Origin of the sequence: Archangium lipolyticum, assembly GCF_024623785.1 — a bacterium.
Taxonomy (GTDB): domain Bacteria; phylum Myxococcota; class Myxococcia; order Myxococcales; family Myxococcaceae; genus Archangium; species Archangium lipolyticum.
In genome coordinates, this window is sequence record NZ_JANKBZ010000014.1 from 169,394 (window position 1) to 269,683 (window position 100,290).

The 100,290-nt window shown below is 68.2% G+C and carries 90 protein-coding genes, 1 tRNA gene and 4 pseudogenes (1 of these 95 running past the window's edge); 47 read left to right on the forward strand and 48 right to left on the reverse strand.

Annotation, left to right across the window (positions count from 1 at the left end):
- Positions 1 to 199: the beginning of a LysR family transcriptional regulator gene (locus tag NR810_RS28115; RefSeq protein ID WP_257457128.1), read on the reverse strand. It extends 701 nt beyond the left edge of the window; only the first 199 of its 900 coding nucleotides appear in the window; it begins with the start codon at positions 197 to 199; its stop codon lies beyond the left edge, outside the window.
- Between the two features lie 104 nt (positions 200 to 303).
- On the opposite strand from NR810_RS28115, the gene NR810_RS28120 reads away from it, so the two are divergent.
- The 3 genes from NR810_RS28120 (at position 304) to NR810_RS28130 (ending at position 2,675) form a co-directional block, all read left to right on the forward strand.
- Complete coding sequence (locus tag NR810_RS28120; RefSeq protein ID WP_257457129.1) at positions 304 to 918, forward strand: glutathione S-transferase family protein; 615 nt, start codon at positions 304 to 306, stop codon at positions 916 to 918.
- Between the two features lie 165 nt (positions 919 to 1,083).
- Positions 1,084 to 1,857 carry an SDR family NAD(P)-dependent oxidoreductase gene (locus tag NR810_RS28125; protein ID WP_257457130.1) on the forward strand — a complete coding sequence of 258 codons (774 nt, stop codon included), beginning with the start codon at positions 1,084 to 1,086 and terminating at the stop codon, positions 1,855 to 1,857.
- Positions 1,858 to 1,883: 26 nt separating this feature from the next.
- Positions 1,884 to 2,675, forward strand: a complete 792-nt coding sequence (locus NR810_RS28130; protein ID WP_257457131.1) for a DNA alkylation repair protein — start codon at positions 1,884 to 1,886, stop codon at positions 2,673 to 2,675.
- Between the two features lie 30 nt (positions 2,676 to 2,705).
- Here NR810_RS28130 and NR810_RS28135 read toward each other — a convergent pair whose 3' ends face one another.
- From NR810_RS28135 to NR810_RS28145, 3 genes are all read right to left on the reverse strand, one after another.
- Positions 2,706 to 3,989, reverse strand: a complete 1,284-nt coding sequence (locus tag NR810_RS28135) for an SGNH/GDSL hydrolase family protein (protein WP_257457132.1) — start codon at positions 3,987 to 3,989, stop codon at positions 2,706 to 2,708.
- Positions 3,990 to 4,070: 81 nt separating this feature from the next.
- Positions 4,071 to 4,691, reverse strand: a complete 621-nt coding sequence (locus tag NR810_RS28140; protein WP_257457137.1) for a GyrI-like domain-containing protein — start codon at positions 4,689 to 4,691, stop codon at positions 4,071 to 4,073.
- A 99-nt stretch (positions 4,692 to 4,790) separates the two neighbouring features.
- A complete protein-coding gene (locus NR810_RS28145; RefSeq protein ID WP_257457140.1) occupies positions 4,791 to 5,489 on the reverse strand; it encodes a TetR/AcrR family transcriptional regulator in 699 nt (232 codons plus the stop codon).
- A gap of 81 nt (positions 5,490 to 5,570) precedes the next feature.
- Here NR810_RS28145 and NR810_RS28150 point away from each other — a divergent pair, with 81 nt between their 5' ends.
- From NR810_RS28150 to lanL, 7 genes are all read left to right on the forward strand, one after another.
- Positions 5,571 to 6,752 carry a DUF418 domain-containing protein gene (locus tag NR810_RS28150; protein WP_257457143.1) on the forward strand — a complete coding sequence of 394 codons (1,182 nt, stop codon included), beginning with the start codon at positions 5,571 to 5,573 and terminating at the stop codon, positions 6,750 to 6,752.
- 126 nt (positions 6,753 to 6,878) lie between these two features.
- Entirely contained in the window at positions 6,879 to 7,790 is a 912-nt protein-coding gene (locus NR810_RS28155; RefSeq protein ID WP_257457145.1) for an alpha/beta hydrolase, read from the forward strand.
- A complete protein-coding gene (locus NR810_RS28160; RefSeq protein WP_071899384.1) occupies positions 7,787 to 8,323 on the forward strand; it encodes a hypothetical protein in 537 nt (178 codons plus the stop codon). The genes NR810_RS28155 and NR810_RS28160 overlap by 4 nt, the downstream gene beginning before the upstream one ends.
- Positions 8,324 to 8,514: 191 nt before the next feature.
- Positions 8,515 to 9,342, forward strand: a complete 828-nt coding sequence (locus NR810_RS28165) for a class I SAM-dependent methyltransferase (protein WP_257457152.1) — start codon at positions 8,515 to 8,517, stop codon at positions 9,340 to 9,342.
- Positions 9,343 to 9,517: 175 nt separating this feature from the next.
- Entirely contained in the window at positions 9,518 to 10,540 is a 1,023-nt protein-coding gene (locus tag NR810_RS28170; protein ID WP_257457162.1) for a deoxyhypusine synthase family protein, read from the forward strand.
- A gap of 206 nt (positions 10,541 to 10,746) precedes the next feature.
- Complete coding sequence (locus tag NR810_RS28175; protein ID WP_257457163.1) at positions 10,747 to 11,271, forward strand: hypothetical protein; 525 nt, start codon at positions 10,747 to 10,749, stop codon at positions 11,269 to 11,271.
- A 227-nt stretch (positions 11,272 to 11,498) separates the two neighbouring features.
- Complete coding sequence (gene lanL / locus NR810_RS28180) at positions 11,499 to 14,081, forward strand: class IV lanthionine synthetase LanL (protein WP_257457173.1); 2,583 nt, start codon at positions 11,499 to 11,501, stop codon at positions 14,079 to 14,081.
- A 21-nt stretch (positions 14,082 to 14,102) separates the two neighbouring features.
- Here lanL and NR810_RS28185 read toward each other — a convergent pair whose 3' ends face one another.
- Positions 14,103 to 14,906 (reverse strand): hypothetical protein, encoded by an 804-nt coding sequence (locus NR810_RS28185; protein WP_257457175.1) that lies wholly within the window; start codon positions 14,904 to 14,906, stop codon positions 14,103 to 14,105.
- Between the two features lie 433 nt (positions 14,907 to 15,339).
- On the opposite strand from NR810_RS28185, the gene NR810_RS28190 reads away from it, so the two are divergent.
- Entirely contained in the window at positions 15,340 to 15,552 is a 213-nt protein-coding gene (locus tag NR810_RS28190) for a hypothetical protein (RefSeq protein ID WP_257457176.1), read from the forward strand.
- 96 nt (positions 15,553 to 15,648) lie between these two features.
- Here NR810_RS28190 and NR810_RS28195 read toward each other — a convergent pair.
- From NR810_RS28195 to NR810_RS28210, 4 genes and pseudogenes are all read right to left on the reverse strand, one after another.
- A pseudogene (locus tag NR810_RS28195) lies at positions 15,649 to 15,966 on the reverse strand (IS66 family transposase); the annotation flags it as partial.
- Between the two features lie 8 nt (positions 15,967 to 15,974).
- Positions 15,975 to 16,067, reverse strand: a pseudogene (locus NR810_RS28200) (hypothetical protein); the annotation flags it as partial.
- 10 nt (positions 16,068 to 16,077) lie between these two features.
- Positions 16,078 to 17,121: a hypothetical protein gene (locus NR810_RS28205; protein WP_257457178.1), complete on the reverse strand. Its 1,044-nt coding sequence runs from the start codon at positions 17,119 to 17,121 to the stop codon at positions 16,078 to 16,080.
- Positions 17,122 to 17,361: 240 nt separating this feature from the next.
- A complete protein-coding gene (locus tag NR810_RS28210) occupies positions 17,362 to 17,784 on the reverse strand; it encodes a LysR substrate-binding domain-containing protein (RefSeq protein ID WP_257457181.1) in 423 nt (140 codons plus the stop codon).
- 229 nt (positions 17,785 to 18,013) lie between these two features.
- Between NR810_RS28210 and NR810_RS28215 the strand changes: the two genes are divergently transcribed.
- On the forward strand, positions 18,014 to 19,042 hold the full coding sequence (locus NR810_RS28215) for a hypothetical protein (RefSeq protein ID WP_257457182.1): 1,029 nt from the start codon (positions 18,014 to 18,016) through the stop codon (positions 19,040 to 19,042).
- A gap of 237 nt (positions 19,043 to 19,279) precedes the next feature.
- Here NR810_RS28215 and NR810_RS28220 read toward each other — a convergent pair whose 3' ends face one another.
- Positions 19,280 to 21,502, reverse strand: coding sequence for an SH3 domain-containing protein (locus tag NR810_RS28220; protein WP_257457184.1), 2,223 nt, complete (start codon positions 21,500 to 21,502; stop codon positions 19,280 to 19,282).
- An 89-nt stretch (positions 21,503 to 21,591) separates the two neighbouring features.
- On the reverse strand, positions 21,592 to 22,356 hold the full coding sequence (locus tag NR810_RS28225) for a GNAT family N-acetyltransferase (RefSeq protein ID WP_257457186.1): 765 nt from the start codon (positions 22,354 to 22,356) through the stop codon (positions 21,592 to 21,594).
- A gap of 546 nt (positions 22,357 to 22,902) precedes the next feature.
- Here NR810_RS28225 and NR810_RS28230 point away from each other — a divergent pair.
- From NR810_RS28230 to NR810_RS28280, 11 genes are all read left to right on the forward strand, one after another.
- Entirely contained in the window at positions 22,903 to 23,796 is an 894-nt protein-coding gene (locus NR810_RS28230) for a Vgb family protein (protein ID WP_257457188.1), read from the forward strand.
- 129 nt (positions 23,797 to 23,925) lie between these two features.
- Complete coding sequence (locus NR810_RS28235) at positions 23,926 to 24,540, forward strand: PH domain-containing protein (protein ID WP_257457200.1); 615 nt, start codon at positions 23,926 to 23,928, stop codon at positions 24,538 to 24,540.
- A 253-nt stretch (positions 24,541 to 24,793) separates the two neighbouring features.
- A complete protein-coding gene (locus NR810_RS28240) occupies positions 24,794 to 25,825 on the forward strand; it encodes a hypothetical protein (protein ID WP_257457203.1) in 1,032 nt (343 codons plus the stop codon).
- Positions 25,826 to 25,889: 64 nt separating this feature from the next.
- A complete protein-coding gene (locus NR810_RS28245) occupies positions 25,890 to 27,044 on the forward strand; it encodes an acyltransferase family protein (protein ID WP_257457205.1) in 1,155 nt (384 codons plus the stop codon).
- Positions 27,045 to 27,156: 112 nt separating this feature from the next.
- Positions 27,157 to 28,299 carry a bifunctional chorismate mutase/prephenate dehydratase gene (locus NR810_RS28250; protein ID WP_257457208.1) on the forward strand — a complete coding sequence of 381 codons (1,143 nt, stop codon included), beginning with the start codon at positions 27,157 to 27,159 and terminating at the stop codon, positions 28,297 to 28,299.
- 359 nt (positions 28,300 to 28,658) lie between these two features.
- Complete coding sequence (locus tag NR810_RS28255) at positions 28,659 to 29,267, forward strand: DUF2378 family protein (RefSeq protein WP_257457211.1); 609 nt, start codon at positions 28,659 to 28,661, stop codon at positions 29,265 to 29,267.
- A 92-nt stretch (positions 29,268 to 29,359) separates the two neighbouring features.
- The gene (locus tag NR810_RS28260; protein WP_257457213.1) at positions 29,360 to 30,580 is read left to right on the forward strand and encodes an OmpA family protein; all 1,221 of its coding nucleotides are present in this window, start codon (positions 29,360 to 29,362) and stop codon (positions 30,578 to 30,580) included.
- A gap of 22 nt (positions 30,581 to 30,602) precedes the next feature.
- Positions 30,603 to 33,170 carry a putative metal-binding motif-containing protein gene (locus tag NR810_RS28265; RefSeq protein ID WP_257457215.1) on the forward strand — a complete coding sequence of 856 codons (2,568 nt, stop codon included), beginning with the start codon at positions 30,603 to 30,605 and terminating at the stop codon, positions 33,168 to 33,170.
- A gap of 174 nt (positions 33,171 to 33,344) precedes the next feature.
- Entirely contained in the window at positions 33,345 to 34,565 is a 1,221-nt protein-coding gene (locus NR810_RS28270; protein WP_257457217.1) for a cytochrome P450, read from the forward strand.
- Between the two features lie 67 nt (positions 34,566 to 34,632).
- Positions 34,633 to 36,045, forward strand: a complete 1,413-nt coding sequence (locus NR810_RS28275; RefSeq protein WP_257457219.1) for a glycosyltransferase — start codon at positions 34,633 to 34,635, stop codon at positions 36,043 to 36,045.
- Positions 36,046 to 36,048: 3 nt separating this feature from the next.
- Positions 36,049 to 36,444, forward strand: a complete 396-nt coding sequence (locus tag NR810_RS28280; RefSeq protein WP_257457221.1) for a hypothetical protein — start codon at positions 36,049 to 36,051, stop codon at positions 36,442 to 36,444.
- A 1-nt stretch (position 36,445) separates the two neighbouring features.
- On the opposite strand, the gene NR810_RS28285 is transcribed toward NR810_RS28280, so the two are convergent.
- Positions 36,446 to 37,414 carry a DMT family transporter gene (locus NR810_RS28285; RefSeq protein ID WP_257457223.1) on the reverse strand — a complete coding sequence of 323 codons (969 nt, stop codon included), beginning with the start codon at positions 37,412 to 37,414 and terminating at the stop codon, positions 36,446 to 36,448.
- 64 nt (positions 37,415 to 37,478) lie between these two features.
- Here NR810_RS28285 and NR810_RS28290 point away from each other — a divergent pair, with 64 nt between their 5' ends.
- On the forward strand, positions 37,479 to 37,694 hold the full coding sequence (locus tag NR810_RS28290; RefSeq protein ID WP_257457225.1) for a hypothetical protein: 216 nt from the start codon (positions 37,479 to 37,481) through the stop codon (positions 37,692 to 37,694).
- A 10-nt stretch (positions 37,695 to 37,704) separates the two neighbouring features.
- Here the strand turns inward: NR810_RS28290 and NR810_RS28295 are convergent, their stop codons facing one another.
- The 5 genes from NR810_RS28295 to NR810_RS28315 all read right to left on the reverse strand — a co-directional run bounded on the left by NR810_RS28295 (position 37,705) and on the right by NR810_RS28315 (position 42,293).
- A complete protein-coding gene (locus NR810_RS28295) occupies positions 37,705 to 38,412 on the reverse strand; it encodes an esterase/lipase family protein (protein WP_257457228.1) in 708 nt (235 codons plus the stop codon).
- A gap of 81 nt (positions 38,413 to 38,493) precedes the next feature.
- Positions 38,494 to 39,357 (reverse strand): SGNH/GDSL hydrolase family protein, encoded by an 864-nt coding sequence (locus tag NR810_RS28300; RefSeq protein WP_257457231.1) that lies wholly within the window; start codon positions 39,355 to 39,357, stop codon positions 38,494 to 38,496.
- Between the two features lie 107 nt (positions 39,358 to 39,464).
- A complete protein-coding gene (locus NR810_RS28305) occupies positions 39,465 to 40,253 on the reverse strand; it encodes a GNAT family N-acetyltransferase (RefSeq protein ID WP_257457233.1) in 789 nt (262 codons plus the stop codon).
- 96 nt (positions 40,254 to 40,349) lie between these two features.
- A complete protein-coding gene (locus NR810_RS28310; protein WP_257457235.1) occupies positions 40,350 to 41,069 on the reverse strand; it encodes a hypothetical protein in 720 nt (239 codons plus the stop codon).
- Between the two features lie 432 nt (positions 41,070 to 41,501).
- The gene (locus NR810_RS28315; RefSeq protein WP_257457238.1) at positions 41,502 to 42,293 is read right to left on the reverse strand and encodes a class I SAM-dependent methyltransferase; all 792 of its coding nucleotides are present in this window, start codon (positions 42,291 to 42,293) and stop codon (positions 41,502 to 41,504) included.
- 120 nt (positions 42,294 to 42,413) lie between these two features.
- Between NR810_RS28315 and NR810_RS28320 the strand changes: the two genes are divergently transcribed.
- Positions 42,414 to 43,415: an alpha/beta fold hydrolase gene (locus NR810_RS28320; RefSeq protein ID WP_257457242.1), complete on the forward strand. Its 1,002-nt coding sequence runs from the start codon at positions 42,414 to 42,416 to the stop codon at positions 43,413 to 43,415.
- Between the two features lie 49 nt (positions 43,416 to 43,464).
- Here the strand turns inward: NR810_RS28320 and NR810_RS28325 are convergent, their stop codons facing one another.
- The 3 genes from NR810_RS28325 to NR810_RS28335 are packed head-to-tail and all read right to left on the reverse strand — an operon-like array spanning position 43,465 to position 46,517.
- Positions 43,465 to 43,968 (reverse strand): SMI1/KNR4 family protein, encoded by a 504-nt coding sequence (locus NR810_RS28325; protein ID WP_257457244.1) that lies wholly within the window; start codon positions 43,966 to 43,968, stop codon positions 43,465 to 43,467.
- The gene (locus NR810_RS28330) at positions 43,965 to 45,347 is read right to left on the reverse strand and encodes an HNH endonuclease signature motif containing protein (protein ID WP_306818569.1); all 1,383 of its coding nucleotides are present in this window, start codon (positions 45,345 to 45,347) and stop codon (positions 43,965 to 43,967) included. The genes NR810_RS28325 and NR810_RS28330 overlap by 4 nt, the downstream gene beginning before the upstream one ends.
- Before the next feature lie 57 nt (positions 45,348 to 45,404).
- A complete protein-coding gene (locus NR810_RS28335; RefSeq protein WP_257457246.1) occupies positions 45,405 to 46,517 on the reverse strand; it encodes a hypothetical protein in 1,113 nt (370 codons plus the stop codon).
- Between the two features lie 111 nt (positions 46,518 to 46,628).
- On the opposite strand from NR810_RS28335, the gene NR810_RS28340 reads away from it, so the two are divergent.
- The 3 genes from NR810_RS28340 (at position 46,629) to NR810_RS28350 (ending at position 52,193) form a co-directional block, all read left to right on the forward strand.
- The gene (locus tag NR810_RS28340; protein WP_257457249.1) at positions 46,629 to 47,891 is read left to right on the forward strand and encodes a TCR/Tet family MFS transporter; all 1,263 of its coding nucleotides are present in this window, start codon (positions 46,629 to 46,631) and stop codon (positions 47,889 to 47,891) included.
- Between the two features lie 243 nt (positions 47,892 to 48,134).
- Positions 48,135 to 50,234: a hypothetical protein gene (locus tag NR810_RS28345; protein ID WP_257457251.1), complete on the forward strand. Its 2,100-nt coding sequence runs from the start codon at positions 48,135 to 48,137 to the stop codon at positions 50,232 to 50,234.
- A gap of 105 nt (positions 50,235 to 50,339) precedes the next feature.
- Entirely contained in the window at positions 50,340 to 52,193 is a 1,854-nt protein-coding gene (locus tag NR810_RS28350; protein ID WP_257457253.1) for a bifunctional metallophosphatase/5'-nucleotidase, read from the forward strand.
- 7 nt (positions 52,194 to 52,200) lie between these two features.
- Here NR810_RS28350 and NR810_RS28355 read toward each other — a convergent pair whose 3' ends face one another.
- A complete protein-coding gene (locus NR810_RS28355; RefSeq protein ID WP_257457256.1) occupies positions 52,201 to 52,479 on the reverse strand; it encodes a LysR family transcriptional regulator in 279 nt (92 codons plus the stop codon).
- Between the two features lie 102 nt (positions 52,480 to 52,581).
- Here NR810_RS28355 and map point away from each other — a divergent pair, with 102 nt between their 5' ends.
- Positions 52,582 to 53,379, forward strand: coding sequence for a type I methionyl aminopeptidase (gene map / locus NR810_RS28360; RefSeq protein ID WP_257457258.1), 798 nt, complete (start codon positions 52,582 to 52,584; stop codon positions 53,377 to 53,379).
- On the opposite strand, the gene NR810_RS28365 is transcribed toward map, so the two are convergent.
- Entirely contained in the window at positions 53,328 to 54,638 is a 1,311-nt protein-coding gene (locus NR810_RS28365) for a flavin monoamine oxidase family protein (RefSeq protein ID WP_257457260.1), read from the reverse strand. The two genes, map and NR810_RS28365, sit on opposite strands and share 52 nt — an antisense overlap.
- 105 nt (positions 54,639 to 54,743) lie before the next feature.
- A complete protein-coding gene (locus tag NR810_RS28370; RefSeq protein WP_257457263.1) occupies positions 54,744 to 56,429 on the reverse strand; it encodes an amidase in 1,686 nt (561 codons plus the stop codon).
- 163 nt (positions 56,430 to 56,592) lie between these two features.
- On the opposite strand from NR810_RS28370, the gene NR810_RS28375 reads away from it, so the two are divergent.
- On the forward strand, positions 56,593 to 57,216 hold the full coding sequence (locus NR810_RS28375) for a peptidylprolyl isomerase (protein WP_257457264.1): 624 nt from the start codon (positions 56,593 to 56,595) through the stop codon (positions 57,214 to 57,216).
- A gap of 7 nt (positions 57,217 to 57,223) precedes the next feature.
- On the opposite strand, the gene NR810_RS28380 is transcribed toward NR810_RS28375, so the two are convergent.
- The 9 genes from NR810_RS28380 to NR810_RS28420 form a co-directional block, all read right to left on the reverse strand.
- A complete protein-coding gene (locus NR810_RS28380) occupies positions 57,224 to 58,000 on the reverse strand; it encodes an SDR family NAD(P)-dependent oxidoreductase (protein ID WP_257457266.1) in 777 nt (258 codons plus the stop codon).
- Between the two features lie 190 nt (positions 58,001 to 58,190).
- Positions 58,191 to 59,018: a 3-keto-5-aminohexanoate cleavage enzyme gene (gene kce / locus NR810_RS28385; RefSeq protein ID WP_257457268.1), complete on the reverse strand. Its 828-nt coding sequence runs from the start codon at positions 59,016 to 59,018 to the stop codon at positions 58,191 to 58,193.
- Positions 59,015 to 59,410 carry a 3-aminobutyryl-CoA ammonia lyase gene (gene kal, locus NR810_RS28390; RefSeq protein WP_257457271.1) on the reverse strand — a complete coding sequence of 132 codons (396 nt, stop codon included), beginning with the start codon at positions 59,408 to 59,410 and terminating at the stop codon, positions 59,015 to 59,017. Before kal ends, kce begins: the two co-directional genes overlap by 4 nt.
- On the reverse strand, positions 59,407 to 60,195 hold the full coding sequence (gene kamE / locus NR810_RS28395; RefSeq protein ID WP_257457276.1) for a lysine 5,6-aminomutase subunit beta: 789 nt from the start codon (positions 60,193 to 60,195) through the stop codon (positions 59,407 to 59,409). The genes kal and kamE overlap by 4 nt, the downstream gene beginning before the upstream one ends.
- 5 nt (positions 60,196 to 60,200) lie before the next feature.
- Positions 60,201 to 60,692 (reverse strand): hypothetical protein, encoded by a 492-nt coding sequence (locus tag NR810_RS28400; RefSeq protein WP_257457279.1) that lies wholly within the window; start codon positions 60,690 to 60,692, stop codon positions 60,201 to 60,203.
- A complete protein-coding gene (gene kamD / locus NR810_RS28405; protein WP_257457280.1) occupies positions 60,692 to 62,242 on the reverse strand; it encodes a lysine 5,6-aminomutase subunit alpha in 1,551 nt (516 codons plus the stop codon). Before kamD ends, NR810_RS28400 begins: the two co-directional genes overlap by 1 nt.
- A gap of 12 nt (positions 62,243 to 62,254) precedes the next feature.
- Positions 62,255 to 63,286, reverse strand: a complete 1,032-nt coding sequence (gene kdd / locus NR810_RS28410; protein WP_257457282.1) for an L-erythro-3,5-diaminohexanoate dehydrogenase — start codon at positions 63,284 to 63,286, stop codon at positions 62,255 to 62,257.
- 162 nt (positions 63,287 to 63,448) lie between these two features.
- Positions 63,449 to 64,456 (reverse strand): alpha/beta hydrolase, encoded by a 1,008-nt coding sequence (locus tag NR810_RS28415; RefSeq protein ID WP_257457284.1) that lies wholly within the window; start codon positions 64,454 to 64,456, stop codon positions 63,449 to 63,451.
- 28 nt (positions 64,457 to 64,484) lie between these two features.
- Entirely contained in the window at positions 64,485 to 65,438 is a 954-nt protein-coding gene (locus tag NR810_RS28420; protein WP_257457286.1) for a uracil-DNA glycosylase, read from the reverse strand.
- A 266-nt stretch (positions 65,439 to 65,704) separates the two neighbouring features.
- Between NR810_RS28420 and NR810_RS28425 the strand changes: the two genes are divergently transcribed.
- Positions 65,705 to 66,250: a hypothetical protein gene (locus NR810_RS28425; RefSeq protein WP_257457288.1), complete on the forward strand. Its 546-nt coding sequence runs from the start codon at positions 65,705 to 65,707 to the stop codon at positions 66,248 to 66,250.
- A gap of 80 nt (positions 66,251 to 66,330) precedes the next feature.
- Here NR810_RS28425 and NR810_RS28430 read toward each other — a convergent pair whose 3' ends face one another.
- The 6 genes from NR810_RS28430 to NR810_RS28455 all read right to left on the reverse strand — a co-directional run bounded on the left by NR810_RS28430 (position 66,331) and on the right by NR810_RS28455 (position 74,236).
- The gene (locus NR810_RS28430; RefSeq protein ID WP_257457289.1) at positions 66,331 to 67,182 is read right to left on the reverse strand and encodes an OmpA family protein; all 852 of its coding nucleotides are present in this window, start codon (positions 67,180 to 67,182) and stop codon (positions 66,331 to 66,333) included.
- Between the two features lie 137 nt (positions 67,183 to 67,319).
- Positions 67,320 to 68,537 carry a bifunctional phosphopantothenoylcysteine decarboxylase/phosphopantothenate--cysteine ligase CoaBC gene (coaBC, locus tag NR810_RS28435; RefSeq protein ID WP_257457292.1) on the reverse strand — a complete coding sequence of 406 codons (1,218 nt, stop codon included), beginning with the start codon at positions 68,535 to 68,537 and terminating at the stop codon, positions 67,320 to 67,322.
- A 100-nt stretch (positions 68,538 to 68,637) separates the two neighbouring features.
- Entirely contained in the window at positions 68,638 to 71,607 is a 2,970-nt protein-coding gene (locus NR810_RS28440; RefSeq protein WP_257457293.1) for a carboxypeptidase regulatory-like domain-containing protein, read from the reverse strand.
- Positions 71,608 to 71,712: 105 nt separating this feature from the next.
- Positions 71,713 to 72,984, reverse strand: a complete 1,272-nt coding sequence (locus tag NR810_RS28445; RefSeq protein ID WP_257457295.1) for a Stp1/IreP family PP2C-type Ser/Thr phosphatase — start codon at positions 72,982 to 72,984, stop codon at positions 71,713 to 71,715.
- A 69-nt stretch (positions 72,985 to 73,053) separates the two neighbouring features.
- Positions 73,054 to 73,572: an FHA domain-containing protein gene (locus NR810_RS28450; protein ID WP_257457296.1), complete on the reverse strand. Its 519-nt coding sequence runs from the start codon at positions 73,570 to 73,572 to the stop codon at positions 73,054 to 73,056.
- 46 nt (positions 73,573 to 73,618) lie between these two features.
- Positions 73,619 to 74,236 carry a hypothetical protein gene (locus NR810_RS28455; RefSeq protein WP_257457298.1) on the reverse strand — a complete coding sequence of 206 codons (618 nt, stop codon included), beginning with the start codon at positions 74,234 to 74,236 and terminating at the stop codon, positions 73,619 to 73,621.
- Positions 74,237 to 74,358: 122 nt separating this feature from the next.
- Here NR810_RS28455 and NR810_RS28460 point away from each other — a divergent pair, with 122 nt between their 5' ends.
- Together NR810_RS28460 and NR810_RS28465 are read left to right on the forward strand one after the other, a co-directional pair.
- On the forward strand, positions 74,359 to 74,571 hold the full coding sequence (locus tag NR810_RS28460; protein WP_257457300.1) for a hypothetical protein: 213 nt from the start codon (positions 74,359 to 74,361) through the stop codon (positions 74,569 to 74,571).
- Positions 74,572 to 75,005: 434 nt separating this feature from the next.
- Positions 75,006 to 75,079: transfer RNA gene (locus NR810_RS28465), tRNA-Ile, on the forward strand.
- Between the two features lie 275 nt (positions 75,080 to 75,354).
- Here the strand turns inward: NR810_RS28465 and NR810_RS28470 are convergent.
- Together NR810_RS28470 and NR810_RS28475 are read right to left on the reverse strand one after the other, a co-directional pair.
- Entirely contained in the window at positions 75,355 to 76,602 is a 1,248-nt protein-coding gene (locus tag NR810_RS28470) for an imm11 family protein (protein WP_257457305.1), read from the reverse strand.
- Positions 76,603 to 76,737: 135 nt separating this feature from the next.
- A complete protein-coding gene (locus NR810_RS28475) occupies positions 76,738 to 78,180 on the reverse strand; it encodes an AHH domain-containing protein (RefSeq protein WP_456062036.1) in 1,443 nt (480 codons plus the stop codon).
- Between the two features lie 235 nt (positions 78,181 to 78,415).
- On the opposite strand from NR810_RS28475, the gene NR810_RS28480 reads away from it, so the two are divergent.
- Positions 78,416 to 78,799, forward strand: a complete 384-nt coding sequence (locus NR810_RS28480) for a helix-turn-helix transcriptional regulator (RefSeq protein ID WP_257457308.1) — start codon at positions 78,416 to 78,418, stop codon at positions 78,797 to 78,799.
- 132 nt (positions 78,800 to 78,931) lie between these two features.
- Here the strand turns inward: NR810_RS28480 and NR810_RS52630 are convergent.
- The 3 genes and pseudogenes from NR810_RS52630 to NR810_RS28495 all read right to left on the reverse strand — a co-directional run.
- Positions 78,932 to 79,135: pseudogene (locus tag NR810_RS52630) on the reverse strand (helix-turn-helix transcriptional regulator); the annotation flags it as partial.
- Between the two features lie 79 nt (positions 79,136 to 79,214).
- Positions 79,215 to 79,868: pseudogene (gene istA, locus NR810_RS52865) on the reverse strand (IS21 family transposase); the annotation flags it as partial.
- A gap of 114 nt (positions 79,869 to 79,982) precedes the next feature.
- Entirely contained in the window at positions 79,983 to 81,395 is a 1,413-nt protein-coding gene (locus NR810_RS28495) for a hypothetical protein (protein ID WP_257457310.1), read from the reverse strand.
- A 144-nt stretch (positions 81,396 to 81,539) separates the two neighbouring features.
- Between NR810_RS28495 and NR810_RS28500 the strand changes: the two genes are divergently transcribed.
- Positions 81,540 to 83,816 (forward strand): sensor histidine kinase, encoded by a 2,277-nt coding sequence (locus NR810_RS28500; RefSeq protein WP_257457315.1) that lies wholly within the window; start codon positions 81,540 to 81,542, stop codon positions 83,814 to 83,816.
- Between the two features lie 6 nt (positions 83,817 to 83,822).
- On the opposite strand, the gene NR810_RS28505 is transcribed toward NR810_RS28500, so the two are convergent.
- Complete coding sequence (locus NR810_RS28505) at positions 83,823 to 84,401, reverse strand: TMEM165/GDT1 family protein (RefSeq protein WP_257457355.1); 579 nt, start codon at positions 84,399 to 84,401, stop codon at positions 83,823 to 83,825.
- 344 nt (positions 84,402 to 84,745) lie between these two features.
- Here NR810_RS28505 and NR810_RS28510 point away from each other — a divergent pair, with 344 nt between their 5' ends.
- Together NR810_RS28510 and NR810_RS28515 are read left to right on the forward strand one after the other, a co-directional pair.
- A complete protein-coding gene (locus tag NR810_RS28510; RefSeq protein WP_257457317.1) occupies positions 84,746 to 84,988 on the forward strand; it encodes a ribbon-helix-helix domain-containing protein in 243 nt (80 codons plus the stop codon).
- 8 nt (positions 84,989 to 84,996) lie between these two features.
- A complete protein-coding gene (locus tag NR810_RS28515) occupies positions 84,997 to 85,146 on the forward strand; it encodes a hypothetical protein (RefSeq protein WP_257457318.1) in 150 nt (49 codons plus the stop codon).
- A gap of 48 nt (positions 85,147 to 85,194) precedes the next feature.
- Here the strand turns inward: NR810_RS28515 and NR810_RS28520 are convergent, their stop codons facing one another.
- Genes NR810_RS28520 through NR810_RS28530 form a run of 3 tightly spaced genes read right to left on the reverse strand, consistent with a single transcriptional unit; the run spans position 85,195 to position 87,194 of the window.
- The gene (locus NR810_RS28520; RefSeq protein WP_257457319.1) at positions 85,195 to 86,232 is read right to left on the reverse strand and encodes a lysylphosphatidylglycerol synthase transmembrane domain-containing protein; all 1,038 of its coding nucleotides are present in this window, start codon (positions 86,230 to 86,232) and stop codon (positions 85,195 to 85,197) included.
- A 15-nt stretch (positions 86,233 to 86,247) separates the two neighbouring features.
- Complete coding sequence (locus NR810_RS28525; protein ID WP_257457321.1) at positions 86,248 to 86,985, reverse strand: tyrosine-protein phosphatase; 738 nt, start codon at positions 86,983 to 86,985, stop codon at positions 86,248 to 86,250.
- Positions 86,982 to 87,194, reverse strand: a complete 213-nt coding sequence (locus NR810_RS28530; protein WP_257457323.1) for a DNA gyrase inhibitor YacG — start codon at positions 87,192 to 87,194, stop codon at positions 86,982 to 86,984. The genes NR810_RS28525 and NR810_RS28530 overlap by 4 nt, the downstream gene beginning before the upstream one ends.
- Before the next feature lie 53 nt (positions 87,195 to 87,247).
- Here NR810_RS28530 and NR810_RS28535 point away from each other — a divergent pair, with 53 nt between their 5' ends.
- From NR810_RS28535 to NR810_RS28545, 3 genes are all read left to right on the forward strand, one after another.
- The gene (locus tag NR810_RS28535; protein ID WP_257457329.1) at positions 87,248 to 88,243 is read left to right on the forward strand and encodes a magnesium transporter; all 996 of its coding nucleotides are present in this window, start codon (positions 87,248 to 87,250) and stop codon (positions 88,241 to 88,243) included.
- A gap of 59 nt (positions 88,244 to 88,302) precedes the next feature.
- Positions 88,303 to 89,292 carry an NAD(P)H-quinone oxidoreductase gene (locus NR810_RS28540; RefSeq protein WP_257457331.1) on the forward strand — a complete coding sequence of 330 codons (990 nt, stop codon included), beginning with the start codon at positions 88,303 to 88,305 and terminating at the stop codon, positions 89,290 to 89,292.
- Positions 89,293 to 89,660: 368 nt separating this feature from the next.
- A complete protein-coding gene (locus NR810_RS28545) occupies positions 89,661 to 90,698 on the forward strand; it encodes an agmatinase family protein (RefSeq protein WP_257457332.1) in 1,038 nt (345 codons plus the stop codon).
- 4 nt (positions 90,699 to 90,702) lie between these two features.
- Here NR810_RS28545 and NR810_RS28550 read toward each other — a convergent pair whose 3' ends face one another.
- On the reverse strand, positions 90,703 to 91,701 hold the full coding sequence (locus NR810_RS28550) for an ATP-binding response regulator (RefSeq protein WP_257457333.1): 999 nt from the start codon (positions 91,699 to 91,701) through the stop codon (positions 90,703 to 90,705).
- A 131-nt stretch (positions 91,702 to 91,832) separates the two neighbouring features.
- Between NR810_RS28550 and NR810_RS28555 the strand changes: the two genes are divergently transcribed.
- From NR810_RS28555 to NR810_RS28585, 7 genes are all read left to right on the forward strand, one after another.
- Positions 91,833 to 93,152 (forward strand): trypsin-like peptidase domain-containing protein, encoded by a 1,320-nt coding sequence (locus NR810_RS28555; RefSeq protein WP_257457334.1) that lies wholly within the window; start codon positions 91,833 to 91,835, stop codon positions 93,150 to 93,152.
- Between the two features lie 51 nt (positions 93,153 to 93,203).
- Positions 93,204 to 95,285, forward strand: coding sequence for a serine/threonine-protein kinase (locus tag NR810_RS28560; RefSeq protein WP_257457335.1), 2,082 nt, complete (start codon positions 93,204 to 93,206; stop codon positions 95,283 to 95,285).
- Positions 95,282 to 95,980: a hypothetical protein gene (locus NR810_RS28565; RefSeq protein ID WP_257457337.1), complete on the forward strand. Its 699-nt coding sequence runs from the start codon at positions 95,282 to 95,284 to the stop codon at positions 95,978 to 95,980. Before NR810_RS28560 ends, NR810_RS28565 begins: the two co-directional genes overlap by 4 nt.
- 108 nt (positions 95,981 to 96,088) lie before the next feature.
- Positions 96,089 to 96,448 carry a hypothetical protein gene (locus tag NR810_RS28570; RefSeq protein ID WP_257457338.1) on the forward strand — a complete coding sequence of 120 codons (360 nt, stop codon included), beginning with the start codon at positions 96,089 to 96,091 and terminating at the stop codon, positions 96,446 to 96,448.
- Positions 96,449 to 96,634: 186 nt separating this feature from the next.
- A complete protein-coding gene (locus NR810_RS28575) occupies positions 96,635 to 97,720 on the forward strand; it encodes a helix-turn-helix domain-containing protein (RefSeq protein ID WP_257457339.1) in 1,086 nt (361 codons plus the stop codon).
- Between the two features lie 19 nt (positions 97,721 to 97,739).
- Positions 97,740 to 98,687 (forward strand): hypothetical protein, encoded by a 948-nt coding sequence (locus NR810_RS28580; protein WP_257457340.1) that lies wholly within the window; start codon positions 97,740 to 97,742, stop codon positions 98,685 to 98,687.
- 192 nt (positions 98,688 to 98,879) lie between these two features.
- Entirely contained in the window at positions 98,880 to 99,464 is a 585-nt protein-coding gene (locus tag NR810_RS28585; RefSeq protein WP_257457342.1) for a superoxide dismutase, read from the forward strand.
- Positions 99,465 to 100,290 lie beyond the last annotated feature (826 nt).

The window sequence follows — 100,290 nt, forward strand, 5'->3', positions numbered from 1 at the left end:
CGTAGTACGTCGCTCCTGCCTGGGTGACCCGCAGGCGCCGCGTGGTTCGTTCGAGAAGCCGCACCCCGAGCCGCTCCTCCAGATTGCGGATGCGCTCGCTGATGGTCTGCTTGGTGATGCCGAGCCGGCGCGCCGCCCGGGTGAAGCTCTCCTCTCGAACGACCGCGACGAAGAGCATCATGTCGGCTGGTGAAATCATGACCGTCAAGTCTAGCCTGACAATGAGTTCGCCTGGGGCTGGATTGTCCGGGGACCCCTGGCCGCCGCATGTTACCGCCTCCCGCCAACCCCAGGTGCACACCCATGAAGCTCTACTTTGCCCCCCGAACCCGAGCAACCCGTGCCCGATGGCTGCTGGAGGAACTCGGGGTCCCCTACGAGCTGGTCAAACTCGACCTCTCTCGACAGGAGAACAGCACCCCCGCCTACCTGGCGGTGCATCCGCTGGGCGAAGTCCCCGCCCTGGTGGAGGGGGACGTCACGCTGCTCGAGTCCCTGGCCATCTGTCTCCATCTGGCCGACCGGTTCCCGGAGAAGCACCTGGCGCCGCCCATGGGTTCCACGGAGCGCGGCCCTTATTACCAGTGGATGGTCTTCGCCGAGCTGACCCTCGATCCCGTGGTGATGGCGTTCCACCAGCACGCACAGTTGCCCGAGGAGGAGCAGGCCAGCGCGCACTCGGCGGAAGAGCTCGCGAAGCACAGGACCCGACTCGCGGCCGTGCTCGACGTCATCAACGGGGGCCTCGGCGACCGTGAATTCCTCGTGGGAGGGGCATTCACCGCCGCCGATGTGGTGATGGTGTCCATCCTCCACTGGGCCAACACGCTGAAGCTGCTCGATGGACACCCGAGGCTGGCGGAGTACGTCAAGCGCCACGCTCAACGTCCGGCTGTGCGAAGGGCCGTCTCGGGGTGAGGCGGGTGGAGAAGGGAAAGCCCGCTCGCGTCAAGGGGGGCGGGTTTCGCCACTTTCCGTCGACTGCGCAGGTTCTCCTCTCAGACAGCGTCTGGTGCCGCTGACGCGCGCTCTCTAGTATCTGCGGCCGCTGGAGCACCAGCGGACCTCGAGAGGGGGCACATCATGAAACGGTTGCAGGACAAGGTCGCGGTCATCACCGGCGGCGGCAGTGGCATCGGAGCGGCGACGGCCGCGCTCTTCGTCCAGGAGGGAGCCCGGGTGGTGGTGGTGGGCCGGAACGAGGAGAAGCTCCGCAAGACGGTGCAGGCGATCAACCACGAGAACGTCAGCTACACCGTGGCGGACGTCTCCCAGGCCGAGGACACCCAGCGCTACCTCCGTGAGGTGGTGGAGCGCCACGGCGGGCTCGACATCCTGGTGAGCAACGCGGGCATCCAGGGGCAGTTCGGCCCCATCTCCGACATCCCCGTGGAGGCCTTCGACTCGGTGATGGCCATCAACGTGCGCGGGACGTGGCTGTCCATCAAATATGCGTTCCCCGAGATGCAGAAGCGCGGCGGCGGGAGCATCATCCTCACCTCCTCGTCGGGAGGCCTCGGGGGGATGGGCATCTCCTCGCCGTACGTGGCCAGCAAGCACGCCGTCGTGGGGATCGCGCGCGCGAGCGCGATCGACGGCGCGCCCCACCGCATCCGGGTCAACGCGGTGTGCCCGGGCCCCGTCGACAACGACATGATGACCAACGTGGAGCGGACCCTGGGGGCCGGCAATGAGGCCGCGATCCGGGCCTGGGTCGCCGGACGCGTGCCCCTCAAGCGCTTCGCCTCCAACGAGGAGGTCGCCCGGCTGAACCTCTTCCTCGCCAGCGAGGAGAGCAGCTTCTGCACCGGCGGCGCCTACACCGTGGACGGTGGCTGGTCCTCCAGCCTGCCCTGATATCGACAACCATCGAGGAGACTCGCATGCCGAAAACGATGACGCTGTCCCAGGTAATGAAGCAGCTCGAAGCTCAGGGCGACGAGAAGGTGCGCCAGCGCTACGTGCGCGATGGCGCGGGCGACAACGTCTTCGGCGTGCTGCTCGGCAAGATCCGTGGCCTCGCGGAGGCGCTCGGGACGAACCACGCGCTCGGCCTGGAGCTGTGGGCGACGGGCAACCACGAGGCGCGCATCCTCGCGTGCATGCTGCTCGCTCCCGAGGCGCTCACCGAGAAGGAGGCGCGCGCGCTCCTCGAGCCGCTCTCGAACCCAACCCTGGTCGACGAGCTCGTTGGACGCGTGCTCGTGCATGCGCCCATCGCCGAGGCGCTGCAGGTGCGGTGGATGGACGGCGGCAAGGAGCTTCCCCGCCGCGCCGGGTGGAGGCTCCTCGCCGGGCGCATCGCGCGCGGGCTCGCGAAGGACCTCGACGTCCGCGCGACGCTCGCGCGCATCGAGCATGAGTTGCCGGCCGCACCGTACCGGGTGAAAGAGGGCATCAACTTCTGCCTCGTCTGGATCGGCATCCACCTGCCCGCGTACACCGCGGAGGCCATCGCCATCGGCGAGCGCCTCGGCCGGTGGGACCCGCGGCCGATCCCGAAGGGCTGCACGTCGAGCTACGCGCCGGAGTGGATCGCTGCGTCGCTCGCGCTGCGTCGAGGCGAGAAGACCGCGGCACGAAAGGCGATGGAGGCGGCCGCGAAGGCGAAGGCCGCTCCGGTCAGGAAGAAGAGCGCCGGGAAGAGGCCAGCTGCCCCAAAGGGGGCGCGCTGACCTCGCGCGCCAGGTGGAGCACGGACTCCCCTACCGGAACAAGGCCAGGTCGATGGCATTGGCCATCGCCTCGTAGCCGGCACCGTTGGGGTGCAAGTGGTCGCCGCTGTCGTACTCCGGGCGCAGCAGGAGTGGGTCGGCCGGGTCGCGCGTGGCCGCATCGAAGTCGATGATGCCCTTGACCTGTGCGGTGTTGGCGCGAATCCAGGCATTCACCGCCTGCCGTTTGGCCTCGGTCTCCTCGCTATAATACGGCGCGGCGGTGCCCTTGAACGGGAGCAGGGTGCCCAGGAACACCGCGACGTTGCGGGCCTTCGCCTGATCCACCATCGTCTGGAGGCCAGCGATGATTTCGTCGGCCGTCACCACCTGCGTCGGCGCGAAGGCTCCGAAGCCGATGTCGTTGATGCCGATCAGGATGATGGCGTGGGTGACCCCCGTCGTGCCCAGCACGTCACGCTGGAAGCGTTCCACCCCCCTGGTCCCGATGACGTCGTTGAGCACCCGGTTGCCCCCAATGCCCTGGTTGACCACGCTGAACCCTTCCAGCGCCGGGTCGGCCGCGACGCGGCGCGCGAGGAAGTCGGGGTAGCGGTTGGCCGCATCCACGGTCGACCCCGCGCCGTCGGTGATGGAATCCCCAAAGGCGACGATGACTCCGCGGGCATCGTCGTTGCGCACGTCGATGCCAGTTACCCAGTAATACGACTGCCGTGTCTCCGTTGGGGTGAAGGTCGCGCTGCCGAGGGCGTTTCCGGCCGCGACCGAGATGGTCTGCTGACCCTGCGCGTGCAGGGTCTCCACGGGCGTTGTCTGGGGCACGTATACGGTGACTGCCACGTCCGTCTGGGACAGGAGCGAGAAGCGCGCCTCGTCACTCCAGGCCTCCTGGCCGGCGGGGACCGTCACGGACTCCTGACCATTGAAGCGGAGGACGGTGTCCGTCGTGGCATTGATGGATGCGCCGCCGGTGCTGCGGGCGATGTGCACGCCGCCGAGGGTGACCGGAGCGGTGCCGAAGAGGTTCGACACCCTCACTCGGACCTTGTCCCCGCCGGCCGATACCCGCATCACATGTCGTATCGATTGGTCCTGGAACGATTGCGGCTCCGGCGGCGGCACCCCCGGCACAGGAATGGGCTCGTTGTAGTCCTGCGGCGCGGCCGTCCATGTGGCCTGCAACCGCTGCGCATCGTCGCAGGCGCTCAGGCCGGCGGCGAGGCACGCGGCGGCCACGAAGCCGAAGAAGCGCCGGCGGGTCACCGCCTCCGGCCAGAGGCGGGGCGGGGTGTCTTTCGTGGTGGTGTTTCTCATGAAGGGTTCTCCTCCCCGAGAGCGGGTGGCATCGTTATAGCCGCTGCTCGGTGTGCTGGGTCCGATGCGTGAGCTACTTCGCTATGCGGCCTTGACGGGCTGTCGCAGGATCGTCTTGAGCCTGGCGGGTGCGGTTCGACGCGCGTCGCTGAGGTAGATCTCGTGATGGTCGCCGTTGAAGGCGAGGCCGTTGTCGGGAAGATAGCGGTGGTGAAGGCGCTCCAGGGTGGGGGTCTCATCGTCGTATGAGCCGATGTGCAGGATCTGGACGCAGGTTCCTTCGGCGAGACTGAACAGCCGGAGCTTCCCGAGCGCGGCGTTCTCGCCTCGCTTCCTCGCGACAGCGTCGATGGCGGCCTCGACCATCTCCTCGGTGAGCCAGTCCGGCTGGCTGATCATCATGGTCCACTCCCAGCCCTCCTTGTGGCGCGTCACGAATACGCTGGGGTCGTCCGCGCGCCAGAGCCCCTCCAACGGACCGACCACGAAGTCGCGGCCCAGCGTGCTCTTGCTGGCGAACTTCAGCGCGTACGCCACCCCGTAGAGGGCTTCGACCGCGTTCGCGTACGCCGCGGAGGTGTTCGGATCGCCTCGGCCGTCGACCGCGAGGTACCGGAGCTCGGGTACCTCCACGACGGTGAACTCCTTCGACGGCGGTGCGTACAGCTCCCGGTGCGCCTTCTTGATGTCGTACTTGTCCATCGCGGTCTCCTCGGCGAAAAAGTATAGGACGGAGAGGAGCCCATGGCCCGCCACACCGTGTAGCCACCGCGCCACGAGGAGGCGCGGATCGCCTTGGCGTCAGGTCGTGCGTGTGCGGCGACGCCGGGGGCGTTCGCGGGGCGGGCACTGCTGGACGGGCGATGGGCGACGTACGCCGAGGTAGCCGGCCACCAGCGCGCGGAGCTCACGCTCGAAGCGCGGGCTGTCGAGCAGCTCCGGGCGGAAGAGCAGCGTGTGGTCGGTGAGCGCGTCGAGCGAGGTCACCAGGATGTGCGCCGTCAGTGACGGGTCGACGACGTCCAGCTCGTCGCGTCGCGCCGCCAGCCATTCGGCCAGCGCGTCGGCGAGTCGGCGGTTGACGCGATCGAAGAGCTCGAGTGTGCCCTGGCGAGGCAGCTCGACGAGCACGGCCCGGTAGAGCGGCGCGTCGCGCCGTGAGACGTCGAGCGCGACACGCACGAGCTTCGCGATCCCCTCGTCGACCGACGCGTCGTGAAGCGACGTGCCCACCTCGATCAAGTGCGCCGTCATCTCGTCGGCGATCCGCTCGACCAGCGCGAGCAGCAGCGCCTCCTTGTTCGGGAAGTACTGGTACAGGCTGCCCACGCTCACCCCCGCGGCGCGCGCGATCCGGTTGGTGGTCAGCGCCTGCCAGCCGTCGCGGAGCAAAATGCGAGCTGTCGTTTGAATCAGCGCGTCGACCAGCGCCTTGCTGCGAGCCTGCGAGGGTTGCTTTCGAGCACCATTCTGCCTGGAACTTTCGATCTTTGCGCGCATCGTCGCCTTCCCGCACACGGCCCCTCGAACGCGAGCCCGCCGCGAGTCTTGAATGCGAGCATTCTTTCATAATCTCATCGCATGAGCCAACGTGCCCGCCTCACCACACTCGATGCCCTGCGGGGCTTCTGCCTGCTCGGCATCCTCGTGATGAACATCCAGTCATTCGCGATGCCCGTCGCGGCCTATCTGAATCCCACCGTGTTCGGAGCGCTCGACGGCGTCGACGGTCTCGCCTGGTCGTTCGGTCGCCTCCTCTTCGACTGCAAGTTCCTCAACCTGTTCGCCATGCTCTTCGGCGCGTCGCTCGTGCTCGGGGGCGACGACACGTGCCCGCGCCGTCGGCTCGCGTGGCTGATCGTCTTCGGGCTGTTGCATGCCTACGGCGTCTGGTACGGCGACATCCTGTTCACCTACGGTGTCGTCGGCATGCTCGTCGTCGGCGCGCGGGCATGGCCCCCCGGGCGGCAGCTGCGCCTCGGCCTCGCGCTGGTTTCGGTCGGGCCAGCGATCGCGCTGGTGACCGCCCTCGCGTTCGATCACCTCCCGCCCTCCCTGCTCGGCGCGCTCCTCGAGTACCTCGATGCACGCTCGGTCGCGGGGGAGCTCACGGCCTTCAGGGGCGACTGGATGACGCAGCTACCCGTCCGGGCAAAGCTGGCCTTCGAGGGCCAGACCTCCGCGCTCATCTACGAGACGGGCTGGAGGGCGGCGGGGTGCATGCTGCTCGGCATGGCTGGCCTTCAGCGAGGGATGTTCGAGGGGCACTTCGCGTCGCCGCGGGCCGTGCTGCTGCTCTGGGTGCTCGGCCTTGCGTCCACCTCGGCGGGCCTGGCAGTGCAGATTGCCGGGGGGTTTTCACCACGTGCCTGGGTGTTCGCGCAGGTGCTGCACGAGGTGGGGGCGGTGCCTCTGGCCATCGCGATCGGGTGCACGGTGGTCGGGCTGGCTCGGCGCTTCGCGCGTGCCGCGCCCACGCGTGCCATCGCTTCCCTCGGCAGGGTCGCGTTCACCGCCTACCTGATGCAGTCGGTCGTCGGAACGCTGGTCTTCGGAGGGCACGGCCTTGGCGCCTTCGGGACGTGGAGCCGCTCAACGCTCCTGCTCGCCGCGTTCGTCTTTTGGGCGCTGCAGGTGCTGCTTGCCAGCCTCTGGTCGAGGTACTTCGGGCGCGGGCCGCTCGAGGCGCTCTGGCGAGGACTCGCGCGCGGGGACTTCTCGCTCCGCCCGCGTGTGGCACACGTCGGGCAGCCCGGCGAGTGAATCCTGAACTTTCCCGAACTCTCGAGCGGACGGCATGTTGGGGCCCTATCCTCCCGTCGTTCTCCTATGTTCCCTCCGGGTGACCCAAGTACCCGGAGAAGCGTGATGGATACCGAGGAGGAAGTCATGAAGACGAGGTGGTTGTTACCCGTGGCCTTGCTGCTGGCCATCACGGGATGCGATGTGCTCACGGGTGGCGCGGAAGGCGAGGTCACGTACGCGGAGGTGCCCAGCCCGAGTGAGCCCGGTGGGGTGCATCCGCTGACACTCGATATCGCAGTGCCAGAGGGGCCGGGCCCCTTTCCCGCGGTCGTCTTCATCCATGGTGGCGGATGGGTCATCGGAGATCTGGACGAAAACGCAGAGCGAGTCCAGGAAGCGAGCCGGCGGGGCTTCGTCGGGGTGACCATCAATTATCGGCTCGCGAACCTCGATGATGGACACGGCAAGGCCCTCCACCCCTGGCCGGCGCAACTGCAGGACGTGCGGTGTGCGCTCCGGTGGCTCGCCGCGAATGCCGCCACGTACAAAGTGGATACGGCCCGAGTGGGGGTGCTCGGCGGGTCCGCTGGCGGGCACCTCGCGATGATGTCGGCGTACGCCCGGAACGAAGCACGCTTCGAGCCGGACTATTGCCCCTACAGCGAGAACCTCGAGGTGAAGGCCGTGGTGTCCATGTGCGGCGCCGGTGACCCCGCGTCCGTCTATGAGACGACGGACTGGTGGATCAAACCCTACGTCACCCGGTTCCTCGCGCTGCCGGATGGAGCGAAGGTGAGGGATGCGCCCGAGGTCTTCGCTGACGTCAGCAACCTCACCTACATGGGGCACGGGCCCAGGGTGCCGCTGCTGATTCTCCAGGGGACGGCGGACACCCTCGTCCTCCCCGAGGTGCAGCGAGCCTTCGCGGTATCGGCTCGATTGCTCGGACAGGAGGTCCACGTCGAGTACCTCGAAGGCGCGGGCCACGACATCGATGCCACCCACCGGGCCGAGTCGGATGAGCTCATCTGGAAGTGGTTCGGGGAGAGGCTATGACGATGCGCCACTTCATCTGCATGCTCGTGCTGTTGGGAGCGCCGCGAGTGCTGGCCCAATCAGGCGGAGGAGAGGCCCACGCTCCAGCCGAGGACGCCTTCGCTCTCAGGCTGGGGCTCAGCGCCCGGCCGCTCATCGGTCTCAGCGGAGTGAGCGCCATCAGGACGCACACGCTTCGGGACGGGGGTTGGGTCGTCGCGGACGTCGCTCCCTCCTACCGTCTGTCACGACTCTTCGCCGCCGAGCTCGGCCTGTCGGCGATGGTGCCCGTGAAGGACGCGTGGGGGTTTCCGGACTTCCGGCTCGCGGTGACGCCCGCCGCCCGGCTCGACGCCGGGCCCGTCTACGCGCGCATCGGCGTGCCCCTGATGTTCGGGGAGGGCTTCAGTCTGGGCGCTCAGGCCGCGGTGGGCGCGACGCTCTTCGATCGCTTCTACGTGGGAGTCATCGGGGAGGCCAACGTCAGAGACCTGCTGGGGATGGTGGGGCTCGAGCTGGGCGTCCGCTTCGGTGGCCCGAAGCCTCGCATCTAGCCCGCGCTCGAGTCAGGTGATGAGCAGAGGCGTAATCACGCTTGGGGGGCCCGCCCCCCACGACGTCCGCCAGGTCCTCATCACATGGCTGGCCTCCTCGGGGCGCTCTCCTCGGAGAGCCCCAACAGGCGCGCCCACTCCTCTTCATAGGATTCGCTTATTCCAAGAGCTTCGTGGACACTCCACTCGCCATGAGTGACTACATCACACTGAACAAGGCCAACTGGGACGAGCGCGCTGCGCTGCATGCGGCGTCGAAGGGGTACGACACCGCCTCCTTCATCACGGACCCGCAGCATCTTTCCCCTGTCGTGCGTTTCGATCTTCCGCGCCTGGGGAACATCGCCGACGCGCGTGGTGTGCACCTGCAATGCCATATCGGGACGGACACCCTCTCCCTGTCGCGATTGGGCGCTCGCATGACGGGACTCGATTTCTCACCCGGGTCGATCGCGCAAGCGCGCTTGCTTGCTCAGCGCTCTGGCGCCCAGGTGGATTTCGTCGAGGCGGATGTGTACGACGCAGCCCAGGTGCTTTCCCCTGGTTCGTTCGACCTGGTCTACACCGGGATCGGTGCGCTGTGCTGGTTGCCCAGCATCGACCGATGGGCCCGGACGATCTCCGAGCTGCTGAAGCCGGGCGGACGGCTGTTCATCCGGGAAGGTCACCCGATTCTGTGGGCGGTGAACGAGAAGCATCGCGATGCACTGGTCATCGAGTATCCCTACTTCGAACGCAAGGAACCCACCGTCTGGGACAGCGACAGCACCTATGTGGAGACTGAGGGCTCACTGACAGCGACGGTCACCCACGAGTGGAACCATGGCCTGGGCGAGCTCGTGACCGCGCTCCTGACCCATGGCCTGGACATCACCGCACTGGTGGAGCACGACAGCGTTCCTTGGGAGGCGTTGCCCGGCCAGATGAGCTGCTCGCCCGATGGCGAATGGCGCCTGGACAAGGACCCCTGGCGCCTCCCGCTCAGCTACACACTGCAGGCGACGAAGCGCCGTCACTGACCTTGTCCTACGCGACGGGTATTGACACGGTTCCACCCGTTCGTGCTACCTACCCGCTCAGCCATTCGACGCTCCGATGGCGGCGCGACTGAACGTCGTTGCCGTAGGGCGTCCTCGGATGGCGTTTGAATGATTGGCGTCACCCGAGTCTTGACCCCGCCTCTGGAGGCAGACCGTGTCCGATGCCAGGCTCCCCGTTCTCGATTTCGTTCTGAGCAACTACAAGAACTTCAACGCACGCGCCACGCGCGACGCGCTCCTCGCGTACTGGCGCCACATTTCAGCAGGCGGGCGGATGTTCTGGGCCGTCGCCGGTGCGATGTCGTCTGCCCAGTTGGGGATCACGCTCGCTCCCGCCATTCGCGCTGGCTTGATCCACGGCCTCTCGGTCACGGGGGCCAACCTCGAGGAGTCGCTCTTCCGGCTCGTCGCGCATCACAGCTACAAGGACTTCCCCGATTATCGGTACTTCACCAAGGGGGACGATACGAAGATCCTCGCCGACCGGATGCGCCGGGTCACCGACACCAGCATTCCCGAAGACGAGGCGTTCCGAGCGGTTGAGAAGATTGTCGTGCCCATGTGGCAGCGGGCGACAGCGAACGGTGAGCGGCGCTTCTGGCACGAGTACTTCTACGAGGTGATCCAGGCCATCGAGCCTGGGGCGTACGAGGGAGACCCCGAGGCCTGCTGGCTCCTCGCGGCGGCGCGTGCACGACTGCCCATCGTCGTGCCGGGCTACGAGGACTCCACCTTCGGGAACATCTTCGCCTCGTACGTCAAGACGGGTGAGTGCAACGCCAGCATCGTGAAGTCCGGCATCGAGTACATGGCGGACTTCTACGACCGTTACCAGGAACTCTCGACGGGCGCTGGCATCGGGTTCTTCCAGATCGGTGGCGGCATCGCCGGTGACTTCCCCATCTGTGTCGTGCCGTCGATCAAGTATGACCTCGCCCAGCCCGTGAAGCCGTGGGCGTACTTCTGTCAGATCAGCGATTCGACGACCTCGTACGGTTCGTACTCCGGAGCGACTCCCAACGAGAAGATCACGTGGGACAAGCTCACGGAGACGACGCCGATGTTCGTCATCGAGTCCGATGCGACGATCGTCGCGCCGCTCGTGCTCCGCGCGCTCCTCGAGTGCAAACTCCACCCCGCCGAGGCGGAGGCACTCATCGCTCGACACGGTGGTTAGCCGCAGCCATATCTTCGAACGGCGCTCTCTGACGGGGGTCGCCTGCGGCGACCAGGACGATGTCTCCGGGCCAGATCGCGGCGAGGCGTTCCGCTGCCCCGCGCGGCGCGCCTTGCCCTTCGCCGGGGCGCTCCGCAATCGTTCCGGCGACCCTTCGTAGGACCGGATGCGCCGCCCCAAGCGGCCTCTCTCCCGGAGTCGTTTTCATGCCCAGGTCCCTCCTGTCTGTCCTCGCCGCCCTCTCCCTGCTCGCCACGCCCGCCGCCGCCCTCGCGGAGGACGACGCCAAGAAGACGGACAAGGCCGGCACCTGCACCATCCACGCGAAGAAGGGGGACCTCGTCGCCCAGGGCAAGAACCTGGTCGTCGAGAGCGGAACGAAGGCCCGGGACGCGATCGCCATCGATGGCAACGTGAAGGTCCGCGCCGGCGCCACGGTCAACAACGTGGTGTCCATCCGGGGCAAGGTGACCATCGAACCCGGCGCCCAGGTGTCGGGAGACGTGACGTCCCTCGGAGGAGACGTCGTCCTCGGAAAGAGCGCCACCATCTCCGGGGACGTGGTCGCCCTCGGAGGGAAGATTCAGACCGGAGAGGGCGTCACCATCTCCGGCGAGAAGACCCAGCTCTCGGTGAGCTTCAACGGAGAGGAACTCTTTCAGAAGCTCTTCAGCGGCATCATCACCGGCGAGGGCACCCGCGACTGCGAGCTGAGCTTCGACGAGGACTGACCGCCGACGCATAGGGCGAAGAGAAGGCCTGTGGAGGGGGCGGGCTGGTGCAGAGGGGCCGAGGAGGGCCGCTGACGGGTGGCGTCGAGCTTGCACGACGGTGATGGAGGGGGTTCTTATACAGCCCGAGCCGGAAAACGATGGACGCGCGTTGAGAGGTGATGGAAGTGCCTTCGGATTCATTCCTCGCGCTGATCTCAGAAGCCTGTGCCTTGCAGGGGGGGGCCATGAGCGCCTGGCGAGTCCAACCTTCCAAGGAGTGGATCCGGGTCCTGCCCAACGAGGCTCCGGTGCCGCAGCAGGGTTGGAAGCTGCATCTCTCGGCGGGTCTGCTGTCCGCGGAGCGCATCCTGAGCCAGGCCTTGCCGGTGTTGTTGGCCGAGCGGGTGTCCTTCAAGGTGGCCGCCTCACCGCAGGTGCTGGGCGCTCTCAACGAGGGCCATGGTGGGCGGAGCCAGGTCGGCAAGTTCCTGACGGTCTACCCGCGGGATGACGCGCACGCGGTCCACCTGGCCTCCCGGCTCGACGAGGCCACCCGTGGTCTGTCCGCCCCATCCATTGCCTCGGATCGGCCACTGCGGCCCGGCAGCTGCGTCTTCTATCGCTACGGCAGCTTCAGCAGCCGTCACATGCAGACGCCGCTGGGCCAGGTGATGACCTTGCTCGAGGCGCCAGATGGCCAGCTCGTCCCGGATCGCCGAGAGCCGGTCTACCGGGTGCCTGCGTGGGCGAAGGACCCGTTCATCGCAGCGGGGGTGGCAGCTCAGTTGCCCGAGGCCGCGACGGTGCTCGCGGAGCGTTATGCGCCCGTGGCCGTCCTTCACCGCACCCACCGGAGCACGGTCCTGCTGGCGATCGATTTGAAGGAGATGCGCAAGTGCGTGCTCAAGCAGGTGACGCGCTCCGCGGGCGATGATGCGGCGGGCAGCCGACGCCTGCGGCACGAACTGGAAGTGCTCACCCTGCTGGCCCCGTCGCCCTGGTTTCCGGCCCCGTACCAGTACGTCGAGGACGAGACCTTCGCCTATCTGTCCATGGAGGACATCGAAGGCGAGACGCTCGAGGTCCATGTCCGCAAGCTCTCGGCACGAGGCTGTTTCGCGACCGAGGCTCAGCTCCTGTCCTGGGGGCGCCAGCTCGCCGAAGCCCTGGCGAGCCTGCATGAGCGGGGACTCGTCCATGGAGATGTCAAGGCCCCCAATGTCATCATCACTTCCAGCGGGAAGCTTCGCCTGATCGACCTGGAGCTGGCGCACGGCGCCAGCGCGCCACGCGTCACGGACGCTGGCAAGGGAACCCGCGGTTACATGACACGGGAGCAGTTCTCCGGACAGGCCTCCACCGTCGCGGATGACGTCTACGCCCTGGGCGCGCTGCTCTACTTCGCCGCCACGAGCGCGGAGCCCTCGCTCGCCCCGGAGGGCTCGTTGCTCTCCCGGCCCCTCTCCCTGCTCAACCCATTGCTGTCCCCTCGGCTCGCGGCCTTCATCGCGCGGTGCTTGACGCCGGAGCACCGGCCCGACTCGATGCGGGAGGTCATCGCCGCGCTCTCGGAGCTGGACGCCTCCCCGCCCTCAATCCAGGTCCCTGGTCTGGAGCCCCTGGCCGGTGTGGCTCCGCCGGTGGACCTCTACCGCATGCAAGCACGGCGTCTGGGCGACACGCTCGTCCATGTGGCGCAGCGAGTCCCCTCCCAGGGCGCCCTCTTCTGGAACCATGGGCACCTCCTGGGCGGAGGACTGCCCTCCCTGGACATCAACCTGGGCAGCGCCGGCATTCTCCTCACGCTGTCAGCCCTGGTCTCCGCTTTCGACGAGCCAGGGCAGCGGGCCACGCTCGCCGAGGCGGCGCGCTGGCTGGCGAAGGCTCCGAGACCCGAAGGACCGCCGCACCCGGGTCTCTATGTGGGGGAGGCGGGAGTGGGGCTGGCGCTGCTGCGCGCCGGACGGGTGTTGGAGGACGAGGGGTTGCTGCGGGAGGCGCGGAAGCGGGCACGGCTCATCGCCTCGCTTCCCTTTGCCTCACCGGACCTGTTCAACGGCACGGCCGGGCGCGCGAGGTTCCACCTCGAGCTGTGGCGGGAGCTCGACAGCTCCGAGGACCTCCAGGCCGCGCTCGCCGCCGGAGCCGCACTCATCGACGGAGCACAGCGCTCGGAGCCGGAAGGACTCCTCAAGTGGGCGATTCCCCCGGGCTATGATGGGCTCAGTGGCCAGATCCAGCCGGGCTATGCCCACGGGGCGGCGGGGATTGCCGACACCCTGCTCGAGCTCTACGAAGCCACGCAGGAGAAGCGCTTCCTGGAGGCAGCCCGGGGAGCGGGCCGCTGGCTCGTCTCGCAGGCGGCCGAGGCGCTGGAGGACGGCAGCGGCTTGTGCTGGCCCCAGCAGGAGGGGGGCCCACCGCACGCGGCACTCTGGTGCCATGGCGCGGCGGGGATTGGGAAGTTCTTCCTGCATGCTTCCCGGCTGGAAATCCTGCCGGAAGCCGCCGGGTTCGCCGCGCGTGCCGCCAGGACCGTCGCGCGAGGGACTCGCTGGACCAATCCCGTCCAGTGCCACGGCCTGTCCGGGAATATCGAGTTCCTGCTGGACATGTTCCAGGCCACGCGGGAGCAGGAGTACCTGGATGGGGCCTACGCGCTCGCCCAGGCCCTCGAGGCCTTCGCCGTGGAGAAGGAGGGCCAGCTCTACTGGCCCGCGGAGAACCCGGAGTCCTTCAGCCCGTCCTACCTGGTGGGCTATGCGGGAGTCGCGGCGTGTTTGCTCCGGCTCGCCGAGCCCGCCCACCGCGTGTCTCTCTTGCGTTGATTCGGCGCCTGCATCGGCTTCCTAGTCCGTCCGCAAGGCCTTGGGGACGTTCTGGAAGGTAGGGGCGTCGCGGACAAGCTCTTCCCGCAGGACGGAGAAACCAGCGCCGAGACGCTCGCTCAACCGGTAGAGCTCCAGGACGACGGCGAACCAGAGCGACGGCGTCGAACCCCGTCCCTCCGCGAGGAACCCATGAGCCTCCGACAAGAACTCCGCGTCACGCTCCTGGGCGGCCAGCCACCGCAGCCGCAACCACTGGTGCGGCCGGGCGAAGCGCGCGCAGGCCGCCGACGCGCCGGGTTGGAGATGGGGAGTGAATCGCTCCAGCCTGCGCCGGGTCTCGGGGGTCTCGGGGGCAAGCACCTCGGCCAGAGACTCCATGACATCGTCGAACGCCGCGGCCCGCATGTCGTCGCTCATGGGCGGGACCGCGGCGGTGCATTGCGACTCCGGGAGCGGCCAGGAGGCGGTATTGCCCTCGATGTATGAGAGGAGATTCACCCCCAGGTTCAGCGCCTCATCCAGCCGTCCCCGGCGGGCCTCCATGTGGAGCAGGTTGCGCACGAGGTGGATGCGTCGGGGCTCGAGGAACGTATAGCCATGCGCCCCTTGAAGTGCATGGGTGGCATCCAAGGCCTTGAACAACGCGGTCCGTGATTGCTCGAAGCGTCCCTCTCGGTAATCGAGGTAGGCCTCCGCGGCCTGATGGATCGAGGTCATGAGCAGGCGTGCTTCGATGCTCATCTGCTCCAAGCCCAGCTCGGAGCGAGCCTCCCGCATCGCCTGCTCGGCGGCGGCGTTCTCACCGGAGCGTGAGGCGCGCAACGCTCGCTCGCGAGGAGCGACGCTTCGGCGGAACCGTTCGATATCCTCGGCTGAAAGCCGGACGATGACCTGGCGCCGAGCCTCCTGCTCAAACCGTCCCAGCAGGACAGCCTGCGCGGGACGCGAGCTCAGCCCCCGCCCCTGTCTGTATGCTTGCAGAACCATTTGCGGCATCAAGCCAGGCGGCTCCGCTCCACGACTCATCGGACAAGCTCCAGCGGGGACATGATAGAGACCGGTCTCAGCCTATCCGGAACCTCCAGGTTGCTTCTAGCTCTGGGTGTTCATCTCCCACGGGCGAACCGCTCGAGGACGTTCCACTCAGCCGGTTCTGGGTTTGATTCAAGATGGTTTTCCTTGACATTCAAGAAAACCTTCTTTTAGATGAGCTTGAGAGTAACTCTCAAACAACGTCGTCATAACGGAAAACCAGATGAACGATACCCTCCAGGACATCCGGGGTAAGGTGCAGGAGCTGTTGAGTCGCGCTGAGATCGATGCCAGCTTCCGTCAGATGCTGCAGGTGAATCCCGGCGACGTTCTCTGTACCGCAGGCATTCCCAAAGCCGTTGACAGCACACAGGTGGCCCTGCCTCCAACCTGTGAGGTGGTCAGCTGCATGCTCACCTGTTTTACAACGTCATAGCGTGACGCCGTCCTGGGCCCCTGTCCCCAGGACGCATCACCGTGGCGTGATATAAATCCACGAAGCGGGCGCCGCCCTGAGAGGGATTGAGGCGGACTTGCCCACCAGCAACGAGGCGAGCGCCGCGAGCCTGTCACCGAAGACACTGCGCGCGTGCGCGGGCACCTCCCCGCGCGTCACCACCCCGCAGCCAGGGCATTGCAGTGCATGACAGCGATACTCGGTGACGATGGCCGACAGGGGCGGCACCTCCACCACCTGATGCCGCCGGGTCGCGCGATCCTGCCCCCACAGCCGTCGCTTGCAACCCCTGCACTCCCCGGGCACCAACTCCACCACGTGCTGCACCTCCTCGGGCGGCAGCAGCGCGCGCTCATGCTTCTTATGTCCAGGTTGGCCTCCTGGACGGTGCCCTTGCCACCCTCGGCCTCGCGTACCCAGTTGCGCAGGGCCGACTCGGTCAGGTCCAGGTCCTTGGCCACCTGAGGCAAGCTCTTGCCGCCCTCACGCACCAGTCGGACCGCATCAGCCCTGAACTCCGGAGTGAAACTCCGCCTCTTCGAGGCGCCCCGCGCGGGCGAGCCGGAGCAAGCCGGCGCGGGCCTCGGACCACTGCCGCGTCAGCGCCTCGGACGGCTCGCCCAGCCTGCTCACCGCATCGAGCAGCGGGAACGTCGAGGCCTGCGCACGCGGGCTGGGCGAGCGATCGGCCGTCGGGAGGATGGTGGTCCTCCCGGCATGGGCCTGGCGCTCGACGCGCACGACGCCGTCGGGCCAGCGCTCGACGAGGGCATTGACGACGGTGGCGGCCGCGGCCTCCGGCAGCCGCTGCTCGGTTGCTTCGGCCCACCGCACCAGGACGGCCAGTCCGCGCAGCACGTCGTAGAAGTAGAAGCGCGGGAACGTGAGCGCGCGCCAGGCCACCGCCGCACCGCGCTCCTCGGCGTTGTGCACGGTCCGCGAGCCGTGAATGAGGGCACGGTCAATCAGGAAGCCACCGGCGCGAGTGGCAAAGGCGCGCTGCTCGCTCGATCCGGCTCCGCCGAGCAGCATGGCCTCGAGCGTCGCGACAGTCCCGACCATCGAGCTGGGGCACTCGCCGGTCTGGAGGTACGCGGTGTTGTCGCAGTTGAGGCCACCATCGGCCATCTGGTACCGCACGAACCAGGGTTTGACCCAGGGCAGCGTCCGCTCGACGTCGATGCCGCACGCGGCGAGCACCGGGTACATCGTGCCGAGGGCGCAATGACAGGCACTGTCGCGCTGCGTGTCTGCACCCGGGGCATCGCTCGGGTGGATCGGGAAGAGGTGCAAGAGGCGATCGATCCTCGCGGCCATCGCCGCGGAGGTGCGCGAGGGGATCTGGCGTGCTTCGCCGAGCTCGTGGAGCAGCAGCATGTGCCACCACGGGGAGTTCCACTTGGGCCAGTACGGATCACGCTCGATGCTGTGCAACGCGGCATCCGAGCCGAGGTAGGCGATGGAATCGGCAACCCCACGCTCGACCTCTGCGCTCCGGAGTGAGGTGGGGCTGGGAACGGCGGCAAGCTTCTCGAGATCGATCGTCATTCGCGGCTCTGGTCTGAGAGGCCTCTTCTCTTAACGGGGGAGCCGCTCCCGGGCGAGTGCTATTTGTAAAGTGGTGAAGGTGCTGGTGCCCAGTGGACCTCGCAACGCATAGGGCGAATAGAGGGCCTGTCGCGGGTGAGGGACGGTCCTGCCACGAGGGCAACACTGCCCTGCCCGCCCGAGGGCTACAGCGACCGCGCGCACGCTGCCAGAGTCGTCGGCATGTCAAGACGATGCGAGTCAGAGGAGATCGGAGAAGTCCGGGGCGCGCGCGCTCAGGAAGGCCATCAGCGTGGCGAGGCGACCGGGCGTCAGCCGGCGATCCCGGCGCAGCATGACCACGCTCGCGGCGGCGCCGCGGAAATCGGCGAGGACCTCGACTGCCGCGCCGCTCCGGAGCGAGGCGGCCGCGAGGTAGAGCGGGACGCATGCCATGCCGCCGCCCGCGAGCATCGTACCCCAGACGGCGTCGCCGTCGTCGAACGCGAACCGCGCCCGTGGCTCGTAGGTCCCCCCGATCGTGCCGACCACCGTCCGGTGGGGCCAGGGCTGGATCCGTCCGCTCTGGGGGTTCCGGAACCTGACGAGGTCGTGCTCGTCGAGCTCCGCGATCGTCCGCGGCGCGGGTCGCCGGGCGAGGTAGGTCGCCGATCCCGTGCGCATGTCGGCGCTCTCGGAGGCGGTCCTGCAGCCCACGCGTAGCATTTTGCCGGCCTGAGCGTACGAAAGCGAAACGCCGCGGTCGTCTCGAACCGCGGCGCTTGGCACCGTCACGCTCCCGATACGTGACAAACATCATAATCCTCATTACCTTGACAAGACCTGAAAACAAGGAAGGGGCTCGAGGATGTTCCAGCGTGCATGGATGCATGGAAGGCGGAAACAACGGACCATGGGAATCGTCGCCTTGGGGGCGCTCCTGGTTGTCGGCGGGGCGACCATGGGGGATGCCTCGGCAACGACTTCAACGACGACCGCGCAGCCGACCACGACGACCACAGCATCCAGTTCCGGGAACACGTTTCCTGATCGTTGGAGTGTCGGTGCGCCGGGTGTCGGAACGTACAGCCAAACCGACGCCCATCTTCCGGTGCCGGCCGGCTACACGGAGATCTCACCACCAAACGGCGAATACGACCTCTATACCTGCGGATCCGTTGTACTCGACCACGTCTACATCCGCGGATTCATCTACCTCGGAACGAACTGCTCGGGCACGGTGACGATCAAGAACTCGATCATTGCGCCTCCCGCAGGTACCACCCAACGGAGCATCCTCAACAACTCGAACGGTGGACTCACGCTCAACATCATAGACACCACCATTCGTCCGGAACCCGTGCCGCTCGGCGGAACCAACGCCGCCCTCACGGATCACGCCACGAACGGATGCGCTCCGAACTGCTACATCAACATGAACCGTGTGGACGTGGCGAACAGTGGTGGCATGTGTCTCTGCGGGGAGAACACCACCATTGAGAACAGCTGGTTGCACGACAACTACATCGCTCACCTGGCCGATCCATCGGAGGCTCACACGGGTGGTGTGTTCCCGTACGGCGGTAGCGGTCCGGTCACTATTCGGAACAACCGTCTCGAGCCGGGCTTCAATGCCGGGACCGGGCAACCCGTGGACAACTACTGGCAGGCGATCACCGCAGTGCTGTTCACGCAGGGAACCGGTGGCACGGTGTTGCGCAACTACGTCGCCGAGGGCAACTTCATCTCTCTCGGGGCATTCGACGTGGGTATCGAGAACGGTGAAGGCCTCGTCTTTCGCAACAACGTGTTCGGTCCGAACCACTGGGGAGAGACCACGACGTGTAGCACGAGTTGCGGCGTCACCTACGCCGACTGGTCGGGCAACGTCAAGGGAGATATCAACGGCGTGAAGACTTCCGTGGTGGTGCCGCACCCGTAAGGATTAACGCCACCTGCGGCAGCTCGTCGCAGGTGGCGTTTTCGTATGTCTGCGCCGCAGCCCCTCACCCGTGTGCAGCATCGTCGCGGCATGGCCCTGCAGCGGCGCCGACAGCGCGCCCGCGGACATCCACGCGTCCGTGGATGGATCATACAGGTAGGCCTGTCCGCCCGCGGTCGTCACCAGCACCTCGCCCGAGTAGAGATAGTGGGCTTGCCCCGGTTACGTGGGGCAGGCTCATGGCGTGGGGGCGGCTTCCTCCGGAGGGCTCGAGGCCTTCTCCTCGCTCGCTCCGGAGGAACGCGCCCCCCGTTGCAGGGCCAGCTTCAGCGTGTCCGACAGCGGCGAGCTGCTTCGGGACACGATGGTGACCTCGAGCTCATCGCGCCCCTCGGTGGAGCGCTGTTTCCTGGCCGAGACGCGCCCCGTGCGCACGACGAGGGACTCCTCGCGATACATCGCGCTGACGAAGTCGCTCTTGCGCAGCCGGAGTTGATGCCAGTCGTACCCGTCCTTCTCCAGCTCCGCGAAGAGCCCCGCCTCGGCTGCCTGCGTCTTGCTCTCCTCGGGGGTTGTTTCGCGCGTGACGACCAGGGACTCGTGGGGGCCGCCCTTCGCCCTGTCCTTCTCGAGCTGCTCGAAGTTGGCGTCGAAGAAGAGGTCGGTGAGCAGAGTCAACGCCTGCTCGTTCTGGGGCTCGAGCGCCGCCGCGCGGAGGGCCGCGTCGAGCCGTGCCTTCGTGGTCTCCTCCGGAGCCTGGGCTTGGGCCAGGAGCGTGTCGAAGTCAGGCTTGTCCTCGCTCACGAGGGACCGCAGCGTGAACCCCTCCACGTCACCGCACGTCAGGCGCACCCAGCCATCGGGTGCGTCCTTCACGCGCTGACACTCCGTACCAATGGAGACCTTCCGCACCACCTCCCCCTCCGTGCCCGGGGTGTCGCGCAGGTTCACCTCCGAGCCCTGGATGAAGACGGGCGCGGAGCCTCGCGCCGGAAGCGGCTGGTCCGGCAGGTCCACGACCTCCTCGATGGTGTCCCCGCGCTTGTCGAGGTACTCCAGGTGCAGTTTGCCTCCGGCGAACGAGGCCGTCACCACGCCGAACAGCTCCCCGGTCGGCTCGCTGGGCCGGCGGATGGTCATCCATTCCTTCCCGTCGAACATGTCGACGATCCGGATGGGCATCTGGCCTCGCGTGGAGATGGCGACGCGCAGCCGCTCGGCATCCGCGGCCAGGGGCAGCCAGAAGCTGGGCGAGGTACGCCCTTGCTCGGGTTGCACGTACGTCACATAGGAACAGGGACTGCCGCAGCCACAGCGCACCTCGTAGAGGTCGGGCTTCAGTGGGGTCGCGGAGCGAACGGGCCCACAGAACGCCAACTGCTGTTGTACCAGCTCGGGGACGTAGCCCTCTTCATCGACGTCGTACCCTTCCTCGGAAGGAGAGGGTTCCATGACCACGTAATCGGTCTCGTCCTCCGCCGGGATGTAGGGCGCTCCCCTTCCCTGCTCGTTCTCGTGGGCCAGATAGGCCATGTCCTCGGGATTCCAGCGGAGCCGGTACCGCCCGAGATGGTAGGTGCTTCCCTTTCGCGAAACGGAGGGGATGGGCACCAAACCGCCGTCCCGCTCCGAGAACGCCAGGTAGGCCATGCGAAGCTTTGCCTCCCTCACGATGAAGAAGCGCGTGCGATCTCCCGGTGCCTCGATGAACCTCAAGAGGACCCCGTTCTTGGAGAGGAGGAGTCCCACCCACTCCTCGGGGAGCGAGTCCACGAGGGCGAACTCCTTCGGGGTGAGAGGCTCGAAGCGGATGCCCCAGAGCGTGTCCTCGCCCTTCGGATCCGGAATGTTCGCGTGCCGGCCCAGGGCCTCGCCCATGGCGTCGGAGACCTTCGACCCGGTCCGGGAGACCACGTCGAGCCGGAGCGGCGAGCCCTTCTTCTCCCTGACCTTTCCCCGGAACACCACCAGCTCGTTGCCCGTGGCCTTGTCCTGGTTGTTCCTGTGACGAGCGTGGAAGAAGAGCAGGAGGAACGAATCGCCGCGCAGCTCCACCCGATACCAGGAGCTGTCGAAATGGCGGCCGATGCGCGAGCCGATGCAATCCCGCGCCGCCGCCCCCGCGCAGCCCTCGAGCTCCAACGGGGGGGCGGCTCCCTTGCGCCCCTTCTTCAGCTCCTCGTCGAGGAGGTGGAACTCCGACGCCAGGGAAGCCCGCTCGAACATGTCCTGCGCGGCCGTGTCGGCTGGCCGCTGCTCCAGCTCCTTCCGGGCCGCCTCGAGCCAGGCACCGACGTCCCCCGGCGTCGCCAACAGAGCGGCTGGCTCCGCGGCTTCACTCCCACCGGTCTTCTGGGCGGCGTCCCCCTTCGCCCCGGAGCAGGACCCTCCCGAACAGGCGCAAGCCGCCAGGAGCCACACCACCAACAGGGCCGTGCGGCCCTCACGTTCCGAACTCACCACGGTACACCCACCCCCTCATGACAGCCGCCGAGCATAGCCTCATTCGTGGAGCAGCTCGCCAACGGCTCCGCGGTGCTTCAGGCGGGTCAGGTGGGCAACTCGAGTGTCCGGGAGGAGCCCACGTGTTGGAATCCGAGCCGCTCGTACACCCGCCGCGCCGGATTGCTGTCGCTCACGACGAGGCTCAGGACCGGCGGTTCCGCTCGATTCGAGAGCCACAGGGCACGGCGCAGCAGCGCGGTACCGACGCCGGCATACCTGGGCGCGGGATTCCGGTACACCTCGAGCACCCACGGGCCTCCATGGGGAGGGCTCCCCTCACGAAGGGTGACGAGGCAGACCCCAACAACCATGTCCCCCTCGACAGCGAGGCCGCTGCACGGCAGGAGCGGGCCGAGCACCTCTCCGGCGAGCATCCGGGCCACCTCGTGTCGTGCCTCCTCCGGCGTCCACCCAGAGTGGTCCGGGTGGCCGGGTGGGTAGGCCGCGAGCAATGGAGGCACCAGTTCCTCGGCGCTCCGGTCGACCGCGGTCAGACGGCAGCCCCCTGGCACGTCAGGGAAGGCCCACGAGGAAACGGCGGGAGAAAGTCCCAGGTCTCGAGAGTAGCTATGCGCATGCCTCACCACCCGTGCTCCCCGGCGGATGAGTGCCACGGCGAGTGCTTCGTCATCCGTGGAGAGGGCCCAGCCACGAAGCGGCCCGAGCAGCACATCGGCACAGTGGTCCGCGTCCACGTCCGGTGCGCGCCACGCGAGGTCCGCCCAAGGCTGCCCGTCGCGCGAGGAGAGCGCGTAGGCGAGGACAGCGGCTCCCGAGGCATCACGGACGGTGTGTCGCGGGAGGCCCATATGGACCCAGGGGTCTCCAGAGGATGTCGTGTCGTTGTGGTTCATGCCTGATCGTCGATTTCGAGGGAGGATTCCGGACCATGGTAGGTTTTTTGGGCTGGGAGAAGTGCGCCGATGGATTGTCCTGAATGTGGTGGTGGCATCGTCTTCGTTGATCGGCCCAACGGAGTCGAACATTTTCGATGTTCGAAGTGTGGGAAGGACGTGTATGCGATCAGTACTCCGGCGTTCAGCTCCTGCGATTATGATGCGACACCGACTCGCCTGGTGGTGGAGTGGCGGTCGCGGAATCCATCGCCTGAAGAAGTCTTCGCCTTGAGACAGATCTCACGAGAGGCCGCGAAGATGCCTCCGTCCTCTGTCTTGAAAAAGGCCAGAGAGGGCGAGTGGGACCTCGGTGAGCTCTGGCCGAACGAAGTTCGTAGCATTGAGCGGCAAGCCAAGGCCCTGGGGCTTCGGGTTCGCCGGAAGACATGAGGGTACCGGAAGAATTCCGCTCCCCCTGATTCACTTCCCTGGCGGTGCGTCCCGGGATAGGTCGAGAACATGAGTCGCTTGAACGTCGGTATCGAGGAGTACGTCATCCCCGAGCCCGGGACAGGACCGTACAGCATCGCCAGTGGGCCGGACGGGGCGTTGTGGTTCACGGAGATCGCCGCGGGGAGGATCGGTAGGATCTCGGTGGGTGGCGAGTTCGAGGTCTTCCCCCTGCCCGCTCGAGACGGCCGTCCGGCCGTCATCACGACGGGGCCTGACGGCGCGCTCTGGTTCACGCAGAGCCAGGGCAATCAGTTGGGGCGGATCACGAGGAGCGGCGAGGTCGTCCTCTACCCGCTTCCCACGCCCGGGGCGGGCCCGTTCGGGATTGCCTCGGGTCCGGATGGCGCACTCTGGTTTACCGAGCTGGGCGCCAACCAGATCGGCCGGATGACCACGGGTGGCGAGGTCCGCGAGTATCCGCTTCCCACACCGGGCGCCTTCCCCTCCATGATTGCTCCGGGAGCCGACGGGGCGCTCTGGTTCACCCAGAACCAGGGCAACAGCATCGGCCGGATCACGTTGGAGGGAACGCTCTCCCAGTACCCGCTGCCTACGACGGGCGCCGGCCCGGTGGGCATTGCCCCCGGCCCTGACGGCGCGCTGTGGTTCGCCGAGATCCAAGCCGGCCGGATCGGCCGGATCTCACTGGACGGAAGGGTGACGGAGTACGCGATCCGTGACGGCTCGCGGCCACACGCGATCGTCACGGGTCCCGACGGTGCACTGTGGTTCACGCAGTGGGGCAACAACCACATCGGAAGGCTCACCCCGGCGGGTGACTACTCCGAGTTCGAGCTTCCGACACCCGACTCGGAGCCGCACGGCATCGCCGCTGGACCCGATGGCGCGCTGTGGTTCGCGCAGGAGCGCGGCAGTATCGGACGCCTCTTCCTGAAGTAACCAGCGCCCTGGCACTTCGCTACAACGCCGCCCCCTGCTGACCTTCCACGCCCTCTTCTCCTATGCTGGCGCGGGACCGCGAGGTCACCCTCAACCATCCGACGCAGCACCTACCCCAGGAGAATGAGCATGTTCGGAAAGATCGCCGCCGACGCCCTCGGCCTCAGCGACATCGGCTCGGTCATCGCCCCGGCTGACTACAACAAGGTAGACGCCGACGATTACGTGATGCACGAGGACCAGGAGAAGATCTTCTTCCTGATCAAGTCCAAGTCCGACGAGTACTGCTTCACCAACAAGGCGCTCGTCCACCTCGACGGCACCAGCGCCGCCAGCAAGAAGCGCACGCTGCGCCGCTACAACTACAGCTCCCATCCTGTCTCGAATGTGCTGCTCGAGACCGCTGGCAATATCGACATGGACGTGGAGATCAAGTTCAGCCTCGGCACGAGGGACTTCTCGATCGACGTGCACAAGAAGCACCTCGAGCAGGTGAAGGACCTCTATAAGGCCTTGTTCCGCATCTCCGAGCTGATGCACGAGAACGAGGTGGCGCTCGGCCACGCCAAGGCCAGCATCGAGGTCGCCTCCACCACGCTCGGCCGCGGCCAGGCTGGCGCCGCGCCGATCGTGGAGTCCTTCAAGGAGCTCAACCAGGCCGCCTTCGCCTGGCTCGCCGGTGCTCAGCAGAAGTACTGGGTGAAGGACTTCGGCTTCGTGTTCGAGCGGTACATCAAGGCATGACGCCGTGAACCAGCACCGGGCCGCATGGCGCCCCTGCCATGCGAGCCCGTGCCGGCCAAGCATCCGGTAGACCGTGACGTCCCGCGTCATGTCGCGAAACGCCGCAACCGCCTCATCCGGTGGCCACTTCCGTCGGCAAGCGGGCAGAGCAGGCAGGAAGGCCAGACAGTGAACCCTTCCCGGCCCCATACGCAGAAGGCGTCCTTGCGGCCAGGGGGCAGGGTGCCCACTTTTGCCTCCAATGGGCCGGTTCGTGTCAGCATGTGCGGTGACGCTCATGGTGGCGCTCCGGGCGCTCCCGGCCGGTGCGGAGCCCCTCGAGGTGCACCGGCGCTACGTCTCGCCCTCGGCGGGCCTGCCCGAGCGTCCCGCCTTCGAGGAGCTCCTCCTCTCCTTCGCGGATCCCCAGCGTGCCCTGGAGGGTGGCTTCACCGTCCCCAACCTCTCCCTCGCCGTGCGCGCACGGGCGTGGGGGTTCGTACGGCCCGGGGCGCGCGAGCAGCGGGAAGCCTGGGACGTGCTCGCCCTGTCGTCGCAGGACCTCACGCTGTCCGACATTCCCGCGGGAGGCCGCCTCGCGAAGTTCCTGGAGCTCGGTCCGGAGGGTGAACATTTCCGGGTGCACGACCTGGGCCCGTGGCTGCGCGGGCCCAACAGCCCCATCCAGAAGACCCTGCGTCCGTTCCTCGATCGCCTGCCTGGACAGGAGACGACCGCGATCGTCGCGGCGGCCGTGGTGGGAGTCGGGCTGGCCTATCAATTCGGCACCGCCCAGGCGGAAGCCCTCGGGTTGTCGCCCGAGGTGAGGGGCACCACGCTCGGAGGGCGCCTCCGCACGACCGTCCGGTTGCAGACCGAGCCCCACTTCCAGAATGCACGCGCGGACGTGACGGCCAGATTCCGCCTGCCGGAGACGCTGCGGCTGCCGCGGCTCGGCGCCCAGCTCGAGCTGCTCGAGGTGGGAGGAACGGCCGCGCGTGTTCCCGAAGGGTTCCTGATCGATGGGCGCTGGGCCCACCTCCGCGGCCGGCTGTCCTGGCTCGAGATGAGCTTCGGCGTCCGCTCCAACCACGCCGAGCCACTCCTCTGGATGGATCTCGAGACGATCATGCGGCGCGATCGCTTCGACCTGCGCGCCGTGTTCAGCCACCAGTGGGTGACCACGCGGACCCAGGCCATGGCCACGGCCACGCTGCGGACGGGTCCGGTGCTGTCCGGGCTCTTCGTCGGCATCCAGGGCCGGGTGAGGCACTCCTTCGGCCTGGTCAGCATGGGCGCCTTCTGAGGGGACCGAGCAGGCACGGAGATCCTTGGCGCGCCCGCACACCAACTGTCCTATGCTGGACGCCATGGGTCGAGCCAAGCCCGAGTTCCTGGAGCTGACCAGCCTGCGTGCCTTCGCGGCGCTGCACGTGGTGCTGTTCCACAACCTGTATCTGCTCGGGGATTCGGCACGTGCGCTCCCGGCGTGGGTCCACACGCTCGTCAGCATGGGGTTCGTCTCCGTCAGCTTCTTCTTCCTGCTGTCGGGGTTCGTGCTCGCGTACGCCTACGGTGACACCGGGCCGTCAAAGCCGCTGGACCGGGGAGCGTTCTGGAAGGCGCGGGTGGCGCGCATCTACCCGCTCTACCTGCTGAGCTTCCTGCTCGATGCCCCTCGTGCGATCGGCTATTTCCTCGACCATCACCCTCCCCTCATCGGGGCCCTCAAGTCGATGGTGGCGGGAGCCGCGTACCTGGGACTGGTGCAGGCCTGGGTGCCACAGCTCGCCTCGGCCTGGAACGCCCCGGGCTGGTCGCTCTCGAACGAGGCCTTCTTCTACCTGCTGTACCCCTTCCTCGCGGAGTGGGTGGGACGGCTCCATGCGCGCTGGCTGGTGCCCATGCTCGCCGCGTGCACCGGTGTCTCGCTGCTGCTCACCGCGCCCTTCGTCTGGGGCATCGATGCGGCGTCGAGCGGCTTCTGGATGAGCCTGGCCGGCTTCAACCCGCTGATGCGGTTGCCCGAGTTCCTCGCCGGCATCGTGCTCGGGCGGATGTACCTCCTGAGGCGCTCCCAGGCCCTGCCAGTACCGCCGGCGCCGCGGCTGCTCGCGCCCGCCGGGGCGGCCGGCGTCCTGGCCGTGCTGCTGCTGAGCCCTCACATCCCCCAGCTGCTGCTGCACAACGGACTGCTGCTGCCGCTGTTCGCGATGATCGTCTACGGGCTGGCGTGCTGCCAGACGCCCGGCCAGCGCTGGCTGCGGCACCCCGCGCTGGTCCTCCTGGGACGCTCCAGCTTCGGCCTCTACCTCCTCCACCAGCCCATCAAGAGCTACGTGGTCCAGGCGGGCAACGCGCTCGGGCTGTCCCCCAGTCCCCTGCTCTTCTCCTGCTACCTGGGAGTGGCCGTGCTCTTCTCCCTGGCTGCCTTCCATTGGGTGGAGGAGCCGGCACGCCAGTGGTTGCGCGCGGTGTTGCGCCGCCGCCGCCGCCCGGCGGACGGGCTGATGGCCGAGGCGTAGACACCCCTCGGGGGTTTCCACGAAATCCGGGCCGGCCTGGAATCCCATCGGGTACACTGCGAGTTTCCGTTCGGTGCGGGTGCTCGCATCCCTCAAGGGAGTTCAGGTCGCCATGTCGGACGTTCCGGATCTGCAGCAGCTGCGTGTCGCCATCGAGCGGGTGGACGAGGAGCTCCTCGACGCCCTGCGCCGCCGGATGGATCTGGCCGAGGACATCGCCCGGGCCAAGCTGGCCGCGGCGTCCCCCATCCGGGATCAACGGCGGGAGGATCTGCTGCTGCGCCGCATCCGCGCCGCGGCGATGGCCCGCCAGCTGGATCCCCATGAAGTGGAGCGGCTCTACCGCTTCATCATGGAGATGTCCGTGGCCCGGCAGCAGGCGCTGGTGACGACGCTGGACACCACGCCGCTCCGGGTGGCCTACCCGGGCGTGGAGGGCTCCTACAGCCACCTGACGGCGCACAAGCGCTACGGAGGCAGGCCCGGGGGCGTGCTCCTCACCGGCTTCGATACCCCGCGCGACGCGGTGGACGCGCTCCGCCAGGGCGAGGTGGATCTGGCGCTGCTGCCCATCGAGAACACCACCGCGGGGGCCATGTACGAGACGTACGACGCGCTCGCCGAGGAGGGCATCACCGTCATCTCCGAGCTGGTGGGCCAGGTGCAGCACCGGCTGCTCGGGCTGCCCGGAGCGAAGCGGGAGGCCCTGCGCATCGTGCGCTCCCACCCGCAGGCCCTGCTCCAGTGCGAGGCCTGGCTGCGCGAGCAGCTGCCCTGGGTGCTCCAGCTCCCCGAGCTGGACACGGGCGGCGCGGCCCAGCGGGTGCGCGAGGGGAATGATCCCACCGTCGCGGCCATCGCCAGCGATTCGGCGGCGCAGCGTTTCGGGCTGGAGGTGCTGGCGCGCGATCTCCAGGGCGCCAGCGCGGACTTCACCCGCTTCCTGGAGGTGGCACGGGAGGCCACGCCCCTGCCCGCGGACGTGCCCTGCAAGACGTCGCTGCTGATGGTGCTGGAGAACAGGCCCGGCACGCTCAGCAAGGCACTGCTGGTGCTCGCCGAGCACGGGGTGAACCTGGCCCGGCTGGAGTCCCGCCCGCTGCCGGGCACGCCGTGGGCCTACCGCTTCTTCCTGGACCTGGAGGGGCATGCCGCCTCCGCGCCCATCGAGGCCGTGCTCCAGTCGTTGCGGCCCTACACCACCTCGATGCGGCTGCTCGGCACCTACCCCCGCGTGGAGCTGCCTCCGGGCTGAACAACCTCAGCCTTCCTGTCAGATACCGCACGCGAAGGCACCTTCTGGACGTGGGTCTCGTCTGGACCACCGGGAAGGCTCCCGAAGAGGGGCGTCCTTCCCGGCGGGAGGGTGGGCATTCTCGACTCGTGAGACGTCTAGAACCCGACGGCGACAGCGTGCGGAGGGACACGCATCGCGCCGCGGATGCACATGCTCTCACTGCATGTGGAGTGCATCTGGTCCTACCCGGACTGGAAGCAAAGCCGCATCGGGAGAAGCACCGCATGTCAGGTTCAAACCCCTCGGGAACGACACCCGCCAGCTGCGAACCCGGCATGCATGAGGTAGAGGGCTCTCCCATTTTCCTTGGGAAAGACATGACTCTGGTGCAGAGCCTGGCGAGGTTGGATTCGCCACAGGAATTGGAACGGCGCCTGGCGGTGGTCAGACCCGGCGACACCGCATGCGGCTACTTCTTCAACTGTGCCCTGGATGAGATCCGGCGCCAGGGCGACGCGGCGTTGCTGAGACGCAGCATCGATGTGGCCGGGCAGGAGAAGTTCGCGGCCTTCTTCAACTACCCCATCACCTCGCTGCTCCAGCTCGTCTACACCGCGGCGTGGGGACTGAGCGAGAAGCACGGCGGCTTCGAGGGAGCCATGTGGCACCTCGGAAGCCACGTGGCCCAGGAGTTCCTGAGGAACACCGTGGGCAGGACGATGCTGTTGCTCGCGGGGAAGAACCCCAAGCGGCTGGCCGAGGGCCTGCCGTCGGCCTACCGGACGGGCTGGCAGCATGGGGCCAGCACGGTGCAGTCGAGCGGCCCCGGGCGGTACACCGCATTCATCCACGGTAACGTCATTCCCCACCCCTACTTCGAGGGAGTGTTGAGTGAAGTACTGATCGCCACGGGAGTGGCCAACGTGAAGGTCACGGGCCGGCAGATCGGTCCCGCGGACAGCGAGTTCTCGCTCTCCTGGGGCTGAGAACCACCGGACCGGGCCTTCCCGAGGTACGATGGCGGGCCCCCCGGCCTGGACCTCCCCCCTTGGACTCGCCCCTGAAGCTCGTTCTCCTCATGACATTGCTCTGCGCCAGCACCGCGCGCGCGCAGGAGCCCGTGTCCGATGAGCAGGCGCGCACCGAACGGGTGCGGGCCGAGCTGGACCGGCAGCTCCAGGAGATGGTGACCAGCTCGCCGCCAGAGATACGGCTGCTGTTCGTCGGCCTGGATCCGGCGGAGCACAAGCTCGTCGAGGTCCACTTCACGCTCGATGGTCAGCCGCTCGAGGTGCCTCCCGTGGAGGAGCTGGGCGCTCCCGGCCCGCGGCTGCTGACCTCGCGGCAGGTGGCGGAGGGTCCGCACACGCTCGTGTCCAACGTCGTCTACATGGACGCCTCGTGGAACCTGTTCAGCGAGACCTCCGGCTTCCTGTGGAACATGACCTCCACGCTCAACTTCCAGGCGCAGCGCGGGCTGCGCGTGGACGTGAAGGCCATGACCGTGCTGGTGCCGGACGCGAAGGATCCCCGGCTCAAGCTCAAGCTGTCGCACGACGTGGCGGTGGAGATGACCGCGAAGCTCGCCGACGGCGCGCTCCCCGAGCCGGCTCCGGCGCCACCCGTGGCCTCCACCGGGAAGAGCCCGGAGCCGCGGCCGGCCCCCCCGGCCGCCTCGCAGAAGGCACGGCTGCTGGTACGAGCCACGGCACGCCGCAAGCCCGTGGGGGCGACGCTCCTCGTGCGCGGGGCCACGCAGCGGCAGGTGGCACTGAAGCGCGGAGCCCGGGCGGCCACCGAGGTGGAGGTGACACCGGGCGCCTACACGGTGGACATCCTCGCCCCTGGCTACCTGGCGCAGACGCGCCGGGTGGAGCTCACGGGAGACAAGGGGCTGTCGCTGGGCTTCGACCTGGTGCGCGCTCCGAAGAAGAAGCTCGTACAGGAGAAGAAGAACCGGCTCGAGCCGCGGCAGCCGCTCCGCTTCCGCATGGGCAACGCGGCGTTCGAACCGCGCGGTGCCGGCCTCCTCCAGCACGTCGTGGACGCCCTGGTGCGCCGCCCCCAGCGGCGCCTGCGCATCGAGGGCCACACCGACAGCATGGAGGCGGAGGAGTCCGCGCGGCAGCAGCTCTCCGAGGCACGGGCCCGCGCGGTGGCGGAGTGGCTCGTGAAGGCGGGAGTGGATCCGGCACGCATCGAGTCCGCGGGCTTCGGAGACACCCGGCCGAAGGCCCCCAATCTCACCCCCCGGGGGCGTGAGCTCAACCGGCGCGTGGAGTTCATCGTTCTCGAATAGTCCCGGTTAGAATGCCGGCCCCATGAAACGAGCCGCTCTCGCCCTCTGCCTCGTGCTCGTCGGTTGCAGCCGGGATCCAGGGGCCATCCAGGCCGTCATCCAGATCGATCCCAAGCTGCTCGCGAGCTGCATTGCCCTGGACGTGGTCTCGAGTGACGGGACTGTCCTGCACAGCCGGCTGCTCGCGCGTCCCGCCGACCGGAACGAGCTGCGCATCGCCATCTTCCGGGGTGACCTGCCCCAGGAGCTCCAGCTCCAGGCCCGGGCCCTGTGGGGCGCCACCTGCGAGGACGTGGGGGCGTTGAGAACCAACGGGCGGAGCAGGAGCCACGAGGCGAGCTTCGAACCGGAGAAGATCCACACCGTCCCCATCGAGCTGTCACCGCCTTCCCTCTCCGAGGACGCGGACCAGGACGGCTTCGTCTCCGACCAGCTCGGCGGCCCGGACTGCGACGATGGCCGGACTCCTCGCAACCCCAGCGCCCAGGAGGTGTGCGACGGCAGCGAGGACCTCAACTGCAACGGGAGCCGCGGCTGTGACGATGCCTCGTGCCCGTCCACGGCTTGCGCCCGGATGCCCACCTCGCTCGTCTTCACCAGCCTTCCGCAAGTGGTGCGCGCGGGTCAGTGCGCGGGGCCGATCGTCGTGCAGCGCAACGACTCCAGGAACGAGCCGGCGACACCCCAGCTCGCCACCCCTGTCGAGCTCGCGAACACCTTCCCGTCCGGCACCACCTTCCACGCGGACGCGGACTGCGCGCGCCCCCTCTCCTCGCCCGCCATCGCCCCGGGCAGCAGCACCCTCTCGTTCTACGTGCGAGGCATCCGCCTCGGGGCCGGAGAGCTGACCGCCACGTCCAGCGGGCTCCAGCCGGCCACCCTGGGCCACACCCTCATCCCAGGGCTGGTTTCGAAGCTCGTCTTCACCTCTCCGCCCCGGTCCCCGAAGGCGGGCGAATGCGCCCCCATCACCGTCGAGAGGCGCGATGAGTTCGACAACCCCACCTCCGGGACGGTCCAGGCCCTCACCCTCACCCCCGCTCCCTCCGCACAGGCCACCCTCTACCAGGACGCCGGTTGTGCCACGCCCCTCAACACCCCACTCTTCTCCGCTCAGGACTCGGCCTTCACCTTCTATTTCCGCGCCACCCGTAAGGGCTCGTTCGAGCTCTCGGCCTCGGCGCTCCAGGTCACCGGCGACAAGCAGACGCAGTTCGTGAAGCCCGGCGATCCCAAGAAGCTGGTCCTCGGCTCCTCCACCGGGCAGACCCTGCTCGCGGGAGAGTGCTCGAGCTCCGTTCCCGTGGGGGTCCTGGACGAGTTCGACAACGAGACCTCCTTCCTGGGAGGAACCACGCTCGCCCTGAGCGCCCAACCGGCGGAGGGCTTCGGTTTCCACACGGACACCCAATGCACCGGCGCTCCCACTCCGACGCTCACCATTCCCGAGGGGGTCACGAATGCGGGCTTCCGATTCAAGGGAAGGACGGGCGGCACGGTGACGATCACCGTGTCCTCGCCAACGCTCGGACAGGTGACGCAGTCGGAGACGGTGATTCCCGCGGTCCGCCGGGGCGATTGCCTCCTGAAGAACGGCGACACGAGCGTCGATTGTGCCCTGCCGGTTCCGTTGCGCAACCGCGACCAGGCCTTCCTCATCTTCCAGGCCAGCACCAGTAACAACACTCCTGACTCCGCGTTCGTCCGCTGCGCTCTGCCCGACAAGAACAAGATCACCTGCGACCGCCACGACAAGCAGGGCAATGCCAACATTCAATGGCAGGTGGTCGAGCTCCCCCGCGGCCTGCGGGTCCAGCACCACCAGGTGAACTGCACGGGCGAGACGACTTCCGTGACCATCAACCCGGTACTGCTGGAGAAGACCTTCGTCCTCTTCAGCGCCACGCAAAACGGAACCGTGGTCGATTCCAACGACATCGTGATGGCCCAGCTCGTCGGCAACACACGGGTGGACATCTCCAACACAGGAGGTTGCGCTCCCACCCGTTATGCCCTGCAGGTCGTGGAGCTCGATGGCCTCTCGGTGACACGGGGTGTGGCGGGACCCATGGACAAGGACAGGGCCACGCTCGATGTGACTGGCCTCGCAACGGCGGATTCCTCTCACTCCGTGTTGCTATCCAGCTTCAAGACCACGGTCGACAGAACCGATATCTGCAACCGCATGGTGAGGGGCGACATCGTCAACGACACCCAGCTGCGCTTCACCCGGGCGGCGGGCAACACGTCGTGCGACCTCCGCAACCCCATCTCCGCCATCTCCTGGGAGCGCATCACGTTCCCGTCCCACGTTCTCGTCCACACCAGCACGCTGACCGCGAACGGTGGCTCCAATAGAGCCACCGCGCCCCTGCCCGCGGGCATGGACACCACCCGGACGCTGCTCCTCTCCAGCAGCCAGAGCTACAACGGCCAGGGCGGTGGAGAGAGCGCATATACCGGGGATGACATCATCGGCGTGGCCACCGGGCGGCACCTGTTTACCTCCGATGGCAATCTGGAGATCCTCCGCGACAACTCCTCGGGTGACGCGAAGTGGACCTCCTCCGCCATCCAGTTCGAGCCCTAGGAACCCACTCTTCCGTTTTGAACGGCCCCACCGGTCGATTCGACCGGCCGGTACAGGGACCGTCGGGGTTCCGGGTACCGCCTTCCCTCGGAGAACGGCGGGCCCGGAGGACTGGCCCGCGAATTGCCACCCTCGCGCGTGGAATCGCTCCACTCCACCGCGAGGAACCCCGAGATGAACCAGCCCCTGAACCTGATGGCACCCGAAGTGAGGGCCAATCCCTACCCGCTCTACGAGGAGCTCCGGCGCGGACCGGTGCGCCAGGTGGAGCCGGGAGGCATGTGGGCCATCAGCCGTTACGACGACGTGGTCGCCGTCCTCAAGGATCCCCGGCGCTTCTCCTCGGAGGGCCTGGGTCGGAGCTTCCGGCCCCCCTGGTTGGAGCGCAATCCCACGGCGGACTCCCTGGTCATGAAGGATCCGCCCGAACACACCCGGCTGCGCACCCTGGTCGGCAAGGCCTTCGGGGGTCCGGCGTTGAGCCGGTTGGAGCCACGCATCCGCGCCATCGCCGAGGAGCTCGCCGAGGCCGCCGTGCGCCGCCAGGACGTGGACTTCGTCGCCGACTTCGCCCTGCCCCTCCCCACCCGCGTCCTGAACCTCTTCTTCGGCCTGGAGCCCTCCATGGCGCCGCGCCTGAAGCGCTGGGCGGACGATCTGGTCAGCATCCCCGCCAGCGAGCCCTCGCCCGAGCGCATGGCCGAAGTCCGTCAAAGCCTCGCGGAGATGGAGCACTGCTTCCAGGCACTCATCGAGGCCCGGCGCGCCGAGCCTGGCGATGACCTGGTGAGCGAGCTGCTCCGCTCGGAGGCGCTGACGCACGAGGAGCTCCTGAGCTTCCTCTTCGGCATGGTGCCGGCGGGCATGGAGACGACCGTGTACCTGCTCGCCAACACGATGGCCGTCCTCGCCGACCATCCGCACGAGGTGGAGCGCGTGCTCGCGGACCCATCCCTCATCCCCCGGCTCGTCGAGGAGGTCCTCCGCTACGAGCCACCCGGGCAGAGCAGCCTCCGGCTGGCGACCGAGGACGTGGAGCTCTCCGGGGTGGTCATTCCCAAGGGGGCCCTCGTGGTCGTCCTGATGGGCGCGGCCATGCGCGACGAGCGCCGCTTCCCCCAGGCGGATCGCTTCCTCCTGGATCGCGAGAACCAGAGCCACCTGTCCTTCGGTCACGGCCCCCACTTCTGCGTGGGCGCGATGCTTGCCCGCCTGGAGGCCCGCCTGGGGCTCGAAGCGCTCTTCTCGCGAATCCGCGGCTTCTCCCTCACGCGAAGGGAGTTCGCCTGGTCTCGATCGATCATCGCCAGGGGTCCCCTGGCCCTACCGCTCCACCTGGAACCCGCTCGCCACCCGAGCACCGACGCGATGCGCCAACCCGGACCGCACCCCTAGCAAAACGGGCTCCGTCCGTGGGAGAGGCACTCGCATGCGACCGCGTGCTCGTCCATCATAGGGGTACATGAGTGACATCGCATTCCTGTGCCACCCCACGGTGGGACACCTCAACACGCTGCTGTCGACGGCACTGAAGATGAAAGTCGAGGGTGCCTACAACCCTCGCCTCCTCGTGCCGGGGGCGCCTTCCCTGGGATTCCGGCTGCGGCCCGACGTCCTCAACAACGTGGTGGACGTGCCCGCCATGGTGGAGCGCGCGGGACTGCCCTTGGAGCGACTCCGTCCAGCGCTCGGCGTGCTCTACCATGCCATCCGCCTCGCCCGGAGCATGGCCTACCAGGAGACCCGGATCGCCCTGGAGCTCTTCACCTCGGGGGCCGAGTCGGGCGCGCGCGAGGTGATCCGCAGGCTGGAGAAGAACCCCGTCGAGGTGGTGGTGACCGACTTCGTCTTCTACCCGGCCATCCTCGCGGCCGAGAAGCTGGGCCTCCCCTGGGCTGCCGTCTACCACTCGGGCCTCACCTTCCGGGGCCGTGGCGTGCCTCCCTGGGGCAGTGGCCTGCCACTCGGCACCCAGCCGGGCCCCGAGCTGGCGGCCGCCGAGGCCGCCGAAGCGGAGGTGCTCGCCAAGCTGGCCCGCCGGATGAACAAGGTGCGGCGCTCGCTCGGGCTGGGCCCCGGCCCGGACGACGTGCTGCGCAACCCCGCCTCGCCCTGGCTCAACCTGGTGATGAGCCATGAGGGACTCGAGGCCCCGCGCTCCAACGAAGGGCAGAGCTGCTTCTACGTCGGCCCCTGCTTCTCGACACGACGCGGCATCGACGCCGAGGGCTTCCCCTTCGAGAAGCTGAACAACAACCTCTACAAGGTCTACGTCTCGCTCGGCACCGTCTTCAACGACAAGCCGGAGGTGTTCCGCACCATCCTCCGGGGGCTCGACGCACCGGGCATCCAGGTCGTCGTGAGCGCGGGGGCGGCCTACGGGAACCTGGCCTCCAAGCCCCTACCGTCCAACGTGCTCCTCTTCCGCCGCGTCCCCCAGGTGGACCTGCTGCCGAAGATGGATCTCGTCATCGGCCACGGAGGCAACAACACCACCAACGAGACGCTGGCGGCGGGCAAGCCCCTGCTGGTGATTCCGGTGGGCGGCGAGCAGCACGACAACGCGCGGCGGGTGGAGTACCTCGGCGTCGGGCTGTTCCTGCCCCTCCGGGAGCTGAGCGCGGAGCGCCTGCGCCAGGAAATGACGCGGCTGCGGGAGGAGCCCACCTACCGCGAGAACGCCGAGTCGCTCGGTCTGTGGCTGGAGGAGAGCGATGGTCCGAGCTCGGCCTCGGCCCTCATCTCCCTGCTGGCGCGCCGCCGCAAGCCCTTGTGCCTCCCCCTCGGCTCGCCGCGCACCGTCACGCGCGCGGGGCTGGACTCACTGATCGCCTCACTCGACGACTCGACAACCCCTGCCTCCCGGAGCGCCTGACCCATGACCGCCATGACCTCGGATCCCGTCACGCTCGTCGCCGCGTTCCGCAATGCCATCGAGGACACGGAGCGTGACTTCGCGTCGATGCCGTTCTTCGTCAGACCGATGGTGCGCCGCGGCTTCGCGGGCCGTACCGGGCAGGGCCTCGAGGGGTGGCGGCAGCTCGCCACGTCGCTCCTCACGGAGGTGAAGGCGGGCACCGAGCCCGCCCGCGTGCGCGATCGCTACCCGTGGCTGCGCGAGCAGTTGGAGCAGCTCGCCGAGAACTACCGGACGGCTCCCGAGCGGGCCTCCCGGGGGATGATGGGCGCGCTGACGGGCACGCTCCAGACCGTCCAGGAGTCCTCCCGGCGGCGCGAGGAGACGGTCCGCGCCCTCATCGAATGGATCAGCTAGGTCACGTCTGCACCGCGGTGGGCTCCAGCTCGGAGTCCACGCTGATGCGGCTGTAGAGCACCATGCCCACCACGATGAGCGCGGCCCCCACCAGGCTGAACGGTGAGGGCCACGCCTCGCCCAGGAAGAGCACGCCCAGCACCAGCGCGAAGAGCAGCTCGGTGGACTGCGTGGCCTCGACGGCGGCCAGACCCACCGGGTTGTTCGCGGTCATGTGGGTGGCACGGAAGAACAGCGTGGTGGCGATCACCCCGGAGGACACCGCCACGCCCGCGGACTGCAGCACCTGCATCGGCGAGGGCCACCCCGCCCGGACGTAGCCGTAGGACGCCACGCACAACCACACGGGCAGACTGCCCACCGTCATGCCCAGCACGCGCTGGCTGGCATCCAGCGAGACGCCCTCACGCTCCAGGTGCAGCATCAGCTTGCGGTTGCCCAGCGGGTAGGCGAAGGCGGAGAGCACCACGAAGACCAGGGCCAGCCAGGCACTGGCCGGCATGGCCAGGTGGAAGTGCCCCAGTTGCAGGACCAGCACGCCCGCGAGGATCAACCCGCCCACCGCCACGGCCTTCTGCGGTATCCGCCGCCGGGAGTCCGTGTAGATGAACGGGGAGAGCAGCGGGCCGGCGAGCACCGTCAGCTGGAAGGAGCCGGCGATCAGCCACGAGGGCCCGTAGTCCGCCGACAGCGCCAGGAACGAATAGAAGACACCGAAGCCCACGCCGCCCCAGAGCAACCACTCCCGCGGGTGCCGCCGCAGCTCGGCCCACAACGACGGCCAGCCTCCGCGCAGGCCCACCAACACCGACAGGAGGGGCAGCATGATGAGGTAGCGCAGCGCCGCGCTCCACGCCCAGTGCCCCCCCGCCGCCGCCATGCTGCGGTTGAGCACATAGGTCATGGTGAAGAACAGCGCCGAGCCCAGGCCGATCAGGAGCGCGGGCAGCGCGGAAGAGGACTTTCTCATGGGGTGCACGTGCGTGGTGTGAACCGCTGGTTATCATGGTTCGCACCGTTCCAAGGAAACGCTCGTGAGCTCCCTTCTCCTCCGCCTGGTCTGTGGTGTTCTCTTCGCCGCGATGGCACTCGGCGCCGTGGTCCATCCGCCCGAAAACCTCACCCAGGGACTGGGGATGCTCATGCCCGCGGCCATGCTGCTCAACTATGCCATCCGGGGCCCGCGCCGCTCCCTGGTGCCGAAGCGGCCAGCCCCGGCGCCCTCGGCCTCGGAGCCCACCCGGTCCTGACCCCCGGGCATCAAGGCTCGCGCGGTGGCACGATCGGCCGAGGCAGGAAGTCCTCCGGGTGCTCCACCGTGAGCGCCTCCTCGACCGCGCGGAGCACCCGGCCGTCCCGCACCATGAGGGGGTGGAGGATGACGGGAATGGTGCGCTCCCGCGCGCCATCCAGGCGGGAGGAGCTGGCCGGGATGATCATCAGGTCGAGCGGCGTCCACAGCGAGAAGACCTGGACGTCACCAAAGGGGGATGGCTCGGCGGAGAGCCCGCGCAGCAGCTCGCTCCCCGGCCGCATGTCCCGCGCCCCCGGGTTGTAGCGCAACCAGCCCATGAGCGTTCCGGCATGAGGCCCGGAGATGGACACGAAGCGACGCACGTGCGCCCGGCCCTCCAGCCGCTGCAGGTAGTAGCGACTGACGAGCGCCCCCATGCTGAAGCCGACCACGTCGAGCCGCGCACTGCCCGTCCGCGCGCGCAGCTCCGCGGCGGCCTCGGCCACCTGCCCGGCCAGCACCGCGATGGGCGCATCTCCGTTGTTGGGCTTCAGCTCGATGACCCGCACTTCCTGGAAACCGGCCCGCGCCAACCACGCCGCGAGCGGTGCCAGGGTTCGTGCATCGTCATCGATGCCATGCACCAGCAACACCGGCAGCCGCTCGGGAGCCGGCATCGAAGCGGAGGCAGAGGACTCGAGGGAGGCGGAGACACGCGCGGTGGCTGTCGTCATGGCGAGGGCTCCGCACGAGCATGTCGCCAGCGCCAGCAGGATCGCAACCAGCCTGGGTGCGACGGCAGGCGCGGGCATGGCTCACGGGCCGCAGAAGGCCATGGGCGTCATCGGGACCTCCGACGCGGCATCGGACTCGCGGCAGACCGCTGGCTTCTGACCGCCGGCCGCCGCGGGCGGAGGCGTGACGGTGCCGGGTTCCACTCCGGCGGACCCGAGCAGCTCGAGCACCGCGGGACGAACCTTGCTCGCGAAGTACCGGCCGCCCGCCACCGTGAAGTGGACGCCATCGTCCATCTTCAGCCGCATCGGCTTGCGAAAGCCCTCGACCTGGGCCTCGCGCAAAAGACCCCCCTTGGCGTCGGTGAAGAAGAGCTTCGTGTCGAGGTGGACGGCGTCCTCGCGCGAGGACACTGCCTCGTGCAGGACGCGGCGGATCACCTCCAGCTTGCGCTCGAAGTTCTTCAGCCCGGTGACGGGCAGCGCCACCCAGAGGATCTTCCGGCCGGGCGCGGCGAGGATGTCCAGGAACGCCCCGACACGCTGGCGGTACGCGGACTCCCACGCGGGCTTGCCCCAGTGGACCCGCCCCTTGCCCTTGTCGTCCGTGAGATCCTGCCCGTCGTTCCCGCCCATGATGACGACGACCACGTCGGGCTCGTGTCGCTCGATCTCCTCGCGCCCGACCTTCATCCAGTCGAAGAAGTCGGGACGGGCGAGCCCCGTGGAGGACTTCGCCCGGCGCACGGCGCGGATCCCCGGCTGCGCGTTGAGCGAGCTCTCCAGGTATTCACCAAAGCTGGTGACGATCAGGCTGTCGCCGAGCAGCAGCACGGTCCGCGTGGACGCGGGCTTCTCGGTGGGGGGAGGCGACTCGACGGCGTGCACCACTCCCGAGAACAGGACGGTGAGGCACACGAGCGCACGGGCGAGGTGATTCTCCATCTCGCGCCCAAGCTACCGCGCCCGCGCGCGACTGAGAACAAATCCGCCTCGCCGCCCACCAGGCGGAGGGAGGAGCGAGCGCCCCGCTCCTGGCCAGGGGTGGACGGTCAGGCTCCCTCGGGAGGGGCGGCATCGACGAAGAAGAGCATCCGTGTCACGAACCGGAAACCCACCCGCTCGTAGATGCGGCCAGCCTCCTCGGTGATGGTGCTCAGGAAGAGCACCTCCACTCCTCGATCGAAGGCCTCGCGAGCCACCCGGGACGTCAGCGCGGTGCCGAGTCCCCGCTTGCGGAAGCTCTCCAGCGTCGCCACTCCGCCGAGCTCGGCGATGCCCTCGGACGGTGGGGTGAACATGCCCACCACGGCCGGCTGCCCCTCCACGCGCCCCAGCACCGCACCGCCGGACTTCATCTCCTCCAACATCCTGGAGATCTCCTCCTCGGGGGCCTCGTAGGGCTCGTCCGGGACGAAACCCCGCCGCGCGGTGGTGCAGTACGCGCGCACCTCCTCGCGAGAAGACCCGGGCGTGAGGACCGACAACGAGAACCCCTCCGGCACGGGAACCGGGGTGAAGCTCTCGCGCGTGCAGACCATCACCCGGGCCTCGGCCTCCAGCCGGAAGCCCGAGGCGAGCAGCGTGTCCGCCAGGGCCGGAGCCAGCTCGGAGACATACTCGAAGCGGGGCACCCGCTTGCGCTCCTGGAACACCGCCCGGAGCCGCCGCAAGGGCTCCCGCACATCACCCGTGATGGGCCCATCCGGGATGGCGTAGTTGAAATAGATGAGCCCGTCGGAGGGATGGATGAACGCCGTGAAGGGCGGGACCGAGATGGCCTCGTACCGCTGCGCGGCCGCGTGACGCATATAGGACTGCAGACGTTCGATCAGGCTCATCCCCTGACTCTGGCGAACAGGCGGCTCACGGATCCAGCTCTTTCCGCGAGCACAACCTGACGGTGCCCTTGTTCAGGGTTTCGCCAACCTACCCTCTCAGTAGATCAGGCCGGTCTTGACGGAGCACTCCTTGCACTCATTGCACGCTTCCGGCTGCCATACACCCAATCCCCCCGTCACCGGCAATCGGCAGACGAGCAATCCCTCCGCCACATCGGATTTGTCCGGGTTGCACTGGCGACGGTCCTTCTGCGAGGGAAGGCAGGGGTCGCCCTTCCGGGCCGCCATGCAATTGATGGCCGAGCCAGCGACGGAGCAGGCATTGCATACCATCGTCGCCCAGAGCCGCTCCCTGCACACGAGCATCTGGTTGAGGTGGATGGGGTCACACTGGGCTTTTCCCTCGGAGGCGCATGCGTCACCAGCCCGGGCCGGGCCGCACTCGACCGAGCCATTTCTCACCGCACAGGAGTTGCACACCTGGGCCATCCACTTCCCGCTGTTGCACACCAGCTTGCGGTCACTGTCGGCGGTGTCACACTGCGCCCGGGCCCCGGAACTACACGGGTCACCCGCGCGAGGTGCGCCACACGCCACGGTCTCGGCTCCCGTGGGGGTGCAGGCGCTGCACGGTTTCGTCGTCCAGAAGCCGCTGCGACACACCATCATCCTGTCGCCCGCGGGCACCATGCACTGCTCCCGGCCCTCGGCGGTGCACGGATCGCCCACCCGGGCGCTCTCGCATGTCAGCGCGCCATTGGCCTCCGCCGAACAGGTGTTGCAGACCTGTTCGGTCCAGACACTGTTCCTGCACACGAGCGCCTTGTCGGGTTGTGATGCATCACACTGCCCCTGTCCTTCCAGGAGGCGCGGGCAGGCATCTCCGGCCCGCGCCCGCGTGAGATCACAACTGGCCGTGTCTTCCTGCTCGGTGCATCCACTCGGGCCCGAACAGGAATAGGTCCGATAGGTCCCCCCCTCACAGAAGACAGCCTCTGTCGCGCTGATGCAGCGCGCCCTGTTCTCCTTGCCACAAGGGTCACCCGGGATCGGTGTGAAACAGGATGCCGATGCCAGGATGAGACCCAAGGCGGCGATCGCCCTTGGCTTCCACATGATGTGCTCCCCCTCCCCAACCACCTACCCACCATCCCAGCGTGAAGATATGGAGCGCGAGAGCGTTGAAAGCCCCGTCTTTCGGGGCGATGCAGCCCTTCACTGGAGCACGCCTTCCAGGCGCGCCAGGTCTCAGCCCATGCCGGGTTTCACCGCCCGGGTGGCGCAGGTTCCCGCCAGATACTCGGACAGCCTGTCACCCTCACCCATCGTGTCCTCGTAGAAGCCGGCGAGCAGGAAGCCGGCCTCGAGCTGCCCGCCGATCTGATCCTCCAGCGAGTGCGCGACACTCAGGGGCTCGCCCACGTCGGTATAACGACGGCGCTCCGCGTCGGTGAGGCTGGTCAGGTCCGAGTACGGCATCCAGTACTTGAGCTGCATCACCCCCTGCTTCTCCAGGTCCGGGTCGAACAGGTAGATGACCGGGTTGCAGAAGCCCGAGAGCAGTACCCCGCCGGGCCGCAGCACCCGGAAGGCCTCGCGCCACACGGGCCGCACGTCATCCACGAAGCCGTTGGAGCAGGGGTGGAAGATCAGATCGAAGCTCGCGTCCGGGAAGACCGACAGGTCACGCATGTCTCCCTGCACCGTGCGGATCGACAGGCCCTCGCGCTCGGCCACCTTGCGGTCCTGCCCCAACTGCGAGGGAGAGTTGTCGATGACCGTGACACGCGCCCCAGCCGCGGCGAGCACCGGCACCTGCTGCCCTCCAGCGCTCGCCAGACCCAGCACGTCCTTGCCGGCCAGCTCCCCGAACCAGGCGCGCGGCACCGGCTTCGTCGGGGTGAGCACCACGCTCCACTCGCCCCGCCTCGCCGCGGCGATGACTTCCGGCCCCACCGGCACCGTCCACCGGTCACCCTTGGCCACCTGACGGTTCCAGGCCTCGCGGTTGTACTCCCTCAGGTCGAAATCGCGATTCATGCCACCCCTCCCTCGAATGTCGACTCCTCGTGACAGGAGCCACGCGATATCACGGTTCTCCGAGCGCGAGGCCCACCAGGCGGATAAGGAAGGCCTCGCATTCCGCTTCCCGGAGGATCCATGCCCGTTCAACGTCTCCTGCTCGCCCTCTTCCTGGTGCTCTGTTCCACGTCCGCCTCCGCCCAGCCGACGAAGCCCCCCGAAGCGCTCGGCATCGCGCTCGAGGGCTACCCCTACCCCTACCCCGTCCGCTTCCTCCCGCTCACGCTCCAGGGGCAGGACGTGCGCATGGCCTACATGGACGTGCAGCCCACCGGGAAGGCCAATGGCCGCACCGTCCTGCTGCTTCATGGGAAGAACTTCTTCGGCGCCTACTGGAAGGACACCATCCGCGCCCTCAGCCAGGCCGGCTACCGCGTCGTCGTCCCCGATCAGGTGGGCTTCGGCAAGTCCTCCAAGCCGGCCCTCGACTACAGCTTCCACACGCTCGCCAACAACACGAAGCAGGTGCTCGACACCCTCGGTGTCTCGAAGGTGATCGTGATCGGTCACTCCATGGGCGGCATGCTCGCCACCCGCTTCGCGCGCCTGTTCCCCGAGACCACCACCCACCTCGTCCTGGAGAATCCCATCGGCCTCGAGGACTACCGCTTCTTCGTCCCCTGGCGCTCCACCGAGGAGCTCTACCGCGACCAGCTCGGCGCCACCGAGGAGGGCATGCGCAAATACCAGAAGACGTACTACGTCACGTGGCGCCCCGAGTATGACGAGTACGTCCAGGTGCCCTTCCGCCAGACGCTGAGTGGCGACTACCCGCGGCTCGCCTGGGTGTCCGCCGCCACCGAACAGATGATCTACCAGCAGCCCGTGGTCCACGAGTTCCCCCTCGTGAAGGTCCCCGTGCTGCTCGTCATAGGCCAGGCCGACCGCACCGTGGTCGGCCGCGGGCGCGTCCCCCCCGAGTTGCTCCCTCAGTTCGGGCAGTACCCCGAGCTCGGCAAGCGCGCCGCGAAGGCCTTCCCCAACGCCACCCTCGTGGAGCTTCCCAACGTCGGGCACATCCCCCACTTCGAAGCCCCCGAGAAGTGGCACCAGGCCCTGCTCGGCTTCCTCGCGAAGTGAGCACCGGGGCCGCGCCCGTGCACGGTGGGGAGCACGGGCGTGGGTACCCTCACCCCGACCCTCTCCCGGCGGGAGAGGGAGGGGTGCCCCGACTGATATCTCCATCCATCTCGGTCTCTCGCGCGACCCGAGCGGCCAGCCACTCGATGAAGTTGGACGCCACTTGTACGGGTTCCTGCTGCGCTCCTGCTGCATGATCCCAGAACACGACAGGGGGCTCCCCCTCGACCCTCGAGTCAAGGCAGTAGAGGTTGCCTCCCCCGTCGTTCATGAGCGGGATGAGATGTGCGGAGAGCGAGGGACTCATGTCCGCCCGCTCACTCCGGGTCATCTCGGTAAGATTCAGGTACGGCGGCACATCCCCACCGAGCCCGAAGAGTTCGATAGATCCAACTCCTCCCCAACCAAAGCGCCGCAAGAAGAGTCGATAGCCACCTGCCAGGGTTACGCCGAGTTGAACGTTGGCGGCGTGGATCTCCGTCTCGCACGCCCCCTGGCCTAGACTCTTCGATGGATTCCTCTCCAGCATCTCCGCGAGTTCGTCAAAGGTCATGGAAGATTCGGATGGTTCAGCTTGTAGCTGAGCCCCAGACGGTGCTCAGTTCGCGTCAAAGGTACGAGGTTCTCGAAGGCATTGGATCCCCCCTCCGCGAGTGGCACCTTGTGATGCAGTTCCATCGGAAAACCGTCACTCCCAATGGGAGGCTTGCCTTGTTTCATCCTAGCGACGTTCTCGGGTGAGTACACACCAGGACGAGCCTCGGCCTCGTGCTTCCAGAACTTCGATTTTACAGCCTCGAACTCTTTACGAAGTTTCTCAAGCTCATCCCCTGATACGCGTTTTCCGCCACCGCCGCCCCCCGTGCCAGTCTGGTAGAGGATGATGGCCGCACCCGGTCCGCTGCCCAGCACCTCGGCTACGTTGCCCACTGGTACCACGACGCGCTCCACAGCCAGTGCACCCTCCGCCGACAGGGACAACACCGGCACGGTAGCCTCCGCCCCCATCAGCGCCCTTGTCAGCGTGCGCGTGGTGCTCCCGGCGGCGCCCCAGGTAACAATCAGACTGGTAGTCAGTCTGGAGAGGGCCTTCACCTGCTCGCCGCGCGTCATGTATCTGAATTGCTCAAGAAACTCAGGTGAGGAGGCAATGAGGGCCGCCATCCCCGCTGGCAGGTGTCGCAGCTCGACGAGGCTCTCCACCGGCCGCGTCAGCAACTGGCCCATGGCGTGGTACAGCTCGACATAGGCGTCTTCCGCCCCATCCAGCGTGCGGCTGATGGTGTCCGCATCGTCATACACCTCGGCCAGCACGGGCCCATCCATCATGGGCCGCAGTCGTGCGTCCGTATGCCGGAAAACCCACCCGTTGCCGGTATAGAAGCGGCCCAGCGCGAAAGGACCGGCCCGGAAGGCGTCATCCCTCCATTCCACTGGCCCCACCTTCTGCTGCGTACGTCCGTTGCGTGTCCAGGCGAGATAGCCGTCCGGCCGCAGCACGGCCACCGTGTTGAAGCGCTCCACACGGCGCAGCAACTCCTCGCGGGAGACTGCCTCTCCTTCCAGCACCTCGCGCAGAAGATGGCTCGCGGCCATGCGCGGCGGAAACGAGGCCAGTGTCACGGGCTTCCGCAGCAGTACGGCGAGCATCCGGGCCGCCGCTCGCGGCGTAAGGGGAGCGACTCTCGGGGGCAGCTCGTTGAAATCGTCCAGACCCGCCAGCGTCAGCAACTCCTCGAAAGAGTCCACCGTCACGGCGCCGCTGGTCACCGAGCGCACGGCTATTTCAGCCTGGCGCACCAGCGCCAGTTGCGTGCCAGGGTCGCGCTCGCTCCGGCTGTAACCCAGAAGCACACCATGACCGGGCAGTGAAGCCGTAGTGGCACAGCCGGTGGCCAACACAGCGACACACAGCAGCAGGAACAGGGGCATGGGCGTCATGAGAACATCAACCCGGATACACCGACATCCGCCCGCCGGGCCGTCCGCTCAGCCCTTCCACGTTCCCGGTACCAGCCGCTCCAGCAGTGCGTAGAGCGCGGGGAGCCAACCGGACGCCACTTCCGCTCCTACCTGCTCCGCGTGCCTGGCCATCCTCTCCTCGAGCAGGTGGCGCGCCTGGACCGAGAAGCGTGCCCACTCCTGGCCGAGCCGCGCATCCAACTCCGGCTTGGAGAGCTTCCCTTCGGAGACGACCTCGAGCACGCTCCGGCGCTGCTCGGCGGCGCTGGCGAACACGCCCGTGTTCATGAGCTCGGCCGGATCGAAGCTCACGTCCGGCGCCAGCCGGAGGAGGTGGGAGATGGGGGTGAGCAGGCTCGCCTCCCCCGTGCAGAGCCGGAGCAGCGCCTCCACCTCCGAGGTGGGCAACGTGGAGAACGGCAGGCCTCCGAGCACGCCCACCGTGGAGGCGGCGGTCTCGCCATAGCGCTCCAGGAACTCCTCCACCCCCTCGGAAAAGGAGGTGCTCCGCGGCACCAGCTCCTCGGGCGTCAGACCCAGGCGCGCCATGCAGGCCGGCCTCTCCTCCGGAGGCAGCCGGGCCAACAGACCGAACCCGCAGGTCTGCTCCTGCTGCACGTTCTGCCGCCACATGGCGTCCGCCCACGCCTCCAGCCACCGGGAGGCCAGCTCCGCCGACCTCCTCGCGTGGAGCGTCGCGTACCCGTGCACGGTCAGCGTGGCGATGATCACGCGCGTGGCCTCCTCCACCTCCGCCTCGGGCCCGAGGGGCACCGTCTCGCACCGCCGCAGCAGCTCCAGGGCCTTCTCGAAGTCCACCATCTCCTGGAGCCGCTCGGTGAGCCCCACCAGCTCCTCGGCCGCGGACGCGCTGGAGCTCAGCAGCTCGTCATAGAGCCAGTCGATGACCGCCCCGAGATCGGTTGAGGCGGCGAGCTGGAACTCCGAGGAGGAACGCAGCGGCCCGGTGAGCCACATCTCCGTGAGTCGATCCCCCGCCGCCCAGTAGCGGGGGGCTCGCGTCCGGCTCCGGATGAGCCGCCGGGCCGCACCCAGGAGATCGGGAGCGGAGACCCCGGGCAGCTGGGAGGGCTCGAAGTGCGAGGGAGGCCTACTTGGATTCCTGGAACGGGTGGGCACCCACTTTTCCTAGCACGAATCCGGGTGACCTCCGAGGTCAGACGCCGGACTTGCGCGAAGGGCTCCTTTTTGCGAGGAACCCCTGCCCGCCTGACCGGCCCCCCCCCTCCCATGACCGAACCGAGCTCCAGTCCCTCCCCAGGCCCGCGCCGAGCCGCGCTGGTCTTCATCTTCGTCACCATCCTGCTCGACATCCTGGCCATGGGGATGATCATCCCCGTGCTGCCGAAGATGGTGGAGGGCTTCCTCGGGGGAGACACCGCGCGAGCGGCCGAGCTCCTGGGCCTGTTCTCCACGATGTGGGCGCTCATGCAGTTCATCTTCTCGCCGGTGCTCGGCGCCATGTCCGACCGCTTCGGCCGCCGGCCGGTGGTGCTGCTGTCGAACTTCGGGCTGGGGTTCGACTACATCCTCATGGCGATGGCGCCGTCGCTGGGCTGGCTGTTCGCGGGCCGGATCATCTCCGGCATCACCGCGGCGAGCATCAGCACCGCCAGCGCCTACATCGCGGACGTCACACCTCCGGAGAAGCGCGCCGCCAGCTTCGGCCTGCTCGGGGCCGCGTTCGGCATCGGCTTCGTGCTGGGGCCCGCAGTCGGTGGAATGCTGGGGGTCATCAGCCCTCGTCTGCCGTTCTGGGTAGCGGCCGGACTGAGCCTCGCCAACGCCCTGTATGGGCTGTTCGTCCTGCCCGAGTCCCTGCCCCCCGAGCGCCGCAAGCCCTTCCAGTGGCGCCGGGCCAACCCGGTGGGCGCGCTGGCCATGCTGCGCTCCAAGCCCGAGGTGCTCGGCCTGGCCTCCGTCCACTTCCTCTACAACCTCGCCCACGTCGCGCTGCCCAGCGTGTTCGTGCTGTATGCGAGCTACCGCTTCGGCTGGGACGAGCGCGCCGTGGGGCTCACCATGGCGGGCACTGGCATCACCTCCCTGATCGTCCAGGGTGGCCTGGTGCGGCCGATCGTGAAGAGGTTCGGCGAGCGGCGCACGTTGCTCATGGGGCTCGCGTTCGGCGCGCTGGGCTTCACCCTCTACGGCCTGGCCGACACCGGAGCCGTATTCTGGCTCGGAATCCTGGTCATGTCGCTGTGGGGGCTGTTCGGTCCGGCCTCCCAGGGCCTCATGTCGAGCCGCATCAGCCAGTCGGAGCAGGGCCAGCTCCAGGGCGCGCTCTCCAGCCTCATGGGCATCGCGGGGATGATCGGCCCCAGCCTCTTCACCCAGACGTTCGCGCACTTCATCTCGCCCCAGAGCGGCGCGCACCTCCCCGGCGCTCCCTTCCTGCTCGCCGCTTGCTTGCTGCTCGCCGCCATCGCGCTAGCCTGGCGGGTCACCAGCTCGCGTTCCGAGGCCACCCCCGCCTCGTCCACCACCTGAACCCTCTCAAAAAAAGCCCCACGGGGCGGCAATGCCTCACAACGTGTGAACAGGCAAAGACTCACAGTCTGACAATCTTTGCCTTCCCCTCTTGCGGACAAGTGCTCGCTCTCCTGCTCGGAAATGACATCGTGGAACGTTTGAGGTTCAAAGCGTCCCACAATGACAAAAACCAAACAGCATTGGAGTCGTGGCCTCTCTTCGTCCCTCATGCTGAGCCTCGCGCTGGCGCTGACGGGTTGTTTGTCAGCACCTGACGAGCAGGACGCGGTGGAGTCCGCTGATTCCTTCCAGCAGCAAACGAACGAAGCCACCGCGCCGATCGTCCTGCCCATCGAGGTCTTCGGCCGCGAGGGCACCACGCGCACCGTGACGGTCACCGTGAGCGACCAGGATGTACGGCAGCCGCTGAAGCTCTGGCTGCAGGTGCATGGCCTGACCTACGCGAACAAGGCCAGTGTCAGCTTCAACTCCGGGACCTGGCGGACCCTGAACAACGACACGGTGAGCGTCGAGGGGCTCGCGAAGACGTATGGCGGCATCGGCGGCGCCTTCGCGACGCTGAAGCTGCGCCTGGACGTTCCCGCGGGGACCCTCGTGGCGGGCTCGAACCAGATCTCCTTCAAGTTCAACACCGCGGACGAGCGCTCGCTCGGCTTCCGCGTGCTGAAGCTGAACTTCCTCCGCGCGGATGGCAGCCGCGTCCTCCCGGATAGCACCTTCGCGGAAGACAACCCGAGCACCTGGCAGCCGCCGTTCTCCGACGCGGCCTCCATCGCCGAGGGTGAGCGGCTCTGGCGCACTCGGACGCTGGTGACCTCCTACAAGAACTCCGCGAACCTCCGCGCCCGTTGCATGGATTGCCATGCCCAGGACGGACGGGATCTGAAGTATTTCAACTACTCCAACGCCTCCATCATCGAGCGGGCGAAGTTCCACGGTCTGAACGATACCGAGGCGAAGAAGATCGCCTCCTATATCCGGACCCTGCCGAACGTGCCGAACCCGGGCCGTCCCTGGAATCCGCCGTATCAGCCGGGACCCGGGCTCGACGCCAGGCCCGTCTCGCAGTGGGCGGCCGGCGCCGGTGTCGACGCGGTCCTGGACCAGGATCGCGACATGATCCGCTACATGTTCCCGAATGGGATCACCAAGCAGGCCATCGCCACGACGTCGAACCTCAGCGCCCGCGAGATGCCCATCGCCTTCCAGCTCCCGGACTGGAACCACTGGCTGCCGAGCATCCATCCCAAGGACGCCTGGGGTGATGCCTTCGTCAACCACCGGATCAACAAGCTCTACGCCTTCGAGGGGACCGCGACCGGCGTCAACGCCAGCTTGAGGGACCTGGCCGCGAAGGTCCGCGCCGCGGGCTACACCAATTACAGGAACGAGCTCTTCTTCCCCCACCGGCTCTGGAACCAGGCCAACTACGAGTTCCTCCAGCCGAGGTACCAGAACGAAACCACCGGCAAGGACATCAACTACTCACGGAAGATCTACTCCACCGCGCTCTGGCAGCTGGTGAAGATGTGGGAGATCATGCAGGAGTTCGGGCTCGAGGATCGGCAACGCCAGTTGTTCCCCACCTCGCGGGAGGCCCGGGGCTGGATGACCAACAACACCTTCGACAGCTCCCCCAACCTGCTCAAGCTGCCGAGGAACAACACGGGCATCAATGACAACGGCCCGGCGATGTTCACCTACTTCTCCATGGCGTGGTACCAGCTCTCGCTGATCCTCTACAGTGGCAACCACTCGGATGGGGCGGATCGCGATGGCCAGCGGCCGATCGACTGGGGCTACGTCCATGGCTTCATCTCCGAGATGCAGCGTGTCGGCACCAGCACCACGCCCACCAATGCACTGCTCTCGATGTGGCTGGTGAAGGGAATGCAGATCTCCGACACCACGCTCAAGCCCAGCATGCCCGGCTCCGCGGGGTGGAGTCCGAGGACCGCGGCGGACCTGAGCCGGCTGGTGATGCCTGGCAACATGCCGGGCTGGGCGGGGATCAGCGCCGACGAGCGCCGGGCCATCCTGGAGGCCCTCCTGTCCACCTGGTGGGACAAGACGCGCCAATACCCTGCCTCGGAGTGGTGGACGGCGGGTGGTGGCGCGACCACCACCGAGGTCATCAACGGCTTCTACGACAGCTCCCTGGGCAACCGCATCTGGTACCTGCTCCCGCAGTTCAAGTACCAGGGCGTGAACCCCACGCTCATCAACACGATCGCCGACTGGGCCAAGACCGTCTGGCCCCAGGCCGATTGGAATCAGGTGAAGAACGCCACCTGCGCGCCCTACCAGCACTACGTCCGCTGCACCTCCGAGAAGTACTGACCTCGAGATGTCACCCGCCAGGAAGTACATCCTGGCGGGTGTTCGTATAGGGTTGCGTACGCCCGGGAGCTACCTCCCGGGCGCACACATCCGAGGTTCTCTTCCATGCTTCCGAGCTTCCTGGCGGGCGCCCGTCGCGCGGCCCTCATCTCCACCCTGGGCACCTGTGCGCTGCTCCAGCTCACCGCCTGTGGTGACACCGAGCAGCCCCCGGTGAACACCGAGCCGCCCCCGGTGAACACCGAGCCGCGCACGTTGCGGCTGCTGCAGACGAGCGATCTGCACACCAACCTCTTCCCCTGGGACTACTTCACGGGGAAGGTGGACACCAAACGCGGCCTCACCAAGGTGGCCACGCTCATCAAGCAGGCGCGCGCGGAGAATCCGGACTGCAACCTGCTCCTCGACACGGGTGACACCATCCAGGGCACCCCCCTGGGCACCTATTACGCCCTGGTGGACAACACCCCCAAGCACCCCATGGCCGTGGCGATGAACGAGCTGCGCTACGACGCCATGGCCGTCGGCAACCACGAGTTCAACTACGGCCTCGTCCTCCTCAACAAGTTCAAGAGCGAGGTGGGCTTCCCCCTGCTCGGCGCCAACGTGCGCCGGAGCGACGGGAGCGAGGCCCTGGAGCCCTACCTCCTCAAGGAGGTGTGCGGGGTGAAGGTGGGCGTGCTCGGACTGGTGACGCCGGGCGTGACGACGTGGGAGCGCCCGGAGAACATCCCCGGCCTGCGCTTCGAGGATCCGCTGGAGACGGCGCGGGTGTACGTGCCGAAGCTGCGGCAGGCGGGCGCGGACGTGGTGGTGGTGGCCATCCACTCCGGCCCGGACAAGCAGCCCACCGGCAGCGCGAGCAATCCGGACTCCTGGCTCGCCGACTACTCCGACCCCGCCAAATGGGCGGACCGCGGCAACCTGCCCGGGGAGAACGAGGCGGTGCAGATCGCCCAGCAGGTCGAGGGCATCGACGTGCTCCTCACCGGCCACACCCACCAGCCCATCCCGAAGATGCTGCTGAAGAACACCCAGGGCCAGGAGGTGCTGCTCATCCAGCCCAACCGCTGGGGCAGCCACCTGGGCCAGGTGGATCTCTCCCTCGTCCACGAGGGCGGCCGCTGGAAGGTGGACGGCAAGGACTCCAAGCTGCTCGCGGTGGACAACTCCGTGGCCATGGAGCCGGGGGTGGCGCAGCTCGTCCAGAGCTACCACGACCAGACGCTGCGGTACGTGAGCGCCCCGCTCGGCACCACCCTCGCGGCCTTCCCCGGCGGCAACCCCGCCCGCTTCAGCGATAGCGCGCTGGCCGACCTCATCAACGCCGTGCAGGAGCAGGCCGCCGAGGAGAACGGCTTCCCGGTGGACTTCTCGCTCGCCGCCCTCTTCAGCGATGACGGCATGCTGCCCGCGGGCAACATCACCCTGCGCGATGCCTACAGCATCTACATCTACGACAACACGCTGTACGTGATGGAGATCAACGGCTCCATCCTGCGCCGCGCGCTGGAGGTCAACGCCCAGTACTTCGCCCCGTGGAATCCCAACGCGCCCCCCTCCGCCTCCACTCCCACGGCGGCCAAGGTGCCCAACGTGGCGGACTTCAACTGGGACCTCTACTCGCGCATCGAGTACGGGTACGACCTCACGAAGCCCGCGGGCTCGCGCCTCACCCACCTGCGGTTCAAGGGCGCGGACGTGAGCGATGACCAGGTCTTCCACATCGCCATCAACAACTACCGGGCCAGCGGCGGTGGCGGCTACTCCATGTTCAAGGAGGGCAAGGTGCTGTGGACCTCGGCGGACGGCGTGCGCGACTACGTCGCCCGCTACATCCAGAGCCACCCCGACCTGGATCCGAACGACGTGAACACGTGCAACTTCTCGCTCTCGCCGGACCTGTACGCGTACTTCTTCAAGGCCACGCTCGGCCCGACGAAGTGCTCGGCGCCGTGATGTGAGCTCACCTGCCGGGGCGGTCCGTCGCGACGCCCCGGACGGTGTGCACCGCCGCGTCCACCTCGGCGAGGATGCGGCGCGCGTGGTGCAGGAACGCCTCGCCCGCGGGCAGCAGGCGCATGCCCCGGGACGTGCGCTCGAACAGCGGGGTGCCGAGCTCGTCCTCGAGCGCGAGGATGTGACGGCTGAGCGGCGGCTGGGTGAGGTGGAGCCGGCGCGCGGCACGCCCCACGTGGCCCTCCTCGGCCACCGCGACGAAGGTCTGGATGTGCGTGAGACTCACGGCCGGGAGGATAGCGCGGGTCCGCGGGCCGATGCACGGGGCCGTTCCCTCATACCGAAACAGCATTGGACGCTCCGGATGCCCGGGTGCCACCTTGGCGCCATGGGAATTCCGTTGCTGAAGGGGAGAGAGATCGATCGCCTGCGCGCGGCGGGCCGGGCGGCGGCGGGGACGCTGGCGTACGTCGCGGCGCGGCTGGCGCCCGGAGTCTCCACGGCGGACATCGACGCGTGGGTCCGGGAGGACACGGCACGGCGTGGGGGCAAGCCGAGCCAGCTGGGCTACCACGGCTTCCCCGCGACGGTGTGCACCAGCCGCAACCACGTGGTCTGCCACGGCATCCCTCGCGCGGACGAGCGGCTCCAGCCGGGGGACATCATCAACGTGGACGTGACCACGTGCCTGGATGGATTCCACGGAGACACCTCTGCCACGTTCCTCATCGGCGAGGTGTCCGCGGAGGCGCGGCACGTGGTGGACGTGGCGCGCCGGTGCCGGGACGCGGGCGTGGCGGTCGTGCGCCACGGGGCGAAGCTGGGGGACATCGGCGCGGCCATCGAGGAGCTGGCGCGGGCGGAGGGTTGCAGCGTGGTGCGGGAGTTCGGCGGGCACGGCATCGGCCACCAGATGCACCTCCCGCCCCACGTGTCCCACGTGGGGAAACGGGGGACGGGCATCACCCTGCGCTCGGGGATGGTCATCACCATCGAGCCCATGGTGAACCTCGGGCGCCCGGACGTGAGGGTGCTGCCGGACAAGTGGACGGTGGTGACGGAGGACGGGAGCCTCTCCGCCCAGTTCGAGCACACCGTCCTGGTGACACGCGAGGGCTGCGAGGTGCTCACCCCCTATCCCGAGATGCCGAGCACCGTCCTGGCGGTCGCGACGCCCTCGTCGTAGGCGCCCGCGAGCGTCCCGTAGAACCCCAGGCTCGCGGCCTCGCCGGTGAAATGGACCTTCCCGGACACCGGCTTCTTGAGCTGGATGCGGGCGTTCAACGCCGTGGGATCCGACGGGCCGCCGCCCACCATCGCCGTGTAGGAATAGGCACCGAGCGCATCGGGATCCCTGCTCCAGTTCGTGATCGCCTTGCCGGGCGCGTAGGTGATGGGGCTGTCGTAGGCCTCCTGGAGTGTCTTCTTGAACAGGGCGAAGACATCCTTGTCGGCCATCTCGTCCAGAGCCCGGGCGAAGTCGCCAGCGGTATGGACCACCAGCACGTCCGGCGTCTTCGACAGGCGGTAGTACTTCCAGACCCCCTCCGGTTCCGTCTCGATCAGGTAGTAGTTGGTGTCGGCCTGGAGCTCATCCGGGATGCGATTGCACTTCAGCGCCAGCTTCTTGTAGCTGCCGAGGCGCAGGATGTTGAAGACGACCCGGTAGTCCTTCGACAAGGGCGGATCGAAGGCGATCGCGCCGCTCGCCAGCACGGACGTGGGAACCGTGATGATCACCGCGTCGGCGGCCACGCTCTTCCCGCCGCTCCGCGAGACGACCGTCACGCCATTCCCGGTGTAACGCACGATGCCGACGGGCGTCTGGAAGTACTCGGTGATCCGGTCCCCGAAGCGCTTCTTCAGCTCGAGACCGTACGCCCTGACGAGCGTCCCGAGCCCCCGGGTGACGAACGCGTTGCCGTCTCCTTCATAGGAGACCACCCGGGCGCGATCGGCCGCGATGTATTGATAGACCTCGGCGGACTCGGTGAACGGACCGAACTCCGAGACGGCATGGCCGAACATCTCCGCCTGTGTATCGAAGCGGGGCTTGGGCGCCACGATGACATTCGGTTGCGTCCTGGCCTTCTCATAGGAAGCCTCGATGGCCTCGGAGACCGCCTGGACCGGCGCCACCGTCGTCGACTCGTCCACGAACTTCCCGCCGTCCTCGCGCCGCAGGACGTCGCCCACCTTCTCCGGGAAGGTCTCGAACCCGAGCTCCTTCGCGATGGCCATCCACGGATTGTGTTTCTCGTCCTGGATGTACTGGCAGCCCTTGTCGAACGCGAAGCCGCTGATCGAGGTGTCGTCCGTGAGGGCCCGCCCGCCATAGGTGCCCCGAGACTCGAACAGCGTCACCGTGTGGTTCTTCGATGCTCCCAGGATGGTGTGAGCCGCCGCGATTCCCGCCGCCCCGCCACCGATGATCACGACATGCATGGATGTGCTCCTCCCGCGGCCCCCGCGCCGGCCTCACGGACCTGGACGCGGAGACACCCATGAGACGCATGATCCGCTGGCTTGTGACGCCGCTCGTCGGCGGCGCTACGAGGTGGGCTTGCGCAGGTCCGCCGTCGGGGCGAAGCCGGGCGGGCGGCGGTGCTTGGAGGCCTGCTCATAGGAGAAGGCGAGCCGCAGCAGCGTCGGCTCGCTCCACGCACGCCCGATGAAGGACAGGCCCACGGGCAGTCCGGCCACGTACCCCGCGGGGACGGTGATGCTCGGGTACCCCGCGACGGCCGCCGGCGAGGAGCTGCTCCCCAGCCAGTGGTCTCCATCCACCAGGTCGATGAGCCCCGGGGGCGCCTGCGTCGGCGCCACCAGTGCGTCGAGCTTGTGCTTCTCCATCACCGCGTCGATGCCCTGCCCCCTCGACAGCTTCCGGCAGGCCTCGAGCGCCTTGCGGTACTTCTTGTCCGTGAGCGCCCCCTTCTCCTGGGCCTGGAGGAAGAGCTCCTGGCCGAACCAGGGGAGCTCGCTGTCGCGGTGCTCCTCGTTGAACCGGATGAGGTCCGCGAGCGTCTTCAGCCGCGTCTTGTCCCCGAGCCCGGCGAGGTACGCCTCGACGCCCGCCTTGAACTCGTAGAGCAGCACCTCCATCTCCGGCTCGTCCAGCTTCGCGGCCGAGGGGATGGGAGCCGGGTCGACGATGATGGCGCCCCGGGCCTTCATGAGCTCCAGCGCCCGCTCCACCAGCGCGTCCGTGGCCGGGTGGTAGCCGAAGAACCGCTCGCGGGGCACGCCGATGCGCGCCCCCTTCAACCCGTTCGGATCCAGGAACCGAGTGTAATCCGCCTGGGCGTGGCCCTTGCTCGTGGCCGTCACCGCGTCATTCGGGTCGATGCCCACCAGCACGCCGAGCAGCGCGGCGGCGTCCGCCACCGTGCGCGTCATGGGGCCCGCGGTGTCCTGGCTGTGGGAGATGGGGATGATGCCCGAGCGGCTCACGAGCCCGACGGTCGGCTTGAGCCCCACCAGGGAGCACGCCGCCGAGGGCGAGACGATGGAGCCATCGGTCTCGGTACCAACGGACACCGCGCAGAAGTTCGCCGCGGTGGCCGCTCCCGAGCCCGAGCTCGAGCCCGAGGGCGTCCGGTCGAGGGCGTAGGGATTGCGGCACTGGCCCCCTCGCCCGCTCCACCCGCTGGAGGAGTGCGTGGAGCGGAAGTTGGCCCACTCGCTGAGGTTCGTCTTGCCGAGGATGACCGCGCCCGCCGCCCTCAGCCGCTCCACCACGAACGCGTCGCGCGAGGGCACTGCGCCCACGAGGGCGAGCGAGCCGGCGGTGGTCTGCATCTTGTCCGCGGTCGCGATGTTGTCCTTGATGAGCACGGGGATGCCGTGCAGCGGCCCGCGAGGCCCCTTCGCCTTGCGCTCCTCGTCGAGCGCGGTGGCGATGGCCAGGGCGTCCGGGTTGATTTCGATGACCGACAGGAGCGGCAGGTCCCCCGTGCGATCCAACTCCTGGATGCGCGTCAGGTAGCGCTCGGCGAGACCCCGCGCGGTGTGCTTCCCCGACGTCATGGCGGCCTGGAGCTTGGAGACGGTGGCCTCCTCGAGCTCGAAGGGCTTGCCGCTTGGCGAACGGGCGGGTGCACTCGCGGAGTTGCTCGGCGCGGGTTGGGCTTGGACATCGAGGGCGACGAGCGTGCCGGCGGCGGCCGCGCCACCGAGCAGCACGCGGCGGCTCAGGCCCTGAGGGTTCCCAGACGGGGAAAGGGTCTTCTTCATGGGGGCGTGACTACAGCAGCGAGGGCAGGCAGCCGCAACCCACTCAGGGTGCGCACATCCCACCGATCCAGATGGACGTGGTGCGCGAGCCGGCCTACGAAAGGAGCATGGCCCCTGCCCCTCGAGGAAGCCCCGCCTCTTCCCCCGTGCTCAGGAGATACCGATGAACACGCTTTCCTCCACCTGCCTCGCCGTGCTGCTCGCCCTCGCTCCCGCCGCCTTCGCCGCCACGCCGAAGATGGGCTCGAAGCCCGGGCCCCCCGAGCCGGTCCGCGTGGTGATGCTGACAGACAAGGGCGAAATCGAGCTGGAGCTCGACGCGGCCCGCGCCCCCAAGACGGTGAAGAACTTCCTCGCCTACGTGGATGCCGGGCTCTACGACGGCGGCGTGTTCCACCGCACCGTCAAGCTGAAGCCCGACAACCAGCCGAACAACACGGTGAAGATCGAGGTCATCCAGGGCGGCATCAACCCCACCCGTCAGTCCGAGCAGCGCCCGCCCATCGCCCTCGAGCGCACGAACGAGACCGGCCTCAAGCACAAGGACGGCACGGTCTCCATGGCTCGCGACACGCCCGACTCCGCCGTCTCGGACTTCTTCATCTGCATCGGCGACCAGCCCGAGCTCGATCACGGCGGCAAGCGCAACCCGGACGGCCAGGGCTTCGGCGCCTTCGGCAAGGTGGTGCGCGGCATGAACGTCGTCCGCTCCATCCAGCAGGCGCCCGCGAACGGGCAGGCGCTCACCCCGCCCGTGAAGATCCTCCGCGCCGGGCGCAAGCTGTAAGCCGCTCTCAGGTCTCGTGTAGCACGCGGCCTTCCATGCCTCCGGCCACGGTGATCACCTCGCCCGTCACGTGACCGGAGATGCGATCCGACGCCAGCGTCACCACCACCCGCGCCACGTCCTCCGGACGGCCCACCTTGCGCATCGGCATCGTCCGCGTCACCCGGTTGATGAACGCCGGGTTCTCCAGCTTGTCCTTGTGCCGATCCACCGCCGTCCACCCCGGGCACACCGTGTTCACCCGGCCCAGCGGCGCGATGCGCGTGATCTCGTTCTTCAGGCTCTTGAGAAACCCGCTCGCCAACGCCCCCTTCGCCGCCGCGTAGTCCGAGTGCCCCGCCTCCCCGAACAGCCCCGCCGTCGACGCGATGATGATGATGTTCCCCGTCCCCGTCTTCTCCACGTGGCGCAGGAACGCCCGGCAGCTCAGGAACACGCTGTCCAGGTTCTCCGCCAGCGTCCGCCGCCAGCGCTCCAGCGACATCTGCCACACGCCCTCGTCCGGCGGCGGCCAGACTCCCGCGTTCGCCACCAGCACGTCCAGCCGGCCCAGCGCCTTCACCGCCCCGGGGACCAGTGCGTCCACGTCCGACTCGGACGTCAGATCCGCTCGCAGGGCCGCTCCTCCCACCTCCTTCGCCAGCGACTCGGCCTTGTCCGCGCTCCGGTGGTAGTGCACCGCTACCTTCGCCCCCTCCTCCGCGAAGGCTCGAACGACCGCACTCCCGATTCCGCCCGCTCCTCCAGTGACGAGGACGCCTTTGCCTCGCAGATCCGTTTCCATGGTGTCTTGGATTCCTCTCGGGTGAATGGATCCACGGGCTCAGCCCGGATTCTGACCCTCACCCCAGCCCTCTCCCAGAGGGAGAGGGGGCGCTTGGACAGGTTCAACCCGGGGGGCGAGATACCCTCACCCCGTCCCTCTCCCGAAGGGAGAGGGGTGGGTGGGTGGTTGTGTTTGTGTTGCGTTCTGGTTACGTCAGACGCAGCAGCTTTCGCGCTTCCTGCGGCGTCGCCAGCGTCCGGCCTTTTTCCTTCGCCCTCTTCGCCGCCTCCGCCACCAACTCCCAGTTGCCCTTCGCCAGCACGCCCTTGGACACGTAGATGTTGTCCTCGAGCCCCACTCGCGCGTTACCCCCTCGCACCGCCGCCAACTCCACGAACGGCAACTGGTGCCTCCCCACCCCCGCCACCGTCCACGTGCTCCCCTCAGGCAGCGACTTGATCATGAAGTCCAGTGCGTCCTCGCGCGCCGTCAGCGCCCCAGGCACTCCCAGCACGAAGTCGAAGTGTCCCGGCAGCTCCGCGACCCCCTCCTTCGCCAGTGCGCGCGCTTCGTCCACCATCCCCACGTCGAAGCACTCGAACTCCGGCCGCAGTCCCAGCGCCTTGATGCGTCTCGCGATGTCTCGCACCAGCGGGCGCGGGTTCCAGAACACCTCGTCACCGAAGTTCACCGTGCCCGTCGTCAGCGTCGCCATGTCCGGGCGGTCCTCGCCCGTCAGCCTCAATCCGCCGCAACGCTCGTCCACGTCCATCCCCACCGCCCCACCCGTCGACACCTGGATGAGCACGTCCGTCCTCTTGCGGATCGCCCGGATCGCCGCTCGGAACAGCTCCGTGTCCTGTGACGGCTTGCCGTCCGGCGTGCGCACGTGCAGGTGCACCATCGCCGCTCCCGCCTCCCGGCACTTCGCCGCGTCCTCCGCGATCTCCTCCGCGGTGATCGGCAGGTAGGGCGTCTGCTCCCGCGTCGTCTCCGCGCCGACCATCGCCGCGGTAATCACCATGGGCGTGCTCATCGCTGACCTCGCTGCTTGTCCTTCGGCACCACGCACGTCCCGCTCGCCCGGCACACCACCACCGGCTCCGGCAACACGTCCGCCGCCGAGTCGTTCACGTCCGGCCTCGGGCGGATCACCTTGCGCGCCTCGAAGCGCATCTTCCTCGACGTGTTGCCCGTCTGGATGATCTCCCCTTCCGCCTCGATGAAGTCCCCCGCGTACACCGGCGCCAGGAACTCCACCGAGTCGTACGCGCGGAACAGCCCCTCGTCCCCATCCAGGCGGATGCACAGCTCCGTGGCCACGTCGCCGAACAACCCCAGCATCCGTGCCCCGTCCACCAGGTTCCCACCGTAGTGTGCGTCATGGCTGCTCATGCGCAGCCGGATGACCGCCTTCACGTTGCTCATTGCGGCTCCCCCTCCCAGTGCACGTTCTTCGCCTCCTTGCCTTCCTTCTGGAGGACCTGGTGCACGATGTAGTTCGCCACGTCCGAGGGCTTCGTCCCCGGGCCGAAGCCCGCATCGAAGCCCAGATCCAACGCCAGCTTGTGGTCCACGCGCGGCCCGCCCAGCAGCAGGATCGTCTTGCCGTGGATGCCCGCCGCCCTGGCCGCATCGATGAACTGGCGCGAGTTGTCCTTGTGCACGTCCCGCTGGGTGACGACCTGTGACACGAGGATCGCGTCCGCGTTGCGCGCCATCGCCCGCTTGATGAGGTCCTCGTTGGGCACCTGGCTGCCCAGGTTGTGGGCCTCGAACCAGGGATAGCGCTCCAGGCCGTAGTCGCCCGCGTACCCCTTCATGTTGAGGATGGCATCGATGCCCACCGTGTGCGTGTCCGTGCCCGTGCACGCGCCGAACACCACGATGCGCCGGCCCACCTTGTCCTTGATGAGCGCGTTGAGATCGTCGAACCCGAGCTTCTTCACCACGACCTCGGGCACGTCGATCTCGGCGTAGTCCAGTGACTGCGGCGTGCGCGCGTACACGATGAAGAAGGTGTACGTGTCGGCGGCGCGCTCGGCGGCGGCCACCTTCACGTCGGAGAACCCCATCTTCCGGGCCAGCACCGCAGCGGCTTCCTTGGCCTTCTCCGACAACGGCACCGGCAGCGTGAACGACAGCTGCACCACGCCGTCATCGCGCCGGTCGCCGTAGGGGCGGATGATCTGCTTCGTCGGCTTCGTCGCCATGGCGCCTACTTCCCCTTCTTGCCCGCCGCGGGCTTCACGTACGCGACGCTGTTGGCCACCTTCACCGAGAGCGCCTCGAAGCGATCCTTCTGCTTCGTGTCCATGTGGAAGACGAGCGACCACGTGGTCTTCCCGTCACACCCCACGTACGTCACCGTTTCCACCGACTCCGCGCCATCCGGCGTGGTGTCCGTGTCCACCCGCCGCGCCGCCGGGGCCTTGCCGAGCTTCAGCTTCTCCCAGCCCTTCTCGTTCCCCATGGCGCCCAGGACCTTGTCCAGGCACACCCGGGGCTTCATCCCCGCCGTCTGCACCGCGCCCACGTCCACCAGCAGGTACGCGTTCCCGGATGGGTCGTCGAAGCGCTGGGTGCCGTCCGCCTCGGACTGCTTCCACTCGGCGGGCACCTGCAGCGCCAGCGTCTTCACCTCGTACTTCTTCAGCTCCTCCGCCGGCTCCCCGGCGGTGAGCACCATCACCAGCAGCGAGCCGAGCATCACTGTGCCTCCAGCATGTCCTGGAACGGGTTGAAGTAGTCCGGCGCCTTCTCCAGCACGCCCTCGAGCCCCTTGCCACCCGTCTCCGTGCGCTTCACGTCGCCGAAGTGGCCCCGGCCGATGGCCGCCACCATGCCGTCCTTCTGGCACTCCTCCAGCAACTCCATCGCCTTGGCGAACACCTCGCGCGCGCGGTTGGCGATCTTCCCGTCCTCGCGCACGGTGAACTCCTCGTCGATGCCCTTGGCCGCCTTGTAGATGTAGCTGGCCGCCTTGAGCGCCACGTACCGGTCCGCCAGGAGCGGCGTGTGCATGGCCTCGGTCATCATCCCCAGCAGCTGGATGCCCTGCCGCGTCCAGATGGCCACCAGGTCCGCCATCACGTCGTACGCGTGGCTGAAGAAGATGTCCGTCTCCTTGTGCTTGGTGGGCGGCATGTACTTCAGCGGCGCGTTGGGGAAGCACCGGCGCACCAGCATCGCCTGCGACAGCTCCAGCAGCAGCGTGTCCGCCCGGTACGGGTCGATCTCGTACGAGTGCCCCAGGCCCAGCTGCCAGTCCTTCAGGCCCGCGCGCTTGGCGAAGGTCTCGTTGATGAACTGACTGGCGATGACCGTGTGCGCCGCGTCGTACGCGTCCGCCGTGGTGATGTAGTTGTCCTCGCCCGTGTTGATGATGATGCCGGCCAGGGCACAGATGCGGCGGCTGAAGTACTGGTCGATGAACGTGCGCCGCATGTTGATGTCGCGGAACAGGATTCCGTACATCGCGTCGTTGAGCAGCATGTCCAGCCGCTCGTAGGCCGCCGCGAAGGCGATCTCCGCCATGCACAGGCCCGACGAGTAGTTCGTCAGCTGGATGTAGCGCTTGAGCTTGCGGCTCTCGTCATCCAGGGCCTCGCGCATGATGCGGAAGTTCTCCTGGGTGGCATACGTGCCGCCGTAGCCCTCGGTGGTGGCTCCGTGGGGCACGTAGTCCAGCAGCGACTGCGCCGTGGAGCGGATGACCGCGATGATGTCCGCGCCCGCCTGCGCCGCCGCCCGGGCCTGATCCACGTCGTCGTAGATGTTGCCCGTGGCCACGATGACGTACTTGTGCGGCGCCGGGGCACTTCCCAGCTCCTTGCGCAGCGCGTCACGCTGGGCGATGCGGGACTTGAGATCGTCCATGGCCGACTGAGCCTCGGCCCGCACCTCCTCGCGCAGGTTGTGCTCCATCTCCGGCGAGAGGGGCCCCAGCTTCTCCGCTGGCAACGCGGTCAGGCGCTCCACGGCCTCCAGCGGACTGCGGGCACCCAGATGAAGGGCGCGGCCATACCAATACGCCGCTCCCCTGTTCAGCACCCCGGCGGCCTTGAGCCGGTCCACCATCAGGTTGGCGAGTGGTACGCCTCCGGGGCCGGCATCGGCGATGCCGAAGAAGCGCAGCACGGTGCGCTCGATGGAGACGGTGGTGTGGCGGCGGATGAGCTCGAAGATGGGCTCGGTGATGTCCTCCGCCAGCTTGCGCGCGCGCGCGATCTGCGCGTCTTCGATGAACGGTCCTGGCATGTCGGCACCTTACTATACGTAACGCGTTTCGAAGAGGCGGCGCAGGGCCGGCTCCGCGCGCAGCAGCTCCAGGGTGAAGTCCGCGTGCCCCGGCACGTAGCCGCTGCCCACCACCATGGTGACGTCCTTGCCCACGCCCTCGGCGCCCAGCGCCGCCGCGGTGAAGCTCGTCGCCATGGAGAAGAAGATGACCGTTCCTCCATCCTTCGCGCTGAGGATGGACGCCATCTCCGTGTTGCCCACCGAGGCGCAATTGATCACCAGATCACACAACGCGCCATCCGTCGCCCGCGACACGGCCTCCATCACGTCCACGGCCTGGGTCGCGTCCACCTTCAGGGTCGCATCACATAGCCCGATGCCCTTCAAGGTGGCGAGCGCCTGCTCGGAGATGTCGAGTGCGAGCAGCCGGCCCTGACCCTTCAGGCTGCGCCGGGCCTGCGCGAGGCACAGCGCCCCGCTCTTGCCCGCGCCCAGCACGCCCACCGTCATCCCCGGGCGCAGCCACCGGGCCACCAGCGCCGGTGCCCCCGCCACGTCGAGCGCCGCCAGCGCCAGCGTGTCCGGCATGTCCGAGGGCAGCTTCGCGTAGAGGCCCGTGGCGAAGAGGATGGCCGAGCCGCGGATGTCCACCCGGTCGATGGTCGGGTGCACGGCCTTCACCTCGTCGATGACGAGCGGCGTCAGGCTGAGGCTCACCAGCGTGGCGATGCGGTCGCCCGGCTGGAGCTCGCCCTTCGCCGGGTGCTTCGGACCGATCTCCTTCACCCGGCCGATGAGCATGCCGCCCGAGCCCGTCACCGGGTTCTGCATCTTGCCCCGCTCGCGGACGATCTCCTGCACGCGCGCGGCGATGCGGGCCGGCTCCGCGCCCACCTCGTCCTTGATCTGCTTGAACGAGGCGGCGTCGATGTTGAGGCTCTCCACGTCGATGAGGAGCTCGGCCTCCCGGCAGGGCAGCGACGGGTCCAGCTTGCGCGCCCGCTGGGGCAGTACACCCTTCTCCCCGACGACGCGGGACAGTCCGTAGCGGTCGATACTCATGGCTCTGTCTCCAGGCCGCGGGTGCGCATGGTCCCCACCCGCGCGAATGCACGGGTAGCCTCTACCCGGGCGAACGTTGGAGCGCCAGAGGCATCGTCACCAGGACGTCACGGCGAGGGCACGAGTGCGGGGACAACGCCCCGCGTCATCACGGTCCGTCCGTTACTCGAGCGCGAGCCTCGGGCCGAGCACCGCCAGCGAGCGCTCGAAGCGGTAGTTGACGCCCGTGTGCCCGTCCTCGAACTCCTCGTGAACGAGCTCGACGCCACTGGGCTTGAGATCCTCGGCGATCATCCGGGCGCCCCAGCGCAGGTTGAACTCGTCGCGGGAGCCGCAGTCGATGAAGACGGTCTTCAGCTTGCGGAACGCGTCCACGAACTTGGGCACGAAGCGCACCGGGTCGTGCACCAGCCAGCGGTTCCACACCTCCAGCTTCAGACGGCCCGTCTGCTGATCGAAGGGCAGCTCCAGGTTGAGCGGCTCGCCCTTCTTCGGCGAGTACGCCGCGGCCATGGCCAGCCCGTTGATGACGGTGAAGTCATCGCCGCGGGCCTTGGTGTCGCGAGCGCGCCGGACGAAGTCCTGGTACCACGCCTCCACCCCCCCCGCCTTGAGCAGCGCCGTGGCCACCTTGGGGAGATCCGGCAGGTAGCAGTACTCGAAGTAGGCGTCCGGCGACTGGGCGCTCAGGTGCGAGAAGATCTCCGGGTGGTAGCGGCCCATCACCAGCGCGCCGTACCCGCCCGAGCTGTGCCCCACCACCGCGCGTGCCGCCGGCTTGGGCAGCGTGCGGTACGTGCGGTCCACGAAGCCCACCACGTCCTTGGCCAGGAAGTCCCGGTAGCGGCCGATCGCGTCGCTGTTCACCCATTGGCTGCCGCCCAGCGACGTCCAGCCGTCCGGGAACACGCCGATGACCGGCGGAATCGTGCCCGCCGCGACGAGCGCGTCCAGGCGCTCGGGGACACTCACCGAGAACGCCGAGAAGTTCGTCCACGACTTGCCGCTGTTGGAGAACGCGTTGAGGAAATACACCACCGGATAGCGGCGCGCGCCCTCTCCGTAGCCGGGGGGCAGGTACACCGTCAGTTGCCGCCGCGCCGGGTCCCCCAACGGGTTGGACTCCAGCGCCGGTGAGTGCATCTCCTGCGTCTCGAGGACTCCCTTCATCCGTAGCCCCCTCCCAGGGACTCCCCGGTCAGCCTCGCTGCCCGGGTTGCTTGCCGAAGAACTTCATCACCTGTTGCAGATCCTCCCACGCCTTCTTCTTCTCCGCCGGTTGGCGCAGCAGGTAGGCCGGGTGGAAGGTAGGCATCAGCTTGATGCCCTCGTACTCGCGCCACTGGCCCCGCAGCCGGGTGATGGGCGTGGTGTCCCGCAGCAGCGTCTGCGCCGCGAACTTGCCCAGCGCGACGATCGCCTTGGGCTGCACCGCCCTGAGCTGCGCGCGCAGGAACGGCTCGCACGCCGTCACCTCGTCCGGCTCGGGATTGCGGTTGCCCGGCGGCCGGCACTTCACCACGTTGCAGATGTAGACCAGGTCGCGGTTGTAGCCCATCGCCTCGATCATCTTCGTCAGCAGCTGGCCCGCCGCTCCCACGAAGGGCACTCCCTGCACGTCCTCATCCGCCCCAGGGCCCTCGCCCACGAAGACCAGCTCCGCCCGCGGGTTGCCCGAGCCGAAGACGATGTTCTTGCGCCCGGTGCACAGCTTGCAGCGGCGGCAGTCCCCCAGCTCGCGGCGGATCTGATCCAGCGTCGGCCGCTCGCCTTCCACCACCCCCGGCAGCGCGCCCGCGATCGGCCGCGACTGAGGAGGAACCTCGAGGAGCATCTCCGGCGAGGGCGCCGCCCGGGGCATCGCCGGGCGCGCGGCCATGGGGCGCTCGGGCTCCGGAGCTGGGGCTCTCGGGGCCTGGGCTGGCTGTGGCGCGGGCACTGGCTGCGCAGGCGGTGCGGCCTTCGCGGCCGGCGGGCGCGCCAGGGCCTGGGGACGCGGAAGACCCGCGCCTCTCAACTCGGCGGCCAGACGTGCGTCCACCTGAAGTACCCGCCCACCGTCCTCCTCCTGCCAGAGAAGGTGGCGGCGCAGGTCCTCCAGCACTTCGCTCAACTCCTGCGAGGTCTCGGGGGCTTCGCTCACGGTGGCCATGGGTTTATGGGTACAGGGGACTCGGTTCAACCGCCTACCGGGTAGGGCGTTCGTACGCTTACCCCAGGGGCGAGTACAGCGCCACGGCGGAAATTCACAGAGGGCAGCCCGAGTGCGAACCGCGAGACGGGTAGACGGGCGCGAAGAGTTGAGTTACGGTCTTTTCGCGTTAATCACGGTTATCCCCAGATCCTGAGAAAATGGGCGTCTTGGGGCTGACCGTTGCTCGATTGCACCTCCAACATCGACCCCCAACAAGAACGACCATGAGCAAGCTCAAGACGTGTGGCCTCGCAGTGTTTGCAATCGCTTTCAGCGCGTGCGGTCCCGGCCAGGATGGCGCGGAGCAGACCGGGAGCGGAGCCGAGATCGCGCAGCTCGAGGCGAAGGTGACGAAGCCCATTTCGGGGACGACGTGCGTCGTCGAGGCGACCAATCCCTACAAGTACGACAGCGGTCCGTACGCGAACATGATCAGCGCGCAGGCGTCCGTCTGGGACTGCGACCAGGATTATCCGATCATCTATGTGTGCTCGATCGTGGAGAAGAGGTCGGTGAGCAGCACGGGCACCGTCACCTGGACGGCCGTGCCGGGCAGCCGCAGCTGCTGGCCCGAGACGAACACCGACTTCGGCGGGCAGACGGCGGCCCCGACGGCCTACGCCGCGGGTGTCTACCGTCAGCGCGCGCAGGCGGCGATCAAGCTCAACGCGACGACGTGGACTCCGGCGCAGCCGTCGACCTGCACCACGCTGGCCAACAACGTTCCGTGCGCGCTCACCGAGGTGGTGTCCGCTGGCAATACGCTGTGATTCGAGCGGTCCGGCATTGATGCCTGGACGGTCCGGCCCGCGCCTCGAGCGCGGGCCAGACCTGCCCGTGAGGTGCCGGGCTACTTCTTCTTCGCGGCGGCGGGCTTGACGGCGGGAGCCGGCGCCGGGGCCGCCTTCTTCACCGAGGCGGCCACCACCGCGGACGGAGCCTGCTCGGCGGGCGCGAGGACGATCTCGATGCGCCGGTTCAGGCTGCGTCCATCCGCCGTCTGGTTGGAGGCGATGGGCTGGTACTCGCCATAGCCGAGCGCGGAGAGCATCGTGGGCGGAACGCCCTGCTCCTGGAGGAGCTGCACGACCACGAGCGCGCGGGTGGTGGACAGCTCCCAGTTCGAGGCGAACTCACCCTTCGAGTCCACCGGCACGTTGTCCGTGTGGCCCTCGACGCGGATGAGCTTCCCCTCCACGTCCTTGAGCGCCTGTGCCACCTTCTCCAGCGCCGCCTGGCCCTCCTTGTTGAGCTTCGTGCTGCCGGAGGAGAAGAGGATCTTGTCCTTCATCTTCACCACCATGCGGCCCTTGAGCTCGGACAGCTCGATCTTCCCGGCCTTGATCTCATCCTTGAGGCTCTTGGCGAGGTTCTCGTACTCGTTGGACTTCTTCTCGAGCGCCTCCTTGGCCGCGGCGAGCTTCTCGGTGCTCCGGGACAGCTCCTGGTTGAGCGCCGCCAGCTCGTCCACGCGCTTGCGCAGCGCACGGCGCTCCGCGTCACTTTGAGCGAGCGAGGACTCCAGCTCCTCCCTCTCCTTCTCCGCCTCGGAGAGCTTCTGCTCCAGCGCCTTCGCCCGCTCCGCTTCCTCGTTGTACCGCTGTTGGAGGGAGCTCGCCTCCGCCGACTTCGAATCAAACGCCTTCTGAGAGACGCAGCCGACCAACGGAACCAGCAGGAGGACACACCAACGCATACGCATTCGAGGCTCCTTGGGATTGAAAAGCACCCCTATAGCATCCGAGCCCACGCGTTGGAGAGGGAGCATGTTCCCCACCTGAGGAGTCGAGGTGAGGAAACACGATGGTGACATTCAAAAACTACATCCCGGGACAGGTTTCACTTCGGGAGAAGTGTCTTCACGAGCTCCAGGATGGCGCGCGCCACCTCCCGCTTCGTCCCGGACAGCTCGCGTTGCTGGCCATCCCGCGTCAGCACGGACACCCGGTTCGTGTCCACGCCGAAGCCCGCTCCCGGCGCCGTCACGTCGTTGGCCACGATCGCGTCCAGCCCCTTGCGCTCCAGCTTCTCGCGCGCGTACTCCACCACCCGCTGCGTCTCCGCCGCGAACCCCACCAGCACCGGCCGTCGCGCCTTCCCCGACACCCGGCGAGAAGCCTCGGCCAGTACGTCCGGCGTGCGCACCAGCGTCAGCGTCTCCGGCCCCTCCGACTTCTTCACCTTCTGCGCCTCGCGTGTCTGCGGCTTCCAGTCACTCACCGCCGCCGACGCGATGAAGCAGTCCACCTCCGCCACCCTCGCCAGCACCTCGCGCGCCATGTCCTCCGCGCTCACCACGTCCACCACCTCGTAGCCGCTCCGCGCCACCTCCCCCACCGGGCCCAGCACCACCGTCACCCGGGCCCCCAGCGCCCTCGCCTCCTCCGCCAGCGCCAGCCCCATCTTCCCCGTCGACGGGTTGGAGATGAACCGCACTGGATCCAGGTACTCGCGCGTGGGGCCCGCGGTGATCAGCACCCGCCGTCCCGCCAGCGGTCCCGCCGCGAAGAGCCTCGCCGCCGCCTCCACGATGTCCCGCACCTCCGCCAGCCTCCCCGACCCCACGTCCCCGCATGCGAGCAGCCCCGCTCCCGGCCCCACCATGTGGAATCGCGGTGAGGCGATCAGCGCCTCCACGTTCTCCCGCGTCCGCTCGTTCTCCCACATGGCCACGTTCATCGCGGGCGCCACCAGCACCGGCCCCTTGAACGCCAGCAGCGACGTCGTCACCGTGTCGTTCCCCATCCCCGCTCGGATGCGCGCCAGCAGATCCGCCGTCGCTGGCGCCACCACGTAGAGCTCCGCCCAGCGCGCCAGATCCAGGTGCCCGAAGTTCCCCTCCTGCGAGGGGTCGAAGTAGTCCGTCAGCACCGGGTGCCCGCTGAGCGCCTGGAAGGTGAGCGGCGTGACGAACTCCTTCGCCGCCGACGTCATCGCCACGCGCACCTGCGCACCGGCGCGCACCAGCTCGCGCACCAGCTCGCACGCCTTGTACGCCGCGATGCCGCCTCCGACGCCGACGATCACCCGACGCCCCTGCAGAGCCGAAGCTTCCATGCAGGCTTCCTTACGCGCGCGGGGACGGGCTCGCAACCACAGTGGGGGCTCGGGTCGAGTTACCCTCACCCCAGCCCTCTCCCAGAGGGAGAGGGGGCATTCACGGATCCAACACCAGGTCTCCCGAGGCCGGGAGTTGGACCGGGCGTACGACTGGCGGCTCCGCTGACTCCATGTGGAAGTGTCCCCACACCACTGTGTAGCGCCCCGGCGGCAGCCCCTGCAGGGTTACTCGATCTCCTGTCGGCTGGTAGAGGAGTTGGCCGTAGCTGGCCCGCATCAGCTCCCTCGGCGGGTTGCCCACCGCTCCCAGGTCCCCGGCCACCACCCACAGCGCCTTGCCCCGCTCGGGCTTGAGTTGCACCGTCAGCGACGCCGACCCCGGCGCCGGTCCGAAGTCCAGCCGCTGCTCCCCTCCTGACACCCGCACCACCAGCGCTGGCTCTCCGGAGAACTCGCGCGCCGCGCCCAGCGCGAAGCGGTAGTTGCCCGGCGGCACGTCCACGCTGTAGCGCCCGTCCGGCCCCGTGACGATGCTGATGGGCTCGCCCCGGTCCGCGTTCACTCCCTCCAGTTGGAAGCCCGCCGCCGGCGTCCCGTTCGGCAGGTACACCGCTCCGTGGATCCGCGTGGCCGGCTTCAGCACCAGCTCCACCGGCGCCATTCCCTCGCTCGACGCCTGCGCCGATGCACTCAACCGCCCCTTGCGCGCCGATACGGTGAACTTCGCCACGAAGGACGGACCCGGCAGCGTGAAGCGCCCGTCCGGCCCCGTCATCACCGACTCCTCACACGCATCACACCCCACCACCGCGTCCGCCACCGGCCCGCCACCCTCCTCCCGCACCAGTCCCGTCACGGACGGCGCCCGCTCCAACACCAGGTCGCCCAGGTCCGGCTGCACCGGCTTGTCCACCATCAACGGCTCGAAGCCCGGCGCCTCCACCGCCACGATGACCCGGTCTCCCGCCGTGGGCAGTGCCAGCTCGAAACGTCCGTCCGCGCTCGTCACGTCGTGCTCATCCAGCCGGTAGCGCTTCACCGGCGAGCCGTCCTCGGCCACCACCCGGCCACGGAACGTCGTCCGCGCCTCCAGCACCACCCGCACCGGATCGCCCCCGGCCGTGGTCTGTTGGTGCTCCCGCTGGTCGTATCCCGGGTGCCGAGCCTCCACCAGGTAGGGACGTCCGGGCTTCAGCGCGCGCACCTCGAAGCGCCCCTGGGCATCCGCCGTCACCGGCTCGGCCGTGCGCGGCAGCACCGCCACCGAGGCTCCCGCCACCGGAGCGCCCCGCGTGTCCACCACCTCGCCGCGGATTGACGCCCCGGGCGCGAGCGACACCGTCTCCTTCTGTGTCTGCCCATCCACCACCGTCACCTTCCGCGGCTCCGAGGCCAGGTAGTCCCGGTGCGTGGCCACCATCAAGTACGTCCCCTCCGGCAGCCCGCGCATGGGCACCATGCCATCCGGCCCGGAGGAGCTGTCGCTGCGGAAGACGCCCTCGGTGTCCAACCACAACAGCACGTCCGCCCCCTCCACCCGGCGCCCCTCCGACATCACCGTCACCTCGAGCGCCGCCCGGGGCTCCAGCCCCAGCCTCACGCCCTCGGCCGGAGCCGTCACCTTCACCTGCCCGCCACCCCACTCGGAGTGGTGCGCGTGCAGCTCGTACAGGCCTGGCGTGGGCACCGCCGCCGTGAAGTGGCCGTCCGCGTCCGCCAGCACCGTGTCGCCCGTGGGCTGCACCAGCACCGACACGTTGGGCGCGGGCCGGTCGTACTGGTCCAGCACCTGCCCGGAGATCATCGTGGCCCGAGCCAGCTCCAGCTCCAGCTCCGTCTCGCCCGGCTTCACCTTCGCCGGCAGCTGCGCGTCCTTGAAGCCCTTCGCGCGGCCCTCCAGCACGTAGTCCCCCACGGCCACCGGGCCGAACTGCACCAGCTCGCCCGTGGAGGGCTTCTGCGACTGCAGGGCCTGGCCCCGCGTGGAGCGCAGCACCAGCTCCGGCGAGGGCACCGGTTGCCCCGCCTCGTCCACCACGGTGACGAGCAGCGTGCCCGCCTCCTCCAACTCGAGCGTCACCTGCGTGAGGCGCTCGCTCAGCGTGAGGGTGCGCGGCGTGGCGCCCAGCTTCCCGGCCTCGGCCGTCACCACCAGCTCGTCCGGGTACAGGCCCTCGAAGCGCGCCACTCCGCTCTCGGCGCGAGCCTCCCGCGCCAGGTGGTCCGCCTTCAGCCGCACCGTGGCCGCCATGGGCGCCCCATTCCGGGTGACGCGCACCTCCAGCGTCCGCGAGGGCTCCAGCCGCAGCCGCACCGGCTGGGGTCCCGCCTCCACCTGCGACTCCACCGCCGGGAGGAAGCCGGGCGCGGTGGCCAGCACGTAGAAGGGCCCCTCGCCCAGCCCGGACAGGGTGAAGGAGCCACCCGGCCCCGCCACCGCCTCGGACTGTAGGGGCACCTTGCGCGACACCGCGTGCACGCGAGCCCCCGGCAGCGGCCGGCCCGCGTCGTCCACCACCTGCCCGACGATGCTCCGCAGCGGAGGCAGGTACAGGTCCACCGGCTCGCCCGGGGCCGCGCGCTCACGCATGGCCGCGCCGAAGCCCTCCGCCCGGGCCCACACGGAGAAGGACACTCCGGCCAGGTGCTCGAAGCGGAAGCGCCCCTGCGCGTCCGTGCGCGCGGTGGCCTTCGGTTGGAGGAAACCCCGCGCCTGCTCGAAGAAGGCCAGCGCGTGCAGGCCGCTCTCCCGGGCCTCACAGGCCAGCAGCGCCTGCCCGCACTCGTCACAGCGCACCGAGGTGAGCGTCTTCTGCGCGCTCGCGGCGAGGAAGACCTCCGCCCCCGCCACGGGCCTGCCGGCGGAGTCCAGCACCCGCCCGGTGAGGGTGAGACCCTCGGCGGTACCGGAGGACACCTCCACCGACTCGAACTCGGGGAGAGCACGCACCGCGGACGCATCCACGGCGGAGACCGACAGCGGAGGTGGCGTGCCCCGAGGCCACAGCACCGCCACCGCCACGACGACCAGGGCGGATGCCGCCCCTATGACGAGCCATTTGCGCATCGGACGGAGCGGGACGTTACCCCCGCGACCGGCCTGCCAACCGACATTCTTGGCCGTTCATTCCACCAAGTCGTCCGCCCGACGTCTTCCGGGCGGACGGAAGGCTCACTCCTCGGCGAAAGGCTGGATGGCCTGCGCCACCGCCAGCTCCTGCCGGGCCTCGCTCAGCTCCGAGTTGGTGGCCCGCAGCCGGTCCGACAGCACCTGGACGAAGCTCCAGAGCATCTTCACCGCCAGGATGGACTCCCGTTTCATGAGTCCCATCAGATCCGAGCGTGAGATGACCATGGTGCGCGTGGGCTCGACCGCCCGCACGGTGGCCGAGCGGGGGGCGTTGTCGATGAGGCCCATCTCGCCGAAGTGCCCGCCGGGCCGCAGCTCGGCGATCTCCACCCCGCTCTTCTCGATGACCACCCGGCCGCGGATGACCACGAAGAGCTCCTCGCCTGGCTGGCCCTCCACGACGATCTCCCTGCCCGCCGGGAAGGTGCGCGTGGTGGCGATGGACAGCACCGCCGTCTGCTCCTTGTAGGTGAGGTGGCGGAAGAGCGGAATCTTGCGCAGCGCCTCCATGCGGCTCTGCGCCTCGGAGGTCTCCGCCTCCACCGTCCCCTCGCCGGAGACCTTCACCACCACCGCGGTGATGTTGTCCTTGCCTCCGCGCTCGTTGGCGAGGTCCACGAACTTCTTGGGCAGCTCCGGCGGCGCCATGCCCTGGACGAGCGGGAGCACCTCGTCGTCGTCCAGATAGCCGTGCAGGCCGTCCGAGCACAGCAGGAAGAGGTCGCCCGGGAAGAGGTCGACGATGAGGGTGTCGACCTGGACGGACTCCTGGATGCCCACCGCGCGGGTGATCACGTTGCGGTACTGCGAGGTGGCGGCCTGATCCTTGGTGATGGTGCCGGCCTTGAGCTGGGCGGCCACCAGGGTGTGATCCTCGGTGAGCCGGTGGCACTGGCCGTGGCGGACCAGGTAGACGCGGCTGTCACCCACGTGGCCGATGACGCCCTTGTTGCCGCTGACGGCCAGGCACACGAAGGTGGTGCCCATGCCGCGCTTGCTCGGATCCGACAGGGCCATGCGGAAGATGTCCGCGCAGGCGCGCTGGATGGCCACCTCCATCAGGGCCTGGGCCGCGTTGCGGCTGTCCTGGCTGGGGTTGGTGCTCAGGTCCTTGAGCAGGTGCCGGTTGGAGGCCATGTGCTGGCGCACGACCTCGGTGGCTCGGGCGCTGGCCACCTCTCCGGCCGCATGGCCTCCCATACCGTCGGCCACGATGAACAGGCCGAGCGAGGCGTCCACGAGCATCGAGTCTTCATTGTGCTGCCGCTTCCGGCCTACGTCGGTCAGGCCGAACGCCTCTGTCGTCAATGGCACCGCGAACGCTCCCTGTTCCCTGAGAGGGGTGAATCACACGTTACGAAGCCCGTGGAAGGGCTGACAAGATCACGGCCCCAGCCGCCGCGCGAGCACCTTGGTGAAGCCGCTCGCCAGGTAGAAGGTGACCTCTACCTGGCCGAAGCGCAGGCGGGTTCCGTCCGCCAACGGGGACGGTCGCCGGGGGGTCAACCGCACCCCGCCCACGAAGGAGCCGTTCTTCGAGCCCGCGTCCGTGAGGACGAAACGGCCATCGGGCTCGCGCTGGAACCACGCGTGGAAGCGCGACACGGTGCCATCGTCGAGCACCACGTCGTTGTTCCCCGTCCGCCCCACGGTGATGCCGCGGCCGAACGCGTTCTCTTGATTCTTGATGACGGGGAAGACGATGGACTCGCCCACCCCCAACATCGGCGTGGACACGTTGGTGAGCGTGCGGAAGTGGTGATGCTCCTCGTCCTCGTCAGCGGGCCCCTGCGCCAGGACCGGCATGGGCGAGAACACGAGCAACGCCGGCGGCAGCGCACGCTCGTACTCCGCCCGCTCGCGCTGGAAGCGGCTGATGTGGAGGCTGAGAAGCTCGACCATTCGGTACGCACTTCACCCCACCCGGGGGGTCGGGGTCCAGAGGCGCCTAGCGCCAGTCCGCGTACAGCCCGACTTGGGGACCGCCCGTATAAGGACGGGCCAGGCTCGTCCGCCTGTAGTTGTAGATGTCACCATAACCTACCGCCACGCCCAGGGAGACAGGACCGAAGCGGTAGCCTATCTGCGCACGACCATCCAGCAGCCCCACGAAGTAGGACTCCCGCGCCTTGGAGCCCCCGCTGAAGCGAGCACCGTACCAGGCGGGGCCGGTGCCCAGTTGGAAGCCCCACTCCAGGCCGGACGAGCTCCGGCTGCGGTACCCCACGCCCAGCACCAGCGAGTAGAGCTGGAGCGACGTCATGGGAACGGAGGAGCCCTCGACGACGGTGTCCGGCTTGACCGCGGCGAAGGCGGCCATGGGCTCGATGAGCAGGGCGAGCACATCCCTGTAGCCCTGGTAGAACACCAGCTCCCACTGCACGCGCACCTCGGGGAGGACGGCCAGCTGCTCCTCGTGCTCGCGGAGATAGGTGCCCAGGAAGGCACTCCGGGGCAGCCAGGGCGGAGTGGACGACGCCGACGGGGATGGACTCCGCGTCTGGGCCGAGGCGGACACGGACAGACACAGAGTGAACAGGAGCCACGGGAGGAAGCGACGATTCATGACGATTCCTTACCTCGCCACCGGTGGGGGTCTGTCAAGCGCTTGTCAACGAAGTCTCCCGTTGGCTATAGCACCCCTCCCCCCCACGCTGTACGTGAGGGCTCAAGGAGTCAGCTCCCACCATGCCCAGTGCGTCAGTGCGTACAGGCAACACCCGGAAGCGTCCCGCGAAGATCGACGCGTTGGTCCGAGAGGCGGCCGCAGCCGCCACGGGCCTGTTGGATCAGAGCGAGCGCGTTCTGGTCGTCTACGACGAGGGAGGGGCAACCCTCTATTACGAGTCGGACGACGCGGAGGATGGAATAGGCCGCCGCAAGTTGCCTCGCGCATCCTGAAGTGAAGCGGCGCACCGGCTGCGCCGCCCGGAGCCCTGGACCGTACGTCTCCGGCATGTTCCGTCTCAGCCGGTGCCCACCCCGAGCCCCCGCTCGGTCTTGCCGAGAAGCGCCGCCACGGGGAGCGGCGCGTCGGCCCTCCGCCAGCCCTCCTCCAACCCGGGCAGCGGAATCTCCTCGAAGCTCCGGACCCGGCCCTCGAGGCCCCGTTCGCCGAGGACACCTTTTCCGCCACACCGGATCCGCCATGCCGCGTGCTTCCCTGGGACTAGGGAGGTGCGGAGCGGTGTTTCCCTCCCCGAAGCGTCCGAGTACGAGCCCGGGACACCTGCTCCTGTACGAGGCGAACCGCCCGTGGAGCATCCAGGCTCGCATCGGCTCACCTATCCTCTTGCAGTGGGACGCCGGTACCGCTATGAGAGGGCGCACTTTTTGGCCAGGTAGCTCACCTGGTTAGAGCGGCGGTCTCATAATCCGCAGGTAGTCGGTTCAAGTCCGACCCTGGCCAAGGCCCCGGAGTCACTTTCCCAAGTGATTCCGGGGTTTTCTTTTGCCCCCAGTGTCCGGACGAGTTCGGAGCCGTTCGCCCGATTTGGTACCTATTTGGTACCAAGGGTTGAGCCTGCGCGCCCCTACGGTGCCACAGGACGGACGATGCACGCAGCCTGACGCTCGCCCCCGTTCTCCTGCGGCTCCACGCCGGTGGAGGCCTTTGCGCCCCCCGGCCTTTTTTGGCCTTGAGGAGCGCACAGCAGCCCAGCCCGGAGCTACCGCCGCTCCGTACTACGCCACGGGCATCCTTCTGAGACGCGACAGGTGCTCCTCGCCGCTCGCCACGAAGCGCCGTGCCAGTTCGGCCTGGCCCTCCGCGCCATGCTCCAGCAGGTACGCCAACTCCGAAGGCAGCAGCGCCTTGGCGGTGACGAGCTTCACCTCCCCATACGGGGTGGAGAAGTGACTCGGCAGCGTGCGTGACGCCACGCCCAGCAGCACGGCCGCCCTACCCTCCTCGGTGACGAGAGACTTGGGCAGGCCCTTCCCCGACACCTCCATGGAAAAAAGGCCCGCCGTCACCCCCTCGCGTACATGCTCGTGCTCGGCGACTTCATCCGCCACACGGTCCAGCAGCATCAGGGGCCACCCCTTCGAGATGTCCTTCACGGCCGCGTCCACTTCCAGGGCGAGCTCCAGGCCAAAGCCCACGGAGGGCTCCAGGCGCTCGATGAACGGGTCCGAGAGCCCGTGCGTGACAAGCAGCGTACGTCCTGCCTCGCGACGGATGACGCGCCAGAGCTGCCGGTGGCCCGGCCATGAGCCGCTCATGGCGATGGGCATGAAGACCTCCTTGTCCAGCGACCCCAGGGTGCGCCAGGCCGTTTCACGAGCGGTGGCCGCCGTTTCCAGCAGCTCGCGGCTCTTCCGGTCCCGCGCTCGCTCCTCCGCATTGATGGTGCTCTGGCCGGTCACCTCTTGGAACTTCGTCCCCGTGGCCCCCATGCGCTCCAGTGCGTCCTTGATGGTCTCGGACACAACGATGGCCAACTCCCAGCCCCAGGTGCGGAACACCCTGGCATTGCCCACTTTCGAGGGGTCGATGCGCATTCCGATGACGGACCGATACTGTCCGAGCTTTTCTGGTTGCCCATCCTCCAGTTTCCAGTAGCGCACCTCGTCGGAAGCCTCGTCGTCGATGCACTTCACGACGCGTGTGATGTTCAGGAGGACATAGGGTTCGGTCTGCCCGTCCACGTCCACCGGAATGAGCTGCACATCGTCGGGAGCCAGCTCGGAGAACACGGCTGCCACGCTGGCACGGACCACGGGGATGGGAGCACCAGCCAACAGGGAGAAGTCCAGCGACCTACCGGGGACGTAGAGGGGGATCCGAATTCTTCCTTCGACGTGAGCAGACTCGCCTCGTGCGAGCAGCCAGGTCCGGAGCGCCTGTCCCCGCTGATCCACGGGATCATCCAACTCCCAGCGGCCCGGGATATGGAGATCGTCCAACAGCCTGAAATACCGCTTCGCCATGAAGGGCTCCTAGAGCACCGACCGGTTTGATAGAAACCTCAATAATTCCAGCCGTTTGCAATGACATACACAGTGTCGGTATCGCGCCAAGTGACTGTTTTCCTTGAGGAAAGGTCCATCAAACCATTCGGCGTTCTAGGGTGCTGCCCCTTTGGTTAGCAGCCTGTTGAGCCTGCTGCCCTCAGTGAGAATCTCCTCCGCCAACTTCTGGAGCGCCTGTCTCAACGCTCGCGCACACGCCTGTTTGTCGGGGCAGCTTTCCGTCGCCCTATACAACTCTTCATGGACGATTTGATGGTATTCCTCCGGATGTGGCCCCTTGTGGCCAACAACGGGGACCTTGTTGGCCGGGTCCTCCATCGACATGCCGGCCTTGTCGAAAATCTTCTTGAACCGCTGCGTCCAGGGACCGCCACGCAAGGTGGACTTCTCGTTTTCGATGGTGGCGATGTGGTGGACGTCCGGCTTCCTCTTCGAGGGAGCTGTACGTGCCGGAGCTCCCGCCGGAGCGCCCCTCGCGGCCATGCTCACGACATTGGCGGGCAGGACGACACTGAAGGTGCCCTCGGCCACGGCGACCTTCACCTTGTCCGCTTCCTGCACGGCCGTGAGCACGTCTCGGATGCCGGCATGGGACTCGAGCGCACCGGCCGCTTTCGCGAAGCCCGGCAGCTTCGGGGCCTTGGACACCAGCGCCGCCGTCTCACCCACCGCCGCAGTGCCCAGCAGGAGGAGAATCCGCACGCTGTTGGGCCCGATGACCTTGCCGAAGCGGTCTCCCGCCTCGCGCAGCTCCGCGAACGTGCTGGCCTCCGCCGCCTCCTCCCACAACTGGAAGTAGGCCCGCACCAGGTCGAAGAGCTCCCAGCCCAGGTAGCCCCACATGAGCAAGGCCAGTGCAGCAGCGACGCCTTTAGAAACGGGCTCGGGTGCCGAAACCAAGGCGAGATATCCGATGATGGTGAGGCTCAGCGTCGTCCAGAGCTGAGTCGTGGAGAACATGCCGCGCAGCTCCGCGTCCCGGGACTCCAGCGCCGCGTTCACGGAGAGCGCCAGGGCGAGGTCGCGCTTGTCCTCGCCATCCAGGCCCGGCCCGTCCTTGAACAACCCGAGGCAGTCGCCCGGCGTACCTTGCCGCTCGCAGAAGCTCCCGTAGGACCGCGCCAGGGGCGTGCGCCACTCCTCGCCCGTGAGCGGGACGGAGGCCAGCGCCAGCTTCCGGTGGAGGTAGAGCGGAAAGTGGGAGCCAGCCACCCGCAGCGGCATGTTCAGCACCAGGGTGGCGAGGGCTTCGTTGAGCTCGAAGTCGCTCACCTGCACCGCCCTGAATCGGGTGGGCAGGGAGAGTCGGACCAGCTCGTCCGCGGCCTCACCCGCCCCCGCCTCCTCCGTGGGAGGCCGGGCGTCCTCATGGAAACGGGGTATCGATGGCCGGTAGGACGACCCCACCAGCAGACCGCCCCGAGGAACACCCGTGGCGCACGCCGTCTGGAGGAAGAGGACGATGAGAGCCCAAGCACCCAACCAGGGGCGCTGCCGCGTGCCTGCCGGGCGCCAACCAACAAGACGTGTGGACACGCCGCACCTCCGGTAAGGGGACTGGCCCGAGGATTACAGAGGGCTCCGACAGGAACGTCAACCCATCAGGTATGCGTAGGCACTGACAATCTGGTGGATAGGATTCCGCACCATGACATGAGCCGAGAGGGATAGACGTTGACGGCACCACCACCGCCCACGACTGCATGCCCGGACTCATCACTGCTGGGAGTTGCTCGTCGCGGTCCTCTGTCCTTTGCGGTAGACGGGCACAATGGACGAGAAGCTGCGACAAGCTCTGGGGGACTCGGCCCGAGCTGCTCGCCTGCGGCTGGGTCTCACGCAGGCGGAGGTGGCCAAGAAGGTGCGCCTGAAGCCCGGCGTCTACGGCCGGGTCGAGCGAGGCGCGATGGTGCCCAGCGTGCCCACGCTGCGGCGCATTTGCGAGACCCTGGGCATCTCCTCGGATGCGCTCCTGTCTCTGGGTGCTCAAGCCCACCAGGCGACGGCACCCGCCCCTCCACCCGCGGCTGGTGAGCACCCGGAGCTCAGCCGCATCATCCACATCTTGCAGGAGTGGCCGCCGGAGAGGTTGGCGCTCTTGCGCAAGCTGCTGGAGACGGCCGACCCCCACCTCTCGGACGTGAGCTTGCGGTGATTCCTCCGGGGTGGGTGCGGACTCCTGTGGCCAGGTCACCGCCTCGCGCGCTTCGAGCCCCAGGGCGGTACTGGCGTCCACCCGCAGCACCATGCAGAGCTTGCGCAGGGTGAGGACGCTGGGCGTCAGGTTGCCCCGCTCCATGCGCCCATACACCTCGGTGGCCACGCCCACGCGGTCGGCCACGTCCGCCTGGGTCAGCTGGGTCTTGAGCCTGGCCTCTCGCAGAGCCGTACCCAGGTGGACGGTCAATTTCTTCTTCGTCAGCAGGCACGCCGTCTGGCGCAGTCGCGCGTTGCGCAGGCGCGAAGACAGCTTCTTGTTCTCCCGGTGCACCCACTCCGCATCCGCTGGGCGTCCACTCAGCGTGCGCGCGGTGGCTGGCCGGCATGTGCTCGGCCAGCGTGGTGAAGCGTCCGCGCTCCTCGCTGCGCACGTGGCTGGCCACGCGCCGGCCGCCCAGCAGCACTTCCACGCACGTCTGCGTGTAGCGCACCTCCATCTGCTGCCCCACCAGCCCGTACGGCACGCTGTAGCAGTGCCCCTCCAACTCCACGTGGTAGTCCACGTTGACGCGCGCCTTCTTCCAGTGCGCCAGCTCGTAGGGCTTGTCCGGCAGCGGTTTAAGGGCCGCCCTCTCCACCTCCTCGAAGAGTTGCCGGCGGCTCTTGCCCAGCTTGCGCATGGGTCGCGTGTTGAGTTTCTCCAGCAGCACCGCCACCGCCTCGCGCACCTCGCCAAGCGACGTGAAGCGCCGGTTGCGCAGCGCCGCCAGAATCCACCTCTCGGCCAGCAGCACTCCGTTCTCCACCTTCGCCTTATCCCGCGGTTTGCGCGGCCGCGCCGGCACCACCGCGAAGCCGTAGTGCCTGGCCATGTCCGCGTAGCTGGGGTTGATGTCCGGCTCGTACCGGTTGGCTCGCGTCACTGCCGCCTTCAGGTTGTCGGGCACCACCACCTGCGGCACTCCCGCGAAGTACGACAACGCCCTCTGGTTGCACCCCACCCACGTGGCGGTGTCCTCGCCGAAGACGGGCTCCGCGTACGTGTAGTTGCTGGCCCCCAGCACCGCCAGGTACAGCTTCCTAAACCGCAGGTAGTCGGTTCAAGTCCGACCCTGGCCAAGGCCCTGCTTCCCAAGTCTCGGGAAGCAGGGCTTTTTTTCTATCCGCATCCGTCTGACTCAGCGATGGCCCCCGGCCGGGGCCAGCCGGACGTACACCATGCCGCCCACCGGGGTGCGGCTGCCGTAGAAGGGCTCGAGCCCCTCGGGCACCACGTTCAGCGCACCGCGCACGCCCACCCCTGGCCGCACCGGTCCCAAAGGGCCGAAGTTGTAGACGTAGCCCAGCACCAGGGCACCCACGTCGAAGATGCCCTCCTCCAGTTCCTCGGGGAGGACCAGGTCGTGCCCCAACTTCTCCACGTACTCGGCACGCCCGAAGACGACGTGGTGCCCATCCAGGTCCAGGCTGCTCTCCAGGAGGAAGGAGTTGGTGCCCGCGTGCTCGCCCTCCACGTTGCGGCCGAAGACGGCCGTGGTCGCCCAGAAGCCTCGCTCCCCGAAGGGCGCATGGTACGTGGCCGACGCGGTGAGCCGATGAACCGAAACATCCGGCTCGAGCACCTCGGGACTCTTCAGGTAGCCGTAGGACACCTGCGTGCTGACACGCGCCGTGGGGTTGGCCGATAGCCGCACGGAGTACGAGTCCGGGGTCCGCAGGTCCAGGTTGTACCGGTGCTCGTCGGGTTCGCGGCCGTTGAACCAGGAGGCCTCCAGCTTCGCCGCCGGGGTGACGACGCCCGCCGTGAGCACCCCGAAGGAGATGTGCGTGGCGTCCTGCCAGTGGTGTCCCAGTGTGGCCAGCGGGTCGTACCAGGCCGACGCGCGGTGCGGGAAGGCCACGGGCCCCAGCGCTGGCTCGCCCGCGGGCGCCGCATAGAGCAGCAGCCCCCAGGTGTCCGAGAAATAGTGGGTGTACGAGAGCGCCAACTCCATGAAGAGGTCATGCGGGTGTTGCCGGTCGCGCAGCGGCTCGTCCCTGTAGGCCTCTCCCGTCTGGAGCAGCAGCGGGTAGCCCCCGTTGGCCCCAGCGGTGAAGGGCTCGGGACTCATCATCACGCTCGCGACGAGCTGCCCCGAGGGCAGTTCCCGGTCCACCATGAGCATCAGCCAGCCGATTCCGGCGAGCGCGCTCTCTCCTCGGGGGCCGCCCTGCACGTCGTAGCCGCCGAAGAGCAGGCCCTGGAACATGAGGCCCCACCCCGAGACATCCCAATGCAGCATCGACGACGGAATGAGGTCCGGCTGCCAGGAGGTGCCGGAACCCCGGCGCATCAGCGGAATGTCCCGGAGCGAGCGGACCTCGGGCGCATGCCCCGCCATGCGACCCCTGTGTCCGGCGCCGTGCATACCGGGGCCCTCGTGCTCGCCCCGGGGCTCGTCCTTGCTGGGAGCCGAGGGCTCGCCATGAGTCTCCTGCTCGCCGGGAGTGGCGTGCCCACCATGACCCTCGTGCTCCCCCCCGGGTGCCTGGGCCCTGGCTCCAGCGGGAAGGGCCACGAGCAGGGCAAGAGACAGGATGACGATGCGCATATTCCACCTCGCATCCTGGAGGCTGATGCCTGTCTCCTGAATACGGGAGGGCTCGGCCAGCGCGCCCATCCGAAGAGGGAGCGGGCGGACTGGGTGGGGCCCGATTGGTGAACATTGGTACGTACGAGAGGTCTCTCCTCGCCCATGCCGTCAATCGCCGATCTCATCGAGCAGCACCGCGAGAACCTCCTCGAACGCTACCTGGAGGAGGCCAGCCGGCTCCCTTCCGCCCGGAAGGTCAGCCGCCGGGACATCCTCGACAACCTCCCCGCGTACCTCGATGCGCTGTGCGCCCTCTCACGAGGCCAGCGGGGCGGGCCCGGCCATGACCGGCGGTGCCTGGAGGAGGCCCACCTCGGCCAGCGTCTCCGGCTCGGTTACACCCTGGGGGATGTGATGGCCGAGCACGTCCTCCTCGGCCGGCTCCTCTCGCGCCTCTGGGAGTCCCTCCCTCCCGGCCAGCAACCCACCCTCGAGGACACCCAACGGCTCTTCGATGAGCTCCAGTCCGCCAGTACGCGCATCGTCTCCGCCTTCAACGGCCAGTCCTCCGAAGCCCGCCGCCCGCCCATCTCTCGCGGGATCGAAGCACTCCCGTTGGGCGAGGAGCGCCTGCGCCTGGCCGTGGAGGCCACCGGCCTGGGCACCTGGGACTACGATCCCACCACCGGCGACCTGCTCTGGGATGAGCGCTGCAAGGTCCTCTTCGGCCTGCCCCCGGACGCCAGGGTGGAGAGCTACGACACCTTCCTCGCCGCGCTGCACCCCGAGGATCGCGAGCGCGCCCATCGCCTGGTGCGGGATGCCCTGGATCCGGCCGGCAGCCACACCTACCGGACCGACTACCGAATCGTGGGCCTCCAGGACGGCATCGAGCGGTGGCTGTCTTCCAACGGCCGGGCCTTCTTCGATTCGAGTGGCCGGCCGGTACGCCTCATCGGCACGGTGCTCGACATCACCGAGCGGGTGCGCGCACGCGAGGCCGTCGAGCGGGAGAAGAACCGGGTCATCTCCATCCTGGAGAGCATCTCCGAGGCCTTCGAGGCCTTCGATCACGAGTGGCGCTTCATCTACGTCAACCGCGAGGCCGAGCGCCTCCTGGGCCAGTCTCGCGAGACACTGCTGGGCCGCAACCACTGGGAGCTCTACCCAGCGGTCCTGGGCACCTGCCTGGAGCACAACTTCCGCCGCGCGGCCGCCGAGCGTATCTCCCTCACCTTCGAGAACTACTATGCCCCGTGGGATCGCTGGTTCGAGCTCCACACCTATCCCACCGACGAGGGGCTCGCCGTCTACTTCCACGACATCACCGAGCGCAAACGCCACGATGCGGAGCGCGAGCGGCTCCTGCGCGAGCAGACGCGGCTGCGCGAGCAGGCCGAGAAGGCCCTGCGCGAGCGCCAGCGCGCCGTGGAGGTACTGGAGCACGGAGAGGCGATCCTCGTCCTCGACAAGGACTTCCGCATCATCCTGGTGAACGAGAACCAGGAGCGCATCTCCCGGACGCGGCGCGAGGACACGCTCGGCCGGGTCTTCTGGGAGGTGTTCCCCACCCTCGCCACACCCGAATCGACCTACTGGCGCCAGTTCCACCACGTGATGGAGCAGAAGGTGCCGGTGCAGTTCGACGAGTACTACCCTCCGTTGGATCTCTGGGTGGGCATGAGCGCCTTTCCCACCAGCGAGGGCGGGCTGGCCGTCTTCTTCCGCGACATCACCGAGCAGAAGCGCGCCGAGCAGTTGCGCGAGCGGCTGGTGGGCATCGTCAGCCATGATCTGCGCAGCCCGCTCCAGAGCATCTCGCTGGCCTCCGAGATGCTGCTGCGCCGCGAGGACATCCCCGCGCCCGCGCTCACCGGGGTGCGGCGCATCTCCCGGAGCGCGGAGCGCATGTCGCGGATGATCACCGACCTGCTCGACTTCACCCGCGCCCGCACGGGCGGTGGCATCCCCCTGCAGCGCCGTCCGGGCGAGCTGGTGGACCTGGTGCGCAACACGCTCGAGGAGCTCGAGGTGACGCACCCGGGCCGCGTCGTGCTGTCCCATGGCCGGGGGCCCTACGCGGGGGAGTGGGACCTGGACCGGCTCGCCCAGGTCGTCACCAACCTGGTGGGCAACGCGCTCCAGCACGGGGCCGAGGACACCCCGGTGGAGGTGGACCTGCGCGAGGACGGCCCCGAGCTCGTCCTCACGGTGACGAACCAGGGGACGCCCGTTCCCGACACCCTGCTGCCCCACATCTTCGATCCCTTCCGGCGCGCCGGGAGCGGCGCCCACTCGTCACGCCAGGGACTCGGGCTGGGGCTCTACATCGTGCAGCAGATCGTCCTGGCCCACGGCGGCTCCATCGCCGTGAGCTCCAGCGAGGCCACGGGCACCCGCTTCACCGTGCGGCTGCCCCGGGGCGCCACACCTGCCTGACTCCCCTCAAGCCGTTGGCGACACGCCCCGCACCGCGGCCACCAGCGAGACGATGCCGAAGAGGAAGAAGAGCGAGGCGGCGGACCAGCGGATCCACTTCGCCTGCACCTTGCCCGCCAGCTTCTCGCCGAGGAACACGGCCAGCCCGTTGGAGGCCATCATCCCCAGCGTGGTGCCCACCGTCACCCAGAACACCGACTGGTAGCGCGCCGCCACCGCCACCGTGGCGAACTGCGTCTTGTCCCCCATCTCCGCCAGGAAGAAGAGGATGACGGTGGTGATGAAGGGGCCGAAACGGGCCGGGCTCGCCGTCTCGTCCAGCGTGTCCGGCTTGAGCGTCCACAGGCCGAAGCCGATGAAGAGCGCCGCCAGGATGCCCGCCATCACCCGCGGCGGCACGTGCGCGGACACCCAGCTGCCCACGCTCGCCGCCAGGGCATGGTTGGCCAGCGTGGCCACCAGGATGCCCGCCATCACCACCCACGGCTTGCGGAAGCGCGACGCCAGGGAGAAGGCCAGCAGCTGGGTCTTGTCCCCCATCTCGCTGGCGGCCACCAACACGAACGAACCGATGATCGCTTCCAACGTCACGACGCACCTCGTACCGCGTGTTCGAGCCGAGGAATCGTGGGAGCCTTTCGCGCGCACGACGGACCTCGGCCAGGTTGATCCCTGTCCGAAGGTCTCGTTCGCCTCGCGCACCGCCGAGGTGGGGACCCGGGCCCTTCCGGGCCAGTGTGTCGAGTTCCCCGACGCCGCTCTCTTCCGGCGTGAACTACTCCCCTTGCTGGGAGCCGCACGTAGCAGTGCCCTCCGGCTCCGTCAAGCCATGGCTCCCTCGATGGTTTTTTTGACGGCTCGCTCGCCTGCCCCCCTAATGCCTCCCACAGGCCAGTAGTGGCCTGTAGCAGCCCCGAGGAGGAAGTCCGATGCAGGATGCCAGCTCCAGCCCGATGAGCTCCGAGGTCACACCCGCCTCGGCCGACTCGAACGGCCCCGACGCCGCCGAGTCCGTGGTCTCCACCCACGTGCTCGTGCCCATCGAGCAGGTCCACAAGCTGCGCGAGCTCGCTCGCCGCACCCGCATCCACCAGAGCGAGTACCTCCGCGAGGCCGTGGAGGACCTGCTGGCCAAGTACGGCCGCCTGTCCGCCCCCGGAGACGGACAGTGAGGACCGCCATGCCCTCCCCGGGACGTACCCAGGCCCTGGCCCGCGAGAAGGCTCCGCCCCCGGCGGACATGGGCCGCGGATTCGGTACCCGTGGCTCCGTTGAGCGCCCCGCCTCCATCCGCGACGCCATCATCCGCTGGCTCAACGAGGAGTTGTAGACAGTACCCTCACCCCGTCCCTCTCCCGAAGGGAGAGGGGTGGGTGGGTCAGGCCGACGGCAGCGACGAGGTGGCCTCCTGCTCCTTGTTCAGCTTGCCCGCGATGTCCTTGAAGGACACGTGCGCCATCGACATCAGCACCACGCCGAAGCCGATCTGCTGCACCGTCTGGCACAGCCACAGCACGTTCGCGTACGCCAACCCGCTCGAGTTCACCACCGACGCCGGGAGGAACAGCGACAGCCCCACCTTCACCGCCGCCTGGAACGTCCCCACCATGCCCGGTGCCGCGGGGATCATCACCCCCACCACCAGCACCGACATCACCACGTAGGCCTGGAAGGGCGTCAGGTTCATCGTCCCGAACGCCCGCGACAGCACCGCCATCCCCAGCCCGTTCAGCGCCCAGTACACCAGCGTGTAGAGGAAGAAGCCCGTCATCTGGCGGCGATCCGGCAGCTGCCTCATGGCCCCCACGAAGGTGTCCACGACGTCCGCCATCTTGTCCGCCACGCCCGGCGCCAGGCGGCCCACCGTGGCCCTCACCAGATGCACCGCGCTCGCCTGGTGCTTCAGCGCGAACAGCAGGAAGGCCAGCCCGCCGCCGAACACCGCGAACATCAGCGTCGCGCCCAGCTTCACGTAGCGGACCTCGGGCACCTCCGCCGTCACGAACAGCAGCAGCACCCACATCCCCACCGACACGAACATGCCGTCCGTGATGCGCTCGAGCACCACCGACGTCATCGCCGCGCTCCGGCGGATGGAGCTGCGCTGCGCGATGAGGAAGGGCCGCGCGAACTCGCCCAACCGGAACGGCAGCACCAGCAGCATCATGAAGCCGATGCCCGACGCCTCGTTCAGCTTCTTGAAGGGCACCCGCTCCAGTCCCGACAGCAGGCACCCCCACCGCAGCGTCCGCGACAGGTGGATGAGCGTCAGGATGGCGAAGTACGGCAACACCCACAGGTAGTTGGCCGACTTCAGGCTCGACACCTGCGAGTGCCAGTCCGTGTCCCGGAAGGCCCACCAGGTGAAGAGAAGGGTGACGAGCAGGCTCGCAATCAGCTTGACGGCGCGGTTCACGGCGCCCGTATATCGTCACCCTCGCCCGGACTCCAGGGCTTCCCCCGTCAACAATCGGGCTGGCGACGTGGCCATCAGCCGGGTGAAGGCCCGCTCGCCTACCCTGCTCCGTAGCTCGGCCAGCGCCTTCCCCACCCACTCCCGCGCCCCCACCGGTCCGTGCAGATCCGTGGCCCCCACGGCGTACAGCCCATCCTCCAGGAAGGCGCGTGCCAGCTTCTTCGCCGTCCCTCCGTACCGCCCCGTCAGCGCTCCCACGTCCAGTTGCAGCAGCGCCCCGGTGCGCACCGCCTCGGCCGCCCGGCCTGGACGCTCGAACTCCAGGCAGCGCTCCGGGTGCGCCAGCAGCGGCGTCACCCCCTTGAGGCGGATGCGGAAGAGGATGTCCGTCAGCGCTGGCACCGGGGAGGTATACGGCAGCTCCACCAGCACGTACTTCCCCGCTCCCAGCAGCCGCGCCTCCGGCGTCCCCAGCCCGCGCAAGAAGGCCTCGTCGAGGAAGTTCTCCGCGTTCGTCCCCAACGTGAGCTTCACGCCCTCGCGCTCGAGCGCCTCGCGGAGCTCCACCAGCCGAGCCTCCACTATCTCCCGCGAGTGCGAGGGGTACTCGGGCCGCGCGTGGGGACTGGGAGCCACCGTGGTGAAGCCCAGGTCCACCAGCGCCCGCGCCATCTCCAGAGCGTCCTCCAGCGTGCGCGCCCCGTCATCCACCCCGGGCACGAGGTGGCAGTGCAGGTCGCACAGCCCGCTCACGCGTCGCCGCCGCGCTCGGGGTGCTGATCGGCCGGAAGCTCGTCTTCCTGCTCGTCGGCCTGACGATCCGGGACGCGGTACTCCTCACCCAGCCAGCGCCCCAGGTCCACCATCCGGCAGCGCTTGGAGCAGAAGGGAAACGCCGGGTTCTCGGCGCGCGGGGCAACCGGCTTCCGGCAGATGGAACACTCTCGCACAGTCGTGGACACGCCGTAGTCATAAGCCTTGACGCTCCGACGGGCCAGCGCGTTTAGAGTCCCGCGTGGCCTCTGCCGACGAAGAACACACGTTGCTGCGCAGCGATCGGCTCTCGCGTGACTTCGTCGCCGTGGGCGCCGAGGACACCGTCGCCCAGGCCCTGGAGAAGATCCGCGCCGCGCCCGGCACCAATGAGATCTTCTACTGCTACGCGTGCGATCCGGCCGGCCGTCTGGTGGGCGTGGTACCCAGCCGCAAGCTCATCCGTGCCTCGCCCGAGGAGCGCATCTCCTCGCTCATGTTCACCCGCGTGGTGAAGCTGCCCGCGAACGCGCCGGACTCGCTGGTGGAGGACTTCTTCGTCACCTACCGCTTCCTCGCCTTCCCGGTGGTGGACACCGAGGACCGCATCGTCGGCGTGGTGGAGGTCAGCAACTTCGTCGACACCTTCTCCGACACCCTCTTCGACGAGGTGGAGGGCCGGGTGCGCGGCGAGGTGTACCGCTTCGTCGGCCTCCCCGACAACGAGAGCAAGGAGCGGCGCCCCCTCGTGATGGCCCTGCGGCGCTTCCCCTGGCTGCTCGTCAACATCGGCGGGGGATTTCTCGCGGCCACCATCTCGCGCATCTTCGAGCGGACGGTGGAGGAGCTGGTCGTGGTCGCCGCCTTCATCCCCATGGTGCTCGTCCTCTCCGAGAGCCTCGGGGTGCAGACCACCGCCGTGTCCACATCCATGCTCGCCGAGCAGCATGTGGACAGGTCCCAGGTGCGCCGCGAGGTGCTCGGCACCAGCCTGGCCGGGATGATGGCGGCTACGGTGGTGGCCCTCCTCGGACGCATCTACGCCCCCAACCTCGTCTTCCCCTTCGTCCTCTTCATCGCCATCACGCTGTCCACATCGCTCGCCGCCATCCTCGGGGCCGTGCTGCCCTTCCTCTTCCACCGCTTCCGCGTGGATCCGCACATGGCCTCGGCGCCCCTGGTGCTCGCCATCTCCGACAACATCACCCTCTTCACGTACTTCACCCTCGTCACGCACCTCGTCACCCGAAGGTCGTGACGCGGGAGCATCCGTGCTTGACTGCGCCGGTTCAACAGCCCCTGAGTGAGGTGTCCCCCATGCAGGTCCTCCGCATCACCCGCCCCGGCGGCCCCGAGGTGCTCGACTTCGAGGAACGTCCCGCTCCCACTCCCGGTCCCTCGGACCTCCTCGTGCGCGTGGGCGCCACCGCCCTCAACCGCGCCGACCTCCTTCAGATCCGCGGCGCCTACCCCCCTCCGCCCGGCGCCCCCCCCGATGTTCCTGGTCTCGAATACGCCGGCGAGGTCATCGCCACCGGCCCCCTCGTCCGCCGCTTCAAGGTCGGTGACCGGGTGATGGGACTCGTCGGCGGTGGCGCCTTCGCCGAGCAGCTCATCACCCATGAGCGAGAGGCCCTCCCCATGCCGGAGAACCTCGACTTCGCTCAGGCCGCCTCGCTCCCCGAGGCCTACCTCACCGCCTTCGACGCGCTCGTGCTCCAGGGCGGACTGCGCATGGGCGAGTCCGTCCTCATCCACGCCGTGGCCAGCGGCGTGGGCTCCGCAGCCGCGCAGATCTGCCGCGCCATGGGGGCCCGGGTCTTCGGGACGGGGCGGAACGCGGAGAAGCTCTCGCGCGCCTCCGCCTGGGGCGTGGAGAAGACGGTGCTGTGTGATGTCTCTCCCCCGCGCTTCGCCGAGGCCGTGCGCGAAGCCACCGGCGGGCGCGGCGTGGACCTGACGCTGGACCTCGTGGGCGGGGACTACCTCCCGGAGACGCTCCGGGCCATGGCTCCCCAGGGACGCGTGATGCTCGTGGGGCTGGTGGCTGGCGCTCAGGCCCCGGCGGACCTGAACGTCATCCTCACCCGGCGGCTGCGCATCACCGGGACCGTGCTCCGCAGCCGGCCTCCCGAGGAGAAGATGGCCCTCGCCCAGGCCACCGAGAGGCACCTCCTCCCCCTGTTCCGGGCCGGGACGCTCACGCCCGTCGTCGATGCCGTGTACCCCATGCGCGAGGCCCGTGAGGCGCTCGCCCGGATGGCCCGCAACGAGTCCGTGGGCAAGCTCGTGCTCCGCTGGGACTGAGCCGATGGAGTGAAGTGCTTCACAGGATGCCTGTGGCCTGCTTCACAGCGCCCCCCGGGCTCCCCAGGTACCTTGCCGATACTCGAAGCGCGAACGGGGTGGCCAGGCAAGATGCCCCCACCCTGACTCTCTCCCCGAGGGCGAGGGTCCGTCAGCGGAGGGGGGAGGGCTCCACCTGGGCCCTTCCCCCTTCCAGCTTCTTCTCCCCTGTGTCCTCTGGGTCCCTCTTGGGTGGCAGGCCGGCCGCCGGGTAGGAGAACGGGCGCGGGTACCCTCACCCCGTCCCTCTCCCGGAGGGAGAGGGGAAATGGCTCCAGAGAAGAGGACCGTTGCTTCACGCACACGGACCCTTATCCTCCGCCGCCACCATGCCTGCTGCCTTCGACCCCAGCGCCGCCGCCTCCCCTGACTCCGGCATCTTCGGCCTCCCCCACTCCCCCGATGAGGCCCACGTCGTCCTCATCCCCGTCCCCTTCGAGGCCACCACCAGCTACGGCGGTGGCACCTCCGACGGCCCCTCCGCCGTCCTCGAGGCCAGCCGCCAGGTCGACCTCTTCGATGTCGAGACCGGCCGCCCCTACGAGCGCGGCATCGCCCTCCTCCCCGAGCCCGAGCAGTGGCGCGCCTGGAACACCCGCGCCAAGGCGCGCGCCGTCCCCATCATCGAGGCCGGTGGCATCGACCACTCCAACCCCGAGCTCCGGGCCGCCTCCACCGAGGTCAACCAGCTCTGCGAGCAGCTCCACGACGCCGTCTACCGCACCGCCCAGGAGTGGCTCGCCAAGGGCAAGCGCGTCGGCGCCGTCGGCGGTGACCACTCCATCTCCTACGGCATCATCCGCGCCCACGCCGAGAAGTACCCCGGCCTCGGCGTCCTCCACCTCGATGCCCACGCCGACCTCCGCGACGCCTACGAGGGCTTCACCTGGTCCCACGCCTCCATCATGTTCAACGTGGTGAAGCGCATCCCCGGCGTGCACTCCCTCGTCCAGGTCGCCATCCGCGACATGAGCGAGGACGAGCACCGCGTCATCGAGCAGTCCAACGGCCGCGTCCGCGCCTTCTTCGACTCGGACATCAACCACAAGCGCTTCGATGGCATCCCCTGGAACCGTCAGGTCGATGAGATCGTCAAGCACCTGCCCCAGCACGTCTACCTGTCCTTCGACATCGACGGGCTCGATCCCACCCTGTGCCCCCACACCGGCACCCCCGTCCCCGGTGGGCTCTCCTTCCCCGAGGCCGTCGCGCTCATCTCCGGTGTCGTCCGCTCCGGGCGCACCATCGTCGGGTTCGACCTCACCGAGGTCGCCCCGGATCCGGAGGGCGGTGAGTGGGATGGCAACGTCGGCGCCCGGCTGCTCTACAAGATGATCGGCTGGATGCTGAAGTCCGAGCGCAAGTAGCAGCTCAGGCCCGGGGCAGGATCACGCTGAACGTCGTGCCCTGCCCCTTCTTCGACTCCACCGAGAGCCCGCCGCCATGCAGCCGCGCCAGCTCCGAGGCGATGTAGAGCCCCAGCCCTTCTCCTGTCCGGAAGGGCTCGAAGAGCTGTCGCAGCTCCTCGTCCGAGATGCCCGGGCCCCGATCCTTCACGCGCACCGTCGCCAACGACGGCGTGGCCTCCAGCTCCACCCGCACCTCTCCGCCGTGCCGGCTCGCATGGTTCAGCAGCACGTCCAGCACCTGCCGCATCCGCGCCAGATCGAACCGCAGCTCCACCGGCCCCGGCGGCACGTCCAGCACCCACCGCACCTGGGGATGGGCCTGCTTCCAGGCCTCCAGCTCTCCGCGCAGGTGCACCCCCAGATCCGCCAAGACCGGCTCGAGCGTCACCGTCCGGGCCGCCAGGGCCGTCACCTCGTGGAAGTCCCGCGTCAGCGTCTCCAGGGCCTTCAACTGGGCCCCGAGCGTCTCCAACGCCCCACCGTCCGCTCTTCCCTCCGCGCGCAGCCGCTCCACCTGCGCTCGCGCGGTGGACAGCGGTCCCTCGAAGCCGCGCGCCACCCAGTTGCCCAGCACCTCCACCGCCGACGGTCCCTCCAGCGCCTTCGGACGCGGCGCCTCCGCCAGGGCCTGGCGGATCAACGCCTCGAAGTCCGTGATCTCGAAGGGCTTGTGCAGGAAGGCATGTGCCTCGGGCGCACCATGCGGCAGCACCGCGCTCAACAGGATGATGGGCACATGGCCCAGCACCTCGTCGCTCTTCAGCTTGCGGCACAGCTCCAGACCACTCAGCCGCGGCATCATGTGGTCCGTGACCACCAGGTTCGGACGGCGCGCCCGCGCGAGATTCCATGCTTCCTCGCCGTCGCGCGCCTGGATCACATCGTGTCCCAGATCCTCGACGACCTGACTCAACACCTCGAGCACCGCGGGCTCATCGTCCGCTACCAGGACGAGACTCATGGGCTCATTCCACTCACCCCTGTCCGGAAACGTCCAGTGCGCTCTCCGGGAATGTCGGAAGGCTTGCGCGGTTCCCGACAATCAGGGCGTCTCTCACCCGACACCGCATCCGCGCAGAGGGAGGATTCGACGTGAAGCACCAGACCATCCGATGGGGACTGACACTCGCGGTGCTGCTGGCTTTCACTGGTGGCACCAACGCCCGGGCCGATGCCGCCCGGCGGCGCAATGAAGTCGTGGAGGTGGTCCAAAAGGTCTCTCCAGCGGTCGTCTTCATCGGCACCGAGCAGGAGGTGGAGTCGCCCTTCCGCGGCCGCCGCTCGATGATCGAGGAGTTCTTCGGCGCGCCCCCGCAGGCGCAGCGCCAGCAGGGCCTGGGCAGCGGCGTCATCGTGGACCCCAACGGCACCATCGTCACCAATGACCACGTCATCCGCGGCGCCTCGGCCATCCACGTGGTGCTGGCCGACGGACGCGAGTTGGAGGCCGAGGTCATCGGCAGCGACGCCAACAACGACCTGGCCGTGCTCAAGGTCAGCTCCAAGCAGCCGCTGCCCGCCGCGAAGCTGGGCACCAGCTCGGATCTGATGATCGGCGAGACGGTCGTCGCCATCGGCAGCCCCTTCGGCCTGAGCAAGACGGTGACGTCGGGCGTGGTGAGCGCCACGGGCCGCACCTTCAAGGCGGACGGACGCACCTACAACGACTTCATCCAGACGGACGCGGCCATCAACCCGGGCAACTCGGGCGGGCCGCTGCTCAACGTGGACGGAGACGTCATCGGCATCAACACCGCCATCTTCGCCAGCGCCCAGGGCATCGGCTTCGCCATCCCCGCGGACAAGGTGCGGCGGATCATGGACGAGCTCACCCGCTTCGGGAAGGTGCGCCCGGCCTGGGTGGGCATCGAGGCGCAGGATCTGTCGCCGAGGCTCGCCCGGCAGCTCGGGTGGGACCGCACCTACGGCGCCGTCGTCAGCGACGTGGAGCCGGGCAGCCCCGCCGACCAGGCGGGCATCCGCCGCGGCGACGTGCTGGCCGAGATGGGCGGCTCGCGCGTCTCCGACGCCGAGGACTACGTCACCCGCGCCCGGGGCTACCCCGCCCGCGCCGCCTTCCCGCTCGTCATCTTCCGCGAGGGCGGCCAGCGCACCCTCCAGGTCACCCCCGTGGAGTTCCCGCCGCAGCTCATCGAGGCCCTCGCGTGGAACAGGCTGGGACTGAGGGTGAAGCCGGTGCGCGGCGGCATGTCCGTCCAGTCCGTGCGCCCCGGCTCGGCGGCCGCCGAGGTGGGGCTGGAGCCGGGAGACCTGATCGCCCGCGTCAACAACCAGCCGGTCGCCGAGCCGGCCTCCTTCCAGGAGGCCCTGCTGAGCGCCCGGGGTTCGCGCAGCGTGCTGCTGCTCGTGCGGCGCGGACGTTACGGATACCACGTCACCCTGCCCTTCTAGACAGGGGGGAACTGGCGATCCCCGGGCCGGGGCCTCTAGCATGGGGCTCCAATGAGTCTGGTTCGCTATCAGCCCCTTGGCCCGCTCCTGGCGGGCGAGGGTTCCCGCGCATTCCTGGGCCTGGCGCTCGACACGGGCGCCCCGCCCCGTCCGGTGGTGTTGGTGTGGGCTCCGCCCGAGGTCGCGAGGGATCCCGATCTGACGGCGGGGCTGCAGCGGGAGACGCAGCGCGCCGCCGTCCTCGATCACCCCAACATCCTGCGTGTCCACGGACTGGTGACGCTGGAGGCCGGGCTCGCCCGCGTCACCGAGTTCGCCGATGGCGAGTCGCTGCGCCGGCTGTTGGAGGTGCGCCCGCGCATTCCCCCCGCCTTCGCCGCGCTCATCGCCTCGGACGTGGCCATGGGTGCCCACTACGCGCACCTGGCCGGCAACGACGACGGCACCGCGCTCGTGCACGGAGACCTGCGCCCGGAAACCGTGATGGTCTCCTTCAACGGCGTGTGCAAGGTGACGGGCTATGGGGCCTTGAGCGTCGCTCCCCGCGAGCGTAACGGCCGCCGCGTGCGCAACCGCCGCAACTACAGCGCCCCCGAGCAGCTCATGGGCGGCCGCGAGGCCGTCACCGCGCGCACCGACGTGTTCCTCCTGGGCCTGCTGCTCTACGAGTGCCTCACGGGGCGCATGCCCTTCCAGGACACGCCGGACGCCGATCAGGCCACCATCTCCCGGCAGCTCCCGCCCCTGCCCTCCGACATCCCCAAGCCCCTGGCCGAGGTGGTCCGCACCGCCACCGCCAAGCGCGCCAATGATCGGTATGCCACCGCCCTCGAGTTCCGTGAGGCCGTGGTGGCAGCCGTCCAGGGGCTCCCCTCCGCGGAGACCTTCGCGGAGTTCCTCGCCCAGCTCTTCCCGCCCGACCGCGATGCACGCGCCACCCGGCGCCAGATGTTGGAGATCGGCCTGGCGGAGGCGTCCCGGAGGCTCTCCGGCGCGGGGATGCCGATCGTTCAGCCCGCGCCTCCTCCTCCCGCGTACCCCGCGACCCGCCCCATCTCCGTCAGCGTCCCTCCCGTGGAGTCCCCCGAGCCCCTGGAGTCGGACGACATTCCGGTGGACATCGCCCTCCAGGACGAGGACGCGGATGCCATCGACTCGGTGATGGAGCTCACCGGCCGGCACTCACGTCCCGGGATCGCCCGTCCGCTCTCACGCGAGGAGCCCACCCCACCGCTCCGCGAGCCGATCCGCCCCCTGCCCCTGGATGAGCCGAAGCCGAAACCCAAGGCCCTGCTGGAGGACGACGAGCTCCCACGCCCGAACCCGAAGCGGCGCTCGCGCGTCCCACTGATGGTGGGAGCGCTGGCCGCCACCGCCGCCGCCGCCACGGGGGGCCTCTTCCTGTGGAACGAGCGCCAGCAGGCCGCCCGGCCCGCGGACCCGGGCGTGGTGCCCGTGGCCGCCACGCCTCCCGCGGCCCCCGCCCCAGCGAACGCGGACGGGCTCGCGGCCTCAGCGGGAACCACTGGCTCGTCCCCCGCCAGCGCACAGCCCGCGCCGACGGAGGATGGTGGTGCGAGCCCGGCAACGGCCTCGTCCGTGGTGGCCGCGGGAGGTCCGCCACCCGCCGCGCCGGCGGGAGCCGTGGTGCCCGTCTCGGGTACGGCCTCCGCGCCTCCTCCATCCTCCGGGAACACGGACACACCCGAAGCGCCCTCGACCGCGCAGCCCGCGGTGACCACCCGGCTGCAGCTCTTCGTGCTGCCACCCGTGGACGTGTCACTCGATGGCAAGCGGCTCGGCCGGACACCGATGGCGGTGCCGCTCGCGCCCGGCGCGTACACGTTGGAGCTGAGCAACCCGGCCAAGGGGGTGCGGACGACGCGCGCCATCACCGTGCGCCCCGAGGGCACGACGATCCAACGCTTCCTCCTGGGCAGGGGCACCGTGCAGGTGCGGGCCCCGGCGGGCTCACGCATCTTCCTCGATGGCCGCAAGGTGGGTCCGAAGCTCTCGCTGTTCGAGGGCGAGCACCAGCTCGTCGTCACCACCGGCAAGGATCGCTGGGAGAAGTCCTTCCGGCTGGAGCCCCGGCAAAAAGTCACATTCGACGTGGAATATCAGAAGCCATGAAGACCCTGATGGGAACGCTGTGTCTGGCCACGCTGCTGACGGTGACGTCCGCGCGGGCCCAGGAGACCCAGACGCCGGTGGCGGAGACCCAGTCCGTCACCGAGTCCGGTCCGAACCGGCTGCAAGGCGTGGGAGACGTCGACATCCGCGCGACGCTCAACGCGGACATCATCCTGGCCTTCGTCAACCTGGGCGTGGGAGCGGACCTGGGCCTGCTGAAGCTGGGCCCCGGCGTGCTCGCGGTGGGCGGTGAGCTCGAGGTGGGCGCTTGCGTCACCCCCTGCCTCGCGCTCAACCTGGCCACCGGCTACAGCTTCAGCCACCTGTTCTACTCGCCGCACGCGCGGGCCACCTACCACTTCGTCCCGGAGAAGGCGTCGGGACTGGAGAAGGTGGACCTCTACGGGCTGGTGCTCGCGGGCATCACCTACACCACCACGAGCGTGACCGGTGACGGTGCCGGCACGCCCTTCGAGTACAAGGGCCACGACGTGAGCCCCTCGGTGGGCCTGGGCGTCGGCGGCAAGTACTTCCTCCAGGACAACCTCTTCCTCGGGGCCGAGGGCCGCCTGCGCCTGTCTTCCGGCCAGTACAACTACACCGTCCGGGCGGGCAACGTGACCCTCTCCGACAGCCAGTCCACCTGGAGCATGAGCGGCTTCAACGTGCAGCTCTTCGCCGGCCTCCGCCTCTGAGCGATCGCCCATCCTTGCTCCTAAAGGCGTACAGACGCGACCGACCTCACGGGGCATCCTGCCGCCCAGGCACTGGAACGAATCCCAGATGCCCCGGAGGTGCCCACCATGCACGGCGAAGCTCTTTCCCCCGCTCCCATCCGTCGGTTTCCGGTCCTGCTCCTCATGTGCTCGCTGGTGCTGCCAGGTTCTCTTGGCTGTGCCAGCAGCACTCCCCCGCCCCAGGCGTTCAGCACCACCCGTGACAGGCTCGCGGAGTTGGTCAAGACACTCTTCGTGCTGCGCCGCGACGGCTACCTCGCGGAGGCGCTCAGCGGCAGACCCGTGCAGTGCGTGGGGCCGGTGGAGGTTCGAGACGGAGGACTGCGGGCGGGCACCTTCGAGGTAGACAATTTCTACAGGCGCGATGGCAACCAGCGGTGGCAGCGCGTGGAGATGCCCGCCTCCTCTGCCTCCGCCAGCAGGTGACGTCCCCGCTGCTCCCATTCCAGGAAGGCGAGCGTCCACAATCCACCACCCCGTGCGCGGGGAGAAGCGCCGGGGATCGGAGGGTCTTCATACTCCTTTGGAGGTAGGGACAGCGGAGGCCCGGGGGGCTACATTGGACGAGGGGCCCAAGAGAAAGGCGCGAGGATGACGCTGGATTGGGAACGAATGAAGCCACGGGAGCGCCTGCTCGTCGGCAGGTTGATGGAGGCTTTGATCCATTCCCGGACCCTGCAGGAACTGGTCAACAGCACCGAGGAGTTCCTGCTCCAGCTGGTCTCGGCGGATTGCATGGCGCTCTGCGCATCCAGGCTCGGACAACCCAACCTGGACGACTGGTTGGTGGCGAAGATGCCCTCCGTGTACTTCGCCCATTACGCGGACTGGAAGAAAGAGGACGTCATCCGCGCCGCCAACCTGGAACACCGCAACATCGTCTTGCGTGATTTGGACATCATCACGCGCGAGACGCTGGAATCCAGCTTCGTCTACCGGCTCGGTCAAGACATGGGCGTTCCACTCGAGCAGGTCATGTCGGTCTATCTGACCCAGGCGGGATGGGAGGGAAACGGAGGACTCAGCGTGTACCGGATGAAGCGCTGGCCCTTTTCCGACCGCGAGCGGTACATCCTCCAGCAGATCACCCCGATGCTCGCGAAAGCCATCCAGAAATGCCGGGTGTTCGTGGAGCGTGAGCTGATGGACAACCTCCTGGAGGTACAGCCGGATGGCCAGAAACCGGCGTTCCTGGTGCTGACTTCCACCGGCGAGGAGGTGAAGAGAACGGGTCCTGTGTCCGACCTGCTCGGTAAATGGTTCTCGCCGAAGGAGTGTGCCCAATCGGGGTTGCCTCGTGTGCTCCTGGACAAGCTGACCGCATTGATGCGGGACGCGGGCAATCTCGAGACAGGGACGGACCTCTGGGAACGAAAGGTCGAGGGAGAGACCTTGAGGGTGACGTTCGTCCAGTTGCCGCACGTGGATGGCCACCAATACTGGCAATTGCGATTCCAGGAGGTGATTCACCCCTATCTCACCTCATGGCTCGAGAAGTTGACCCCCAAGGAAGCCGAGATCGCGAACCTCCTGGCTCAGGGCTTGTCCGACAAGGACATCGCCAACAAGGCCAACAAAGAGCTTGGGACCGTGAAGAAACAATTGGGGAGTATCTATCAGAAGCTCAAGGCCGATGGCGTCAGGGGCAGAACCGAGTTCATCGCCCTCGCCTTGCGTCCGAGAAAGAAGAAGAGCTGATCCGGGTTAGGCTCCAGGCATGGCCGAGTGCCCCGTTACCCCTGCCCCACCACCCACCGCCGCCGCGCTGGAGCCTTCCGATCCACTCCTGGCCCTCAACGAGGCCTTCCGTGGCGCCTACGCCGCGCGCCGCGAGGCCGTGCTCGCCAGCATGGGCCCGGTCATCGCCCAGATCGACGACCTGCTCATCCTCCGGAGGGGAGGCCAGCGCTTCGAGGGCCCCGCGCGCACCCGGCGCTACCACGAGCTCAAGGCCATCAACCACCTTCCCCTCGCCCTCCACGTGCTCCTGTCGGGCGTCCGCGGCGCGCTCGACGAGGCCACGCGGGACCGGCTCATCGAACTCCGGCGGCTCATCACCACGGCGGCGGCCAGCCTGGAACACCGTGGCTTCACCCCGGAGTCCCTCGCACGCCAGCACCGCATCCTGGACGCCTCGCTCGCGCTGCTCGAGCAGGTGCTCGCCGGCAACCGCGTCGCGCCCGAGGCCCTCTCCGCCTTCACCCGCGCACGGGTCGAGGATCTCATGCGCAACTCGGAGGACGCGGCACGCGACCAGCTCGAGACCATGCATGCCACGGTCGAGGCCTGGAAGCAGCAGATGACTCCGGAGGAGCGTGCCCGGCTGCGCGCGGTGGTCGCGGCCTCGCACATGTCCCGGCCCGGAAACGTGGCCCTGCAATACTTCTCCGTCGCCCTGGGAGAGACGTGGGAGGGCCGCTTCGACCAGGAGGACCTTCAGCCGGGCAAGCGCGTCCTGGCGGCCGAGACAGCCTTCGACGAAGCGGCGGCCTTCGAGTTGCTCGCCACCCACGCACTCGATGCCAGCGTGGGCGACCGCTTCTTCGGCGATGAGATACGGCTGGAGCGAGACGTGCTCGCGGACGCGGCGGAGCGGATCCTCGCCCGCATGTTCCACAAGGAGCCCGAGCCGCCACGAACCCCTGGCGGCTCGAACGGGACGTAGCTCAGCCCTGCACCCGAACCACGGAGCTGACGAAGAGACACGGCGCCGGAAATGGGAATGGGCTCCAGGCCACGCATCCGCGCCATCCCATTGGAAATCCGCCAACCCGTTGTCCAACCAGCTGACGCATGGACCATGTGCCGGTAGAGCGGAGGCATAACGCAGAGAACTCCAGACGAAAGGACGTATCCCGTGCCGTTCACCCTCCCCGACCTGCCCTACAAGAAGGATGCTCTCGCCCCTCACATCAGCGCGGAGACGCTCGAGTACCACCACGGCAAGCACCACGCCGCGTACGTGACGAACCTGAACAAGCTGCTCGAAGGCAAGCCCGAGGCGAGCCAGTCGCTGGAGCAGGTCATCCTCGGCAGCGAGGGAGCCGTCTTCAACAACGCCGCCCAGGTGTGGAACCACACGTTCTACTGGCATTGCATGAAGCCGAACGGGGGTGGGCGCCCGACGGGTGAGCTCGCGGAGGCCATCACGCGCGACTTCGGCTCGTTCGAGCGCTTCCGCGAGGAGTTCGCGAACGCCGCCGCCACGCAGTTCGGCTCGGGCTGGGCCTGGCTCGTGCTCGAGAAGGGCAAGCTCGCGGTGACCAAGACGGGCAACGCGGATCTGCCGCTCAAGCATGGCCAGAAGGCGCTGCTGACCATCGACGTGTGGGAGCATGCGTACTACGTGGACTTCCGCAACGCCCGCCCGAAGTACATCGACACGTTCCTCGAGAAGCTCGTGAACTGGGACTTCGTCCTCCAGAACCTCACGGGGCGCTGAGTCGAAGCACGGCGGCGGGTTCGATTCCCGCCGCCCCCACTCTTCAGGGCTCCAGGTTCTCCGGAATCTGGGGCCTTTTGTTTTTCCGGAGCAGGACATGGGCCAGGGAGTCCGTTCGAGTTTCGACCTTACCCATTTTTCTGAGGCCCGAGGGTGCAGGCTCGGGCAGTAGGTGAGAACGACGAGCATTCACTGCGAGACCACTCCTCAACGCCCCAAATGCGCCGCCGAACGCGCCTTCTTGGAGGTCCCCACTCCATGGGGTTGGCGCGGTCTTAACGTACCTGGGAAGTCGCTCCAGGCCCAGAACGCCACCCGCAAAAGAAAACGGCGCTCGTCCATGGCTGAGGCGAGCGCCGCAGGGTAAGGCGGAGCGACGGTGACTTGCCTTGGCGGGTGCTCACCTGACGCGGGGGCTCAGCCAGTTCCAAATCTCATTGTCGAGATAGCCCTGGTAAGAGGGCTGGTACAAGTTCGTGTTCGGGGGAATCCGACAAACGAAGAGACGGTCGTCCTGGTCGATGAGACTCCTGAGCTGCTCAGTCCACCAGTTCGGCGACTCTGACGTTTCGACGAACCACTGGGACCTGAGCGGGCGTGCCCAGGAGATGGAGTTCCTCTCGATGAAAGATTTCACAACTTCGTAGGCCTTCGGGCGCTCGTGCCCGTTGAGGTCGTAGCTGATCATCAAAACCATTGGTAACCGTTCACCGACTCAGGCAGCGAGCGCGAGCTGAGGTACGGGCACGGTGGGGAGGAGCGAAGGCCCGCGCAAGCCGCGGCGGTGCGCGGCGAGGGTATCGGTAAGGAATGAGAGTACGTCACG

Coding starts and splice junctions, on each gene's coding strand:
- NR810_RS28120 (WP_257457129.1), top strand. CDS start 304: ATGAAGCTCTACTTTGCCCCCCGAACCCGAGCAACCCGTGCCCGATGG.
- NR810_RS28125 (WP_257457130.1), top strand. CDS start 1,084: ATGAAACGGTTGCAGGACAAGGTCGCGGTCATCACCGGCGGCGGCAGT.
- NR810_RS28130 (WP_257457131.1), top strand. CDS start 1,884: ATGCCGAAAACGATGACGCTGTCCCAGGTAATGAAGCAGCTCGAAGCT.
- NR810_RS28135 (WP_257457132.1), bottom strand. CDS start 3,989: ATGAGAAACACCACCACGAAAGACACCCCGCCCCGCCTCTGGCCGGAG.
- NR810_RS28140 (WP_257457137.1), bottom strand. CDS start 4,691: ATGGACAAGTACGACATCAAGAAGGCGCACCGGGAGCTGTACGCACCG.
- NR810_RS28145 (WP_257457140.1), bottom strand. CDS start 5,489: ATGCGCGCAAAGATCGAAAGTTCCAGGCAGAATGGTGCTCGAAAGCAA.
- NR810_RS28150 (WP_257457143.1), top strand. CDS start 5,571: ATGAGCCAACGTGCCCGCCTCACCACACTCGATGCCCTGCGGGGCTTC.
- NR810_RS28155 (WP_257457145.1), top strand. CDS start 6,879: ATGAAGACGAGGTGGTTGTTACCCGTGGCCTTGCTGCTGGCCATCACG.
- NR810_RS28160 (WP_071899384.1), top strand. CDS start 7,787: ATGACGATGCGCCACTTCATCTGCATGCTCGTGCTGTTGGGAGCGCCG.
- NR810_RS28165 (WP_257457152.1), top strand. CDS start 8,515: ATGAGTGACTACATCACACTGAACAAGGCCAACTGGGACGAGCGCGCT.
- NR810_RS28175 (WP_257457163.1), top strand. CDS start 10,747: ATGCCCAGGTCCCTCCTGTCTGTCCTCGCCGCCCTCTCCCTGCTCGCC.
- lanL (WP_257457173.1), top strand. CDS start 11,499: ATGAGCGCCTGGCGAGTCCAACCTTCCAAGGAGTGGATCCGGGTCCTG.
- NR810_RS28190 (WP_257457176.1), top strand. CDS start 15,340: ATGAACGATACCCTCCAGGACATCCGGGGTAAGGTGCAGGAGCTGTTG.
- NR810_RS28205 (WP_257457178.1), bottom strand. CDS start 17,121: ATGACGATCGATCTCGAGAAGCTTGCCGCCGTTCCCAGCCCCACCTCA.
- NR810_RS28210 (WP_257457181.1), bottom strand. CDS start 17,784: ATGCGCACGGGATCGGCGACCTACCTCGCCCGGCGACCCGCGCCGCGG.
- NR810_RS28215 (WP_257457182.1), top strand. CDS start 18,014: ATGGGAATCGTCGCCTTGGGGGCGCTCCTGGTTGTCGGCGGGGCGACC.
- NR810_RS28225 (WP_257457186.1), bottom strand. CDS start 22,356: ATGGGCCTCCCGCGACACACCGTCCGTGATGCCTCGGGAGCCGCTGTC.
- NR810_RS28230 (WP_257457188.1), top strand. CDS start 22,903: ATGAGTCGCTTGAACGTCGGTATCGAGGAGTACGTCATCCCCGAGCCC.
- NR810_RS28235 (WP_257457200.1), top strand. CDS start 23,926: ATGTTCGGAAAGATCGCCGCCGACGCCCTCGGCCTCAGCGACATCGGC.
- NR810_RS28245 (WP_257457205.1), top strand. CDS start 25,890: ATGGGTCGAGCCAAGCCCGAGTTCCTGGAGCTGACCAGCCTGCGTGCC.
- NR810_RS28250 (WP_257457208.1), top strand. CDS start 27,157: ATGTCGGACGTTCCGGATCTGCAGCAGCTGCGTGTCGCCATCGAGCGG.
- NR810_RS28255 (WP_257457211.1), top strand. CDS start 28,659: ATGACTCTGGTGCAGAGCCTGGCGAGGTTGGATTCGCCACAGGAATTG.
- NR810_RS28260 (WP_257457213.1), top strand. CDS start 29,360: ATGACATTGCTCTGCGCCAGCACCGCGCGCGCGCAGGAGCCCGTGTCC.
- NR810_RS28265 (WP_257457215.1), top strand. CDS start 30,603: ATGAAACGAGCCGCTCTCGCCCTCTGCCTCGTGCTCGTCGGTTGCAGC.
- NR810_RS28270 (WP_257457217.1), top strand. CDS start 33,345: ATGAACCAGCCCCTGAACCTGATGGCACCCGAAGTGAGGGCCAATCCC.
- NR810_RS28275 (WP_257457219.1), top strand. CDS start 34,633: ATGAGTGACATCGCATTCCTGTGCCACCCCACGGTGGGACACCTCAAC.
- NR810_RS28280 (WP_257457221.1), top strand. CDS start 36,049: ATGACCGCCATGACCTCGGATCCCGTCACGCTCGTCGCCGCGTTCCGC.
- NR810_RS28285 (WP_257457223.1), bottom strand. CDS start 37,414: ATGAGAAAGTCCTCTTCCGCGCTGCCCGCGCTCCTGATCGGCCTGGGC.
- NR810_RS28295 (WP_257457228.1), bottom strand. CDS start 38,412: ATGACGACAGCCACCGCGCGTGTCTCCGCCTCCCTCGAGTCCTCTGCC.
- NR810_RS28300 (WP_257457231.1), bottom strand. CDS start 39,357: ATGGAGAATCACCTCGCCCGTGCGCTCGTGTGCCTCACCGTCCTGTTC.
- NR810_RS28305 (WP_257457233.1), bottom strand. CDS start 40,253: ATGAGCCTGATCGAACGTCTGCAGTCCTATATGCGTCACGCGGCCGCG.
- NR810_RS28315 (WP_257457238.1), bottom strand. CDS start 42,293: ATGAATCGCGATTTCGACCTGAGGGAGTACAACCGCGAGGCCTGGAAC.
- NR810_RS28320 (WP_257457242.1), top strand. CDS start 42,414: ATGCCCGTTCAACGTCTCCTGCTCGCCCTCTTCCTGGTGCTCTGTTCC.
- NR810_RS28325 (WP_257457244.1), bottom strand. CDS start 43,968: ATGACCTTTGACGAACTCGCGGAGATGCTGGAGAGGAATCCATCGAAG.
- NR810_RS28330 (WP_306818569.1), bottom strand. CDS start 45,347: ATGCCCCTGTTCCTGCTGCTGTGTGTCGCTGTGTTGGCCACCGGCTGT.
- NR810_RS28340 (WP_257457249.1), top strand. CDS start 46,629: ATGACCGAACCGAGCTCCAGTCCCTCCCCAGGCCCGCGCCGAGCCGCG.
- NR810_RS28350 (WP_257457253.1), top strand. CDS start 50,340: ATGCTTCCGAGCTTCCTGGCGGGCGCCCGTCGCGCGGCCCTCATCTCC.
- map (WP_257457258.1), top strand. CDS start 52,582: ATGGGAATTCCGTTGCTGAAGGGGAGAGAGATCGATCGCCTGCGCGCG.
- NR810_RS28365 (WP_257457260.1), bottom strand. CDS start 54,638: ATGCATGTCGTGATCATCGGTGGCGGGGCGGCGGGAATCGCGGCGGCT.
- NR810_RS28370 (WP_257457263.1), bottom strand. CDS start 56,429: ATGAAGAAGACCCTTTCCCCGTCTGGGAACCCTCAGGGCCTGAGCCGC.
- NR810_RS28375 (WP_257457264.1), top strand. CDS start 56,593: ATGAACACGCTTTCCTCCACCTGCCTCGCCGTGCTGCTCGCCCTCGCT.
- NR810_RS28380 (WP_257457266.1), bottom strand. CDS start 58,000: ATGGAAACGGATCTGCGAGGCAAAGGCGTCCTCGTCACTGGAGGAGCG.
- kce (WP_257457268.1), bottom strand. CDS start 59,018: ATGAGCACGCCCATGGTGATTACCGCGGCGATGGTCGGCGCGGAGACG.
- kal (WP_257457271.1), bottom strand. CDS start 59,410: ATGAGCAACGTGAAGGCGGTCATCCGGCTGCGCATGAGCAGCCATGAC.
- kamE (WP_257457276.1), bottom strand. CDS start 60,195: ATGGCGACGAAGCCGACGAAGCAGATCATCCGCCCCTACGGCGACCGG.
- NR810_RS28400 (WP_257457279.1), bottom strand. CDS start 60,692: ATGCTCGGCTCGCTGCTGGTGATGGTGCTCACCGCCGGGGAGCCGGCG.
- kamD (WP_257457280.1), bottom strand. CDS start 62,242: ATGCCAGGACCGTTCATCGAAGACGCGCAGATCGCGCGCGCGCGCAAG.
- kdd (WP_257457282.1), bottom strand. CDS start 63,286: ATGAGTATCGACCGCTACGGACTGTCCCGCGTCGTCGGGGAGAAGGGT.
- NR810_RS28415 (WP_257457284.1), bottom strand. CDS start 64,456: ATGAAGGGAGTCCTCGAGACGCAGGAGATGCACTCACCGGCGCTGGAG.
- NR810_RS28420 (WP_257457286.1), bottom strand. CDS start 65,438: ATGGCCACCGTGAGCGAAGCCCCCGAGACCTCGCAGGAGTTGAGCGAA.
- NR810_RS28425 (WP_257457288.1), top strand. CDS start 65,705: ATGAGCAAGCTCAAGACGTGTGGCCTCGCAGTGTTTGCAATCGCTTTC.
- NR810_RS28430 (WP_257457289.1), bottom strand. CDS start 67,182: ATGCGTATGCGTTGGTGTGTCCTCCTGCTGGTTCCGTTGGTCGGCTGC.
- coaBC (WP_257457292.1), bottom strand. CDS start 68,537: ATGGAAGCTTCGGCTCTGCAGGGGCGTCGGGTGATCGTCGGCGTCGGA.
- NR810_RS28440 (WP_257457293.1), bottom strand. CDS start 71,607: ATGCGCAAATGGCTCGTCATAGGGGCGGCATCCGCCCTGGTCGTCGTG.
- NR810_RS28450 (WP_257457296.1), bottom strand. CDS start 73,572: ATGGTCGAGCTTCTCAGCCTCCACATCAGCCGCTTCCAGCGCGAGCGG.
- NR810_RS28455 (WP_257457298.1), bottom strand. CDS start 74,236: ATGAATCGTCGCTTCCTCCCGTGGCTCCTGTTCACTCTGTGTCTGTCC.
- NR810_RS28460 (WP_257457300.1), top strand. CDS start 74,359: ATGCCCAGTGCGTCAGTGCGTACAGGCAACACCCGGAAGCGTCCCGCG.
- NR810_RS28470 (WP_257457305.1), bottom strand. CDS start 76,602: ATGGCGAAGCGGTATTTCAGGCTGTTGGACGATCTCCATATCCCGGGC.
- NR810_RS28480 (WP_257457308.1), top strand. CDS start 78,416: ATGGACGAGAAGCTGCGACAAGCTCTGGGGGACTCGGCCCGAGCTGCT.
- NR810_RS28495 (WP_257457310.1), bottom strand. CDS start 81,395: ATGCGCATCGTCATCCTGTCTCTTGCCCTGCTCGTGGCCCTTCCCGCT.
- NR810_RS28500 (WP_257457315.1), top strand. CDS start 81,540: ATGCCGTCAATCGCCGATCTCATCGAGCAGCACCGCGAGAACCTCCTC.
- NR810_RS28510 (WP_257457317.1), top strand. CDS start 84,746: ATGCAGGATGCCAGCTCCAGCCCGATGAGCTCCGAGGTCACACCCGCC.
- NR810_RS28515 (WP_257457318.1), top strand. CDS start 84,997: ATGCCCTCCCCGGGACGTACCCAGGCCCTGGCCCGCGAGAAGGCTCCG.
- NR810_RS28540 (WP_257457331.1), top strand. CDS start 88,303: ATGCAGGTCCTCCGCATCACCCGCCCCGGCGGCCCCGAGGTGCTCGAC.
- NR810_RS28545 (WP_257457332.1), top strand. CDS start 89,661: ATGCCTGCTGCCTTCGACCCCAGCGCCGCCGCCTCCCCTGACTCCGGC.
- NR810_RS28550 (WP_257457333.1), bottom strand. CDS start 91,701: ATGAGTCTCGTCCTGGTAGCGGACGATGAGCCCGCGGTGCTCGAGGTG.
- NR810_RS28560 (WP_257457335.1), top strand. CDS start 93,204: ATGAGTCTGGTTCGCTATCAGCCCCTTGGCCCGCTCCTGGCGGGCGAG.
- NR810_RS28565 (WP_257457337.1), top strand. CDS start 95,282: ATGAAGACCCTGATGGGAACGCTGTGTCTGGCCACGCTGCTGACGGTG.
- NR810_RS28570 (WP_257457338.1), top strand. CDS start 96,089: ATGCACGGCGAAGCTCTTTCCCCCGCTCCCATCCGTCGGTTTCCGGTC.
- NR810_RS28575 (WP_257457339.1), top strand. CDS start 96,635: ATGAAGCCACGGGAGCGCCTGCTCGTCGGCAGGTTGATGGAGGCTTTG.
- NR810_RS28580 (WP_257457340.1), top strand. CDS start 97,740: ATGGCCGAGTGCCCCGTTACCCCTGCCCCACCACCCACCGCCGCCGCG.